The sequence below is a fragment of the Corynebacterium rouxii genome (assembly GCF_902702935.1).
In the GTDB taxonomy this organism is placed as follows: Bacteria; Actinomycetota; Actinomycetes; order Mycobacteriales; family Mycobacteriaceae; genus Corynebacterium; species Corynebacterium rouxii.
The window spans coordinates 2,007,490-2,122,832 of record NZ_LR738855.1 but is presented as its reverse complement, the minus strand read 5'-3'; the positions used below and the strand labels follow the sequence as shown (position 1 = coordinate 2,122,832).

104 protein-coding genes and 5 pseudogenes (2 of these 109 only partly in view) are annotated in these 115,343 nt (G+C 55.2%); 59 read left to right on the top strand and 50 right to left on the bottom strand.

The window, feature by feature from the left end:
• Positions 1–138 carry the 5' portion of an aromatic ring-hydroxylating dioxygenase subunit alpha gene (locus tag CIP100161_RS10420; RefSeq protein ID WP_155874195.1) on the bottom strand. Its footprint begins 1,203 nt before the window's first position, so the window shows 138 of its 1,341 coding nt (coding positions 1–138); the start codon lies at positions 136–138; its stop codon lies beyond the left edge, outside the window.
• Between the two features lie 304 nt (positions 139–442).
• On the opposite strand from CIP100161_RS10420, the gene CIP100161_RS10415 reads away from it, so the two are divergent.
• On the top strand, positions 443–1,285 hold the full coding sequence (locus tag CIP100161_RS10415) for an MFS transporter (RefSeq protein ID WP_155874193.1): 843 nt from the start codon (positions 443–445) through the stop codon (positions 1,283–1,285).
• Between the two features lie 349 nt (positions 1,286–1,634).
• On the opposite strand, the gene CIP100161_RS10410 is transcribed toward CIP100161_RS10415, so the two are convergent.
• Entirely contained in the window at positions 1,635–2,489 is an 855-nt protein-coding gene (locus CIP100161_RS10410) for an alpha/beta fold hydrolase (protein ID WP_155874191.1), read from the bottom strand.
• A gap of 103 nt (positions 2,490–2,592) precedes the next feature.
• On the opposite strand from CIP100161_RS10410, the gene CIP100161_RS10405 reads away from it, so the two are divergent.
• A complete protein-coding gene (locus CIP100161_RS10405) occupies positions 2,593–3,378 on the top strand; it encodes an IclR family transcriptional regulator (RefSeq protein ID WP_232053147.1) in 786 nt (261 codons plus the stop codon).
• Here CIP100161_RS10405 and dmpG read toward each other — a convergent pair whose 3' ends face one another.
• The 4 genes from dmpG to CIP100161_RS10385 form a co-directional block, all read right to left on the bottom strand.
• The gene (dmpG, locus tag CIP100161_RS10400) at positions 3,379–4,392 is read right to left on the bottom strand and encodes a 4-hydroxy-2-oxovalerate aldolase (RefSeq protein WP_155874187.1); all 1,014 of its coding nucleotides are present in this window, start codon (positions 4,390–4,392) and stop codon (positions 3,379–3,381) included.
• 13 nt (positions 4,393–4,405) lie between these two features.
• Entirely contained in the window at positions 4,406–5,329 is a 924-nt protein-coding gene (locus CIP100161_RS10395; protein WP_155874185.1) for an acetaldehyde dehydrogenase (acetylating), read from the bottom strand.
• 10 nt (positions 5,330–5,339) lie between these two features.
• A complete protein-coding gene (locus tag CIP100161_RS10390) occupies positions 5,340–6,113 on the bottom strand; it encodes a 2-keto-4-pentenoate hydratase (protein WP_155874182.1) in 774 nt (257 codons plus the stop codon).
• A 121-nt stretch (positions 6,114–6,234) separates the two neighbouring features.
• Positions 6,235–7,170 carry a 3-carboxyethylcatechol 2,3-dioxygenase gene (locus CIP100161_RS10385; RefSeq protein WP_155874180.1) on the bottom strand — a complete coding sequence of 312 codons (936 nt, stop codon included), beginning with the start codon at positions 7,168–7,170 and terminating at the stop codon, positions 6,235–6,237.
• A 257-nt stretch (positions 7,171–7,427) separates the two neighbouring features.
• Here CIP100161_RS10385 and CIP100161_RS12395 point away from each other — a divergent pair, with 257 nt between their 5' ends.
• The 7 genes from CIP100161_RS12395 to CIP100161_RS10355 all read left to right on the top strand — a co-directional run bounded on the left by CIP100161_RS12395 (position 7,428) and on the right by CIP100161_RS10355 (position 14,061).
• Positions 7,428–7,559 carry a hypothetical protein gene (locus tag CIP100161_RS12395; RefSeq protein WP_269472950.1) on the top strand — a complete coding sequence of 44 codons (132 nt, stop codon included), beginning with the start codon at positions 7,428–7,430 and terminating at the stop codon, positions 7,557–7,559.
• Positions 7,560–7,675: 116 nt separating this feature from the next.
• A complete protein-coding gene (locus tag CIP100161_RS11915; protein ID WP_174775781.1) occupies positions 7,676–7,885 on the top strand; it encodes a hypothetical protein in 210 nt (69 codons plus the stop codon).
• 16 nt (positions 7,886–7,901) lie between these two features.
• Entirely contained in the window at positions 7,902–8,099 is a 198-nt protein-coding gene (locus tag CIP100161_RS10375) for a hypothetical protein (RefSeq protein ID WP_155874178.1), read from the top strand.
• A 116-nt stretch (positions 8,100–8,215) separates the two neighbouring features.
• Complete coding sequence (locus tag CIP100161_RS10370) at positions 8,216–9,505, top strand: adenylosuccinate synthase (protein ID WP_155874176.1); 1,290 nt, start codon at positions 8,216–8,218, stop codon at positions 9,503–9,505.
• A 417-nt stretch (positions 9,506–9,922) separates the two neighbouring features.
• Positions 9,923–10,807, top strand: coding sequence for a hypothetical protein (locus CIP100161_RS10365; protein WP_155874174.1), 885 nt, complete (start codon positions 9,923–9,925; stop codon positions 10,805–10,807).
• Positions 10,765–12,276 (top strand): SdrD B-like domain-containing protein, encoded by a 1,512-nt coding sequence (locus CIP100161_RS10360; protein ID WP_155874172.1) that lies wholly within the window; start codon positions 10,765–10,767, stop codon positions 12,274–12,276. Before CIP100161_RS10365 ends, CIP100161_RS10360 begins: the two co-directional genes overlap by 43 nt.
• 354 nt (positions 12,277–12,630) lie before the next feature.
• Positions 12,631–14,061: a disulfide bond formation protein B gene (locus CIP100161_RS10355; RefSeq protein WP_155874170.1), complete on the top strand. Its 1,431-nt coding sequence runs from the start codon at positions 12,631–12,633 to the stop codon at positions 14,059–14,061.
• Here CIP100161_RS10355 and CIP100161_RS10350 read toward each other — a convergent pair.
• Together CIP100161_RS10350 and CIP100161_RS10345 are read right to left on the bottom strand one after the other, a co-directional pair.
• A complete protein-coding gene (locus CIP100161_RS10350) occupies positions 14,058–14,945 on the bottom strand; it encodes a hypothetical protein (RefSeq protein WP_155874168.1) in 888 nt (295 codons plus the stop codon). The genes CIP100161_RS10355 and CIP100161_RS10350 overlap by 4 nt on opposite strands.
• A gap of 18 nt (positions 14,946–14,963) precedes the next feature.
• Positions 14,964–15,464 (bottom strand): phosphoribosyltransferase, encoded by a 501-nt coding sequence (locus CIP100161_RS10345; RefSeq protein ID WP_003853372.1) that lies wholly within the window; start codon positions 15,462–15,464, stop codon positions 14,964–14,966.
• Positions 15,465–15,495: 31 nt separating this feature from the next.
• Between CIP100161_RS10345 and CIP100161_RS10340 the strand changes: the two genes are divergently transcribed.
• The gene (locus tag CIP100161_RS10340; protein ID WP_155874166.1) at positions 15,496–16,392 is read left to right on the top strand and encodes an ATP-grasp domain-containing protein; all 897 of its coding nucleotides are present in this window, start codon (positions 15,496–15,498) and stop codon (positions 16,390–16,392) included.
• Positions 16,393–16,396: 4 nt separating this feature from the next.
• Here the strand turns inward: CIP100161_RS10340 and CIP100161_RS12215 are convergent, their stop codons facing one another.
• Positions 16,397–16,624 (bottom strand): GNAT family N-acetyltransferase, encoded by a 228-nt coding sequence (locus tag CIP100161_RS12215; protein WP_269472957.1) that lies wholly within the window; start codon positions 16,622–16,624, stop codon positions 16,397–16,399.
• 117 nt (positions 16,625–16,741) lie between these two features.
• A complete protein-coding gene (locus CIP100161_RS10330; RefSeq protein ID WP_155874164.1) occupies positions 16,742–18,100 on the bottom strand; it encodes an FAD-dependent oxidoreductase in 1,359 nt (452 codons plus the stop codon).
• 262 nt (positions 18,101–18,362) lie between these two features.
• Here CIP100161_RS10330 and pta point away from each other — a divergent pair, with 262 nt between their 5' ends.
• Together pta and CIP100161_RS10320 are read left to right on the top strand one after the other, a co-directional pair.
• Positions 18,363–19,730 (top strand): phosphate acetyltransferase, encoded by a 1,368-nt coding sequence (gene pta / locus CIP100161_RS10325; protein WP_155874582.1) that lies wholly within the window; start codon positions 18,363–18,365, stop codon positions 19,728–19,730.
• Positions 19,731–20,930, top strand: coding sequence for an acetate kinase (locus CIP100161_RS10320; RefSeq protein ID WP_155874162.1), 1,200 nt, complete (start codon positions 19,731–19,733; stop codon positions 20,928–20,930). It abuts the gene before it with no gap.
• 19 nt (positions 20,931–20,949) lie between these two features.
• Here the strand turns inward: CIP100161_RS10320 and CIP100161_RS10315 are convergent, their stop codons facing one another.
• The 3 genes from CIP100161_RS10315 to CIP100161_RS10305 are packed head-to-tail and all read right to left on the bottom strand — an operon-like array spanning position 20,950 to position 25,309.
• Complete coding sequence (locus tag CIP100161_RS10315) at positions 20,950–23,112, bottom strand: serine/threonine protein kinase (RefSeq protein ID WP_155874160.1); 2,163 nt, start codon at positions 23,110–23,112, stop codon at positions 20,950–20,952.
• Positions 23,109–24,056, bottom strand: coding sequence for a transporter substrate-binding domain-containing protein (locus CIP100161_RS10310; protein WP_155874159.1), 948 nt, complete (start codon positions 24,054–24,056; stop codon positions 23,109–23,111). The genes CIP100161_RS10315 and CIP100161_RS10310 overlap by 4 nt, the downstream gene beginning before the upstream one ends.
• Positions 24,053–25,309: an MCP four helix bundle domain-containing protein gene (locus CIP100161_RS10305; RefSeq protein ID WP_155874157.1), complete on the bottom strand. Its 1,257-nt coding sequence runs from the start codon at positions 25,307–25,309 to the stop codon at positions 24,053–24,055. The genes CIP100161_RS10310 and CIP100161_RS10305 overlap by 4 nt, the downstream gene beginning before the upstream one ends.
• A 34-nt stretch (positions 25,310–25,343) precedes the next feature.
• Between CIP100161_RS10305 and CIP100161_RS10300 the strand changes: the two genes are divergently transcribed.
• Positions 25,344–26,240: an ABC transporter ATP-binding protein gene (locus tag CIP100161_RS10300; protein WP_174775780.1), complete on the top strand. Its 897-nt coding sequence runs from the start codon at positions 25,344–25,346 to the stop codon at positions 26,238–26,240.
• Complete coding sequence (locus CIP100161_RS10295) at positions 26,224–26,961, top strand: multidrug ABC transporter permease (protein WP_155874153.1); 738 nt, start codon at positions 26,224–26,226, stop codon at positions 26,959–26,961. The genes CIP100161_RS10300 and CIP100161_RS10295 overlap by 17 nt, the downstream gene beginning before the upstream one ends.
• An 88-nt stretch (positions 26,962–27,049) precedes the next feature.
• On the opposite strand, the gene cls is transcribed toward CIP100161_RS10295, so the two are convergent.
• The 4 genes from cls to CIP100161_RS10275 are packed head-to-tail and all read right to left on the bottom strand — an operon-like array spanning position 27,050 to position 30,659.
• A complete protein-coding gene (gene cls, locus CIP100161_RS10290; RefSeq protein ID WP_155874151.1) occupies positions 27,050–28,483 on the bottom strand; it encodes a cardiolipin synthase in 1,434 nt (477 codons plus the stop codon).
• Positions 28,480–29,187, bottom strand: coding sequence for an exodeoxyribonuclease III (locus tag CIP100161_RS10285; protein WP_155874150.1), 708 nt, complete (start codon positions 29,185–29,187; stop codon positions 28,480–28,482). Before CIP100161_RS10285 ends, cls begins: the two co-directional genes overlap by 4 nt.
• A gap of 4 nt (positions 29,188–29,191) precedes the next feature.
• On the bottom strand, positions 29,192–30,109 hold the full coding sequence (locus tag CIP100161_RS10280) for an N-acetylglutamate synthase, CG3035 family (RefSeq protein ID WP_425292209.1): 918 nt from the start codon (positions 30,107–30,109) through the stop codon (positions 29,192–29,194).
• Positions 30,096–30,659 (bottom strand): peptide deformylase, encoded by a 564-nt coding sequence (locus CIP100161_RS10275; RefSeq protein WP_155874146.1) that lies wholly within the window; start codon positions 30,657–30,659, stop codon positions 30,096–30,098. The genes CIP100161_RS10280 and CIP100161_RS10275 overlap by 14 nt, the downstream gene beginning before the upstream one ends.
• On the opposite strand from CIP100161_RS10275, the gene CIP100161_RS10270 reads away from it, so the two are divergent.
• From CIP100161_RS10270 to CIP100161_RS10260, 3 genes are read left to right on the top strand one after another with little or no spacing between them, the layout of a single operon-like run.
• Complete coding sequence (locus CIP100161_RS10270) at positions 30,658–30,861, top strand: DUF3263 domain-containing protein (RefSeq protein WP_155874144.1); 204 nt, start codon at positions 30,658–30,660, stop codon at positions 30,859–30,861. The genes CIP100161_RS10275 and CIP100161_RS10270 overlap by 2 nt on opposite strands.
• Before the next feature lie 2 nt (positions 30,862–30,863).
• Positions 30,864–31,403 (top strand): LytR C-terminal domain-containing protein, encoded by a 540-nt coding sequence (locus tag CIP100161_RS10265; RefSeq protein WP_155874142.1) that lies wholly within the window; start codon positions 30,864–30,866, stop codon positions 31,401–31,403.
• Positions 31,400–32,479, top strand: coding sequence for a glutamate--cysteine ligase (locus CIP100161_RS10260; RefSeq protein ID WP_155874140.1), 1,080 nt, complete (start codon positions 31,400–31,402; stop codon positions 32,477–32,479). Before CIP100161_RS10265 ends, CIP100161_RS10260 begins: the two co-directional genes overlap by 4 nt.
• Here the strand turns inward: CIP100161_RS10260 and CIP100161_RS10255 are convergent.
• Positions 32,422–33,582, bottom strand: a complete 1,161-nt coding sequence (locus CIP100161_RS10255) for a glycosyltransferase family 87 protein (RefSeq protein WP_155874138.1) — start codon at positions 33,580–33,582, stop codon at positions 32,422–32,424. The two genes, CIP100161_RS10260 and CIP100161_RS10255, sit on opposite strands and share 58 nt — an antisense overlap.
• Before the next feature lie 168 nt (positions 33,583–33,750).
• The gene (locus CIP100161_RS10250; RefSeq protein WP_155874136.1) at positions 33,751–35,124 is read right to left on the bottom strand and encodes a dipeptidase; all 1,374 of its coding nucleotides are present in this window, start codon (positions 35,122–35,124) and stop codon (positions 33,751–33,753) included.
• Between the two features lie 323 nt (positions 35,125–35,447).
• Here CIP100161_RS10250 and groL point away from each other — a divergent pair, with 323 nt between their 5' ends.
• The 5 genes from groL (at position 35,448) to ppk2 (ending at position 40,202) form a co-directional block, all read left to right on the top strand.
• The gene (gene groL, locus CIP100161_RS10245) at positions 35,448–37,088 is read left to right on the top strand and encodes a chaperonin GroEL (RefSeq protein WP_155874135.1); all 1,641 of its coding nucleotides are present in this window, start codon (positions 35,448–35,450) and stop codon (positions 37,086–37,088) included.
• Between the two features lie 310 nt (positions 37,089–37,398).
• Positions 37,399–37,581, top strand: a complete 183-nt coding sequence (locus CIP100161_RS10240) for a hypothetical protein (RefSeq protein ID WP_155874133.1) — start codon at positions 37,399–37,401, stop codon at positions 37,579–37,581.
• 95 nt (positions 37,582–37,676) lie between these two features.
• Positions 37,677–37,802, top strand: coding sequence for a hypothetical protein (locus CIP100161_RS12390; protein WP_269472949.1), 126 nt, complete (start codon positions 37,677–37,679; stop codon positions 37,800–37,802).
• Between the two features lie 160 nt (positions 37,803–37,962).
• Entirely contained in the window at positions 37,963–39,219 is a 1,257-nt protein-coding gene (locus CIP100161_RS10235; protein ID WP_155874131.1) for a DUF4185 domain-containing protein, read from the top strand.
• A gap of 86 nt (positions 39,220–39,305) precedes the next feature.
• Positions 39,306–40,202, top strand: coding sequence for a polyphosphate kinase 2 (gene ppk2, locus CIP100161_RS10230; protein ID WP_155874129.1), 897 nt, complete (start codon positions 39,306–39,308; stop codon positions 40,200–40,202).
• Positions 40,203–40,218: 16 nt separating this feature from the next.
• On the opposite strand, the gene CIP100161_RS10225 is transcribed toward ppk2, so the two are convergent.
• Entirely contained in the window at positions 40,219–41,490 is a 1,272-nt protein-coding gene (locus CIP100161_RS10225; protein ID WP_155874127.1) for a lipase family protein, read from the bottom strand.
• Between the two features lie 652 nt (positions 41,491–42,142).
• Between CIP100161_RS10225 and CIP100161_RS10220 the strand changes: the two genes are divergently transcribed.
• Genes CIP100161_RS10220 through spaC form a run of 4 tightly spaced genes read left to right on the top strand, consistent with a single transcriptional unit; the run spans position 42,143 to position 50,825 of the window.
• Entirely contained in the window at positions 42,143–43,720 is a 1,578-nt protein-coding gene (locus tag CIP100161_RS10220; protein ID WP_155874125.1) for a SpaH/EbpB family LPXTG-anchored major pilin, read from the top strand.
• Positions 43,721–44,590 (top strand): class C sortase SrtA, encoded by an 870-nt coding sequence (srtA, locus tag CIP100161_RS10215; protein WP_155874123.1) that lies wholly within the window; start codon positions 43,721–43,723, stop codon positions 44,588–44,590.
• Positions 44,580–45,212 (top strand): SpaA isopeptide-forming pilin-related protein, encoded by a 633-nt coding sequence (locus CIP100161_RS10210; RefSeq protein ID WP_155874121.1) that lies wholly within the window; start codon positions 44,580–44,582, stop codon positions 45,210–45,212. The genes srtA and CIP100161_RS10210 overlap by 11 nt, the downstream gene beginning before the upstream one ends.
• Positions 45,213–45,215: 3 nt before the next feature.
• On the top strand, positions 45,216–50,825 hold the full coding sequence (spaC, locus tag CIP100161_RS10205) for a SpaA fimbrial minor subunit SpaC (RefSeq protein ID WP_155874119.1): 5,610 nt from the start codon (positions 45,216–45,218) through the stop codon (positions 50,823–50,825).
• Here the strand turns inward: spaC and CIP100161_RS10200 are convergent.
• From CIP100161_RS10200 to CIP100161_RS10185, 4 genes are all read right to left on the bottom strand, one after another.
• Positions 50,822–54,625, bottom strand: a complete 3,804-nt coding sequence (locus tag CIP100161_RS10200) for a Pls/PosA family non-ribosomal peptide synthetase (RefSeq protein WP_155874117.1) — start codon at positions 54,623–54,625, stop codon at positions 50,822–50,824. The two genes, spaC and CIP100161_RS10200, sit on opposite strands and share 4 nt — an antisense overlap.
• Positions 54,626–54,796 (bottom strand): hypothetical protein, encoded by a 171-nt coding sequence (locus CIP100161_RS10195; RefSeq protein ID WP_166443172.1) that lies wholly within the window; start codon positions 54,794–54,796, stop codon positions 54,626–54,628. It abuts the gene before it with no gap.
• A 96-nt stretch (positions 54,797–54,892) separates the two neighbouring features.
• Positions 54,893–55,189 (bottom strand): rhodanese-like domain-containing protein, encoded by a 297-nt coding sequence (locus CIP100161_RS10190; protein ID WP_166443171.1) that lies wholly within the window; start codon positions 55,187–55,189, stop codon positions 54,893–54,895.
• A 159-nt stretch (positions 55,190–55,348) separates the two neighbouring features.
• Positions 55,349–55,825, bottom strand: coding sequence for an inorganic diphosphatase (locus tag CIP100161_RS10185; protein ID WP_155874113.1), 477 nt, complete (start codon positions 55,823–55,825; stop codon positions 55,349–55,351).
• 34 nt (positions 55,826–55,859) lie between these two features.
• Between CIP100161_RS10185 and dacB the strand changes: the two genes are divergently transcribed.
• The 13 genes from dacB (at position 55,860) to CIP100161_RS10120 (ending at position 66,741) form a co-directional block, all read left to right on the top strand.
• Positions 55,860–57,140 (top strand): D-alanyl-D-alanine carboxypeptidase/D-alanyl-D-alanine endopeptidase, encoded by a 1,281-nt coding sequence (dacB, locus tag CIP100161_RS10180; protein WP_155874581.1) that lies wholly within the window; start codon positions 55,860–55,862, stop codon positions 57,138–57,140.
• The gene (gene tilS / locus CIP100161_RS10175) at positions 57,133–58,011 is read left to right on the top strand and encodes a tRNA lysidine(34) synthetase TilS (RefSeq protein ID WP_155874111.1); all 879 of its coding nucleotides are present in this window, start codon (positions 57,133–57,135) and stop codon (positions 58,009–58,011) included. Before dacB ends, tilS begins: the two co-directional genes overlap by 8 nt.
• Before the next feature lie 20 nt (positions 58,012–58,031).
• A complete protein-coding gene (hpt, locus tag CIP100161_RS10170) occupies positions 58,032–58,619 on the top strand; it encodes a hypoxanthine phosphoribosyltransferase (RefSeq protein WP_155874109.1) in 588 nt (195 codons plus the stop codon).
• Positions 58,620–58,750: 131 nt separating this feature from the next.
• The gene (ftsH, locus tag CIP100161_RS10165; RefSeq protein WP_155874107.1) at positions 58,751–61,207 is read left to right on the top strand and encodes an ATP-dependent zinc metalloprotease FtsH; all 2,457 of its coding nucleotides are present in this window, start codon (positions 58,751–58,753) and stop codon (positions 61,205–61,207) included.
• 6 nt (positions 61,208–61,213) lie between these two features.
• Positions 61,214–61,786 carry a GTP cyclohydrolase I FolE gene (gene folE, locus CIP100161_RS10160; protein ID WP_155874105.1) on the top strand — a complete coding sequence of 191 codons (573 nt, stop codon included), beginning with the start codon at positions 61,214–61,216 and terminating at the stop codon, positions 61,784–61,786.
• A gap of 1 nt (position 61,787) precedes the next feature.
• Positions 61,788–62,102, top strand: a complete 315-nt coding sequence (locus tag CIP100161_RS10155) for a thiol-disulfide oxidoreductase DCC family protein (RefSeq protein ID WP_155874103.1) — start codon at positions 61,788–61,790, stop codon at positions 62,100–62,102.
• A gap of 123 nt (positions 62,103–62,225) precedes the next feature.
• Positions 62,226–63,062 (top strand): dihydropteroate synthase, encoded by an 837-nt coding sequence (gene folP, locus CIP100161_RS10150; protein WP_155874101.1) that lies wholly within the window; start codon positions 62,226–62,228, stop codon positions 63,060–63,062.
• 5 nt (positions 63,063–63,067) lie between these two features.
• Positions 63,068–63,433 carry a dihydroneopterin aldolase gene (folB, locus tag CIP100161_RS10145; RefSeq protein WP_155874099.1) on the top strand — a complete coding sequence of 122 codons (366 nt, stop codon included), beginning with the start codon at positions 63,068–63,070 and terminating at the stop codon, positions 63,431–63,433.
• A 9-nt stretch (positions 63,434–63,442) separates the two neighbouring features.
• Positions 63,443–63,922 (top strand): 2-amino-4-hydroxy-6-hydroxymethyldihydropteridine diphosphokinase, encoded by a 480-nt coding sequence (gene folK / locus CIP100161_RS10140; RefSeq protein ID WP_155874097.1) that lies wholly within the window; start codon positions 63,443–63,445, stop codon positions 63,920–63,922.
• On the top strand, positions 63,919–64,386 hold the full coding sequence (locus CIP100161_RS10135; RefSeq protein WP_155874095.1) for a DUF3180 domain-containing protein: 468 nt from the start codon (positions 63,919–63,921) through the stop codon (positions 64,384–64,386). The genes folK and CIP100161_RS10135 overlap by 4 nt, the downstream gene beginning before the upstream one ends.
• A 1-nt stretch (position 64,387) precedes the next feature.
• Complete coding sequence (locus CIP100161_RS10130; RefSeq protein ID WP_155874093.1) at positions 64,388–65,329, top strand: DUF6779 domain-containing protein; 942 nt, start codon at positions 64,388–64,390, stop codon at positions 65,327–65,329.
• Positions 65,326–65,949, top strand: coding sequence for a 6PGD fold domain-containing protein (locus CIP100161_RS10125; protein WP_155874091.1), 624 nt, complete (start codon positions 65,326–65,328; stop codon positions 65,947–65,949). Before CIP100161_RS10130 ends, CIP100161_RS10125 begins: the two co-directional genes overlap by 4 nt.
• A 12-nt stretch (positions 65,950–65,961) precedes the next feature.
• Positions 65,962–66,741: a pantoate--beta-alanine ligase gene (locus tag CIP100161_RS10120; protein ID WP_155874090.1), complete on the top strand. Its 780-nt coding sequence runs from the start codon at positions 65,962–65,964 to the stop codon at positions 66,739–66,741.
• Here the strand turns inward: CIP100161_RS10120 and CIP100161_RS10115 are convergent.
• The 4 genes and pseudogenes from CIP100161_RS10115 to CIP100161_RS10100 form a co-directional block, all read right to left on the bottom strand.
• Positions 66,738–68,030 carry a dicarboxylate/amino acid:cation symporter gene (locus CIP100161_RS10115; RefSeq protein ID WP_155874088.1) on the bottom strand — a complete coding sequence of 431 codons (1,293 nt, stop codon included), beginning with the start codon at positions 68,028–68,030 and terminating at the stop codon, positions 66,738–66,740. The genes CIP100161_RS10120 and CIP100161_RS10115 overlap by 4 nt on opposite strands.
• Before the next feature lie 32 nt (positions 68,031–68,062).
• A complete protein-coding gene (locus tag CIP100161_RS10110) occupies positions 68,063–68,278 on the bottom strand; it encodes a hypothetical protein (protein WP_155874086.1) in 216 nt (71 codons plus the stop codon).
• Positions 68,278–69,246, bottom strand: a complete 969-nt coding sequence (locus tag CIP100161_RS10105) for an SPFH domain-containing protein (RefSeq protein ID WP_155874084.1) — start codon at positions 69,244–69,246, stop codon at positions 68,278–68,280. Before CIP100161_RS10105 ends, CIP100161_RS10110 begins: the two co-directional genes overlap by 1 nt.
• A 213-nt stretch (positions 69,247–69,459) precedes the next feature.
• A pseudogene (locus CIP100161_RS10100) lies at positions 69,460–70,465 on the bottom strand (transposase); the annotation flags it as partial.
• Between the two features lie 357 nt (positions 70,466–70,822).
• Between CIP100161_RS10100 and CIP100161_RS10095 the strand changes: the two are divergent.
• Together CIP100161_RS10095 and CIP100161_RS10090 are read left to right on the top strand one after the other, a co-directional pair.
• The gene (locus CIP100161_RS10095) at positions 70,823–71,746 is read left to right on the top strand and encodes an ABC transporter ATP-binding protein (protein ID WP_155874082.1); all 924 of its coding nucleotides are present in this window, start codon (positions 70,823–70,825) and stop codon (positions 71,744–71,746) included.
• Complete coding sequence (locus tag CIP100161_RS10090; RefSeq protein ID WP_155874080.1) at positions 71,743–72,501, top strand: ABC transporter permease; 759 nt, start codon at positions 71,743–71,745, stop codon at positions 72,499–72,501. The genes CIP100161_RS10095 and CIP100161_RS10090 overlap by 4 nt, the downstream gene beginning before the upstream one ends.
• Before the next feature lie 19 nt (positions 72,502–72,520).
• Here the strand turns inward: CIP100161_RS10090 and CIP100161_RS10085 are convergent, their stop codons facing one another.
• The 9 genes and pseudogenes from CIP100161_RS10085 to CIP100161_RS10045 all read right to left on the bottom strand — a co-directional run.
• The gene (locus tag CIP100161_RS10085) at positions 72,521–73,972 is read right to left on the bottom strand and encodes a YcaO-like family protein (protein WP_155874078.1); all 1,452 of its coding nucleotides are present in this window, start codon (positions 73,970–73,972) and stop codon (positions 72,521–72,523) included.
• A gap of 73 nt (positions 73,973–74,045) precedes the next feature.
• On the bottom strand, positions 74,046–74,216 hold the full coding sequence (locus CIP100161_RS10080; protein ID WP_155874076.1) for a thiazolylpeptide-type bacteriocin: 171 nt from the start codon (positions 74,214–74,216) through the stop codon (positions 74,046–74,048).
• Positions 74,217–74,254: 38 nt separating this feature from the next.
• A pseudogene (locus CIP100161_RS10075) lies at positions 74,255–75,231 on the bottom strand (hypothetical protein).
• Positions 75,228–76,241, bottom strand: coding sequence for a lantibiotic dehydratase C-terminal domain-containing protein (locus CIP100161_RS10070; RefSeq protein ID WP_155874074.1), 1,014 nt, complete (start codon positions 76,239–76,241; stop codon positions 75,228–75,230). The pseudogene CIP100161_RS10075 and the gene CIP100161_RS10070 overlap by 4 nt, the downstream one beginning before the upstream one ends.
• Positions 76,241–78,841, bottom strand: a complete 2,601-nt coding sequence (locus tag CIP100161_RS10065; protein ID WP_155874072.1) for a lantibiotic dehydratase — start codon at positions 78,839–78,841, stop codon at positions 76,241–76,243. Before CIP100161_RS10065 ends, CIP100161_RS10070 begins: the two co-directional genes overlap by 1 nt.
• On the bottom strand, positions 78,838–80,322 hold the full coding sequence (locus tag CIP100161_RS10060) for a nitroreductase family protein (RefSeq protein WP_155874070.1): 1,485 nt from the start codon (positions 80,320–80,322) through the stop codon (positions 78,838–78,840). The genes CIP100161_RS10065 and CIP100161_RS10060 overlap by 4 nt, the downstream gene beginning before the upstream one ends.
• A 35-nt stretch (positions 80,323–80,357) precedes the next feature.
• Complete coding sequence (locus CIP100161_RS10055; protein WP_155874068.1) at positions 80,358–81,908, bottom strand: YcaO-like family protein; 1,551 nt, start codon at positions 81,906–81,908, stop codon at positions 80,358–80,360.
• Positions 81,905–83,623, bottom strand: a complete 1,719-nt coding sequence (locus tag CIP100161_RS10050) for a hypothetical protein (RefSeq protein WP_155874066.1) — start codon at positions 83,621–83,623, stop codon at positions 81,905–81,907. Before CIP100161_RS10050 ends, CIP100161_RS10055 begins: the two co-directional genes overlap by 4 nt.
• 567 nt (positions 83,624–84,190) lie before the next feature.
• Positions 84,191–85,196, bottom strand: a pseudogene (locus CIP100161_RS10045) (transposase); the annotation flags it as partial.
• Positions 85,197–86,065: 869 nt separating this feature from the next.
• Here CIP100161_RS10045 and CIP100161_RS10040 point away from each other — a divergent pair.
• Positions 86,066–86,515: pseudogene (locus tag CIP100161_RS10040) on the top strand (transposase); the annotation flags it as partial.
• A gap of 93 nt (positions 86,516–86,608) precedes the next feature.
• Positions 86,609–86,884, top strand: coding sequence for an IS3 family transposase (locus CIP100161_RS12605; protein ID WP_155874064.1), 276 nt, complete (start codon positions 86,609–86,611; stop codon positions 86,882–86,884).
• Here the strand turns inward: CIP100161_RS12605 and CIP100161_RS10030 are convergent.
• The 3 genes from CIP100161_RS10030 to CIP100161_RS10020 form a co-directional block, all read right to left on the bottom strand.
• Positions 86,873–87,094, bottom strand: coding sequence for a hypothetical protein (locus CIP100161_RS10030; RefSeq protein ID WP_155874062.1), 222 nt, complete (start codon positions 87,092–87,094; stop codon positions 86,873–86,875). The two genes, CIP100161_RS12605 and CIP100161_RS10030, sit on opposite strands and share 12 nt — an antisense overlap.
• 18 nt (positions 87,095–87,112) lie before the next feature.
• On the bottom strand, positions 87,113–87,676 hold the full coding sequence (locus CIP100161_RS10025) for a hypothetical protein (protein WP_155874060.1): 564 nt from the start codon (positions 87,674–87,676) through the stop codon (positions 87,113–87,115).
• A 923-nt stretch (positions 87,677–88,599) separates the two neighbouring features.
• Positions 88,600–89,040 (bottom strand): YfbU family protein, encoded by a 441-nt coding sequence (locus tag CIP100161_RS10020; RefSeq protein ID WP_166443170.1) that lies wholly within the window; start codon positions 89,038–89,040, stop codon positions 88,600–88,602.
• A 45-nt stretch (positions 89,041–89,085) separates the two neighbouring features.
• Between CIP100161_RS10020 and CIP100161_RS10015 the strand changes: the two are divergent.
• Positions 89,086–90,165: pseudogene (locus CIP100161_RS10015) on the top strand (IS3 family transposase).
• Between the two features lie 278 nt (positions 90,166–90,443).
• Positions 90,444–92,006 carry a lysine--tRNA ligase gene (gene lysS, locus CIP100161_RS10010; protein WP_155874056.1) on the top strand — a complete coding sequence of 521 codons (1,563 nt, stop codon included), beginning with the start codon at positions 90,444–90,446 and terminating at the stop codon, positions 92,004–92,006.
• Positions 92,007–92,064: 58 nt separating this feature from the next.
• On the opposite strand, the gene CIP100161_RS10005 is transcribed toward lysS, so the two are convergent.
• A complete protein-coding gene (locus CIP100161_RS10005) occupies positions 92,065–93,279 on the bottom strand; it encodes a NupC/NupG family nucleoside CNT transporter (protein ID WP_155874054.1) in 1,215 nt (404 codons plus the stop codon).
• Positions 93,280–93,282: 3 nt separating this feature from the next.
• Positions 93,283–93,705: a cytidine deaminase gene (locus CIP100161_RS10000; RefSeq protein ID WP_155874052.1), complete on the bottom strand. Its 423-nt coding sequence runs from the start codon at positions 93,703–93,705 to the stop codon at positions 93,283–93,285.
• Between the two features lie 209 nt (positions 93,706–93,914).
• On the opposite strand from CIP100161_RS10000, the gene CIP100161_RS09995 reads away from it, so the two are divergent.
• Positions 93,915–95,198 (top strand): thymidine phosphorylase, encoded by a 1,284-nt coding sequence (locus CIP100161_RS09995; protein WP_155874050.1) that lies wholly within the window; start codon positions 93,915–93,917, stop codon positions 95,196–95,198.
• Positions 95,199–95,213: 15 nt separating this feature from the next.
• Here the strand turns inward: CIP100161_RS09995 and CIP100161_RS09990 are convergent, their stop codons facing one another.
• Together CIP100161_RS09990 and CIP100161_RS09985 are read right to left on the bottom strand one after the other, a co-directional pair.
• Positions 95,214–96,008, bottom strand: a complete 795-nt coding sequence (locus tag CIP100161_RS09990) for an alpha/beta hydrolase (RefSeq protein ID WP_155874048.1) — start codon at positions 96,006–96,008, stop codon at positions 95,214–95,216.
• A gap of 108 nt (positions 96,009–96,116) precedes the next feature.
• Positions 96,117–96,755 carry a Pr6Pr family membrane protein gene (locus tag CIP100161_RS09985; RefSeq protein WP_155874046.1) on the bottom strand — a complete coding sequence of 213 codons (639 nt, stop codon included), beginning with the start codon at positions 96,753–96,755 and terminating at the stop codon, positions 96,117–96,119.
• 35 nt (positions 96,756–96,790) lie between these two features.
• Here CIP100161_RS09985 and CIP100161_RS09980 point away from each other — a divergent pair, with 35 nt between their 5' ends.
• The 4 genes from CIP100161_RS09980 (at position 96,791) to CIP100161_RS09965 (ending at position 101,914) form a co-directional block, all read left to right on the top strand.
• Positions 96,791–97,246 carry a DIP1984 family protein gene (locus CIP100161_RS09980; protein WP_155874044.1) on the top strand — a complete coding sequence of 152 codons (456 nt, stop codon included), beginning with the start codon at positions 96,791–96,793 and terminating at the stop codon, positions 97,244–97,246.
• A gap of 446 nt (positions 97,247–97,692) precedes the next feature.
• Positions 97,693–100,329: an ATP-dependent Clp protease ATP-binding subunit gene (locus CIP100161_RS09975; RefSeq protein ID WP_155874042.1), complete on the top strand. Its 2,637-nt coding sequence runs from the start codon at positions 97,693–97,695 to the stop codon at positions 100,327–100,329.
• Positions 100,330–100,359: 30 nt separating this feature from the next.
• Entirely contained in the window at positions 100,360–100,530 is a 171-nt protein-coding gene (locus CIP100161_RS09970; RefSeq protein WP_003852870.1) for a DUF4236 domain-containing protein, read from the top strand.
• A gap of 106 nt (positions 100,531–100,636) precedes the next feature.
• Complete coding sequence (locus tag CIP100161_RS09965; RefSeq protein WP_155874040.1) at positions 100,637–101,914, top strand: threonine/serine exporter family protein; 1,278 nt, start codon at positions 100,637–100,639, stop codon at positions 101,912–101,914.
• Here CIP100161_RS09965 and CIP100161_RS09960 read toward each other — a convergent pair.
• A complete protein-coding gene (locus CIP100161_RS09960) occupies positions 101,911–102,798 on the bottom strand; it encodes an HhH-GPD family protein (protein ID WP_155874038.1) in 888 nt (295 codons plus the stop codon). The genes CIP100161_RS09965 and CIP100161_RS09960 overlap by 4 nt on opposite strands.
• A gap of 130 nt (positions 102,799–102,928) precedes the next feature.
• Here CIP100161_RS09960 and CIP100161_RS09955 point away from each other — a divergent pair, with 130 nt between their 5' ends.
• Together CIP100161_RS09955 and CIP100161_RS09950 are read left to right on the top strand one after the other, a co-directional pair.
• A complete protein-coding gene (locus tag CIP100161_RS09955; protein WP_155874036.1) occupies positions 102,929–103,558 on the top strand; it encodes a carbonic anhydrase in 630 nt (209 codons plus the stop codon).
• Positions 103,559–103,627: 69 nt separating this feature from the next.
• Positions 103,628–104,344 carry a hypothetical protein gene (locus CIP100161_RS09950; RefSeq protein ID WP_155874034.1) on the top strand — a complete coding sequence of 239 codons (717 nt, stop codon included), beginning with the start codon at positions 103,628–103,630 and terminating at the stop codon, positions 104,342–104,344.
• Positions 104,345–104,371: 27 nt separating this feature from the next.
• On the opposite strand, the gene radA is transcribed toward CIP100161_RS09950, so the two are convergent.
• Entirely contained in the window at positions 104,372–105,763 is a 1,392-nt protein-coding gene (gene radA, locus CIP100161_RS09945) for a DNA repair protein RadA (protein WP_155874032.1), read from the bottom strand.
• A 356-nt stretch (positions 105,764–106,119) separates the two neighbouring features.
• On the opposite strand from radA, the gene CIP100161_RS09940 reads away from it, so the two are divergent.
• Complete coding sequence (locus CIP100161_RS09940) at positions 106,120–107,583, top strand: Ig-like domain-containing protein (RefSeq protein WP_155874030.1); 1,464 nt, start codon at positions 106,120–106,122, stop codon at positions 107,581–107,583.
• Between the two features lie 83 nt (positions 107,584–107,666).
• Here CIP100161_RS09940 and CIP100161_RS09935 read toward each other — a convergent pair whose 3' ends face one another.
• Positions 107,667–108,248: a hypothetical protein gene (locus CIP100161_RS09935; protein ID WP_174775779.1), complete on the bottom strand. Its 582-nt coding sequence runs from the start codon at positions 108,246–108,248 to the stop codon at positions 107,667–107,669.
• A 255-nt stretch (positions 108,249–108,503) separates the two neighbouring features.
• Between CIP100161_RS09935 and CIP100161_RS09930 the strand changes: the two genes are divergently transcribed.
• The 6 genes from CIP100161_RS09930 to CIP100161_RS09905 are packed head-to-tail and all read left to right on the top strand — an operon-like array spanning position 108,504 to position 113,832.
• Complete coding sequence (locus CIP100161_RS09930) at positions 108,504–109,085, top strand: CarD family transcriptional regulator (protein WP_155874028.1); 582 nt, start codon at positions 108,504–108,506, stop codon at positions 109,083–109,085.
• 9 nt (positions 109,086–109,094) lie between these two features.
• Positions 109,095–109,829, top strand: a complete 735-nt coding sequence (gene ispD / locus CIP100161_RS09925; protein ID WP_155874026.1) for a 2-C-methyl-D-erythritol 4-phosphate cytidylyltransferase — start codon at positions 109,095–109,097, stop codon at positions 109,827–109,829.
• The gene (gene ispF, locus CIP100161_RS09920) at positions 109,822–110,304 is read left to right on the top strand and encodes a 2-C-methyl-D-erythritol 2,4-cyclodiphosphate synthase (protein ID WP_155874024.1); all 483 of its coding nucleotides are present in this window, start codon (positions 109,822–109,824) and stop codon (positions 110,302–110,304) included. The genes ispD and ispF overlap by 8 nt, the downstream gene beginning before the upstream one ends.
• Positions 110,305–110,322: 18 nt before the next feature.
• Positions 110,323–111,714 (top strand): cysteine--tRNA ligase, encoded by a 1,392-nt coding sequence (gene cysS, locus CIP100161_RS09915; RefSeq protein WP_155874022.1) that lies wholly within the window; start codon positions 110,323–110,325, stop codon positions 111,712–111,714.
• A 27-nt stretch (positions 111,715–111,741) separates the two neighbouring features.
• On the top strand, positions 111,742–112,683 hold the full coding sequence (rlmB, locus tag CIP100161_RS09910; protein WP_155874021.1) for a 23S rRNA (guanosine(2251)-2'-O)-methyltransferase RlmB: 942 nt from the start codon (positions 111,742–111,744) through the stop codon (positions 112,681–112,683).
• 21 nt (positions 112,684–112,704) lie between these two features.
• Positions 112,705–113,832, top strand: coding sequence for a LacI family DNA-binding transcriptional regulator (locus CIP100161_RS09905; protein ID WP_155874020.1), 1,128 nt, complete (start codon positions 112,705–112,707; stop codon positions 113,830–113,832).
• Here CIP100161_RS09905 and otsB read toward each other — a convergent pair.
• The 3 genes in view from otsB to CIP100161_RS09890 are tightly spaced (at most 27 nt apart) and all read right to left on the bottom strand, a layout consistent with a single transcriptional unit that may run on beyond the window.
• On the bottom strand, positions 113,795–114,553 hold the full coding sequence (gene otsB, locus CIP100161_RS09900) for a trehalose-phosphatase (protein ID WP_155874019.1): 759 nt from the start codon (positions 114,551–114,553) through the stop codon (positions 113,795–113,797). The two genes, CIP100161_RS09905 and otsB, sit on opposite strands and share 38 nt — an antisense overlap.
• On the bottom strand, positions 114,543–115,025 hold the full coding sequence (locus CIP100161_RS09895; RefSeq protein ID WP_155874579.1) for an META domain-containing protein: 483 nt from the start codon (positions 115,023–115,025) through the stop codon (positions 114,543–114,545). The genes otsB and CIP100161_RS09895 overlap by 11 nt, the downstream gene beginning before the upstream one ends.
• A gap of 27 nt (positions 115,026–115,052) precedes the next feature.
• A protein-coding gene (locus CIP100161_RS09890) for an alpha,alpha-trehalose-phosphate synthase (UDP-forming) (RefSeq protein ID WP_155874018.1) crosses the window boundary here: on the bottom strand, positions 115,053–115,343 show its 3' portion. Its footprint extends 1,158 nt past the window's final position; only the last 291 of its 1,449 coding nucleotides appear in the window; the start codon falls outside the window, past its right edge; the stop codon is at positions 115,053–115,055.

Here is a 115,343-nt window from a genome sequence, read left to right as displayed (position 1 = left end):
GGAGCTAAAAATGCGACGATCCACGTAGCCATTGTCCGGATCAACCATGCCACTGACGTCGATAGTGTGGTCAAGGTTGTCGGGGCGGACGATTGTTTGCTGTTGAAGCGGAGAATCCGCTGAAGTGTGATCGCACATCGTTGCAGCTCCTTCGAGTTATCCGTGAGTATTTGCGGGAAAACGGTGATGCCTATGATCCATATTCGCGATCGCCGTGTGATGTGAACTGTGTCATGTTTTTCGAGTGCGTGCCCAGTGGTGTTCCGCTAATTGGAACGAAAACGCATGGTGTTCCGTCAGGCAGAACGGGCGTGGGCTAGTGAGGGATTGCGTTTTAGGTTATGAAGCACATTTGTTACCTAACACACATTTTCTTATAAGGGGAGCTGAGCCACTGTCATGAATGGTGTAACTGAATCCATAGATATCAATGAGTTAATTGATGTCCGATATTTCTGGGGAGAATTTTAACGATCCTTCGCACTACTTCGTTAGCGATTGGGGTTGGCGAGTACCGTTCTTATTGTCTGCAGGAATTGTTGTGTTGGGCCTTTATCTACGTGCCGGATTAACCGAGTCTCCGGAATTCGAAGCAGCTCGCGCGCGTGGAGATGTGCATACTGGCATCCCATTGATCAAGATGTTGAAGGACTCACCAAAGGAATTGGTTTTGGGTGCTTTAGCCGGAGCTGCGGGTTTGTTTATTCAAGGATTGCAGGCATCTTATATGGTGCCTTATATTGTGGAGCGCACGGCCAATACAACCCAGCCAATAACACGTGCTGATGGTCTAATGATGATTACAATTGGCTCACTCATAGCTATCTTTGTTATGCCATTTCTTGCATACCTATCTGATCTATTCGGTCGGCGTCGAGTGATGATCACTGGTGGTCTAATATCGGTTCTAGGGTTCTGGCTGGTAGTACGCATGATTGATCACGGTTCGGGCTGGAGTATTTGGATTGCACTTATAGCTCTCGTGTGTATTGTTCAGCCGGCACAATATGGGCCTATTGGTGCCTTTCTTTCGGAGAAATTCGATGCTGCGCACAGATACACAGGTACGGGAATTACTTTCCAAGTTGCGTCTATTTTAGGTGCGGGCACCGCACCATTGGTAGCAAGCCGTTTGATCTCGCCAGAGCATGGACTCACTAATGTTGCTTTGTATGTAACTTTCCTGTTTGTAGTTTCAACACTGGCGATATACCTGTCTAAAGAGACTTCGCATCGTGAATCTCATGATGAGCGTTTCACTGAGACTGTTATCGTTAAAGCCTAATTCTCAATCCCCAGGGCGTCATGATGTATGGCGCCGCTTGGGGGTTGCGTGCTGTGGGATCGTTATCTTGATGCTCGGTACGGTGATTGTCACGTTGGCGGGGCTCGGAACAACTCCAGTCTCATCGCCTGTATGGGTGTGCTCTATTGCCACGGGCACGCGAATTCCTTAAGGAACTGTTGCTGCAAGCTTGTTGGTTGGTGTGGTGGTAGCGCATACGCTGCCGCGCATGCGCAGACGTGAGTAGTTCGTGCCAACTTTCACCGTTTCTTATATTTCCGACCTGCGGAAATGATCAAGAGGTGAAAAAGTTTTGGCACGAACTACTCACTGTGCGGTTTGGTGAGGATTAGATTCGAGTACTCAACCACTGCATGATGACCTTGTTGAATTCTTCGGCGCGCTCCACCTGGGACCAGTGTCCGCACTGACTAAAGATGTGGGCATCAGCGTTGGGTACTACATTGAGGATGTCCCAGGTGCGTGAAACGGGGATGACTACGTCATTAGTACCGTGGATGAGCAGTACGGGAATGTCGAGTTTTGCTAGGACGTCGAAGTCGAGGGGGAGCTCGGTGCGGTCGCGGTCGCGAGCTGCTACGACTTCGCCGAGACGGTCGGAGGCGGTGTCGTTGAGCGCGGATTGGTAACGCAGTTCCACAAGTTCGTCGGTGATGAGGCTCTTGTCTACGACGAAAAGTTCAAGGGTGTCGCGGATGCCTTCTGGAGTTAGCGTGGGGTTGGAGTGTCCTTTGAGCGCGCCGGTAAGTTTTGCTCCGCCGGTTCCCATGGAGATAATTCCGAGGAGGCGTTCTGGGTAGTCGATGGCGAATTGGAACGCGAGCCAGCCTCCTAAAGAGTTGCCCACAATCCATGTTTTTTCAATGCCGAGTGCATCGAGGACGCGCACTGCGTGGCGGACCCATTCTTTAATTCCGTATTGGGTGTCTTCGGCTACAACGGTCTGGCCGTAGCCGATGGAATCGATGGCGATGCAGCGTCCGGCTTGAGAAATCTCGGGGAGGTTGAGCCACCAGTTGGCGGCGGCGGTAACTCCGGTGCCGGAGCCGTGGAGGAACAGGATGGGGGTTCCCTCGCCTAGCTCATGGTAGTGGGTGAGCTCACCGGGGGCGGTTTCAAGCCATTTATCTTCTAGACCAAAAAACGAATCGGTTGTGTATGTAGGTATCTGAGTATTCGACATGGCCCCACCCTAATAAATGCCTCAAAAAGGGGTAGAGGATGTTCCGCTAGGCGGTACGATGTGAACAAACAGGGGAAATAAGGCAATGAGAAGGACCCACATCATGACTCAGAGTTCGGCAACATCCGATACCCGTAGCGCAGTGGATAAGGCGTTTAGCCTGATTCGGTGCTTTAATCCGGAAGATACCGCGGGTGTGGGTGTTTCTGAGCTAGCGCGCCGGGCCAACCTTTCTAAGTCCACCGCGCATCGCCTGTTGGCCACGTTGGTGAGCAATGGTGCAGTGCAGCGCGGTGGCGATGTGTACCGATTGGGGCCGTTATTTTTCGAGTTGACGTCCGAGGCGGCGTCGAAACGCGGGGAGCATGTGTCGGAAGTTCTCACACCGTTTCTGGCTGCATTGTTTGAGCGCACGCGCGCAACGGTGCATCTTGCGTACATGGAAGGCACAGATGTGGTCTACGCCAATAAGTTGTTCTCGGTGCGTGGCGTGAATGCCCCTTCGCGGATTGGTGGGCGCGTGCCTGGTTTTTGTACCGGTGTGGGCAAAGCGATGATGGCGTGGGATAACTTCTTGGTCGATCAGGCTATTGAGCGTGGATTACCACGGTGGACACCGGGGACGATCACAGACCCAACGGAACTCCGGCGCACTCTTGCGCGCGTGAGGGATGAGGGGGTTGCGTACGACCGTGAGGAAATCACGCAGGGGCTTCATTGCGTGGCCGCCCCAGTGTTTGGGCTGGGTAATGAAGCAGTTGCTGCGATGTCCGTCTCTGGTCCCGTGGGGTCGTTTACCCCTGAGGACCATGTTGCCATTTTGAAGAAGATTACTCAGGCGGCAACAAAGGCGTACATCGCAGCAGAAAAGAAGGGTTTTGTGCGTTAGTTACTGGTTTTTCAAAGCGACGGCGACGTCGATGATCATGTCTTCTTGGCCACCCACGTATCCGCGCCGACCAACCTCACGCAGGATGGCGTGGGCGGGAACCCCGTAGCGTTGCTCGGCGCGTTCGGCGTGGAACAAGAAAGAGTTGTACACACCCATTTGCCCTTGGATGATCGACGCTCGATCCATCATAGGGAGACGATCAACCATAGGAAGTAGCACATCTTCCGCGGCATTTTGCAGCGCTGCGACGTCCACCTCACCGATGTTGAACCCCAGACACTCAAAGGCGGTGGCCAGCACCTCAATAGGTGCGTTACCTGCACCAGCGCCCAACCCATAGAGGGTGCCGTCGATCTGTTGTGCACCAGCCCTAGCTGCAAGAACGGAGTTTGCTACGCCGAAGCTCATGTTCTGGTGGCCGTGGAAACCCACTTGGGCGTCGGAGCCGATCTCATCGAGAACAGCTGCCACACGGTCGCTGGCTTCTTCCATGATGAGCGCGCCTGCGGAATCAACAACGAATACGCATTGGCAGCCGGCATCGACCATGATCCGGGCTTGCTCGGCCAGTTTTTGTGGGGCCGCGCGGTGCGAAAGCATGAGGAACCCGCCGGTTTCTAACCCGAGTTCACGGGCGGCTTGGAAATGCTGAATGGAAATATCAGCCTCAGTGCAGTGGGTGGCCACGCGCAGCATGGAAATGCCACGCTTGTGTGCTTCTTTTATATCGTCCACACGACCCAGACCGGGCAGCAGGAGGGCTGCGATTTTTGCGTTGCGAGCCTCATCCACGGCGGCCTCGATGAGGTCGAATTCGTTTGTTTTGGAAAAACCATAGTTGAAGGTGGAACCACCGAGGCCATCGCCGTGGGTGACTTCGATCATTTCCACGTGGGCGTCGTCAAGCGCGCGAACGACGGCGCGTACCTGTTCGGGTGTGTATTGGTGTCGCACGGCGTGGGAGCCGTCGCGAAGCGTGGTGTCGTTGAGTCGAATTTTCTTGTCGGTCATGGTGTGAGTTCCCTTAGCTTTGAGTGTTTGCCAAGATTTCCGCGTAGCGATCAGCGGTGGCTACGGCCGCGGAGGTAATAATGTCTAGGTTTCCGGCAAACTCGGGCAAATAGTCAGCGGCACCTTTGACCTCGATCAATACGGTCACGCGCGCCCAGCCGCCCCAATCATCCCGGGCCTCGTCGAACTGCGGTTCCGCGGTCAAGTGGTAGCCCGGCACATAGCGTTGCACCGACGCAACCATGCGCTCAATCGACGTCCGAATATCCTCCTGCAGCGCCTGATCTGTGCCCGCCTGTGCTGGCAGCGCACAGTACACCGTGTTCCTCATGAGCATTGGCGGCTCCACGGGGTTCAAAATCAAAATGACCTTGCCCTTACGCGCCCCACCAAGCTTTTCGACGGCAGCCTGCGTCGTTTCAATGAACTCGTCAATATTGGCACGGGTGCCGGGACCCGCCGAACGTGAAGAAATCGACGACACAATCTCCGCGTAATCCACATCAACTACCTGCGAAACGGCCTTCACAATAGGCGTAGTGGCTTGGCCGCCACAGGTAATCATGTTGACATTGTCCACCGCGACCAAATCATCCAAATTAATTGAAGGACACAAATACGGGCCTACAGCAGCAGGGGTGAGATCAATCGCGCGAATCCCCGCCTGCGCATACTTCGGAGCATGTACGGTATGGGCGGTAGCTGAAGTGCACTCGAAAACTAGGTCCGGTAGTGGATCCTGCTGTAACAACCAATCCACTCCCTCAGCCGAAGTGACAAGACCATGGTCTGCAGCTCGGCGCAACCCATCTGAGTTCGGGTCCACACCAATCATGAATTTTGGTTCCACGTGCTCGGAATTTTTCAGCAACTTGAGCATTAAATCGGTGCCAATATTGCCAGGGCCTACGATGGCAGCAGTAAGTTTTTTCGTCATAAAGCCTCTCCTAAACAAACGTCAGGCTCATCGAGCCATACGTGCCGTAATCGATGGTGACCTCTTGGCCGGGGACAACTGCAGCCGCCCCGCAAAAGCTGCCAGTGAGAATAATGTCGTCCGCGTTAAGTCCCACACCCTGAGCACCTAAGACCTCAGCCAGCCACTTTAAAGGAGCCAGTGGGTGCCCCATCACCGCAGCACCTGTGCCTTCACCAGCAAGTTCCCCAGAAATAAACATGCGCGCCGGAATTGTGGGTAAAAGATCTGCGGACACATCGATCGGCGTATCATCGATGACCACCGCACCGCAAGATGCGTTATCTGCCACGGTGTCTACTAAGCGAATATCCCAGTCGCGGACGCGGGAATCGATAATCTCTACCGCGCGGTGTACCGAGCCCACCGCGGCGATGACCTCTTCCATAGTGGGAGTGGCACTGATATCGGCTGCTAGAACGAAGGCCAACTCAGGTTCAACCTTGGGGGATATAAACTGCGAAACCTCAATGGCATTGCCTGCGTGGTAGAGTTGTTGGTCGCTAAAGAACCCAAAATCAGGGCTGTCTACTCCCAGCTGTTGTTGCATGGCTATCGACGTCAACCCGATCTTGCGGCCCACAATCCGGTGCCCCGCCGCAACAAAGGCATGCTCTTGAGCTTGTTGGATGGCATATGCGCCATCGAGCTCTAAACCGGGAATGGTTGTGCGCGGTGGTTCGATTGGTTGCTTGGTGGAATACGCCGCGAAAAGATCAGCGGCCACGTGATCGACAGTAGTCATAACGGTACTTTCGTAATGTGGTTAGTAGCAGGAAGTGCGGTGATCAAAAGTGTAAAACTGCTGGTAGGGGCACGCCTACAGGTGTTCCGGTAGCTGGAACACGGGGAGCAACCACTGAGGTCTAGTGGGCAATCAGAATGCCGAAACCGGCAATGAATTCGGGGATAGGGCGGTAATACTCCAGCTCGCAAGAATAATCAGGATTCATTGCGTGCAATGCCGATACTGCAGCAACCCACGTGCGAACCTCATGCACAGAATGCCCAGCGGTGGCCTCCATGGACTCGGCTTGGTAGGCGTCGAAAAGCTTGGGGTCGTTGCTGGCACACACCCGCATGAACTCTTGGTCCCACTGCGGATTGATATCCATAATGGGGGCTTCCCCGCGTGCAAACTTCTTACCCATCTCGATCACACGAGCCTCTCGTGCCGCGCGCGTCTGTGGGGTACGTGCCGAACGATCCAACAACATCGCTTTTTGTTCCTCTGTGGCCTCATGCCAACGAGGAAGCGGCGGATCATGCGACAAACCACCCGACGCAATGAACAACACCTTCTTATCAGTGTTTTTAAAATACTCGCCCACCGCCTGTCCCATCGCTCGCACCCGCGTGATGGGAGCAAACGGCCATGCCACACCATTAACGTAAATCGGGATGATCGGATGCTGATCCACAGCAGAACCAAAGGCTAACTCCAAAGGCTGAACTGCACCATGGTCAACCTCCATATTGCGTGAGATGGCAATATCTACCTTTGCGTTAAGGATCGCCTGCGCTAGCGGCTCCGCAGTGGTCGACACATTGAGTCGCTTGTCCCAGGAACCGTAATCGCCAGTGCCAAACGCCTCAAAACCGACGCAAAACGGGGGCATGAGCTCGTAGAAAAAGCCATTAAAATGATCCGGCCAAAACACCACGATCTCATCGGGGGCGTAATCACGAATAAAGCTAGCAATACGATCAAACTGCTGATTAAGCTCGTCCATCACCTCCTGTGCGGGTTGGTTGTGGTGCAGAAGCGGGCTGTGCGACATAGCGACGAGAGCTGCAGGCATGGGCAAAGTTCCTAACGTGTTGCGTGAATCACAATGTGGGTTCATTATGGGTTGTCCCTTGCTATGGCTCAACGGCGCGTTCCGGCCATTGGAACACGGGGCTATTAGTCGCTTAGCGTTGCGGGAACTTTTCCACCCCTGCGAAAGGGTGCACGTATGTGGGGATAAACTCTGGGGTTTACGTAAGGGGTTTTGGCTAAGTGGTGGCGTTAATGTGACATATTTCCGAAAATACTTCCGCTTCGGAGTAAGCTCCAATGTCTCTCAACGCGCCTCGCACTGGTATGGCCGCCCCTGTCACCGCTGGCATAGCCCTCGGCAGAGTGGTAGCCGTTGCCAACGCTGAACCAGTCGTTACCGCACAGTTCCCACCGCATTGTCCTGGGTGAATTCACCTTGCCTAAAATCTTTAAAAAGGACAATGTAGAAAATTAAAAACGCCGATATTAAAGATTTAAGCCTTGATATTGTCGTCCCGATTACGCTTAAGGTTTCCAAGGCTCACGTGGCAGGAAATGATACAGCTTTGCCGCTGAGCGAGGTCAATGGCATTCAGGCGATTACCGTCAGTGGCGATACATTCCAGCGCACTGAAGCTGGAGATAAGTACACGTATAAGCTCCCAGAAATCCACGTTGATTCCCAGGTGGCAAAAGCTGGCCGAGTTAACTTCTACTTCCGTCCAGGCAGGGCCTACTGCACCACAGCCAGATAGTCCTGCGCCTGGTTGGTTGTTCACCAACGTCAACGATCCGGAGCCGGTCGCAGTGGCGGCAGCAGCGGCCATTGTTAAGGAAAGCGTCGCTAAGCGAAGCGGCGGAAACCGTGCCAACGAACACCAAGAAGAAATCCTTTTTGAGCATGATTTGGCGGCTGATTCGTCAATTCTTCTCCTTCATTTTCGGCCTCTAAAACGCGCAGCCCGCTGAGGTGTTAGCCATGTAATGGCATGGCGGCGGGGAAGTGAAGTAGACTTAGGCAACGTCAATGAGCCGTCCGTGCGATTCGGACGGCGTCGAACAAGTCGGAAGTGACGTAAAAGAAGATGGCGGCAATCGTTATTGTTGGAGCCCAGTGGGGCGACGAAGGTAAAGGCAAGGCAACCGACATCCTCGGTGGCCAGGTCGATTACGTGGTAAAGCCTAACGGTGGCAATAACGCGGGACATACCGTGGTTGTTGGTGGCGAGAAGTACGAACTCAAACTTCTGCCAGCCGGTGTGCTTTCAGAAAATGCAACCCCAATTCTCGGCAACGGCGTTGTGATCAACCTCGAAGCCCTCTTTGAAGAAATGGACGGCCTGATCGCCCGCGGTTGCGACGCATCCCGCCTGCGCATTTCCGCAAACGCCCACCTAGTGGCCCCATACCACCAGATCCTCGACCGTGTTCAGGAACGCTTCCTAGGCAAGCGCGCCATCGGCACCACCGGACGCGGTATCGGCCCAACCTACGCTGACAAAGTCTCCCGCGTAGGTATCCGCGTACAAGACGTTTTCGACGAATCCATCCTGCGTCAAAAGATCGAGTCTGCGCTCAATGTGAAGAACCAGACCTTGGTCAAGATGTATAACCGTAAGGCTATTGTCGCTGAGGAAATGGTGCAGTACTTCCTCGGCTACGTCGAGCGCCTGCGCCCCATGGTCATCGAGGCCGAGCTGGAGCTCAACCGTGGTCTCGACGAAGGCAAGCACGTGCTCATGGAAGGCGGCCAGGCAACCATGCTGGACGTTGACCACGGCACCTACCCATTCGTCACCTCCTCCAACCCAACCGCGGGCGGCGCGTGTGTGGGCTCCGGTATCGGCCCCACCCGTATTACCTCCTCTCTGGGCATCATTAAGGCCTACACTACCCGCGTTGGCGCTGGCCCATTCCCAACCGAACTATTTGATAAGTGGGGTGAGTTCCTGCAGACCACCGGTGGCGAGGTCGGTGTGAACACCGGACGTAAGCGCCGTTGCGGCTGGTACGACTCCGTGGTGGCTCGCTACGCTTCCCGCGTGAATGGCTTTACGGATTTGTTCTTGACCAAGCTTGATGTGCTCACTGGCATTGGTGAGATTCCGATCTGTGTTGCTTACGACGTCGACGGCGTGCGTCACGACGAAATGCCGATGACACAGTCCGACTTTCACCACGCCACCCCAATCTATGAAACCATGCCTGCATGGGATGAGGACATCACCGGTTGCAAGACTTTCGATGATCTGCCGGAAAAGGCACAGTCTTATGTTCGTCGCCTTGAAGAGCTTTCCGGTTGCCGTATCTCCTACATTGGTGTTGGCCCAGGACGCGATCAAACTATCGTGTGCCACGATGTAATGTCCTTCTAAGGAGCAGCCGAAGGTAGGAGTGTAGCTTTATTCAAAGATGGGGTTGCGTAACTTAAAAATAGATTTAAGTTACGCAACCCCATCTTTGAATAGATATCTTTTTATGTAGATAGTAGATACACGGCGATATGATATCCGAGTTCGATTAAAGGGATTGGGATAAAATAAACCAATATATAATTATTTTAACTTTCAGTTAATTAATTTTTTATTCTTTTATTATTTTAAACTTAAGTAATGCTTGAAAAAACTGCTTTTGTTGTAAAAACGGTTGCTCATATTCATTAATTTTGATACTTTCCTACCAGAGCTCTAAGGTTATATTTAAGCATTGAGCTTGTAGTTTGTCTGCGGAAATGTCGCTATTTCCAACGGCTATGTAGTTCCTCTCACTATAATTGGAGTAGGTGTGCCCTTATGGAATGCCACAAACCCTCAAAATCTCTGAAATCCTCACGATTATCGCGCAAAGCGCTGTCGCTAGTAACTGCGCTTAGTGTAGGCGCTGCATTGGCAACGGTATCGAGTCAAGCCTCAGCGGAACCTTCTGTTCCCTCACCACGTACACCAAGTGCATACAACGATAATTATGGTCGTAATGTAATTGGTGAAGAAAAACTAGAACAGTTAAAGCCTTCGGTTACCGGCGGCGAAAAGACCGTGAAAGTAGGTGACCACGTTGCCTATGAGTATAAGGTGAAAACGGGCTTCCCGAATGACCCCAACAACGTAACCGCTCAGCGATGGATGCGGTTAACTCTAACCGAAAATCCGCAAGTGCCATTCGATAAAGATGTCAATGGTCTTCCAAAAGTTGAAGGGCTTCCGGCGGACTCGAAGATTGAGAAGGTCGAAGGGGATGACCACTCTTGGCGTGTTGTTTTAGGTGCAGAGTACCTAGACATGGATAAGAGCGGAGCTAGGGTAAATAACCCTCAGCACTATCAGTGGAAAAATGACTCTTCAAACTGGGATAAGCATGGCCCTTGGAATCCGCCTGAGTCGATAGATATAAAAGTTCCAGCGGTAGTTGCTGGGACTTCGGGGGACGGTTTTGCTTCGGGCAAGATGGAGGTTGTTTCGGGGCGCTTAGCTGACATCGAGCTGCAAGATAATATTGAATACAAGTTCATTGAAAACAATGGTAAAGGCTTGTGTAAGTGGGAAGCGCATTATGAAACTCAGTTAACAAAAGATGACGCAAGCTATTGGTTGCAAAATGTGACTGTTTTTCAGATCCTGAGAGCACGGAAGATTTTGTGGCGCTCCCGTATCGCTATAAGGGACTTACTCCAAATCTGATTCGCGGTGAGGTTAAAGTCAACGGCCAGAAATATAAGGATTTGCAGCGAATAACGCCTAAAAAATCCCAAGATTTCCCCGGTTACGAGATTGGGGAGCTAGTGGTGACTGATAAAGTTCCACCGTTCTTTTCGGAAAAATGGATTTTACCCAAGTATCCTGTCGAGGTTGATTTTATTTTTGAGAACCCATGTGGAGAAAAGGTTACCGAGCAGGTTGTAAAAGATAAACCTAGGTTTATAGCTGGTTATGGGAATGGTCTAGTGCCTGAGTACACGTTTGTGCAGGCATCTGGTGCCTTCGTAGGCATGGTCCGCCCTCCTGAGGATGCATCGGATTCCGCTGAGTTCAAATTTATTAAGGAAGAGAAGAAGGGCTCGGTGTCTGTTGGTGATTTCGTTTGGATCGATGCAAATAAAAATGGCATTCAAGATTCGGATGAAAAGGGGCTAGCAGATGTAGAGCTTGAGCTTTCTTACCTAGATGGGTCGCCGGTAACGGATGTCCATGGACAACCTGTTCGTACTGTGAAAACCGGTGCGGACGGAAAGTATTTGTTCAAAGATCTTCCGATTCCTCAAGACAACCAGCGATACCGTGTAACAGTTGGGACGGTTCCGAATGGTTACGTTCCCACTCAGGCGGAGGTCGGTAATGCACGTGAGAAAGATTCTTCTACCAAGACATCTGATGCAACCGTTTTGTCTAAGGACGGGGATAGCGATCTGACGCTAGATTTTGGTTTTGTCAAGGAAGAAGAACCTGTCGCTGAGCCTGGTTCGGTTTCAGTCGGAGACTATGTATGGTTCGACGCTAACGCTAACGGCGTTCAGGATCAAAATGAGAAAGGCCTGGCTGGAGTAACCCTCGAACTGCAAGGCCCGGATGGTCAGCAGGTAACTGACATAGGCGGTGCAATTGTAGAAAAGGTTGTTACTGAGCATGACGGTAAATACCGTTTTAGTAATCTTCCTATACTTACAGAGGGGCAAAAATATAAGGTTGTTGTTAGTGATTATCCGGAAGGGTATGAGCCAACTGTTGCCGCAAGTGGTAACGATGTTGAAATGGATTCCTCAACCGGTTGGGCAGAAACTGGCAAGATGATGTCCGTTGACGGTGCTGTTGACAACTCCCTTGATTTCGGTTTCGTGCAAACTGATGCCCCCTGGGATGGTAAGTGGTGGCTTTCGTTGATTCCTTTAGCTGTAATCCCGTTGATTCCACTTATCGGCGGACATGCAGGAAGCAGTGCGGTGCCGACATCCCCTGTGCCTCCGCAGCAGGGGTCGACGAAGCAGCAGGAGCCTTCCTCCCAGTCGCAGCCGGGTAAGCAGCAAGCTACATCACAAAAACCTGCTAACAAACAACTGGCTGCTACAGGTGCGGGTGTTCTTGGGATCTTAGCGATGGCAATTGCTTGCATAACTGCTGGCGTTTTCTTGGTAAGGTCTCGTAAAAATAGTTAACAGAACGTAGCTTTACAACAATGGGGTTCCTCTCGTGTTAGGGGGACCCCATTAAATTATTTTAAATAGAAAATAGTTGACTTATCACGATTGTTTGAATGTTATTTAATTAACAAAAATTAGAATTCTGTGATGTGCGAATTATGCTTGAAGAGTCCTTAATTCCCTTCTAGGAAAGGCTTCTTCGTGGAGTTTGTTTTCTATAGCTTGTGTGCAGCGAGTCTGTTTTTGGTGCTACTCAAGCCGCATAAAGAGAAATTGGCATTCGGCCTACTTGTAGCTTCGTTTGCTATGTCTGCTCTGATGTTTTTTATGGGCTCTGCAACGTCGATTGTTCCGGCGGTGAATCTCTAAATGTTTAATGCTAAGGTTTTCCGCTTTATTCTTGCCGCTGCGGTATTTGTTATCATGGCGTTCCCCGTCGGTGTCGCCAACATTTATCTTGGATTCTTCCACGGTGAAGCCCCATGTATTTTGTGTGGTAATGAGCGTTTCGGCATGGTTCTCATCGGCGCTTTGGGTGTCTTTATCCTGCGTTATGGCGCACGTATGCGCTACATTGTCACTTTGCTTTTGGTGGCCTTCTACTACCTTTACACCACGGTCCGCCACTGGGGTGGCCGTGCTAATGCTGACTTGGGTCAGGGCTTCGGCGACGCGGTGCTCGGTGTGCACACCTACACGTGGGGCATCTTGGTCTACTGGGTTGTTATCGGCGTGCTTGCCATTGGCTTGATCTTTATCGGCAAGGATAAGGCACTCCAGCAGGAGTTCATTTCCTCTGAGGCTGAGGTCAAGGATTTCGGTCCTGCTACCCGTTTCGTTGCGATCGTCGCTATTGTAATTACGTGCTCTAACTGTGTGCAGTTCCTCTTCGGCAACGGTATTCCACCTTATGCCGGTGCTGGCGACCCGGCTCGTTTCACCTTTAACATTGCGCAGAATGCAAAGTACTGGGACAAGGAACACCAGTATGAGTCTTTGTCTGACATTCGGTTGCATAAGTTCAATGCACCAGCACCTGGCACTTTCGATTTCGATGAGTCGCCTGTAGACGGCAAGAAGTTGGAGCTGGTTTCTTCGAAGAAGATCGGCATTGGTGGCGAGTTCGCTGGTATCGCTCATGATGGCGAGCAGTTCGGCTTGGTCACCCAGGATGGCTCCTTGTTCTTTACTAAGGACTTCGACGAGGCAACGTCGTTTGCTCACCTCGATGTTCCTAATGGTTCGGACATCCACAACACTGTCGACGCCGCCTTCTTCGAGCCTGGTGGCCTAGCTGGTATCGCGCAGAACAAGACCCTCTACGGTGCGTTGGTAACCAAGGATGTTGACGACTACATCGCGTGGAAGGACTTCCTCGAGTCCTCCGGCGACGTGATGCCACTGTTCGATTCCAAGGGCCGCCCAGAGTTGCGCACTATCCGCGCACGCATGCAATACACCATGAGCGTTGCCTCCGACGCTAAGAGCGACACCTTCATCACCGTGAGCGTTCCTCACGAGCGCGCCGAGCAGATCGTGGTGAGCGAGTTCTCCAAGAAGGACAACAAGCTGGTCCGCGAAGGCGTCCTCGATGGCGACTACTATCCAGTCGGTGCCGACATGCGTGGCGACGTCCTCTACCTGCTGTCCAAGCAGCACAACTGCCTCGTTCGCGTGAACATGAAGGACTTCACCGTCAAGGACGCAGCTAACCTTCCTGTAGAAGGCTCCGACCTTGCCATCGTGAAGGACCGCGCCTACATTCTCGACGGTGACACCGTCCACGAAGTGAAGCTCTAATTCCACTTCCAACACCCGCGATGCCACATCGCGGACGCATCAAAAGGGTAGCCCCGCGTAGGGGCTACCCTTATTGCTGCCTGCACTTGGTCCACAATCACAGCAGTGTGGCGATAAACCGACCGTGCCGCGTAACGCAAACAAAGGTATCCGCGCAGGGTGGCGTCGTTAGTCTTCCACCGATCGCGCACAAACACGTCCTGATCCTCGGGTTTAAAGCGATGAAACTCAAAGCCATCGACCTCGATAAGAACTCGGTGGCGATCCAACTGAATATCCCAGCGATAATCACCCACCAACACATTCGCGTGGCAATCGATACCCTCCTCCCGCAACGCCGTAATCAGCAACTTCTCCGGTGGACTATCCACGCCCACCACCGCGCGCCGCAGCAGCTCGCGATTGCGTTGTGGCACATACTGCCGAGCGTGCTCAGCCGCAAACTTTGCCCCCTGAGCCTTCGCATACGCGCCCTCTAAAGTTTCAATGCCTTGGGCGTCGCTGAGACCAGTGATCGCTAGCACCGGGTGCTCAACGCAGAAGACGCCTGCTGGGCAGCACCGCAGCTGCTTGCGGCGATGAAACGTGACCCACTGCGTGGACTTGAGCTGCCGTTCGGTAGCAACATGGATCGGAAACTGCAGCGTGCCGTGGTAGAGCTGCCACAAGCTTATGCCCGTGATTGCTAATCCGTGTTTGGATAGCTCCTGCGCCAACTGCGTCGGCGTAGGAGTGCCGTCCCAGTACATGCGATGAAAAATCTTGGTGTAGTTATTCCCCGTTACCCCCATAAGTGGAAAAGCTAGCAGTACTTCACACCAAATCACGTCTTTTGGGTCGGTTCGACCAGATTTGGTGTGAAGTGCCGGCCAACTTGCCCCCATTCAGGGGGCAGGCAGCCCCTAGGCCTTGGTCACTGGTGGCTCAGCAGACCATGGGAACACGATCCACTCGTCGGTACGCTTCCAGATGTAGTTCGGGGCGACGATGGAGCGGCTCTTGGCGTAGATCACTGCGGAGCGTACTTCTGCGCCGTGATTTTCGAGCAGTTTGAGCACGAGGTCGAGAGTGCGGCCGGAGTCGGCGACATCGTCGACGACGAGCACCTTTTTGCCTCTGATGGAGTTGGTGTCAAGCAGGGGCTCAAGGAGGACTGGGTCAGGGAGGGTTTCGTTGACATCGGTGTAGAACTCTACGTTGATGGCGTCGGATAGTTTGATGCCCATGGAGTAGGACAGTGCGCCGGCTGGGACGAGGCCGCCGCGGGCGACGGCGACGATGATGTCGGGGGTGTAGTCGCTGTCTACGATTTGCTGCGCGAGTTCACGATTAGCAATGCCGAATCCTTCCCAGGTCAGGATTTCCTTTGTTTCAAGATCTGCTGAATCTGCGTGGTAAGCCATAGTCGAACTTTAGCGCATGTAGGCTAAAGAAATGTTTACTCCTGAGCTCATCGCAGATAATGCCACTAAAGTTTCTCTGGTTGGCGACCCCGATTTGGTGCGGGAACTGCGGTTTTCTTTTGAACGTTTGGGCATTGTTGTGACTGATGCTGATCCGGATGGTTCGATTTCGGTGGGGGTGCCGCGTTGGTCACGTGCGGCGTTGTTGCAGAAGGCTACGCGGGATTTGGGGCTTCCGGTGCCGCGTTATGCAGTGGCTTCTAATCCGGATGAGTTGGAGGTTGCTGCGGCTCAGTTGGGTTTCCCTTGTGTGGTGAAGGGGGATTCGGTTGAGGTGGTGCGTTCGCCCGAGGATGTGCAGTGGCGTGGCAAGTGTGTGGTGGAGAATTTTGTTGATTTTGATCGCAAGATCAGCATGGTTGCGGTGCGTTCTGTGGACCCTGCGACGGGGGAGTTGGCTACGTGGTATTGTGAGCCGATCAGTGAGGGGATGCAGCCGTTCCCGTTGGGTGCTGCGACGTTGGATAATGCGCGGAGTGTGGCTGCGCGTATTACGAATGCGATTGGGTGCCGTGGCTTGTTCGTGGTGGAGATGTTTGTCAAGGGGGATGACGTGTATTTCTCTGATGTCACGATTGGGCCGTCGTTGACGGGGTTTGTTACGTGTGCGACGCAGCGGTTTGGCCAGTTTGATTTGCATGCGCGTGCGCTGTTGGGGTTGCCTATCGACGTCACCCTGACCAGTCCTGGCGCAATGTCGTCGGTGGGGGTTGATGAGGTTCCGCGTGCAGGTCTTGCGCGTGCGCTGGCTATGCCGGAGGTCAATGTGGTGGTGGGGCAGACGTTGGCGGTGGCTCTTGCTACGGCAGATACTGCTGAGCAAGCATGGGAGTCGGCTCGCGCAGCGGTATCTGAGCTGGAGGGCTAGCGCTTCATGGGCGTGTGCGGGATTGTGCCTCGAGGTAGTTTCCGCCGAGTTCGATGGCTCGGGTGAGTATCTCGTGTGCAGTCCTCGTTTTTCGTACTTGGGGGATCACAGCGAATCGTCCTATGTGGATGCCGTGGTCACCTGAAAACACACGGGCCCAGCCAAGGAGGTCACCGTTGTCGTCCCACGCGAGGATGTGCTGCGTGGTGTTGAGGGCATCGGTGTTGTCGATTTCTGCGTAGGGGCACTGCTACGCGTGGACGAAGATGTCGACGCGCAGTTTGTAGAGTGCATGGACCTCCAGAGCATGGAGGTCGCGCAGTGGGGATACCGTGATCTGCACGGTGGGTTAGTCCTTCTTGGCTGCGTGGTGGAGCATGTCGTTCCATTCGACGATTTTTTTGCGTTCGCGTCCTTCGGCTTGTCCTAGTTCACGTTCTGCTGCGTCAAGGGCGTGCCAGCCGTCCCAGGTGGTCACGGGGATGCCGCGTTGTTTTAACACGTCGAGGATGGCGTCGGGGTTGCGGTTTTCGGCTGGGGTGAGTTGTCCTGTTTCCCAGTCGTTGATGAGCATTTCGGTGGTTTCTTTGGCGTCGGATTTGGTGTTGCCGATAAGTCCTACGGGTCCGCGTTTGATCCATCCGGTGGTGTAGAGCCCTGGGATGATGGTGCCGTCTTGTGTGGTGACGTGTCCACCGTCGTTGTAGATAACGTGGTTGGTGGTGTCGAAGGGGACGTCGTTGATGGGTTCGGAGCGGTAGCCAACGGCGCGGTAGACGGCTTGGATGGGCCAGTCGGTGTATTTTCCGGTGCCGCGGATTCCTCCGTTGCCGTCGTATTCGGTGCGTTCGGTACGTAGTGCGGTGACGTGTCCGTTGGTGCCTAGGATTTCTACGGGGGATTCGAAGAGGTGGATGTGGAGTTTGTGGGGTGCTCCTGTGGGTTCGCGCATGGCGTAGTTTTCGAGTGTTTGGCACACGAGGTCTTGGGATTTGGATTGGCGTCGTGTGGTGATGGAGGTGTCGTCGTAGTCGATGTCTTCGGGGTTGACGATGACGTCGATGGTGGGGGAGTGGTCGAGTTCTTTGAGTTCGAGGGGGCTGAATTTGACTTGTGCTGGTCCGCGTCGGCCGAAGACGTGGATGGTGGTGGCTTGGTTGTTTTTGAGGGTGTGGTAGACGTTGTCGGGGATTTCGGTGGTGTGGAGTTCGTCGGCGGTTTTGGCGAGGATGCGGGCAACGTCTAAGCCGACGTTTCCGACGCCGATGACGGCGACGTCGGTGGCGGTGAGGTCCCAGGTGCGGTGGAAGTCGGGGTTGCCGTCGTAGAAGCCGACGAATTCTGCTGCACCGTGGGAGCCTTGAAGTTCTGCGCCTGGGATGGTGAGGTTGCGGTCTGCTGTGGCTCCGGTGGCGAGGATGATGGCGTCGTAGTGGTGGCGTAGGTCGTTGATGGTTAAGTCTGTGCCGATGGTGATGTTGCCGATAAGGCGGATGTTGGGGTTGTTGAGGATGTTGTGGAGTGAGGTGATGATTCCTTTGATGCGTGGGTGGTCTGGTGCTACGCCGTAGCGGATGAGCCCGAAGGGGGCGGGCATGCGTTCGTAGAGGTCGATGGTGGTGGTGGGGTTGTTTTTGGTGAGGAGGTCGGAGGCGTAGATGCCTGCGGGGCCGGAGCCGATGACGGCGACGCGCAAAGGTTCAGTCATAAATGTCACATTCCTAGTGATAGAGGTCAGGTGTAAATGCTCTGAATTTAACCCGTTCACGTGGGTTAATTGAGTTTCGGCGTACTAGTTTACGCGCAAGAGGAAGCCTTTACTAACTACTTTCCGGTTCACTAAAACGGGGGCAAAAGGGGTAGAATTCTGGCGATCACATAAACGATGTGTTGTGGCACAAGTCTCACTGTGGGCATGTAGGTGCAGCGCATTATTTTTTGCAACTGAAAGGATCCACGTGACTGACCACATGCAGCCATCGTTCCTGCTTACCCATGCTGGACGTAACTTCAACGGTTTTGATGTTGATGGTTTAGCCGATCATCTTGGCCTCCCAGTCCGTCAGCTGGTTGATTCGACACCGGATCTTGCCGCTATCCTCGCTGTCCACCCTGCCACCACCCCGAGTTTGTTCATTGGTTCCGGAAACGTGAACTTTGATGCTAAGGCTGCGTCTGCTTTGGGTGTGCCACTTCTTCTGCTTATCGACGCCCCTGGTATGCACATTGATCTTGCTAAGCAGGAGTGCGAGGAACTGGGGGCGGTTGTCGCAAGTGTCTTTACTGCTGATGAGGCCGTTTCTCCTGAGGGTATTGCTCGCATTAAGGCTTCTGCTGTGGAGGCTCCTGTTGTGATGAGCGCACCGGTGTTTGAGTCGTGGCTGCTGGAGCAAGCGAAGGCGAAGAATGCGCACATCGTGTTGCCAGAGGGTGACGATGATCGCATTTTGCAGGCTGCTCATCAGCTGCTTGCTCAGGAGATTTGTGAGCTGACCATTTTGGGTGATCCTGAGGCGATCACTGCGCGTGCGCAGGAACTGGGCTTGGACCTTTCGTCTGCTCACCTGCAAAACCCTGAGACTGATCCCAATGCGGAGAAGTTCGCGGAAGATTTCGCTGAGCTGCGTAAGTCTAAGGGGATGACGCTGGAGCAGGCTCGGGAGACGATGAAGGATATCTCCTACTACGCCACCATGATGATTCATGAGGGGCTTGCCGACGGCATGGTGTCGGGTGCTGCTCACACCACCGCGCACACCATTAAGCCAAGTTTCCAGATCATTAAGACCAAGCCGGGTACGTCGGTTGTGTCTTCTATCTTCTTGATGGTCATGCGTGGCCGCCTGTGGGCTTTCGGCGACTGTGCTGTGAACCCTAACCCGACTGCAGAGCAGCTCGGCGAGATCGCTGCTGTGTCGGCAAAGACGGCTGAGCAGTTCGGTATCGATCCTCGCGTTGCTATCTTGTCCTACTCCACGGGTACTTCTGGCTCTGGCCCAGATGTGGACCGTGCTGTTGCCGCGACCAAGAAGGCCCAAGAGCTTGCTCCGGAGTACAAGATTGATGGTCCTTTGCAGTTCGATGCTGCGTGCGATCCTACTGTTGCCGCTAAGAAGGCTCCGGAGTCTGAGGTCGCAGGTCAGGCAAATGTCTTTATTTTCCCTGATCTTGAGGCCGGCAACATTGGCTACAAGACTGCACAGCGCACCGGCCACGCACTTGCTGTTGGCCCGATCCTGCAGGGTTTGAACAAGCCTGTGAACGACCTTTCTCGCGGCGCAACCGTTGCCGACATTGTGAACACCGTGGCCATTACTGCAATTCAAGGAGGCAAATAAATGGCGCTTGTCCTCGTCCTCAATTCTGGTTCTTCATCCATCAAGTTCCAGCTGGTAGACCCTACCGCACACGCCACTGACGATCCGTTTGCCTCTGGTTTGGTGGAACAGATTGGTGAGCCACAGGGTCGAGTGACTCTGAAGCACGCTGGTGAGAAGTTCGTCGTCGAGGCCCCGATCCCAGATCACTCCGCTGGTTTGGCATTGGCTTTCGATCTGATGGGTGAGCACAAGTGTGGTCCTACTGATGTGGAGATCATTGCTGTGGGTCACCGCGTTGTTCACGGTGGTATCTTGTTCTCCCAGCCGCAGGTGATTACAGACGAGATCATGGACATGGTCCGCGATCTGATTCCGCTGGCTCCTCTGCACAACCCTGCCAACATTGATGGCATTGAGGTTGCTCGCAAGATCTTGCCGGATGTGGCACACGTTGCGGTTTTTGATACTGGTTTCTTCCACGACATGCCACCAGCAGCAGCGATTTACGCTATCGACGCCAAGACTGCTGTGGATCATGGCGTGCGTCGCTACGGCTTCCACGGCACCAGCCACGAGTATGTGTCTCACAAGGTAGCTGAGCTGTTGGATCTTCCAGAAGGTGCGATCAACCAGATCACCTTGCACTTGGGCAATGGTGCTTCGTGCGCTGCTATCCGCGGTGGTAAAGCCATTGACACCTCGATGGGCATGACCCCGCTGTCTGGTCTTGTGATGGGTACGCGTTCTGGTGATATCGACCCAGGTATTGTGTTCCACCTGCACCGTCAGGCGGGCATGAGCATTGATGAGATCGATGAGTTGCTGAACAAAAAGTCCGGTGTGAAGGGTATCTCGGGTGTTAATGACTTCCGTGAGCTGCGCACCATGATTGACGACGGCGACCAGGACGCATGGTTGGCGTACAACATTTACATCCACCAGCTGCGTCGCTACATCGGTTCCTACATGATCGCCCTTGGCCGCGTGAACGCTATTACCTTCACCGCAGGTGTTGGCGAGAACGACGTGGACGTGCGTGCCGACGCCCTCTCGCACCTCGAAGGCTTCGGTATCAAGATCGACCCAGAGCGCAACGCGTTGCCAAACACTGGTCCACGCGAGATCTCGACGGACGATTCTGCGATCAAGGTCTTTGTGGTCCCAACCAACGAGGAGCTTGCTATCGCACGCTACGCCAAGGCACTCGCCGGCGAATAAGCCGGTAGGGCGTGAGGCCTTAGAACCAGGTCATGGGGCGGACCTGGTTGGCTACGTCGACAAGCGCGTAGCGATGTGAGCTGGGGGCGCTGCGGGCAAGCTGCCGGAGTGTGGCCGACAGCCCGTTGCGCAGCCCCCGCTGTGTAAAGGGGTACTCAAAGATCGGGTCGTTGGTGGACTCGCCGCCGGTGCGTAACCACTGCAAAGCGGCGTTCATAATCGCGATCTGGATCTGCAAGAAGCGCGGCTCATTAGTAGGAATGGCCTCAAGACGCCGCGCTGCCCGACGAATGCGGGCCTCACTCAAATCACCCAGCAGGTGCAAGATTGCCGTTAGTTCTGCCATGCGACGGTGCATGGAGTTTTGGGGCACGCGGTCCAAGGTAGCCACTGCCAAATCAATCTGGTTTTCCGCAGCTAACTGGCGTGCCAGACCAAAGGCCGAGGACACCGTGGTGGGGTTTGTACGCCACACGAGGGCGTAGAGGTAGATCGCCTTAAACCGCAAAGTGGCGGGGTCGCTGGTGAGCTCGCGCCAGATGTTGCTCATGCCTTCGCCTTTGATGTCGGCGGCGGCGACGGTTACTTCTGGGGCGAGTAGCGCTGTGGATTCTAGGCCCTTTTCTTGCAACAGCATTTCGCAGACGGCGGCTCGGGCAAGCTTGGGTGCCGACTCTCCAGGCAGGATGTTGTACACCTCGTTGAAGTGCTGTTGGGCGGTGAGGTAGTCGTCGAGAAGCAGCGAGGTGACACCGGAATACCACTGGTGCCGCCACTCGTTGCCTAAGCGGGGGACAAGCTCTTCGAGCCACGAGGCGGCCTCGTCGGTAAATCCGAGGTCGAGTAGAGCGCGCACGATTCCCAGCGGAATTTCCACCGAGCCACTGAATTTTTCCTGCGTCATGGCCTCGCGCATGGTTTGTAGCGCCTCGGAGGGTTCGGTGTAGGAGGAACCCGAAATCAGGATCGCACCTGGGTCTTGGCGGTCCAGCAGAGGGACGGGGAGTGCGGCGTTGACTTCCTCGGAGGTGATGCGGACGTTGCGCTCGATGCCGTCGATAAGCTGGTCGGTGCGAAACACCATGTGTTTGGTGCCAAAGGTCGAACGCTGCGGCGAGTACAAGGAGTGTTGTGCGGGAAACTGTTGGCTTTTATGCACGGCGAGATATTCGCGAAGTACCCCGTAGAGCTGGGTTTCTAGCTCGCGCACGCTGCTAAACCGCTTTGCAGGGTCGCTACGCGTGCAGCGGCGAACAAGGCGGTAGAAGGAAAGATTCTGCGCAAAAAGGGGTTCTTCATCGGCGGTGGGCAGGTCTTTTTTCCCGCCGGCGCCATCGTTGAGGTCGATGGTGAGATCGGCCAATGTGCGGCCAATGGTGTAAATATCGCTGGCTATCGACGGCCCCTCGCTGGCCACCTCGGGGGCCTGGTAGCCCTTGGTGCCGTAGATATAACCAAAGGCGCCGATGCCGGATACCGCACCTAGGTCGATGAGCTTGACCTGGTCCTCGGAGATGATGATGTTATCCGGTTTGAGGTCGTTGTACACCACGCCACGAGAATGCAGGTAGTCCAGCGCGGGCAGGATTTCGAGGATGTAACCGATGGCTAGATCGATGGACATGGGGCCACGCAGCGCTGGGCCTTCGACGTATTCCATCACGATGAGGTCGTCGATAAAGTTGTAGGACTTCACGATCCCCGGGTGGGTGATGTCTGCCAGGAATTCCTTCTCGGCTACTGCGGCACCATAGTCTTGGGGTTTCGCCTTGTCGCGTAGGCCTTTGAGCACCACCATGCGGCCGGAGACGTTGCGGTCGTGCGCGAGGTAGATCCACCCCATGCCGCCGTGGGCGATCACACCTGCGACTTCGTACTGGCCGGCAAGAACATCACCTAGTTTGAGGGCTGGCTCGTCGCCAACGCTTGCGATGTATTCTTCGGACTTGAGTACTTCGCTAACAGGGCGCACGGGGATAAACGGCAGGGTAACCATGCCGTTGGCCACGGTCCGCGAGGTGCGGTTGGCACCGCGACGGGATCGGAATGTGGAGATCGCTTCTTCGCGGGAGCGCTGCCCTACGTCCATGCGGAGCTGGTCAAGGTCGCTGAGCAGCTCATCCATGTCATCGTCGGTGTCATCCGCAAAGGGGTCGAAGGGGACTGCTTCAGTCTCGTTCATCGTTCCTCCCGATAGTGCAAAGCCGGATGTTCTTGTGGCGCAAGGTAGGCACCGAACCAGTGATTGTAGGTGCGTGTCCACGTGCCGTCGCGGAAAATCCGTTCAAAGGTGGAGTTTACTTGGCGAATCATCGGCGCGGTGTCGCGTCCCGTGCGTGGTTTGGCAAAAGCAACCGCATATTGTTCGGTAGCAATGGGGTCGCCCACAATGCGCGTAAAGGGATCTTGGGCGATCATGCCGGAAAGAATCGCATCGTCGGAGATCACTGCGTCGGCGTGGTTTTGTTGGAGCGCGAGCAGGCAGTCTGCGGAGTTGCGCACGGCAAGCATGGTGGCATCAGGGGCGATGGTGCCTAAGCGTTTGGAGCCGGTTGACAGGTTAGTCACGCAGACTGTTCCTTTAAGATCCGCTGCGCCGTGGATGTCGGAGTCTTTTTGGGTAAGGATGCGGGTTTCACCGGAGAAGTACGGGGTGGAAAAGAACACTTGGTCTTGGCGTTCGCGGGTGACCGAGATGGAGCGCAGCACCATATCCACTTGGCCGTTTTCGAGAGCTTTGACCCATGAGGTGGAGTCTACGTAGCGGAAGTCAATTTTGGGTTCGCCAAATATGTCGCGTGCAACTTCGTGGGCGAGGTCAACCTCAAATCCTTTGAGCTCACCGTCGGTGTCGCGGAAACTCAACAGGTTCTGGGATTGGTCGATACCCACGATCAGGTAGCCGCGCTGACGGACTTGGGGAACGTCGTCGCCATTGGGACGTAGGGATCCCAGCAGGTTGTCTGTCTGGATTGTGCCACTGGCAGGAGGCCCTACGGTGGCGCCGGCGGGGAGTGGCAGCGGTGGGATGTCGGCCAGCTCTACGGGCGGAACTGATTGTGCACAACTGGTCAGGCAGAGCGCTGCTGTGGCTACGGTTGCGGTCAAAAGTGCACGGCGTTTCACAGATACTCCTGAAGTCGGGGGCGGATTCCCAGCCAAAGGGCTAGCACGGCGGCGATGGTCAGGCCGATGACTACGTTGACCTGTGCGGTATCCACGCCGCGGATTTCGGCGCGTAGCTGTACACGGGTGGAGTCGATGAGCGAGTCGAGTGCTGCGTCGAGGTCAGTGAAGGCGCTGGGGCCTTCCGTGGTCAGTTTGAGGGCTTCCTCATAGCGGCCGGAGTTAAGAAAGTTGGTGAGTTTCTCGTGGCTGGCACGCCATGTGCTCATGGCATTGCGCGCAGTGGCAACCTCGGCGGGGTCAAGGCCTGGCTTGTTCAGTGCTTTGTCCACTCGCTTTAATGTGGTGCTAAAGGTGTGGTTGGAGTTTTCTAGCGATTGTCGCCACACTAGGGCGAGGGTTTCGTCGGTACGCGCCCGCTGGGCGTGGATACGTGCCTCGGTGAGGAGATCTAGTGGCTCGGCTGCTTGTTCGTAGGCCACGGAGCCTGCACGGTAGTTGAGCCAGTTGGTGGTGCCCACCCACGTGGTGGATACCAGCATGAGGACGGTGGCCAGCAAAAACCAGGCGTTGAATCGTCGGCGGGTCACGTGTGCGAGCCAGATTTGTCCAACAACAAGGAGCACGAGGGCAACGACGAGCCCGATGAGTGGGATTTGGGGTCGGGCGAGGTTGCGTTGCGCTGTGGAGACTTGCTCGGCTGCGCTGAGATAGAGCTGGGAGGCGGCGGGCAGGATACTTTCTTGCATGAGGGTGCTGGCCTCAGACATGTAGGCCACGCCCACGGGATGTCCTTGGCGGTTATTAGCCCGCGCGGTTTCCACCAGTCCCGTGTACACGGGCAGTTGGGTGGCGATGTTGGCGATATCGCCGTCGGTTTGGGTGACCAAGAGGGCGGCTTTTTGGATGTATTCCACGTAGTTATCGTTGGTGCCGCGCACAAAGCTTGCCGACGCCTCCGTGTCCGCCAACGACAGCGAAGAATAGAGGTCCTGTGCAATGTTGGCAACTGGCTCGGTGTGCCCGATCAGCGTGTTCAAGTCTGCGTGGCGTTGTGCGGAACTTTGCGCCATGGACAACCCTGCAGAAAGCAGCACGACGGACAGCACGACCACGAGGGTGGTCATCTTGCCAGGTGTGGTGGCCAGAAACCGCAGCAGTTTCTTCGACCACATGATGGGGTAGGTAACCGAGTCGTGCCAGAAGGCGCTCAGGCGTGACCGACTCTGCACGTCAAGCCATTGGTCGTTCATTGTGTTTAACCTACACTGTGGCACTATAGAACGCATGATTGAAGTACGCGGGTTAACCAAAGAGTATGGGAAGGTGCGCGCGGTTGATGACCTGACGTTTGACGTCTCGCCGGGTATCGTCACGGGGTTCCTCGGCCCCAATGGTGCCGGCAAGTCCACAACCATGCGCATGATTCTCGGATTAGACACACCGACCTCCGGTACAGCCACGATCGGTGGCGTGGAATACCGCAGGCTAAAAAAGCCATTAACCCACGTCGGGGCGCTTCTCGACGCCAAAGCAGTGCACCCCAACCGCAGTGCGCGCAACCACCTTCTGTGGCTTGCCCAGTCCAATGGCATACCTGCTTCGCGTGTCGACGAAGTCCTCGCCCTTGTTGGTCTTAGCTCAGTGGCCAAGAAGAAGGCCGGTGGCTTTTCCCTGGGCATGGGCCAGCGCCTTGGTCTGGCGGCAGCTCTTTTGGGGGACCCCGAAGTCATTATTCTGGACGAGCCCGTCAACGGACTCGACCCCGAAGGTATTCGCTGGGTCCGCGACTTCCTACGTCGCCTAGCAGCAGAGGGCCGCACCATCTTGGTCAGCTCCCACCTGCTTGCCGAGATGGCCCAAACCGCCGACCACCTCGTGGTCATCGGCCGCGGCAAACTCGTTGCCTCCTGTTCCACAGAAGAATTCATCCAGGCGCACTCGCGCAACACCACCGTGGTAAAGCCTGCCGTGCCACAACTGGCAGCAGCTTTGAACGCCGAGGGCTTCCAAGTAACAGAAAACAACGGTGCGCTAGAGGTCAACGCTTCTCCGGAACGCGTCGGCAAGCTGGCCTTCGAAGCAGGCGTTGCCCTGCAACTTCTCACTCAACAACAAGCATCCCTAGAAGATGCATTCATGGAAATGACCAGCGGGGCGGTGCAATATGGCAGTAAGAACTGAGTGGACAAAACTCGTTACCACGAAAGCATTTTGGTGGACAACCGCATTGTTCATCATCTTCGGCGCTGGGTTCTCCGCGCTCTTCCACTACAACGTGGCCCCAGGGCCACTAGGTATCCCCGTTATCTACGCGGCCTCTGCCGTCATGGGAATCCAAGGGCTGAGCTTTCTCGTGCTCTGCGTCCAAGCAATCATGATTGTGACCAGCGAATACCGCCACAACTACCAAACAGTGACTTTCCTAGCTACCCCTAACCGCACAGTCGTTGCCGTAGCCAAGTGGATGTTCGCAGTCTTCGGCGCAGCCCTCACCTGGGGCACTGTGGTGCTCAGCTACTACGTGGCTAAATGGATGGGCGGCAGCGTTGCTAGCAAAACCCTCAACGTCTGGCACGATGATAACGCTCTGCGCCTTATGTGGATCTACCCCTTGGCTGCCATCCTGTTGGTCACCATGGCCCAAGGCATTGCCTACATGGTCCGCCAGACTGCAGGTGCTACTACCATCATGTTGCTCTGGGTTCTCGCACTTGAGAGCCTGCTGTCACTGCTCCCCAAAGTTGGCGACGCTATGAAGTACGGGCCAATCACCAATATGAATGCCTTTCTCACCCAATCCGACACCGTGTGGAGCTGGCAAGAAAGCGGTGTGTACTTTGCAGCATGGGCCATCGCCATCTGGGTGGTTGGGGTGTTCATTTTAAATAAGCGCGACGCTTAAACAGGATTTTTCCTAGTATCCGCATAACAAAAATCGGTTCGGTGAGTTTATCCAACTTACCGAACCGATTTCTATGTTTATTCAGCCGTTATTGCAGCGCTGAGGTCAGTTTCATGATGTTGTCTACGTAACGGCGAACGAATCCGCGCTGGTTCCATTCTTCGAGGGTGAGTTCGGTGGATTTTTCTTTGTAAGTTTCGGCTAGCTCGTAGAGCAGGTGGGTGAGTTGGCCTTGGAGCGTCATGAGTGAGACCTCGTAGTTGAGGCCGAAGCTGCGCATGTCCATGTTGGAAGATCCCATCACGGAGACTGCTACGCCGTGGGGGTCTGCTATGAGGAATTTGCTGTGGAGCACTGCGGGGGCGTGATAGCGGTAGATGTGCACGCCGGCCTCGAGCAGTGTTTGATAATAGCTGGACTGGGCATGATCAACAACGAATTGGTCTGCTTGTTCGCTGACGAGGAGTTCCACGCGGACTCCGCGGTAACAGGCGGAGGTAACTGCTTCGAGCATGGATTCGTCGGGGATGAAATAGGGGCTGCACATGATCAGTTGGCTTTTGGCGTGGTGGATCATCTCGTTGAACAGCCGGAGGTTTGGTTCGGTGCTAAAACCTGGGCCGGAGGGGACGATTTGCATTACGTCGCCGTGGTCTGCTGGGGGTACGTCGAACTCTGGGACGATGTGGCTTTCTTGGGACCAGTCGACAACAAAGACGGTGTTCATGGAGGCCACGATGGGGCCTTCGAGCTCGACCATCACGTCAATCCAGTGGCGGCCTTTGGAACGATTGCGCGGGGTGTAATGCGAAGCGATCATGTTTTGAGAGCCCATGAAGCCGCGTTGACCGTCGATAATGAGGAGTTTGCGGTGATTGCGCAGGTCGGGGCGGCGGAAGCGCCAGCGGAAGGGCTGCAGGGGCAGCATGAGATGAAAGTCCACTCCGATGGCGGTGAGGCGTTTACCAAGACGGCGGTAACCGGGATATTTCCAACTGCCTACTTGGTCGAAAAGGAGGCGAACCTCCACGCCTCGTTGGACAGCGCGTTCAAGTGCGCGGAAGAATACGTCCGTGGTGTCGTCCCAAGCGACGATGTAGATTTGGGCGTGTACGTAGCCGCGGGCTTGGTCTACGGCATCGGCCATCGCTTGGATGGTTTCTTCGTAGTCGGAGTGCAGTGTGACTGATCCGGTGGTGGCCGTCATGGCGGTGAGCCGACGGTTCATGCGGATCATGGAGGTCAGCTCGGGGCTTTGGACGGTGTCTGGCGGGTAGTCGGGTACGTGGGATTGGCGTTCCCTGATCATTTGGAAGGCGCGGCGTTGGACTTCGTGGCGGCGGCGGTTGATGTAAGGGCTGCCCATCAACAAGAAGAGGGGGAGGCCTACGAAGGGCAGCAGCAAAATGGCAAGGAGCCATGCGGTGGAGCTGGAGGGACGACGGCCTTCAGGGACAAAGCCGATAGCGATGAGCTTGATGGCGTAGTCGATGATCAGGCCAGCTGTTTGCCAATCTATCAATAGTCCACCACCACTGGGGCATGATCGGAAGCCCCTTTGCCTTTGCGCTCTTCAACGTCGATGAATCCGCCGGTGGGGGTCATGTTGGAGAGCTGGAAGTCGATGCGCATTCCTTGGTTTTTAGGGAATCGTCCAGCGGTGTAGTCCCAGTAGGTGTAGCCCTCGGGGGAGGTAACCGGCATGATGTCGGTGAGCGCTTCGAAGGCTTGGCGCTCGGGTTCGGTGACGTGAGTTTTTCCTTGGAAGAAGTCGATGTCCCAGACGTCGTTGTCGGTGGGGGCGATGTTGAAGTCGCCGCACCAGACGGTGTCACCGGATACTCCGTAGTGTTGGAGGGCGTAGAGCCAGCGCAGTTTGTAGTCATAGTGGGGGTGGGCGATTTCGCGTCCGTTGGGCACGTAGAGGCTCCAGACGCGCACGCCACCGCAGATTGCGCCGATGGAACGTGGTTCGAATTCTTCGTAGTCGGGTTGCCCGAAGCTGGTGAGTACGTCGTCAATGCCTACTCGGGAGAGGATAGCTACGCCGTTCCATTGGTTGATGCCAAAGTGGGCGGCTTCGTAGCCTTTGAATTCGGGGAACTGGTCGTCGCGGCATTTGGTTTCTTGCATGGCAAGGACATCAATGTCGTGGCGTTCGAGGAAGTTCTGTATTCGGTCTACTCGCGCTCGGGCGGAGTTCACGTTCCAGTTGGCAATGCGCATGCTGCTAGGATACCCGCACGTACTTGTGGCGATGATGCTCCACGAACCCTAGCTTGTGATACAGCCCGATTCCGGCGGCATTGCTCTCAATGACCTGCAGGTATGCGGTGTGTGCGCTGTGGGCTTTACCCCATGCGAGCATGGCTGCGCCGAGTTCGGTGGCGAGGCCTTGTCGACGATACTCCAGTGCGACTTCCACCGCGGAGTAACCGAGGTAGCCGTCGGTGATGGTGCCGCGGGTAATAGCCACGGTTTTTCCGTCGCGCTTAAGTCTGCCGAAGCACATGCGACCGTCGATAGTTGTGCGTAACAGTTCAAGTGCGTGGCGGGGCAGAGCTTTGCCGCGGAAGTGGTAGAGCTCGAGCCATTCGTCGTCGGGTTGGTCGAGGAATTCCGCTTGGATGCTGTCGAATTCGGCAACGTTGTCCAGGGGGTGCGTCATCACGATGATTTCGGGGCCGTCGCCTGGGATCGCGGGGGCGATTCGTTCCGGCACCAAGATCAGCGCTGGTAGGTTGTGGCGGCGGTAGAATTCCTTGATTTCCGCATAGGGGACCGGTGTGAACAGCGCTTGTGGTCCCAGGGGTGCTGCCGAGTTGGAGCGTTCAGTCACACCGTCGCCGGCGCGGAGTAACCACTGCCCACACCAGGTGTGTTCGATACCAGGGAAGGCTTTGGCGGTGGCTACTTCGATGGCGCGGATGTCTGCGTTGCGCACGGTGCGCGGACTCAGCCGCTTGATCATCAGCGGGTTATCAATGCGCACGGGCTCGGCGTTCGACGGCAGGCCGCCGCGTGCGTGCGGGCGCACGATCAGTGGATCCACGCTTAAAACGTGCCCAATGGTGTCGAATTCCTCTTGGCGGACCACAACGCGGTCGCCGACCTGCACCGGACCGGTGCGGAATTTAGTGGAACGGATCAGGGTCCACCCCCGGCATCCACGTCATGCCCGCAGTCCAACCGTTGTGCTTGATGGCCTTTTTAGCTTGGCGCTTCCAACGGCCGATCAGGGTGTCGGTGTAGAGGAAGCCGTCAAGGTGGCCTACTTCGTGCTGGAAGCAACGGGCAAGGAAGCCGGTGCCTTCGTAGACCACAGGGGTGCCGTCGGCTTCGAGGCCGGTCACGCGTGCCCAGTCGGCACGGCCGGTGGGGAAGCCTTCGCCTGGGACGGAGAGACAGCCTTCGTCGTCGCTGCCGTCGTCGGCAGGCATGGTTTCTGGAATTTCGGAGGTTTCCAGCACGGGATTGATCACGCAGCCGCGGTGGAAGTGACCCTCGTCGTCAGGGCAGTTGAACACGAAAAGTCGCAAGCCAACGCCAACTTGGTTGGCGGCAAGGCCCACACCGTTGGCTGCTTCCATGGTTTCGTACATGTCTGCAATGAGGTCTTGGACTTCCGCGGGGTCGCTCACGGGGGCAGTAGGGTTATGGAGGACGGGATCTCCATAAATAACGATCGGACGAATCATGCCTATAGATTATCTTGACTTGCTCGCATTCGAAGAAAAAGCCCCGCGCAGCCTCGGTGCCAAGGAGGAAGCCATCCGCGAACTTGGGCTTACGCCGGTGCGTTATTATCAGGCGCTCAACGTAGCTATCGACGACCCCACTGTGATCGCCGCGTACCCACTATTGACGGCACGACTCCGCCGACGCAGGGACACACGCTAGACTTGAGCCTTGTGAAACAATTGCCGTTGCGTGGAATTGCCATGATCCTCATCGCCGTCGCCTTAATGCTCGGCGCGTGGGGAGTCTACTCAGTCACCGCTGATAACTCTTCTAGTGCACCAAAGACCAGCACCACCGAGACATCCGAGCAAACCCCTGCGGAGAAATCCGCACCGCAGACACCAGCTGTATCTGATATTCCTGCTACCTCCGACGCGCCGGGCGAATCCGCTGCGCCGGTTGAGAAGGCTCCCCCCGCTGACAAACCCGCAGCTGATAAACCTGCTGATGAGCGCCCTGTTCCGGTTCGCGTACTGAACAACTCCATGGTGCAAGGCCTGGCAGCTCAGGTTGCCGATACTCTCCGTGGCCACGGCATGGACGTGGTGGAGGTAGGCAACCTTCCGGACGCAGTTGTTCCACAAACCACTGTGTTCTACCCAGCTGGTCATCAGGCACAGGCTCAAAAGATTGCAGATCAGCTGCATGCGGTTATCGCACAGCATGACAATCCCGACATCGTAGTGGTTACAGTCCAATGATATTTCCGCCCTCGCCCCCAACCATCGGCGTCGAATGGGAAGTAGCGCTCGCCGACCCGCACTCACGCGATCTTGTGCCTCGTGGGCACGAAGTGATTGAGAAAGCCACCACGCATTTGGAACGCGAGTTCCTTGCTAACACAGTGGAACTGGTGACCTCGGTATGTGCTACCGTCCCAGAAGCCATCGAGGAGCTGCGCGAGGGCATTGAAGAAGTCAAGGCTATTGCAGCCGACATGGGTTTGAAGGTGTGGGCTGCAGGCTCGCACCCATTCTCGGACTTTCGCAAACAGCCGGTGAGCGAAAAAGGCCATTACAACGAGATCATCGAGCGTACCCAGTACTGGGGTAACCAGATGTTGATCTGGGGTGTCCACGTCCATGTGGGTATTTCCAGCAAGGATCGCGTGTGGCCCATCATCAACGCCATGCTCACATACTACCCGCACTTGCTTGCGTTGACTGCTTCCTCCCCAGGCTGGGACGGTATTGATACCGGTTATGCTTCGAACCGCACCATGCTGTACCAGCAGCTTCCTACCGCGGGCCTGCCCTACCAGTTCCAGAGCTGGGACGAGTGGGAGGCGTACATGACGGATCAGAATAAGTCCGGCGTGATTAACCACACCGGTTCTATGCACTTTGATATTCGCCCTACCCGCTATGGAACCGTGGAGGTTCGTATTTGCGACTCCACCAACCTACGGGAACTTTCCGCAGCGGTGGCACTGACGCACTGCTTGATCGTAGACCTCGAGCGTAAGCTCGACCGTGGCGAGGAGCTACCTTCGCTGCAGGATTGGCATGTTGCTGAGAACAAGTGGCGTGCTGCCCGCTATGGCATGGACGCGGAGATCATCATCTCCCGCGACACCGACGAGGCATGGGTTACCGATGAGCTGCGCGCGCTGGTGGAACGCCTCAGCCCGCTTGCCGGTGAGCTCGGCTGCTACGACGAACTCCAAGGCGTGCTCACCATTTGTCAGACTGGTGCTAGCTACCAGCGGCAGCGTTCTATTTACAAAGAAACAGGTTCTTGGCTGCCGGTTGTCGACGCAGTCCTCGCCGAGATGTAACCCGCGATCGGGCTGATGATCGCATAGCCTACGACGAACACCAAGCCCGATACGCAGAACCAGTTTTTGAACCAGTCGTGGAAGAACAGCAGGTGCGGGGAGAACATTGCCACTGAGATCACGGCTGCGGCCACCGCGCCGATCTGGGCGAGAGCCCAGTGCGAGAAGTCCATGGCAATAAAGATGGCCACGACCGCCGGCACGACCCATACCCAGTGGTGGTACCAGCTAAACGGCGACACCAAGCAGGCAGTAATGCCACCTAATGCCAACGACATGGCGGGGTTGTTGCGTGCTCGCCAGAATCCGAAGCAGGCGACTAGGAGGACGGCGATGATGGCGGGAATCCAGTATTGTTCTGCGTCGAGACGCACGAGCACTGCACGAAGCGACTGCGCACCAGGATTGGTTTGGGTGCCCACGCGGGAGGAATCGAAGATCTTCTCGGTCCAGAAATCCCACGCGTCTGGCACCCACACGCCCGTAGCGACCGTCGCCGCGAATGTGACTACCGCGCTTGCCGCCGACCACCAGCGTCGTTGAATGAGCAGCACCACGATAAAGATCGCGGGGGTGAGTTTGATACCCGCAGCTAGCCCGATTCCGATGCCGGTGCGCTTGTGTGGCAGGAAGTCCATGGCCACGAGGAACATGAGCAGTAGGTTGATCTGCCCGTAGAAGAAGCTATCGCGGACCTCGATGAGGGTCATAAAGCCAGCAGCCATGGCGATCGCTGCGATGATCCCACCAGCGGTGAGCTGCTTGCGGGCGAAGATCATCAGGATGACTGCGAGCAGGGCCACAAAGTTTGCGCTTTGCCATACGACGGTCAGCATGTTGTCGTCCATGCGGGACAAGAACTTAAAGATCAGGCCGGCAAATGGGGTGTAGGTAAAACCGAGGTCGTGGTAAAACACACGGTCGTAGAGGTGCCCGCCGCGGTCGAGCACTAGGCCGGCCTTCTTGTAGATCGCTAGGTCGAGGGGTGGGAACCATTCGCTAAATCGCCGGTTGGAGCCCAGCGAGGATTGTTGCACCAAAAACCACGCAAACAACGCGGTGAACATGGCGGTGATTGAGGGTGCACTTTTCATACCGACCATTAAAACAGGATTTTTGCATGGATGGAGAAAAGCACGGCGCGGGGTTGGCGGCTGTGTGAGCAATTTTTGCGCCTTAACGACGTTTCCCAGAGGGGCGTCTTGCGGAAATGCAGGCTTAGGGTACAAAAATTGCTCACGACGGGCGACAAGCACCAGGCCCCGCGCGCGCTACTTGCCGTAGCTGAGCAGGAAGGCTGCCTCTGCGACGGCGATGTCGCGGATTTCGTTGGGGTCAACGGATTCGTTGGGGGAGTGGATGGTGGCCTGTGGGTCTTCTACACCGAAGAGGGCGAGTTCTGCGCGTGGGACTACCTCGAGGAGTTCGGAGCATAGTGGGATGGATCCGCCGGAGCCGATTTTGACGGTGTCATCTTGGCCGTATGCGCCGGCGAGGCAGCTGTTGAACAGTTGCATGGCGGGGCCGTCGAGTTTGGCGGAGAAGGGTTGGTTGGCGTCGTCGTAGGTGACGTCGATGTGTGCTCCCCATGGGACGTGGTTTTTGAGGTGTTCGACGAGTGCGTCTGCTACTTCGTTGGCGTCCATTTTTGGTGGGACGCGTAGGTTGAGGCGGGCAGATGCTACTGGTGGAACGGCGTTGATGGCGTGGTCGACTGGGGTGGAGGTGAATCCGATGATGGAGATTGCTGGGCGTGCCCAGACCATGTCGGCTGGGTTGTCGTCTTCGGTGCCCATAATGGTGGTGCCTTCGAGCATGGTTGCGTCTTTTTTGAAGGCTTCGCGGTCGTAGGTGCCGCCTTCCCAGTGGGCGGTGCAGTCGACGCCGTCGATGGTGGTGCGGCCGTGTTCGTCTTTGAGGGTGTCGAGGAGTCGGATGAGCGCTGCGGTTGCGTCTGGTGCTGCGCCGCCGAATGAGCCGGAGTGTACGCCGGATTCGAGGGTGTGGAGGGTGACGGTGACGCGTGCGCCGCCGCGGAGGGTGGTAGTCATTGTGGGGATTCCGACGGCTTGGTTGCCGGAGTCGGCGATGAGGATGACGTCGGTGTCGAAGAGTTCTGGGTGTTTTTTGATGAGGTCGGAGAGTTCTGCGCCGCCTTGTTCTTCGGAGCCTTCGACGAGGAATTTGATTCCGAGTTTGGTGCCGCCGGCTTCTTTGACTGCGCGGAGGGCGGCGAGGTGCATGGCGATGTTGCCTTTGCAGTCGGCTGCGCCGCGGGCGTACCAGCGTCCGTTGCGTTCGGTGAGAGTGAAGGGGTCGCTTTCCCATGCGGCTGGGTCGCCGGCGGGGACTACGTCGTAGTGGCAGTAGAGGAGGACGGTGGGTGCGCCGTCTTCTGGTTCTTTGGTGCCGATGACTGTGGTTGCGCCGCCGTCATAGGGGTATTCGGTGACGTTGAGGTCGGCTTCTTTCAGTGCGTTGACGATCCAGGCGCAGGCTGCGGCGTGGTCTTCGGCGCATTCTGGGGTGGAGTGCACTGAGTTGTAGGAGGTAATTTCGCTGAGGTCTTTGAAGATGCGGTCGCGTTGTTTTTCTATGAGTGGTCGGACGGTCTGGATAGCTGTTTTAGTCATGCTATCCAGCATACGTCGCGGCCTAGGTGTTGTAAGTGTTGGGTGCTGTGAAGTTTTGCTTATCGACGTGTCCACTCAGGGTGTACTTGGGGCGTAGCTTGTATAGTTTCTTGCACTCGTACTCCTAGACTGCTAAAACGGACTTAGCACTCAAACTAACCGAGTGCTAAACAAATGAACACATGAGAGACAAATCAGCAGGTGAGGTTGGATTACACTCGCCACCGTGCCGTCGCGGGCGCCTGCTGGATTGTTTAAGGCGTGAGTGTCGTCCTGCGAAGTTCTCAAGAGTTTTACGCCTCTATATATAAGGAATATAAGGAGCACAAAGTTTCATGGCAAAGATCATTGCCTTTGATGAGGAAGCACGTCGTGGCCTTGAAAAGGGTTTGAACACTCTGGCGGATGCCGTAAAGGTAACGTTGGGCCCTAAGGGGCGTAACGTTGTTTTGGAGAAGAGCTGGGGCGCTCCCACCATTACTAACGACGGTGTCTCGATCGCTCGCGAGATTGAGCTCGAGGATCCGTATGAGAAGATCGGCGCTGAGCTGGTTAAGGAAGTCGCTAAGAAGACTGATGACATAGCTGGCGACGGCACCACTACTGCAACTGTTTTGGCACAGGCGCTTGTTCGTGAGGGTCTACGCAACGTCGCTGCTGGTTCTAACCCAATGGGTATTAAGCGTGGCATTGAGATGGCTACCGCTAAGGTCACCGAGGCTCTGCTATCTTCCGCTAAGGAAGTTGAGACCGAAGAGCAGATCGCTGCTACCGCTGGTATCTCTGCTGCTGATCCTGCTATCGGTGCGCAGATTGCTAAGGCAATGTACGCAGTTGGCGGCGGCAAGCTGAACAAGGAATCCGTGATCACGGTTGAAGAGTCCAACACCTTCGGTGTGGACCTCGAGGTTACTGAGGGTATGCGCTTTGATAAGGGCTACATCTCCGGTTACTTTGCAACCGACATGGAGCGTCTTGAGGCTGTTCTGGAAGACCCATATATTTTGTTGGTTTCCGGCAAGATCTCTAACATCAAGGAACTTCTCCCCTTGCTAGAGAAGGTTATGCAGACCGGCAAGCCACTGCTCATTATCGCTGAAGATGTTGAGGGCGAGGCCTTGTCCACCTTGGTTGTGAACAAGATCCGCGGCACTTTCAAGTCTGTTGCTGTTAAGGCGCCAGGTTTCGGTGACCGCCGTAAAGCTCAGCTGCAGGATATGGCTATTCTGACCGGCGGCCAGGTTATCTCTGAAGAGGTTGGTCTTTCCCTTGAGACCGCTGACCTGCCATTGCTGGGTCGCGCACGTAAGGTTGTTGTGACCAAGGATGACACCACCATCGTTGAGGGTGCTGGCGATTCTGCTCAGATCGAGGGGCGCGTCAACCAGATCCGCACCGAGATTGAGAACTCTGACTCTGAGTATGACCGTGAGAAGCTGCAGGAGCGCTTGGCTAAGTTGGCTGGCGGCGTTGCGGTTATCAAGGTCGGTGCTGCTACCGAGGTTGAGCTGACTGAGCGCAAGCACCGCATTGAAGACGCTGTGCGTAACGCAAAGGCTGCTGTGGAAGAGGGGATCGTTGCCGGCGGTGGCGTAGCACTGCTTCAGGCAGCACACGTGTTGGCTAACGACCTTGACTTGACTGGCGACGAAGCCACCGGTGTCAAGATCGTCCGCGAGGCACTTTCTGCACCACTGAAGCAGATCGCTCTCAACGCGGGCCTTGAGGCTGGCGTTGTGGCAGACAAGGTTTCCCACCTGCCGGCAGGCGAGGGTCTGAATGCTGCTACCGGTGAGTACGTAGACCTGATGGCTGCGGGTATCAATGATCCAGTTAAGGTTACTCGCTCTGCTTTGCAGAACGCTGCCTCCATTGCGGCGCTGTTCCTGACCACTGAGGCTGTTGTGGCTGACAAGCCAGAGCCAGCAGCTCCAGCTATGCCAGGTGCTGATGAGATGGGCGGCATGGGCTTCTAAGAATTGCCCCATAAAACTAATGAACACCCCTTGATAGGGGTGTTCATTAGTTTTATGGGGAGTTGTTGGGGGCTTAAAGATGAGTGGTAGGTTGTTGAAAAGCGCTGGCTATTGTGATTTTATTTGAAAATTATTGGAGTGTGCTGTGGGAAGCGTACGAGAAAAATGGTAACAAATGCTAAAGCGTTCAAAATTTCACTTGATTAGTGCTTGGAGTGTGGCACAATGTTGACGTGAGGCACCCTTGAGGGTGTCGGATAATGCCAGATTATGTTGCCGGTGCTTTCCGGCCTCTCTCAAGGAGAAGTATATGGACATGCAGTTCATGGTTTCCCAAATGAACAACTTTGTTACTTTTGCAAATGGCCTTCTCAAGCTGATCCAATTCATTCCTGATTTCATTTATGATTTTGCAAAGTTGGTAACTGGTGAAATGAAGGATATGGAGCCAGAAGAAGGCTTTGGCGCTCTTCTAGAGAAAATGAAGAAGTAGTTTTTAACTTGCACTTTTACACCGTGGGTGTTAGTTCAACAATTTAAAGCTTTAACTGTGTAAAAAGCTTTACGGAAAATAAAAAAGGAAGTTTTATGGACACGTTGAAAACCATCAGTGAGTTTGTTAGCAGTGGCACCATGGGCCAAGTAATGAGTATGCTCAAGGTTTTCGTTAAAATGGTTGAAATGATTGCTAAGATGGCGGCAATTTTCAAGTAAACCTTGAAAGTCGGGGTCACACTGCTTAAGGTGTGGCCCCAATTTTTATGGGCATACACCCAATAACGTTTTGATGGGGTTAAGCAGCAAAAGGCATGCGGATATTTTTTGCTACTTAACCCTTTTTGATGTGTCTACTCGCAGTATTATCCTTAAAAGAATGAAAATGCATGCACTGGTTATAGGACTTGGTCTATCTGCAATTATTGTTCCAGCAGCTCATGCTCAAAGTAGCGAGCTTAGTTCGGGTAGCAGTAGCTTGTGGGGGCTATCGAGTAGTGGTAATGATGGCCCAGTGCATTCTTCAACACACATCAGTCCAGGGCTAGAGGTTACAAAAATTGGGGATCTATTCGGGCGGGGTATATCGGATAGTATTGATGTACTTGCCGGTGATTTAGGGCAGATGGTTCCTTTGAACAATAAAGGGGAATTTGCCATAATTTTTGGTGACTCTTTCCGCGGCGAGCATCTTGGCGAGGGCGAATGGTTAAGTCCTATTGGGGTGGTGGCTAAGTTAGAAAATGGCCGGATTAAAATTGTGCGCCCCTTAAATGAAGGCGATCGTGCGCAGCAGTTAATTGACTATAAGCATAATGAGCGTAATTTAACCCTTCTTCCCAGTGACATTATTAATATCGATGGCACACTATATCTTCAAGCCATGTGGAATGAAGGTGTTGGTAATGTTTTAAAGACTGAGATTTGGAAGTCCACTGATAATGGTTGCAAGTGGGAATCTGTGGCCACCTTACCCAAGGACTATATGGGTGGAATGGGTAACTTGATTACTTGGGAGAAGGGGGTTGATGGATACATTTATATGATGTCTTCAGAATTCAAGCGCAAAGATGATGTATACCTCACGCGTTTTAAACCTGAAGATATGGATACCCCTTCTCGATGGGAGCATTATGATAGCGGTGTTTGGGGTAAAACGTATAGTCCGGTGTTGAGTAAAAACGTTCAGGCCGGCGAGATGTGCTTGAGGTATATTGATGGGTACTGGGTATTGTCAATGTTTAACGCTAACAATCTTTCCATTGAAGTTCGAGTAGCTGACAGTATTACGGCCGATTGGGAAAATATTTCTCCTGCAAAAGTGGTAGTTATGGGAAGTGGGGGTTGGTCCGCGCCTCAAGGTCCCAATAATTTCACTCAACTATACGGTGGCTATATCGTTCCAGGTTCTTCTTTAGAGAATATGGACTTTGTGGTTTCTCAGTGGAATACCACAACTAATAAGCGATATAATTCTACGCAATTTAATGTCAAAGGTTTGGATAAATTCTTCGGCATTAACCGGTCGGCATCTGAAAATATAGAAGAAGCTCTTGAAGTTACTGAGAAAGGGACCGTCGAAGATAACCATCCAGCACCTTTAACTATGATTCCTCTGGCCGATGGTGTGAACTAGTTTTCATATTGTCTCATCTTCCTCCGCCACATGTGCAAGGTGGGAAAACGTAGTTATGGCTAGTCTAAAAGCGCTAACATAAAAGTATGGCTGACCATAAAGACGAGCTTCCTATCATCGACCTTGCGGCGACAGAGGGGTACATCGTTGACGATTCGGATGAAGATGACCCAGTGCTGTTAGCCCCCGATGGCACGCCTATTGACACATGGCGTGAAAATTATCCTTATGAGGAACGGATGACACGTGATGAATATGAAAAGACAAAGCGTGCTTTACAAATAGAGCTGTTGAAATGGCAAAACTGGACGAAAGAAACTGGGCAACGCCACATTATTCTTTTTGAAGGCCGCGACGCCGCAGGTAAAGGTGGAACCATTAAACGTTTCAATGAACACCTTAATCCCCGCGGTGCTCGTACTGTGGCATTAGAGAAGCCGTCGCCACGCGAATCTACTTCTTGGTACTTCCAGCGCTATATAGAACATTTCCCATGTGCTGGCGAAATCGTATTCTTTGATCGCTCGTGGTACAACCGGTCTGGTGTGGAACGGGTCATGGGATTTTGCACAGAATCCCAACATGCCGAGTTTCTCCGTGAGGTACCCATGCTAGAAAACATGATTCTTGGTTCGGGAATTTCGCTGACAAAATTTTGGTTTTCAGTTACCCAAAAGGAACAGCGAACAAGGTTTGCTATCCGTCAGGTAGACCCAGTACGCCAATGGAAATTATCGCCTATGGACCTTGCATCCCTAGACCGTTGGGATGACTACACACGTGCCAAAGAGGAACAATTCAGATACACGGACACCGACGAAGCTCCTTGGATAACTATCCGTTCTAACGATAAGAAACGTGCACGTATCAATGCGATGCGTTACATCCTGAGTAAGTTTGAGTACTCAAACAAGGATCACGATCTAGTAGGTGAGCCTGATCCCTTAATTGTTATGCGCGGTAGAGATCGCATTGGAGATTAAGCTCACCTATGGACTACTAGGGCGCACTCGGTGGATTAATAACTTCCGAGCCTAGAAGTCTTTCCGCCCATTGAAGTGCAGGATTGAAAGACGTGACCAAGGGGCGAACATGTCCTTCCATGCGTACCAACAAGGGTGCTGGATCTTCAAAGTAAGTCACGTCTGCTCCCAGAGCACGCCAATTATTTACCATGTCACGAGCTTGTTGCGCAGGGATAATGTCATCGTTAGCGCCTTGAGAAACAAACATAGGAATATCAGGTGCAACTTTTCCTAGGCGCTGCTCTTCAAAATATGAATGGAATACTTTGGAGCCCAAAAGGTCAGTGAGACGTTGCCCAGAGCGGGTCATAACACGAGAATCTGGAATGGGCATTGTACGGAATGAATCCAGCAAGCAGTGCGTTCCGCTGTCAAAGACCCATTGTTTTCCACGATCATTGAGAAGATCGTCAACTTCTGGTCGTAACTCTGGATGGGTTTCATACATACCAAAAATCGCGTATCCCAACGCTCCCAGTAAAGGTGAGCCTTCCAAAGAACGCGCTGTGGCCAGCAATTCCGCAGGAACACCCCCCGCAAAACCTCCACGAATATTTACATCCGGCGCGTAGGACGCGTGCATTTCTGCGGCAGCTGCCGAAGCGCCACCACCTTGCGAATATCCCCATAAGATAAGTGGAGCGTCTTTACGCACCTCAGGGTGCTTTACATTCACGACTGCGCGACCTAAGTCCAATAAGGCTGCCCCTTGTGCCTTCCGGTTCATATAAGTATGAGCCCCGATTGTGCCCAGCCCTTGATAATCCGTAATTGCAACTGTCCAGCCTCTACGCAATAACATGATTGCGGGGAGCATTTCGTACTCGGCGCCAACTGTAATCAACTTTGAAGGCGCGCATTGATCGCCAGCGCCCTGTGTGCCAGGCGCAAGCAATGCGGCAGGGCGAGGGCCTGGACCAGTCCAAGGCGCTGTAGGAGTAAGGATTGTTGCGGTTGTAGGCACCATCCGTCCGCTTGGATGCGTAGATGAGTATGCGATGCGCTTTACTTTAATAGTGGCAGCCAATAGGCCAGTAGGAATTTCCTGTTCACTGAGAACGGTACCGGCTACTGTGTTCTCTCCCGAGGGGATCGAAGAATAGAAACTATCTAGTGGAGACGCTGGTAACGAAGATTGTGCGATTGCGTTGGGAGCAGAGACAGCTTGGGCGGAAAGCGTGCCTAAGGAAACACAAAGTACGATAGTGCGAAGGCTGATTCGTGAAAGAAAGTGCTTTCTCAGCATGTGAAATTATCCAATCAAAAATTACTAAAGCTGTGCACGGTTGAAACGATGATCGCTCGTGTAGCCTATAGCACGAAGTTGGCTCGTTTGTCGTTTATATGAAGCTAAAATACGTTAGTCGGTGCAGCTCTAACAAGAACTCCACCGACGACTGCGAGAATGCCAAGAACACCGCCATCCCGGCTGCACATTTAGTTACATATGTACCTAGCTGATCTGCGGCAACGTAAGAGTACTCGTAGAGTACGTATGCGCCTAGCTTGCCAAAAAACGCCATATGATCGGTTAGCCATATGATCGGTTAGATGGAAAATTTTTCGGTCTTGTTGTATGAATGTGGCGTCCGGTACTTTGCCCAAAGAAATCTTTGTTTCCTGATTGACCTTATCCTCTAGATAAACGGTAATCATTTTTGTGCGTGAGAGGGGTTGGGGAGCGGTTACGGTGATGCTTCGCTTAAGTATAAACCCTTTGTTTACCTTCTGGCCTGACAATTGTGAGCTAAGGTTTGCTAATGTAAACATCCGTTTATCCATTGCCGATTGTTGTGGTATAGCGATTTTGCTGTGTGCGTGAACGATCCTTGATCTTTTATGTAATTTTGTTGTAACGTAAACAAAATTACACTTTGCTACATGTTTGAGGAATTTACGTGAAAAAATTGGGTCGTCGCATTACAGTAGCTGTAGCAGCATGTGGGTATTCTGTGGCTGCATCGGTACTGCTGCCAGTGCTTGCGCAATCACCAGCGACTGAGGCAATGGCACCCACAATTAAAGTGCAAACTGCTCAAGTCTCTACTATTCCGAGCACTGCCAGTATCGTCGTCCATGCACTGGCGGGGTTACCCACGGATCAGCTCGCAAATGGTACACAGCTGGATTCGATTGACCTGCCAAAAGTAGATGGCATATCGTTTACCCTCTATAGGGTTAACGACATTGATCTGACTACGCAATCGGGTTGGGATGCGGCGTCGAAAATCAAGCTGACTGATCTTTATGTAGATGGCAAACCAACGAGTCGTGTGACCAAAGTGGACACCAAGAAAACTGATGGTGGCTCAGTCAAATTCGATAACCTTACGCCATCCCTCTACCTCGTCGTTCAAGAACTTAACGGTGCAGAAGCCGTGGTGCGTTCGCAACCGTTCTTGGTGGCAGCGCCACAGACAAACCCCACTGGCGACGGCTGGCTCCAAGACGTGCACGTGTACCCCAAACACCAGGCTTTGTCGGAGCCGGTGAAAACTGCTGTGGATCCGGATACCACGCAGCCAGGTTTCTCGGTGGGGGAGAACGTGCGGTATCGCGTGGCTACCAAGATTCCAGAAATCACTCCGAACACTAAGTTCGAGGGCTTCACCGTGGCGGATAAGTTGCCTGCTGAACTGGGCGAACCAGATATTGAAAAAATAAAGGTCACCCGCGGGGGAACGCCGATTACTTCCCCCGACGTCTCTGTTCAAACCTACAAGGTCGGGGAGCGCACCGTGCTCAGCGTGCAACTAACTGGCGCAGCTCTCAACACCTTGGACCAGTATAAAAATGAAGAACTCGTCGTCGAGTTCGAGGCACCAGTGGCCAAGCAACCGGAAAACGGCCAGCTAGATAACCAAGCGTGGGTGCTACCGACTAACCCCACTGATAAGTGGGATCCAGAAGAAGACGGTGATGCTGCGTTACGCGGTACGCCGTCGTCACACGTGAACTCCAAGTACGGCCAGATCACGATTGAGAAATCCTTTGACGGCAGTACCCCAGGTGCCGATCGCACCGCGACGTTCCAGCTACATCGTTGTGAGGAAGACGGCAGCCTAGTTAAGTCCGACGCACCAATCTCCCTTGGCGGCAAGCAGGAGTTTGTTACCGATCAAGACGGTAAGGCCGTACTCAGTGGTATTCACTTGGGCACCTTGCAGCTTGAGTCCAATGTTATGAAATACACCGACGCGTGGGCCGGTAAGGGAACCGAATTCTGCTTGGTAGAAACAGCTACCGCCAGCGGATATGAGCTGTTGCCTAAGCCAGTGATAGTAAAGCTGGAAGCCAACCAGTCGACCAACGTGCTGGTAGATCAAAAAGTAAAGATCGCCAACAAGAAAAAGAACGCCGGATTTGAACTGCCACTCACAGGTGGTTCGGGGCGCATCGCCATCACTATTGGCATCGTTGGTTTGCTCGTTGCTCTCGCAAGCTACGTCCTATCGCGTAGGAAGGACAACCTCTAGATGAAGCACCGGGCGGGTGAACGTCGAAACGCTTTCGCCATCCTCGCATTCGTCATCGCGATTGTCTCAGTGGGATTTTTGCTCTACCCCGTGGCTGCAACCGCATGGAACAACGCACGTCAAGCACGCGTCGCACAGTCCTACGAGAACAGCTACGAGGTAGACAGCCCAGAGGTACGAGGCAGCGTTCTTGAGGCGGCCAGGCAGTACAACACGTCGGTAGTAGGCTTCCCGATCCTTGATCCATGGCTGAACAGGGCGTCGAAAAACAGCGGGCCATACCTCGACTACCTGCAACAACTCAACCCGCAGCGCGCCGAACGCCCCGTCATAGCGTCGATAAGCATCCCTACTATCGACGCCCACCTGCCCATCTACCACGGCACCGACACCGCCACCCTCGAGCACGGACTCGGCCACCTATACGGCTCCGCGCTGCCCGTTGGCGGCACCGGCACCCACTCCGTGATCACCGGACACAGCGGCCTTGCCAACGCCACTCTCTTTGACAACCTCGAAGACGTCAAAGAACACGACCCCATCTACATCACCGTCCAAGGCGAAACCCTCAAATACGAAGTAGATGCCATCAACGTAGTCCTACCCGAAGACACCAAACTCCTCGCCCCCGACCCCAACAAAGACCAAATAACACTCATCACCTGCACCCCCTACGCCGTCAACTCCCACCGACTCCTCGTGCGAGCCCACCGCGTAGATCTCGACCCCAACGACCCCAACCTCACACAAACCGGCACCAAAATCTGGCAGACCTGGATGCTGTGGACCGCAGCCCTAGCACTCGCCGCCATCGCCATCATCACCACCCTTGTGCTCCGCAGGAAGAGGACAACCACCTATGAAAACTAACGCCATCAGCGCCGCAGTGCTAAGCCTCGCACTCATCATCGGAGCCACGCCTGCACACGCACAAGAAACAAACACACTGGTCATCGACCTCGAACCGCCCGCAGCATTCGCCGACGACCAACCCCAAGGCCACAACATCGACATCACCGTGGCCAAACTCCACAACGTCGACCCCCAAGACCACGAACGCATCCGCAACCTCCAACGCAGCGGCGTACCCAACACCATCAGCGAAGAACAACCCCACACCGCGCGTACCGACGCCACCGGCACCGCCACTATCACCAACCTGCCACCCGGGGCCTACGTAATCCGCGACACCAACACCACTAAGCCGCGCTTTAGCCCTCTCGTGATCCCACTCGGTATCGACGCAACCAGCCCCACCATGACCCTGCGCCCCAAACTTATCGACGTCACCCCCGGCGCGCCCGAAGCACCAAACGCGCCAAGCGTGACGGCTCCGCCGCCGAGTGCGACTGCTCCGGCTCCTGTGAAAAAGATACCACCACGACTGGCCTTCACCGGCGCAAGCATCCTCGGGCTGCTGGCCATCGCCGCTATCAGCGCCCTCATCGGAATCGTATTGATCCGCACACGACGTGCAGAAAAGAAAGGATAAGACGTGAGTAACCTACGCACCATCAAGAAACGAGCGTCTATCCCCGCAGTATTGGTGTCCATCATTGCGATGGTCATGGGCGTTGTACTCGTGCCCTTAAGCACTGCTCCTTCTGCCAATGCGGCACCACTGCCGAAAAAAGAGTTTGAAACCTGTGGCGGTTCTGTTGCTATTTCCTTTGATTTGTCTAACTCGTTGAGTGCTTCCGATGTTGAACAATCTAAGAAAGCAGCGTTGGAGCTGGTCAAGAGTTTGAAGGGATCGCCCTACCGATTTGGAATTTACACTTTTGCTTCGCATTCACCTGCTGCTGGAAATAAGAACTTCACTCCGGTGAGCCTTGCTAACGAGGAAGGCTACAATAAGGTAGTTGCTGCCATCCACAATATTCAAATGCCTGCGATTCGAGAGAACAACACGAGTTCTCCCAATGGTGGAACCAACTGGGAGGGCGGACTTCAAGCGATCGCAAATGACATAGACAGTGGCATTAAGTACGACGCCGTTTACTTCATCACTGATGGACAACCAACTTGGGATAACAGTGGCCGAAATTGGCAAGGAAACACAACCGAAGTTGTGGAGTTAGATAAAGCCATTGAGCAGGTTAAGCGTATTTCTGATAAAGGCGCAAAACTTATTCCGGTGGGTATCGGTCAGCTTTCTCAAGATAAGCCGTTTGACCTTTATGCACCGATTGCTCCTCTTGAATACTATTACTATTGGTCGCCTGATCCATGGAAAATAGATCGTTCGCTGACCGGCAAACAAATGCTGGAAAAGATAACTTCACCGGGCCTATCGCCAATTATTTTGCCCGACTATTCCAAATTGCCGGAGCAAATGGGACAACAGATCTTTACGGGATGTTTCCAAATCGCTAAAAATATTATTGATGCAGATGGAAACGTGATAGAAAATCCAGATGGCTGGAATTTCGATATTAAAGCGGCTCGCGGGCAAGGCATTCCTACGTCTATCGTGACCGATAAAAACGGCCAAGACACCTTTGCTATGAAGTCGATTAATAAGGAATCCTTCGAGATCACTATCACTGAGCGACCTACCGGAGATCAAAAACAAAACTTCCGGTTTAAAGACGCACGGTGTCAGCGCTACTCCTATGGGCAAGCACCTGCTGATATTCCGATCAAAACTAGCGATACTTCAATTACTTTGACTGCAGACACCAAGAGCTTGATCTCTTGCGGTTTTAACAACCTGCCAGTTGTACCAGTCTCTGTCTCGAAAAAAGTAAACGTAAATACGCCACAACTTTTAGAAGAGCTCAACAAACAAACCTTTGATTTCATCTATAGCTGTGAAAAAGGAGCTAATGAAAAAGAAATCAAGGGAAAAATTGAGGGCGTACGCAACGGAGAATCCAAAGAAATCGGAAAGGTTGCTGTTGGAACTCAGTGCGAAATCAAGGAAGTGACTCCCAAAGTCGACGATTCTCGGATGAAGCTTTCCACCACTTGGAGCAGCGAAAATACCGCTGCAGAGGCTAATCAGGATAACGGTACATACCGCTTTAAAGCTGGCACCGATGCGTTTAAAAACAAGAAAACAGTTCTAGCGACAGCAGAAAATAACTATGAGGCTCAAACAGCCACTATTAAGCTGACCAAGAGCATTATTAACCGTGACAAAATTCCAGCAGCAAAATTGCCCAAGGAGTTTCCTGTCACTTACACCTGTCGCTACGTACCACATCCTAATGCTCGCCCCGAACGTGGTGAGCTCCCAGAAACCAATTCGTATTTTGTAGATTCTAAAACCGTTGTCGTTCCTCGTGATGGAAATACAGAAATCGGACCTTTTCCAGTGGGAACGCAGTGCAGCTTTGAAGAAACTGCACGACTCGATTCGAATGTTCAAGCAGACGCTAAAATTCCTGGTTTTAGTTTGAAAACCGAGTGGAATTCCAACATCTGTTTCGGCAACACCACTGATAATAATTCTCAAGACTGTTCTACTAACTCGGTATGGATTCCCAAACCAGGCCAATATTCGATCAACGTAAAAAACACATACACACGTGAGCTTGCGAGCGTGGAGATCGAAAAGACGGTGAGCGGCGATGCCTCTGATCTCACGAATTCACACGAGTTTTCTTTCAACCTTCGATGTGAAGATTCCGGAGTAGAAGTCTATTCCCAAGATAATATTGTGGTGAAGAAAGACGGACGCCAAGTCATCGAAGACATTCCTGTCGATGCCGACTGTACGTTGAGTGAGAAACAGCCTGAGCAAAAAGGCGTGGATTTTGTGGTCCCCGCACCGTCCCATTTACGTGCTTCAACTGCCGGCGACATTGTCAAAGTGGTTGTAGATAACACCGCAAAACGTCAGGTAGCTCCTATTTCAGTACAGAAAAAGGTAAATAAGAAAGACACATTTTCTCCTGAAATTTCTGCCTCAATCGATGCTTTAACCTACAACGTGGTGGCAGAATGCACGGTTCCTGGTGAAGAAACGCCTCGAAAAGTTCTAAAAACAGTAAGTGATAATCAAACTGTTGACTTCGGAAGCTTTCCAGTGGGAACTACTTGTAGCTTTAAGGAGCTCACCGAAGCCCCTGCCGGAACCGAAATGAATTATAAATTCGCGGATGGTCCAGAGGTGACCATTGAGGACTCCACACCTATAAATAAGGTGCTGACGAATACGTTTGAAAACGCACGTGGAGAGCTAAAAGTAACCAAAAAAGTGCCTGATGGTGATATGCCTCAAGCATTAGTAGACCAGATCCCATCGAGTTTTACAGTCAACGTCGCATGCTCAATCACTGGTAATCATTCCATCACTTTGCAAAAAGATGAGCAGAAAGCCGTACCTGGGGTTGTTGCAGGTGATAGCTGCACATTAAGTGAGGAGGTAACTCCTATAACTGGGGCTATCCATCACAAGCACTGGATTAAAGGCGAGCTGCTTCAAGTCGCAGATTCCACGGACATCACGATCGACCCTAATAGTAGTAATTCAATTCGCTTGGAAAACCATTACCAAACCGATGATGTATCTTTGGAACTCACCAAACGCGTTCGGGTCATTGACCAGGCTGGAAATGACGTCAACTCGGAACTAAAAAATGCAGTTGTCCGCCCAAAACAACCCTTCCTATTCCGATACCGTTGTGAAATCAATGGTCAAGTAGTTGCAGAAAACACCTTAAAAGTCGAAGAAATTAACGCTGGTTCCGCTAAGGTACCACGGGGATCTACTTGTACGGTTGAAGAAGATACCTCTTCGGTGGAGCTGCCCACTGCATCGTTATCTCACGTTGAGTTCTCGGTTGACGGGACAAAAACGAATGATAAGGCATCGGTAGCAATAAACTCGGATCATAACCGACTGGATGCTACTAATACTTTCACGTTGAAGACTGGTTCATTTAACTTGAAAAAGAAAGTGGACGGTGAAGGCGTATCCACCATTCATGAGGATCGTCGCTTTGAACTTGCGTATCGGTGCACCTTAGGTGACTGGAAGAAGGAAGGCACCATTACGCTAGGACGTTTTGATAGTGCCGAATTGCATTCTGTTAAAGACATTCCCGTGGGTGCATCATGTGAGATTATTGAGGACTCTGGGAAAGCCCAAGAACCAAACGCACAAGTGACGGCTCGTTGGACGCATACAGACAGCACGAATGGCTGGGGTGACACCGAAGCGGCATGCGAAAATCATGCAGCCTGCGAAGTTGATCCAAAAAATGAGTTTGCAACCACAGTGATTATTACTGGAAATGAGAAAGAGAATTTCCAAGGAACCTTTGTTATATGGAACACCTACACTTACGATAAAACAAAGGTAGAGATCAACAAGGCGTTGACGAATGATGGTCCAGAACTTGCGGGCAAAGATAACTTTGCCTTCACCTTGGTATGTACTGATCCTCGCTTTGCTGGAAGTGATTTGGCCGATAAGAATTTCATTCCAGACCCCACAATTACAGTTGCGTTAAATGCTAAAGGCCAAAGCCGAGCGTCGTACCAAGTCGCGGGCGAACGGCACGATAGCGTTGAGGTTCCTGTTGGGTATGACTGCACTGTGACCGAAAACCCGATTGCACTTTACGATGCCAAAGTGACGACCCAATTCAGTGGTCCGGCAGTAGTGGAAAACACAGCCGTGCAACGCGCATCATCAAACTCTGCCTCGGCTCGTTTTACCACGGTGAAACAAGAGGAAAATGGCACTCAAAAAATTCAGGTAACTAATGATTACATTCGTCCGCGTGCCGATGTCATGGTGCACAAAACAATCGCGAAACCAGAACACTCGGTAGACAAGTGGTTGCTCAACACGACCTATCGCATTACCTATGTATGCCAAGATCCCTATACTGACCGTCTTCCATATTCGGGATACGTAGACGTCCAAGCAGATGCAGCGCAATCAACGCCAATTTTGGCTGATCCTACGACTGGCGTAAAAATTCCTGCGTCGGCAATATGTAAGTTCAGTGAAAACACCGAGGGGCATTTGCCAGCTGAGGCAAAAGGCGCAGTGGATGAAACGAACAAAGTTACTGAATTAGCTGGGGAACATGAAAAGCGCTTCTATTTCACCCCAGAAATTGAAGACGTTGTCTTGTCGGAATCTGAGCCAACACGAATTGAATTCACCAATTCGTATGTCATGCCTCAACGAATTTTGAGCCTACAAAAATATGTTGAGGGCGACCCTGGCCATGCAGTGATTGCCCCAGAGACAACATTTAGATTCTCGTACACGTGCACCATGCCGCATCTATTCCCAAATCAACCCAATCCTATTTCGCAGGAAGTAGGAAACAAGGTGGCAAGCGGTGTTATCGACGTGCGAGAAGGTGACGCATGGATATCTCCTGAGGTCCCCATTGGTACGTCCTGCACGATCAAGGAAGAAGACGACGCCACCTTGCGCACCAACTTGGAAAACAATGCGCTGCGCATGGTGCCTACCTATTTGTTCCCCACGGAGCGCGCAGGTACTTCTTCTGAGCCGGTGATCCCGCCGTCGACAGGCCGCCCGATTTACAACGGCACCGACCCTCGCCTCCAGATGCCAGAATCAGGCATTGAGCTTAACGACGCCCACTCGCACACCGTGGTGATCAACAACGTGTACACCACCGACGCTGAGATCAACATTGCCAAGGTCAATGCCGATAACTCTCCGATGCCCGGCGCGCACTTCGCCGTCTATGGGCTAGGGGAAAATGGGCAGCGCAATGAGGTGGCTGAGGTTGCGGATGTGCCGGTGCAGTCGCTGGAGAAGGCGTTGTTTGCGGTTCGCTTGCGTCCTGGTAGTTACGAGTTGGTGGAAACCCAGGCACCGGAGGGTGCGCAGTTGCTGCCTAAGCCGTGGCGTTTTGATGTCAAGGCTGCGAATGCGGGTGCGATGGGTGATCTTGAGGTGACCTTGGATCACTATGATGCTGATTCTGGTTTGATCACGGTCGAGCACCCGCAGGGGAAGCCGTGGTTGATCAAGGTGGCTAATGTGTCGGCATCCACACTGCCACTGACTGGTTCGAATGGTTACTTGCGGTGGCTGTTGGCCGGTGCTGCGGGCCTGCTGGTGGCTGCAGCACTGTGGCTAGTAGGGCGTCGTAAGCGTTAGATCGTTGCGGTGGCGATGGGGTTTCCTTGCCAGTGAGAGTGGGCGGGAACGTCGTCGCCACGCATGATCAGTGAGCCTGGCCCTACGGTGGTGGCCTCTCCGATGCGGGAGGCCGGCAGCATGACGGAGTGTGTGGCAAGGGTTGCCCCTGCGCCTATGCGGACGTGGTCGAGGCTCATGACGCGGTCGTGGAAGAGGTGTGTTTGTACGACCGTTCCAGGCCCTACGGTGGCGCCTTTGCCCACGTGGCAGAGGTCGGTTTCGGGGAACCAGTAGCTTTCGATCCACGCGCCGGGGCCGATGTGAACGCCGAGGAGGCGAAGGCCTGCGTTCATGAGGCCGCTGCCGGTGCAGTGCTGGAAGAACCAAGGCGCTGCTACTACCTCAACGAAGGTATCTTGGAGCTCGTTGAGCCAGACGAACCAGCTCCACAGGGGGTGGTTGCCTGGGCGATGACGGCCCACCGTGCACCATTTCACCGCTGCAGTAAGAACGATGGCTAGTACGCCTGCGGCACACAGGGCTATGCCGGTGCCAACTACTGCGGTTACCACCCCGAAAGCTAGCAGCCATTGTGCGGAAACGAGCACTGCGGCCAAGAGGAAACCGCTGGTAATAGGTGCTGTAAGGCGAAGTATTTCCACGGCGGCGCGCAGGAATTTTTTGCCCACGGTGGGGTGGAAGGTACTGGTGTCGGCAGCACAGCTGGTGACTGCGACACGACGCATACGCTCTGGTGGCGAACCCCACCAGTTAGAACCCGAGCGGGCCTTCTTAGGTACCTGTGAGAGCACCGCCACCAGTGAATTCTTTGCTAGCTTGCGGCCTTGGAGCGCCATGCCAGAATTGCCCACGAAGGAACGCTTGCCGATGATCGTGCGCCCCAAGCGCATCCAACCCCCGCCGAGCTCGTAGCCACCGATGAGGGTGTCGTCGGCCAAGAAAGCACGGTCGCGGATCTCAGACAACGAGGGCACCATCACCGCTGTGGAAATCTCCACGTCCTTGCCCACCTTCGCGCCCAGTGCACGGAACCACCACGGGGTCACAAGCGAGGCATACAACGGGAACAGATAGGTGCGGGCGTCGTCAAGCAGGCGCTCAATGCACCACACCCGCCAACCGCGCGCCGATCGCACCGCCGTTATCCCAGGGGCAAGCCGCCAGCCCAACAACCGAACCAGCAGCAACACCAGCAGGGCATACAACCCCATGGCCGCCACCACACCCAGCGGCACCCACCACCACAGTGCAGTATGGGTACGCTCCTGCATACGCCACACCACTACCATTCCGGCAGCTATTGCCAGCAACGGCAGCAGCGCCAACACCAACGACGACACCCCATACATCGGCACCCACCGCGACCTACGCGGCGGATACTCATCAGGGAAGCGGTGCTTGGGACGACCCACCTTCGCAGCCGGCGAACCAGACCACCGTGCACCAGGTTTAACCACCGCACCCGTGACCGTCGAACCGGCCTCAATATGGGCCCCAGCACCAATGACCGTGCCAGGCAACAACGTTGAACGCGCACCCACGCGGGCATCCTCACCGATCTCAACAGCGCCCACATGAACCACATCGCCATCAACCCACACACCACTAAGATCCACCTCCGGCTCCACCGCGCAGTGATCACCCAGCCGCAGCAGACCCGTCACCGGCGGCATCGTATGTAAATCCACGGCACGGCCAACCTGAGCACCCAACACACGGGCGCAATAATTCACCCACGTCGCGCCAGCAATATCACCAGCGCCGAAGGCGTCGAAAAGCCGCTGTGCCGCCCACAAACGCACATGGGTGACACCGCCACGCGGATAATCCCCAGGCGACACCCCGGCGGTGATAATCCGCGCACTCCACGCGCCTAACGGCAATCGGCCCACCGGCGTTGCCACCACCAACGTGAACAGCACCACAGCCAACCACGGTAGCGGGCGCGCCCAACTAGCCCCTAGGCCAGCCGCAACATTGTTGATCACCAACAACCACGCCACCCAACTAGCTGCCCGAATAGTTGCGCACAACCATATGATGATTGCCTGAACAACCCGCGTAGCCCACGGCACTTGCCTTAGCTCACGCGGCTTGGACACCTGCGCGCCGGGCAGCTGCTCAACCACCTCAGCCAACGCCCCTAACCGCGGATGATCGTACAAATCCCGCACCGACATCGTGGGAGCCTTCTGCCGAATCCGTGACACCACCCCAGCCGCCGCCAACGACGTACCACCTAACGCGAAAAAGTCCGCGTCAACATCGCCAACCGGAACCCCCAGCACATCCACCCACAACTGGGCTAACCACTGCTGTGTTGGAGTGAAATCCGCGCCCGTGACCTGCGCCGACTCCAATGGCCACGGCAACGCCTTCTTATCCGCCTTACCCGAAGTAGTCGTGGGGATCTCCGGCAACACCACCAGCCGTGGCACCATCGCCTTCGGAATCTCATCCAAACCAGAGGCATCAATATCAACGTCCGGATCCTGCGGCGACACATATGCCACCAGCACCTTCTCGCCGGCAGCAGTCTCACGAACCACCACCGCATGCTGCGCCACATTCGGCAAGGCAGCAACATAAGCCTCAACCTCACCCAGCTCAATCCGGCGGCCACCGATCTTGACCTGGTCGTCGATACGCCCCACAAAATACAAGCCGTCCTCGCACAAGCGCACATGATCCCCCGAACGATACGCACGCTCCCAGCCAAGCTCCGCCGAAAACTTCTCCCGATCCTTCACTGGATCCACATACCGAGCAAGGCCCACACCACCGATGACCAGCTCGCCAACCTCACCGAGTGCCACCGGCTGGCCATTAGCGTCTACCACCGCGGTATCCCAGCCCGCCAACGGCAACCCAATCGCAATCGGCCGGTCAGGGTGTAAACGCGCAGCACATGTGACCACAGTGGCCTCCGTCGGACCATAGGTATTCCACACCTCGCGGCGTGACGACGCCACCCTAGCCACCAACTCCGCCGAACAAGCCTCACCGCCCAAAATCAACAAGCGCACATTATCCAACGCCTCTGCAGGCCACATGCCCGCAAGGGTAGGAACCGTTGACACAATCGAAATATCCCGACTAATCAACCACGGGCCCAAATCCAAACCCGTACGCACCAACGATCGCGGCGCTGGGACCAAACAGGCACCATGCCCCCACGCCAACCACATCTCCTCACAAGAAGCATCAAACGCCACCGACAGCCCCGCCAACACACGATCATTAGGGCCAATCGGCTGATCGCGCACAAACAACTCACGCTCGGCATCCACAAACGCAGCAGCACTACGATGCGACACCGCGACACCCTTCGGCTTGCCCGTCGAACCCGAAGTGAAAATAATCCACGCCGTATCCTCCACACGAGGAGCCGTGGTCAGCGGCTGCGCCTGTGCATTGATCACCCTTAACCCCGCAGCAGACCACACCGCATCAACGTTGGCCTCCCCAAACACCAACTCCGCACGCTCATCCGGATCATCCGCATCGACTGGTACATACGCCGCCCCCGCACACAACACCGCCAAGATCGTCACATACAAATCCGGCTGCCCCGACGGCAACCGCACCCCCACGCGACAATCAGCACCCACACCAGCAGCGTGCAGCTGTGCAACACGTTCATCCACCAACTCCGCGAGATCCGCGTAGGTCAATACATCGCCACAATCCAAGGCCGCAGCCTCTGGAAAGGCGGCCACCGACGCCCGAAAAATATCCACCAACGTGCGCGGTCGAGGTGCCTCGCCAGAACGAAGAAACTGCTCAGGAACCACCATCTACACCCCAAAAACTAACTGGTCAGCCAACCGACGCAACATCGCCTGCGCCGTTGCCACATCACCCGCAGGCGCCAACACCTCCTCGCTGCCACCACGTAAGTACTTACGAATGCGCTCCGCTTGGAACGTGGGAGAATGGAGCAGGTCAGCGGGAATTTCTGGGGTCATATACCCAAGGTTAGGTGACGCGGCCGATAAAAACCTAGAAAAAGGGGAAGGCGCTGCAAGGAAAACTCCTCACAGCGCCACACGGGAAAGAACGACTTACTCAGTAGGCAAGCCGGCAGCAACCCAGCCGTCGGTGCCACCAGCAACATTGATCGCATCAATATCGCGAGCATTCAAGTACTCAATGACGCGAGCACTACGGCCGCCACCTTTACAGATGACGTAAACGTCCTTGTCGCAATCGATCTCACCCACGCGGGTGGTCACCTCGCTCATAGGAATGTTCTTCGCGCCAGAGGCATGCACCTCGGCGAATTCGTCGGTCTCGCGGACGTCGATAAGCTGTGCGCCCGCAGGCACCTCAGTCACTGATACTTCACGCATAACGAACATGCTAGCTGTTTTCCTAGGGGAGTGGGCAACAACGGCTCCGTGGATACCCCCATAGGTATGCAGTGGATAAAAAATCGGCCCACCAAGTCAGGCAACCACATCAGGTTGTCATCCGACTCGCCGGACCGACGTTAAACAACACGGCACAGCCGCAAAAAACTAGCCCTGGTAACGCTCGATGGACTCAGCGTGGATCTTCTCAGCCTCAGTCTTGTCGCCCCAACCGGAACCGGTGACCTCCTTGTTTGGCTCAAGATCCTTGTAGTGCACAAAGAAGTGCTCGATCTCATCGCGCAAGAAGGAAGAAACATCCTGGATGTCCTGGAGGTGATCCCAACGAGGATCATCAATCACGCAGAGCAGCTTGTCGTCGCCGCCGGCCTCATCGGTCATTTTGAAAACGCCCAGTGGACGAGCCTTGACGATCACGCCTGGGAAAACTGGCTCAGGGAGGATGACCAGCGCATCCAATGGGTCGCCGTCCTCACCAAGGGTGTGGTCGATGAAGCCGTAATCCAGCGGGTATGCCATAGGGGTGAACAGGTAGCGGTCGAGGTAAACCTTGCCAGTCTCGTGGTCGACTTCGTACTTGTTGCGGGAACCCTTAGGGATCTCGATGGTGACTTCAATGCTCATTGCATTCTCCTCATTGACTATAAGAAATAAGACTGTGCTTGATATTAGCAGTAGGCTGGTTGCGATGAATGGCGCAAAGTGGTGGGCAGCGACGATCGCTGCAACAGTAGTGGTAGCAGGCACTGTGACAACGGGAGTTGTAGTGCAGTACAAACATGCCTTAACACATCAAGCCCCCTATAAACCCATCGAGCCTGCTCGCGGCATCACCGCGCTGACAGACAAAGGGACAACCAACAACGAGGCACTACGCAGCACCGTCGGCGCGCTCGCACAAGACCCTAGGCTTGCAGGCTTCGCCGGCACAATTGTCGACGCCACCACCGGCGAGGTGATCCTTGAAAAAGACGCCGACAAACCACTGACCCCTGCCTCGGCAACTAAAATGCTCACCGCCACCGCAGCGCTCTACGAACTAGGCCCCGACCATCGCATCACCACCGATGTGATCAAACAAGACGACCACACCGTGGTTATCAAAGCCGCAGGTGACGTATGGCTTACCGATGAACGTCTCGACCAACTAGCGCACAAGATCAAAGAGCAGATGCCTAGCGTGAGTGCGGTGCTTGTAGACACCTCCACATGGAAAGGCGACAAAATACTAGGCGGCTGGGATCCCGATGACGTCAACGCCGGATACGTAGCACCCCTTGAACCCATCATGCTCTACGGTGGTCGCATCGGTGCTAAAGAAGGCGACGTGCCACGCAGCCAAAACCCAGGACTCGACGTAGCCTCCGCACTCGCACAACGCCTCGGTGCCGGAACCAAGGGCTACACCGACTCCGCCAACGGTGATGTTATCGCCACCACAGAATCCGAAGCTCTAGAAAAACGCATTTTCCAGATGATGCAACACTCCGACAACGTGATGGCAGAAGCCATTGGACGCGAAATCGACGCCGCCCAACCCGTACAAGCAACACTGCGGATCCTGAGCGAACACGGCATCACCATCGGAGCTTCCGAAGTAGCAGACAACTCAGGGCTCTCCCTCCACAACCGCATCACCCCAGCGTTGCTCGCCCAAATAGCAACCAAAGTAGCAACCGACCCCGAAGTCCACTCGCTCATCCTCGCTCTACCTGTTGCCGGCGGCAGCGGAACACTCGTCGACCGCTACGCAGAACTCGACGGCCGCGGCTGGGTACGCGCCAAAACCGGAACCCTGACTGGAGTATCGGCGCTGGTCGGCGTGGTGCCGTCGATAAGCGGGCACATCTACAGCTTCGGCCTGATCTCCAACGGCTCGGAAATTCCAGAAGCCCGCGCAGCCCTCGACACCCTCGCCTCGGCGCTTCGCGATGCATAAATTCTGGCCCCGCCACAGCCCCAACTTCATGGCTTGCCGCGTCGCCGTACGCACAGTACAACCCCGCGACATCGCTGTCGGACTCTCCGGCGGCGCCGACTCCCTCGCCCTTGTTGCAGCCCTATGCGCCGAAGGCTACAACGTTAACGCCCTTTGCGTAGACCACGGACTCCAACCAGGCTCCCGCGAAGTAGCAGAACAAGCAGCCCACCACGCCCGCACCTTCGGGGCACACGCCGAAGTCATCACCGTCACCGTCGCGCCGGGCAACCTCGAAGCCAACGCCCGTAGCGCCCGCTACCAAGCCCTGTACTCGCGCAACCTCCCCGTTGCCGTTGGGCACACCGCCGACGACCAAGCCGAAACGCTCCTGCTCGGCGCGCTACGTGGGAAAGCCGCAGGAATGCAATTCCACGTCGACAACCTCTGGCGGCCCCTGCTAAGCGTTCGTCGTGCCACCACCCTCGCCGCCTGTGAAGAACTCGGCATCGAACCTTGGCACGATCCCCACAACGCCAACACCGACTTCCTGCGCGTAGCACTACGGACCCAAGTCGTGCCGCTGTTGTCCGACATCATTGGCGGCGACGCAGTGCCAGCATTGTCACAAGCAGCCACCTTGATCGCCGAGGACACCCAAGCCTTACGCGTAGACACGCCCGACAACCGAATCGTGCAGCTAGCAGCTATGCCGCAAGCGTTACGACGCCGCCACCTCGTCGCACTCCTCCAAGCCCACGGGGCGCGGGTTAGCGCTGCTCACCTGCGCACAGTTGATGCATTAGTGACCAATTGGCACGGACAAAAAGCCGTTCCAGTAGGAAACGGGTTGGAAGTGACCCGCAAAGATGGCAGACTTTCGGTTAGCTGATTATGAAAGGTGAAACCCCTATGCACGATTCGAAGGAACTTCCAGTGCCAGCCAACCCTTACGGTAACGACGTCAAAGAAGTACTGATCACCGAAGATCAACTTCAAAACCGCATCCAAGAACTGGCTGACCGCGTATCTGAGAAGTACCGCGATGAAAAAGAAGACCTGGTACTCATTTGTGTGCTCAAGGGTGCAGTGTTCTTCCTCACCGACTTTGCGCGCAAGCTAAGCATTCCGTGCCAGATCGAATTCATGTCCGTCAGCTCCTACGGCAACTCGGCGTCGTCGTCAGGCGTGGTACGAATCCTCAAAGACCTTGACCGCGATGTCGCAGGCTGTAACGTTGTGATCGTTGAAGATATCATCGACTCCGGCCTCACCTTGAAATGGCTGATCAAGAACCTCTCCGGACGTAAACCAAAGTCCCTCGAAATTGTCACCCTCCTGCGCAAGCCAGAAGCGGTAAAGACCACCATCGACTGCCTCGACATCGGCTTTGACCTACCCAACGAGTTCGTCATCGGCTACGGCCTTGACTTCGCAGAAAAGTACCGCGACCTCCCCTTCATCGCATCCTTGAACGAGGACGTATACACCGAACAATAGGGTAGGGGCACCTCAAAAGAAACCAGCTGGGAACGTCTGGCTGGTTTTATGCGTTACTAATGGCAGAACCTTTTAGTAGCTTTTCCACATTCATTTAAGAAAGGGACCGGCACACAAGAGCCGGTGCGTGCATGAACAACAAAAAGACCCTGCAGTATGGCGTGATAGCCGCCATCGTGCTCATGGCCATTTATGTGTTTACTTTCCTTGGAAATGACACCCGAGGCTATAAGCCCGTAGAAACTTCCGTGGCCGTTACCCAATTGGATAACAAAAACGTCAAGGAAGTGGAGATCGACGATCGCGAGCAGCGCCTGCGCATCAAGCTCAAGAACCCGATCGAACACGAAGGGCAAAAAGACGTCTCGGAAATCCTGACCAAGTACCCCGCACGCGCCTCCGCCGACATCTTTAACAAGGTGGAAAAGTCCGAGGCAGAGAAGTTCACCACCAAAGTGAACCAAGAAAACTTCTTTGTTTCCATGCTGAGCTACATCCTGCCGATGCTGCTCATGTTCGGCATCATCATGTTCATCTTCAGCCGCATGCAAGGCGGCCAAGGCGGCATGTTCGGCTTCGGTGGCTCCCGCGCCAAAGAGCTCGACAAAGACATGCCCACCAACACCTTCGCGGATGTCGCAGGTGCAGACGAAGCTATCGATGAGCTGCACGAAATCAAAGACTTCCTCGAAGATCCCACCCGCTACGAAGCACTCGGTGCCAAAATCCCACGTGGCGTTTTGCTCTACGGCCCACCCGGCACCGGTAAAACACTGCTCGCACGCGCAGTCGCCGGCGAAGCAGGCGTACCGTTCTACTCCATCTCCGGTTCCGACTTCGTCGAAATGTTCGTCGGTGTGGGCGCATCCCGCGTCCGCGACCTCTTCAAACAAGCCCGCGAGAACAGCCCCTGCATTATCTTCATCGACGAGATCGACGCAGTCGGCCGCCAACGCGGCTCCGGCATGGGTGGCGGACACGACGAGCGCGAACAAACACTGAACCAGATGCTCGTGGAAATGGACGGCTTTGGTGACCGCGAAGGCGTCATCATCATGGCGGCCACCAACCGTCCCGACATCCTCGACCCAGCACTGCTGCGCCCAGGCCGCTTCGACCGCCAGATCCCAGTGACCAACCCCGACCTCAAAGGCCGCGAACAAATCCTGCGCGTCCATGCCAAAGGCAAGCCCTTTGCCAAAGACGCCGACATCACCGCACTGGCACGCCGCACCGCCGGTATGTCCGGTGCCGACCTTGCCAACGTGCTCAACGAAGCAGCTCTGCTCACCGCACGTATCGGCGGCAACGTGATCACCGCAGACGCACTCGAAGAAGCAACCGACCGCGTAATCGGCGGCCCACGTCGATCCTCCAAGGTGATCTCTGAGAAGGAAAAGAAAGTCACCGCCTACCACGAAGGCGGCCACACCCTATCCGCATGGGCACTTAAAAACATTGAGCGCGTGTACAAGGTGACCATCCTTGCCCGTGGGCGTACCGGCGGACACGCTATGACCGCCCAAGAAGACGACAAGGGCATGTACAACCGCGACGAGCTCTACGCACGCCTCGTGTTCGCCATGGGTGGTCGCGCAGCCGAAGAACTCGTCTTCGGCGAACCAACCACCGGTGCCTCCGCCGACATCGAACAAGCCACCAAGATCGCCAAAGCCATGCTCACCGAGTACGGAATGAGCCCATCACTGGGCATGGTCAAATACGGCGAAGAACAAGGCGACCCCTTCTCCGGCCGTGGTGGATCCGGCACCCTGGAATACTCCCCAGACGTTGCCGCCCAAATCGACCGCGAAATGCAATACCTGCTGGATAAAGCCCACGCAGAGGCCTACAGCATCCTTGCTGAGCACCGCGACTACCTTGACAAACTCGCCGAAAAGCTCCTCGAAAAAGAAACACTTCGACGCCCCGACCTCGAAGCGCTATTCGAAGGTATCGAGCCACGCGAAGTGGGCGATGTATTCCCTAACGAAAACGATCGCTTCCCACGCCAAGCAGGCCGAGAACCAGTCAAGACCCCAACCGAACTCGCTATCGAGCGCGGCGAAGAACCACCTAAGCCGTTCTCCATCCTGGAGGCATCCAAGGCCGCACGTGCCAAGCGGGAAGCAGAACTCGCCGCACGCAACGCAGGGGCTGCACCCGTAGCACCCGCACAAGGACCACAGGAACCCGCACGCGGACTCGGACATATGGACGGCACCGCGCAGCGCGTCGAAAAGCCTGCAACCCCTGAAACCCCTGCGGTCAAGGAACAACGCTACGGTGGCACCCCGCCACCACAAGGCTGGACCGCACCAGGGTGGCCACCAGCGCAACCCAAGAACGCAGATACCCCTGCCTCCGTGCATCCTGGCGTGAAAAACTATGCAGACGACAGCACAACCGCAGCCCCTGCCGAACCACAGGAAGAAGTAGGCTTCCAACTCCCAGAAAACGAGCGCACCGAAAACCCGTGGGAGAAACCACAAGATGAAACCGGTCGCCACCGCGCACCATCGGACAGTGAGCGCCCTTCGTCTGACCCCACCCAAGTGATAAAACGAGTCGAAGACACTGACGAGTAAAACCCCATGACCGCACAATTTGATCAACAACGCGCAGAAGCCGCAGTCCGCGAACTGCTCATCGCCGTCGGCGAAGACCCCGACCGCGAAGGACTGCAAGAAACCCCTGCGCGTGTAGCCAAGGCCTACGCCGAAATGTTCGCAGGCCTGCACACCGACCCCACCGAGGTCCTCACCAAAACCTTCAGCGAGGACCATCGGGAAGTTGTCCTCGTCCGCGACATCCCGATCTACTCCACCTGCGAACACCACCTTGTGCCTTTCTTCGGCAAAGCACACATTGGCTACATCCCAGGCGAATCCGGAAAAGTCACCGGCCTTTCCAAACTCGCACGACTCGTTGACCTCTACGCCAAACGCCCACAGGTACAAGAACGCCTGACCACCCAAGTGGCAGACGCATTGGTAGACAAACTCCAAGCCCAAGCCGTGATTGTGGTCATCGAATGCGAACATCTCTGCATGGCCATGCGCGGAATCCGCAAACCAGGGGCAGTGACCACCACCTCGGCTGTTCGCGGCGGGTTCAAAACCAATGCGGCCTCCCGCGCAGAAGTCCTCAGCCTCATCCGCGGCTAACATGACCTTCATCTACGACAGCGACTGTGGGTTTTGCCAATGGTCCGCCCAGCACTTGGCCCGCATCAACCCAGCACTAACCATCACACCAGGGCACCCCACCGCCGCCGAACTCCACACCGAGCACGGCGTTGAGCGCGGCCACCGAGCCATCGGAATGGCGTTAGTGCAGGCACCACGCCGCTGGGCACACATCGCCGGTTGGGTGCTGCTGCGGCCTTATCTGCATTGGCTGTTCGCCGGAATCTACGCGGTGATCGCCCGCTACCGGCACCGGCTTGGGCCCTTGGTGGGGGCGTCGTCATGCAGGCTATAAGAATGTGACTGCACAATCGGTCTGGTGAGTTACACCCAACTCGCCAGACCGATTTTCCGTAACGCGTAGTATGAGCACCACAACCACCCAAATACAACAGGCAAGTGATAAAAGGAGCAGGGCGTGAGCGCGAAAGACCTCATCATTCCCGAGCGAACAGCCGTCATGGGCATTGTGAACGTCACCGAAGATTCATTTTCCGACGGTGGCCGCTGGCTCGACATTGATGCCGCAATCGACCACGCCCGCGACCTCGTAGCAGCCGGCGCAGACATCATTGACGTCGGCGGCGAATCAACACGCCCAGGAGCCACTCGCGTTGACCCCGACGTTGAATGCAGCCGCGTAGTCCCCGTCATTCGTGCGCTGTCCGAAGAAGGTATCGTCACCTCCATCGACACCATGCGTGCGAGCGTCGCAGCCGCAGCAGCAGAAGCCGGCGTAAAGCTCATCAACGACGTATCCGGTGGACTTGCCGACCGTGCCATGTACTCCGTTATGGCCGACACTGAACTACCGGTATGCCTCATGCACTGGAAGACCGTCCGCTTCGGGGATGCGGCAGGAAGCGCCGATCACGGCGGCGATGTTGTAGCAGACGTGCACCGCACCCTGGATAAGCTGGTCACCTCTGCACTCAACGCCGGTGTCAAAGAAAACAACATCACCATCGACCCAGGCCTCGGCTTTGCTAAAACAGAAGAAGACAACTGGGCACTACTACGCGCCCTACCGGAATTTATCGCAGGCCCATACCCCGTGCTCGTTGGGGCCTCACGCAAACGCTTCCTCATGGCAGTCCGCGCCGCCCGAGGCCTGCAAGCAGGACCAATCGACGCCGACCCCGCTACCGCAGCGGTCACCGCAATCGCCGCACAAATGGGTGCATGGTGCGTGCGCGTGCACGAAGTAGCAGTGTCCCGAGACGCGGTCGACGTTGCGGCCTTGTGGAATGCGTGATTGTTATGGCTGATCGTATCGAGCTTAAAGGCTTGCACTGCTTTGGCTACCACGGTGTTTTTGAACACGAAAAACGCGAAGGCCAAGACTTTATTATCGACGTCACCTGCTGGTTGGACCTGCGCCCCGCAGCAGCCTCAGATGACCTGACACAAACGGTTCACTATGGGGAACTAGCCCAGCTCGCCCACGATATTGTGACAGGCCCGCCACGTGACCTCATCGAGGCCGTAGCTGGCGAGATCGCCGAGTCTGCGATGGCAACATTCCCGCTTATTACAGCCATTGAGGTCACGGTACATAAACCACAAGCGCCGATTCCTCTAGAATTTGCCGATGTAGCAGTAGTTGCCCGTAGGTCGAGGAGGTAACCGGCGAATATGCGCGCAGTGCTTTCTATTGGTTCGAATATGGATGACCGCTATGCCTTGCTGCGAACGGTCGTCGAAGAATTCGCGGGAGAGATCGTGGCAGCATCTTCGATCTACTCCACGCCGCCGTGGGGAGTAGAAGACCAAGACGAGTTCCTCAACGCGGTCGTCATTGTGGACGTCGATAGTTCGCCCCTTGAGTTGCTACGACGTGGCCAGCGCCTAGAAGAAGCCGCACGTCGACGTCGCCTGCGGCACTGGGGTCCGCGCACCCTAGACGTCGATGTCGTGACCATCTACAACGACGACGGCACCCCCATGGTATCCACCGATCCCGAGCTGACCCTGCCGCACCCCTACGCCCACGAACGAGCCTTCGTGCTCGTGCCCTGGGCAGAAGCAGACCCCGAAGCTGAATTGCTCGGTCAGAAAGTAGCGCAGCGCGCAGCCGCGTTAGGTGAAACATTCCCAGTGGCAGGAAGCCTATGAAATCAACCAACTGGATAGCCCTCATCGGTCTTGGCGTATTCTTCGCAGCAGCGTCGCTGCTGCTTGTCGCACGATTCTATGGCTCCATGAGCTCAGTGCCCATCAGTGTTGCACTCATGCTGTGGGCGATGACGATACTGTGCGTGCTGCTGGCCGTGCGGGTGCGAGGCAGGATTCGCGACGAAAAAATCGGGCAAGATCGCTCTCAGCTTAACCCCGTCACCGCCGCCGAATTCTTGATCGTAGGAAAAACCTCGGCATGGACGGGGGCAGTGTTCGGGGGAGCGTATACCGGTATGGCCTGTTATGTTGTGGCCAAGTATTCAGAACTGACTGCAGCAGCACAAGACACGCCTGTTGTTGTGGCTGCGGCATTAGGAGGAGTGGGGATGTCGGCCGCCGGATACTGGCTGGAAAAGTGCTGTACCGTGCCGCCCCCACCACAGGGCGAGGGAGTGCGGTAGTTTGGAACGCATGGAGAAGGACAACGGGCAAAAACTTTTGATCGCGCTGGTTGTGTTATCACTGATAGCCAGCGTGGTGATGCTTATAACGGGCAACGTCGGCGCACTCAAGATCGCGCTATTGGCATCGCTGTGGGCAGCGGTCATCGGTTTTTTCCTCGTGAGTCGCTACCGCACCCAAGCAGAGCTGGCGCGTGCGGAACTAGAGATTGAACGCGAGCACCACAAGTCCGAGATCGACGCAGCGCGCGAAACAGAGCAGCAGCTGCGCCAGCGCGACGAGGAAACGCTGGAGAAGATCAAAGAGCAGCTCAATGAGGTGCGTACCCAGCTAGAGTCCCTCACCGGCCAAGTGTTTACTGAACCAGCTATGCTGCGCGCACAGGCGCGTCGTATCCATGAGATCGAGGCAGCAACCCCTGATGTTGCTCCTAGCGTCTCAGAAAACATTGCCGAGGTAGTCTCCCGCTTTACCCCCACCACCGCGGAGAAAACCCCAGAGCCTGCGCGTAGCCCACGCGTTGACGAGACTGCAGAGTTTAAGATCCCAGCCCCTGAGGCGCCAAGGCCCAAGGCTGGCAAAAGAGACAAGCCCAAGCCGGCACCGGAAAAGAAGCAGACCAAGAAGCAAGAACTGCATATCCCAGGTGCGAAGTTCCAAGACTACTTGGATAAGCCAGCACCCAAGCCCACGATTGCGGAGCCGCAGGGTGCTTACTTTGACCAGAAGTCCTTCCGAGACGCTGTTGCCGAAAAAGAAACACTGGCCAAGAAATCCGACAACAAGGCACGCCCCTTTGATACCGGCCAGTTTGCCAAGGTGGACTGGTTGCAAGGCCGCGGCTCGGAAGAAAAGAAGAACGAGCCGCATGGGCGCAGGCGTCGCGACGAACACAATAACTCTGTTTCCGTTGCCGACCTGCTCAAGCGGAACCAAAAATGACGCCACCGCGCATGCGGATCAGTGGCGACAACGAACTCGTGCAAGCACTTCTCGCCCACGGGCATGTGCTTGCCGAGGCCAGCGAAGCCGAGCTGATATTTGATCCCACGCAGCTTGTTCGACGCGGCCAGATCGTAGCCCACCTCGGGCACGCCACACTAGCGGATCTTGACGCATATTCCAGCGGGCATGCCTTTGTGCTGACTAAGCTCATGCCACAGATCTACGCTGTGACCGCCTCCGATGAACTCGCCGGCATGGTGGCAGAACTTTTGATAAGCGAACTCGGCGGACGCGTAGTTCATGTACCAGAAAGCCAACGCGATCGCCTCACCGCAGGGCTTGCCTACGCCGGATTTATTGGTCAAGTGCGCGCCGAAGCCCGCAACCTGCTCACCGAGGCTCTGGGCAATGCCCATCATGCCGACGAAGTGGTGGAACAGCTCACCGACGCAGTCGCCCCGCCACTGGATGTAGCAGCTCTCGAACGCGGCTACCATGCCATCGACTCCGTGGGTACCAAGCGCCTCTACGCCCAGCTTGCGCGTCGAAGCGGGGAAGTGTTCCACAACAACGACGTAGAGTTGTGGGCAATGAACCAAGAACAAAACAACACATAAGGAATACAACGAGTGTTTGAATACCGTGCTGCCACACTTTTCGACGCAGCAAAAATTGCCATGGTGGCACGCGCCTTTAAAAAACAAGGAAAGCCCGTCGTATTCGTCCCACTCGGCAGCGGCGTACATGCCGGACACCGAGCACTACTACGAGCCGCACGACGGATCCCCGGTGGCATCGTGATCGTAGCCAGCCAGCACGATGATCCCGCCTTTGCAGAAGAAGGCGTTGATGCAGTGTTTTTGTACGAGCCGGAAGAACTACGCACCCTTATCCAGGTGCCGAGCATCGGGATGCAGCCAGCCCAAGAACTCTCGGAAAAAGTCACCCGTCGAATCGCCTTAACTAACCTCGTTGGTCCCAGCGATGTGATCTTTGGTGAAAAAGACTACGAGCTACTGGTCCGCACCCAACAAGCGCTCAACGACCTCAACATCCACGTCACCGTGCACTCCGTACCAACCGTGCGCATGCCGGATGGAATCGCCATCTCTTTGCGTAACACTACCGTGCCGGAAGACGAGCGCGAGCATGCGCTAGCGCTTTCTGCGGCTATGACGGCCGGAGCTCATGCTGCAGAAGACGGGGAAGAAGCCGTGTTGCGAGTTACCCACCAAGTGCTGGAAGCTGCTGGAGTGACCCCCGATTATGTGCAGCTTCGTGCCATGAACTTGGGGGAAGCGCCAAAAACCGGCGACGCTAGGTTATTTGTAGCCGCAACCTTTGGAGATGTGCAGCTAACAGATAACGCCGGCGTGCCGGTGGGAGTGGGATTTAAAAACCTCGACTAGGAGGCGGTGATACGCGCTTCGGCGTCCTCACGGGAGGCGTCGAAAAGCGTGCGATCTAGGATCTTTTCTTGGCGAGCCACGATCGCTGGGACCAAAGCTTGACCTGTGACGTTGACGGCAGTACGGCCCATGTCGATGATCGGCTCGATAGCAAGCAGCAGGCCGACGCCCTCAAGTGGCAGACCCAAAGTAGACAACGTCAAGGTGAGCATGACGGTAGCGCCCGTGGTGCCAGCCGTGGCTGCAGAGCCAAGAACCGACACGATCACGATGAGGATGTAATCGGTAAACGACAGTGGCATGTCGTAGAACTGGGAAACAAAGATAGCGGCCACAGCAGGGTAAACAGCTGCGCAACCGTCCATCTTGGTGGTAGCACCCAGTGGAACTGCAAAGGACGCGTAGTGCTTGGGAACGCCAATAGCTTCGGTGGTCTGTTCGGTCACGGGCATAACACCCATCGAGGAGCGGGTGACAAAGCCCAAGGAAAATACTGGCCAGACGCGCTTGTAGAACTGGGTGACGCTGAGCCCGTGGAACTTCAGTACCAGCGGGTAAATAACAGCAACTACGATGGCGAGGCCGACGTAGATGGTGAGTACGAACTTGCCTAATGCGCCCATGGCCTCAAAACCATAGGTGGCTACTGCCTTGCCGATCAGTGCAGCGGTGCCGATGGGGGCGAGCCTAATAATCCACCACAAGACCTTCTGGATGATCTCCAAGAAGGAGCGGTTGAAGTTGATAAAAGGCTCGGCCTTTTCGCCTACCTTGACGGCAGCGATGCCGAGTGCGATGGCGATTACGAGGATTTGCAGCACGTTGAAGCTTAGCGAGGTGGTGGCAGCACCATCAACGATTTTGGTGGTGGACTGTAAACCTAAAATGTTGGAAGGGACGATGCCTTCGATAAATGCCCACCAAGATCCGACTGAGGACGGTGCCTTGGCGGTGTCTTGGATGCCAGTAGTTTGACCTGGTTTGAAGATAAGACCGACCGTGATGCCTGCTAGTACGGAGAAGAACGCGGTGATGGCGAACCAGATGAGGGTTTTGACTGCTAATCGGGCGGCATTGGTGACTTGGCGCAGGTTGGCGATGGACGTAATAACAGCGGTGATCACCAGTGGGGGGATCAGCACTTTGAGGAGGGTAACGTAATCACTGCCGATGGTGGTCAGCGTGGCAGTAAGCCAGTTGTCTTCCGGCATTGAGTTGGCGATGAGCCCTAAAACTACGCCTGCGATGAGGCCGTAGATGACCTGAGCTCCGAAGCTATTCCATTTCATAAATAGACACAGTAGTACTTAATGGTCTGTTTTTAAAAGACCGATTGGTCTATTGGTTCTTTTTTTGCAGGTCGTCCAGGTTTTGCGATCTTGCCAACGTTCTTAGGAAGGCGTCCGGCGCGGCGTAATTGTTCACGTAACATCATTTCGATTTGGGAATTCACGCTACGTGTTTCGTCCTGCGCCCACCGCGAAATCGCATCGGCCACGGCGGGGTCGATGCGAAGCGGAATATTTTTACGGGGCATTAGGTATAAAGGCTGCCTGTGTTGAGAACGGGTTGGGCATTGTTGTCAGAACACAATACTACGAGCAGATTTGATACCATCGCAGCGCGTCGTTCTGGGTCAAGGTCGACAATCCCACGAGACTCCAACTGCTCCAAAGCGCTTTCCACCATAGATACGGCACCTTCAACTATCGCCTCACGGGCATCCACGATCGCGCCGGCCTGCTGCCGTTGCAACATCGACTGTGCGATCTCGGGAGCATAGGAAAGGTTGGAAATACGAGCCTCGATGATCTCGAGCCCGGCCACAGCTACCCGCGCTGCTACTTCGTCGGCAAGTTCTTGTGATACCAGCTCGGTGGAGCCGGAAAGTGAAGGCGCTTTGGCTGTGCCGCCATCGTATGGGTGGGTGGTGGCTACGTGGCGCAGCGCCGATTCGGACTGGGAGTAGATGAACTCTTCCATGTCTTCAACTGCGAAGGTGGCTTGGGCGGTGTCGGCCACCTGCCAGACGATGATCGCGCCAATGTTGACGGGATTTCCGTTGAGGTCGTTGACCTTGATCTCGTTTGTTTCAAAGTTGCGTACGCGAACCGACACCTTTGTGGTTGTGCTCAGTGGTGGCACCACGGAAAGGCCGGTGCGGCGAGAGGTGCCCAAGTAGCGGCCAAAAAGCTGCACCACTCGAGTGTGTCCAGGGGAGGTTACACGCACCATGCTCAGGGGCACTAGGGAAAGTGGGATAAGGATAATACCTGCTATCAGCATGGCGATCATTGCCGGTGAGGCGGAGCCGGCTGCGGAATCCATTTTTTCGGCTGCCATGATGATCATGGTGATAGCGGCGATGAAAACGACGCTGTCCAGCGCGAGAATGCCAAGCGCTAGGCCGGTGCCGCCAGTCCATGGCTGCTTTTCGGTGATTTGAACGCGGGTGCCTTCATGTCCAACGGGTTGAGTGTTGGTGACGGGGGAGTTGGTGGGCATGGTATGGGCCGGTCCTTTCAATGTGGGGGCCGATGGGGGTGTTAAAACCTGATATCACTTTAATTTAAGTGATATCACTTTTCAAGGGGTAGCGGTGTTTGTGCTGGAGGAGGGGGTGTGAAGGGTTTCTGCTTCACGCTGCGGGTGTTGTTTTCGGGCATGCTGAAGGGTCGATTGGGCTTCTTGCACAATCGGCTTCGGGGTTTGGAGTGGTTAGGCTGCTGTGGCCTCTTGGGTTGTGGGGATGTCTTTGTAGAGTTCTCCGCTGCGCATTATGGTGAATAAGACGTTGGGGCGTCGGCGTGCGAGCGCGACGACTGCGGCGTTGTGTCTTTTGTCTTCGTTGCGTTTTCGTTCGTAGAATTGCCGGGAATCTACGAAAGAATCTAATTGATGCAAAAGACGATTGCCATAGGGGTGTTCTTTAGTTTTTTGTTGCCGGCTCGGTTGGGTGAATTCGACATGATGGATGTTCCCGACTGGTTCGTCCGTGGCGACAGGCCTGCATAGGAAGCTAGGTGTGCTGTATCAGGAAAGTCGGATATATCGCCGATGGTCATGGGGATTTGTGCGGCGCTACGTGGGCCGATACTGGGCATGGGCAAGAGGATCTCGGTCTGAGGAATGTCTTGGATGAGTTCGAGTACTTGGGCTTCAGTTTCTTTGTGGTGTTCCAGTGTGGCTAGTGCATCTTTGGCGGGCATTGCTATGCCAAGTTGCGCGTATTTCGCACCGGCGATGGATACGGTCTGGCTGTGGTTGGCAGTAAGCATGGCGTCGATGATGGGCTCAGGATTATGTGCTCTGTGATTACGTGCGAAGGCTGCTAGGCGTGCTTTGCTGATGCGTTGAATCTTGGTGGGGCCATTGTATTTCGCTAGTAGGTGGAGGATCCGCTTGCGGTGGATCATCTGTTCACGCAGGACGTGTTCGAATGTGGGGTGGGTTCCTACGAGTGTGGATCGTATCTGGTTGATTAGGTGTGTGTAGGCGCGGGCGATGATGTAGGCGTTGCGTATATCGGTCTTGGAGTTGTTGATGTGGGTGCGTGGTAACTGTCGCATGGTGAGCTTGGGGAGGTGGCGAACGTCGGCGCTGATTGCTTGGGTGACTGTGACGGTGGCCTGTCGATGTTGTTGGGCTGATCGACGACGACAAGGACTTCTGTGTCATTGGTGAGGAATGTGTCGAAGAGCTTGCGTAGCGAGCCTTCGTGTTGGCATCTATATTACTGTGAGATCTCGTGCCGTCTGGGCTGGGTTAGGTTCCTATTGAGCTGTTGGAGTATGTTACTGTCTTCGGTGGTATCACCTCCTCGGATCTTTTTTTAACGGGGACAGGGATAAGCCATACCGAAGCCAGTGACTAGGTCTATTGTTTTTTTCGGACGGCGGGAATGGGCATAAACATAGTCCGCCTACTCGGGTGGGCAGGCTATGGATCTTCGGTGCCTTGGGGTGGAACTGCTAACAACGTAATGGCTTGGGATAAGGGCTTCTAACCTCTCGATGGTTACTCATTATTTTAAGCGATATATACCCTTTTCATTGGCTAACTAATCGGCTAACATAAATTTATGAGTACGCCAGTCATTCAAGTCTCCGAACTTACCAAGTCGTTCTACCGGCACGGCCAACGTGGGCTTGTTGTCGTCGATCGGGTGTCGTTTAGCGTCCCACAGGGCCAGATTGTTGCTTTTTTGGGTCCAAACGGTGCTGGAAAATCCACAACGATCGACATGATTTTGGGGCTCAGCTCGCCTGATTCTGGTCAGGTGAAAGTACTTGGTGAGCCTCCGCGCAAAGCCGCATGCTCTGGCAAGTGCCAGGCAGTGCTTCAGTCTGGTGGGTTGCTTCCCGACTTCACAGTGCGGGAAACTATTCAGGCAGTTGCCGCCGCACATGGAGCGCGTGGGCGGGTAAAAGACGTGATTAAGCGTTGGGATCTGTCTAGTTTTGCTCGCAGAAAAGTAGAGAAATGCTCTGGGGGCCAGCAACAGCGATTGCGTTTTGCGTTGGCCATGCTCTCAGATCCGCAAGTACTTATCCTGGATGAGCCCACTGCCGGATTGGACGTTGAGGCACGTCGGAAGTTTTGGCGCATCATGCGCGAAGAAGCGGATGCTGGCCGCACGATTATTTTTGCTACTCATTACATCGAAGAGGCGGATGATTTCGCGGAGCGCGTCATCTTTATCAGCGAAGGAAAAATCGTCGCTGATGGCCCCATCGAAAAAATTAGGGCGTCAGTTCGAGGTGCAACCGTTAGCGCTGTTATTCCGGGTGCTTCCACGAAAGAGCTCGCTGGCCTGCCTGGGGTTAAGACCGTAAGCATTAACGGTGATCGAATCACACTGGACACTACGCAGCCAGACGACGTTGCGCGATACCTCCTTAATCGCACATCTGCTTATGACTTGTTGGTTTCAACGACATCGCTTGAAGACGCATTTATTGAGCTGACTCATTCACGCGATGCTAAGGCAAAGGACGCAGCATGAATATTCGGTTTGGTCTCATAGACGTCAAGCGCATCGTGCGTAATCCGGCGAACCTGGTATTCGCAATCTTGCTGCCAGCGGGAATGTACATCCTTTTTGGTGCTATCCAAAGTTATGCGGAGATCAAGCTGGGACACGGCAATGTAAGCGCGACAGTGATGGCATCGATGGCTGCCTATGGTTCTGTCACCGTGGCGACGAGCCTTGCTGCCACTTCGGCGCTGGAGCAGGAAAAAGGCTGGGGACGCCAGTTGGCGATGACCCCTCTCGTTGGCGGGAAATACATTGCTACCAAGGTATTTACGGTTTTGGTGGTTTCCCTTGCCCCAGTCATCGTGGTGTACGCCATCGGCGCTTTGACGACGGCCCAGATAGAAGGCGATCTTCGGTGGGCTTTGGCGTTCTTAGCGTCATGGCTTACGGCGGTACCTTTTGCGCTCTTTGGGCTGGGAATTGCACTGCTTATTCGCGGTGAGGCTGCCTTGTCCATTGCCTCTTTTGGCGTACTGATCTGCGCATTTTTGTCCAACATGTTCATTCCGCTCAGCGGATTTTTGCTCTCCATGTCACGTTTCATGCCGCTCTACGGGGTAAATAAACTAGCGCGTTTTCCTATATCTGGCGCAGAAGAGGCCGCTGCGAATGGGACGTTAGCCTCTGTTCCCCTGTGGTGGGCCGTAGCGAATATCACCGCGTGGGCTGTTGTGTTTGCGCTACTAGCCTTCGCGGCGTCGAAACGCCAGCAAAAACGATAAACGCAGTGCCTCGGAGCGGTTACGCAAAGGGGTGGCACGTCGTTTCTAATGGGTTTATGATGCCACCGGTTGCTTGGCTGCAAAGCTGGGCGGGTCGCTCCATAAACTGTGCTCGTTGGCGGTCCCAACCAAAGTCGATAGGGACGAGGCCTGGGACGACCACGGTCACGGCTGTGAGGCCATATTCCTGGACATCGGCCAGCGTGGTGTTTATGCGGATGGGGTCAAAGCCGGCGTCGATAAGCGCTGCGAGAGCAGACGGGGTAACTGAGTCTTCAGCCCTGCTGCACCGACGCGGTGGTTGATCTGCGCCGAGTAGCCTGTCGATGGGGGTTGTCCACTCTGGGAGCGACACCTGATTAGCGTGGTCAAGGACAGAACGAATATGTTCCGGCACAGCTGACCCGGCACTGCGAACGCGCTGCCGCTCGGGGTAAAAAGCCCAGGCTTCGTTGAGGGCTGCGACGGCTGCAGCACTGAGCGAATCGCGGCAGGCCGATCCTAAAGACACTGCCGCGCCGTCGTCGACGCAGGCGATAACCACGGGGAATCCGAGATCGGTATAGGCCCGGGCGAGTCGGATCCGAAGCCTCAGTATCCGTGCGCGGCAGAGTAGCGGGCCGAGTTCGGCAATAGAGCTGGGGAGGATGGGCTGGGTAGGAATCGATCGCGCCCACGTGGACATGATGGCATCGCGTTCGATGAGCTCAAGGCATGCCGCATGGGTGGCATCGGCCAGTGAAACTCCAATGGCTGAGCCAGAGGAATTGCCCACGGCCCAACGACGCGCTGGAATGTCTCCGTAATAAACGCATTCAACGGGCAGAAACACAGAATCGTGCGTGCGAAGATTGCGTCCCTCCACCCACATGTGTGACTCATCAGGCGACCATGGAATCAGGCCGCTATTGAGGGCGAGCATGTCCGCCCCGAATCCTAGCTGCGTAGGGGGCACAGCTTTTCCTGAAAAGCTGGTCGCTGGCCCCACAGTCACTCTTCCCCTAGAATGAGCACAGCACAATCTCTCCAGGCCTTCCAGGGCTGCAATGTTTCGGCTGTGGTGTAGCGACTCTGTCTGTCCTGACCACGTGAGATCAAGATTGCAGAGGGCGGTTCTTATGCGGGTAGTCCCCGAAAAGGGAACGGACGTAGTCCAACCGCGATCTAAGTGACCAGGGCCTAGAATCCCCACGGTGGGATCGAGGACAGAAGTGACGATCCCATCAAGAGCCTCCAGTGGAAGCCTATACGGCTTTGAATTTTCAGCAGGTACGGGACGAGGAATTTTCACGACCTGACCCGTGAGTACATGGATTGCCCACGATGAATCGTCTGATAGTTCGGTTGCCACGTCACAAAGGTTTTTTAAGGCATGCGTGGTAGCAAAGCCGGCCGTCCGACGGCGGTCGACTTCGCGTGGCGGAGGCGTGTCTGCAAGGGCAGTAAACGCTAGTGAAGAAGCACTGATCATGATGCAAACAGAACCGGAGCACAACGGGGAAGTCGCTGTGCTCCGGCAGCTTCCTTAGAGAAGAAGCTTGGAGCTAGGAGGAAGACGTGGAAATGCAGGAGGAGGAAGAGGTAGTGGACGAACACATGCTGAAGAATGCGGTGTCATCAGTATCGACGTAGTCGTTTACCTCGAGGCCCTCGACCTCCATTGCGAGCAAATCCAGGTTGAGGTCGGACATGGTGTCCCTGTGCATGTTTGTCATGATGGCGCGCTCCTTTCATGGGAAGACGTACGGTTGGACTACTGATATGGGCTGTCAGGGAAAACTATAAAAATAGCACTATGATCGCCCATAACATTATGGTACCCAGATAAAGTGAAATGTAAATAACAATTATGGTAACGATTTGCTGTTGAAATATCTCAGAACGTAGTTGTTTTCTCCGTGCAAAATTCCATGCAAATTTTGGTAAATTATTGGTTCTGGATATCGTCTCCAAAATCTTGGTTCCGTCTGAATGTGGAACAGGAATAAGGGAGCCAACAAAGGTGAGAAATAAGATTCTGGGGAGCCATGCGGCGCCGTCGGGAAGCACCCCCTCGTGGTAGAGGACCACAGCAAGGCTCGTAAAGATCAGCGTGGTTGCGGGCCCGACCGCAAGCACTGCGACTCTCCCGGCGCGGGAGGACACCGCCAATATTCCAGGTAGCTGCAGGCTGAGGAACCGGCGGGGAAAAGAAGCAGCGGAAAAAGCTGTCGGTTTGATTCCTGTTAGCAGGAAAAATGCGATGCCGTGAGCGCATTCGTGGGCGATGATAGTGATGATGACGCCGGCGAGAATCGTGAAAAAACCGGTGAGGTCAGGCGCGCTATGCGTTTGGGTAAAGGCGGAGCCCGCATATACGATGATGGCCGTTGCTGCTGCCGCAAGTATCATGACCAGGGCGATAAAAGAAACGAACCACCCTCCACGGGGTCGCCCCAATATACCTATGGGATGCGAAGATGCGCTGGTATCCGAGGTCGTAGTGAGCAATCCTCGTTGCTCCATGGCACGTATGGCCTTAGTCACGTGCGGGATAGCGAGCATCCTCGTGTCTACGCTATCTCCGTTGTCTCGTCGCCGGAAGAGGTCCAACAGTATCCAGGCCTGAGGCCCTAGCTCGCTGAGCTCACCCTGCGGATTACGCGCTACGGCGAAACTTCGTTCAGGACTGTGGATGATCGGGCCCAACGCCGCGCCGGGAGCAAACCGAAGATCATGAATGCTGGTCATAGCGCCTCCCGATATAACGTGTGCAGTAAATAAGCTAGGTAGGCCTCATCTGAGATGTTGACGGACATCCTGTTGTTGGTCATGTGGACATAAGAGCGCAGAAGAAAAATGGAATTCTCTTTCCACGTGTGGCCGGCCTCTGCGGCAGAATCACCAAAATCGAGCTCTCGGGAATCATATGCATCGTGGAGTTTGCCCACGAGAGAGGTCATGCGTTGAGTAAAAGTGGCATAGGGTTCGGGAAGACTTGAACCGTCTGGGGCGTGGCGCAAGGCCGCACGAAATGGCGTGGCTGCACGTGAGAGCGACTGAGTCTCGGTGACGATTTTGTGCTGTGCCGTGGGCGAGGTGTAGCTGGTGGGCATAAAAAAAGACGAGGTCCAACCTGCGTGATAGCTTTCCCAAAAACGTCCTATGGATGCGTTGGAAGCCAAAACTGTATGCGCAGTGCAGATCATTCCTAGCGCAGCCGCGGCTAGTCGTGAGGTACGTGCTTCTAAAACGCCAGAGTGTAAAAGCTTCTCGACGAACAACGTCGAGGTTTGAAAAACATCTTGGCTAAGCGACATCCCTATCCGTCCGCCGTAGCGGTCATATTCACGCTCGTAGTAGCGTTCTCGGATGCAGTTATCTGGCTGTAGACGGGGTAGACCATCCTGATCGATATAGTCGGAGAACCTGGACATGGGGTACTCGTGTTCAAAGAGGCGCCGATAACCTTCGGGATTGCACAGGGACAGCTGGGGCGCGCTGGAAGGATGGGAGTCAATCCACGGTTGGATAGCCTGATGCGCTGCGCATACGACGCGCTCGCGATCTGCCGGATTGCAAAGCTCTAGCCTTAAGCGGACGTGTGCGCCCTCCAACCAGTAATTCATATGGAAAAATCGTTTTACCAGTCCTTCTGCAACGCATGTATGAGCAAAAGGCAGCAGGCAGTCGCGGAGCAAGAGAGAAGGGTCTTCTCCATAAAAAATATGAAAAGCGAGCCAAGGGTCGGTTGTACGCATTAGATACCCTCCTTCAAAGAGCGCGTTCCTGTTACTATGTATTCCTGTGCTACACCGGACGCGCCGGCGTGGGGAAAGAATTCCTCAATCACAAACCCGTAGTGAGCGTTGCGCAATGCGCGTATGAGGTTGGTGATCGTTCCCATGATTTGGGAGTTATAAAACTGTCCTTTACCCACAACGCCGTGGGCATCGAATGTTCGCAGAACTCCGCACTCGGGTAGGTCGTGATGTCGGGCAATGCTGCGCCACCACACCAGTGCCTCTTCTAGGAGACACGGAATATCCATAGAGGTGCTTGAGGTGGGAAAAATCCAGCTTTCTCGCGCAAGAACAACATCTCCTAGGAGTAGACGAGCCTGATGCACTATCTCTGAACTCGTGCGCGGGAAAAAGTCCAAGGAACAATGCATGGGTGGCGCTAGGAGCATGAGGGCTTGCGTAGATAATGGCAGTCCCCGGTCAGTGATGTATCCCATGTATGCGGGGAGGAGTTCGGTGCCGTGGGCGTCGAAAAGCTGCAAGCGTCCGCTGGATGCGCAGTAGGCCAACTGCGTGTCTGCGAGTCGAATATCAGACAACCGTGTGGTTTTTCGAGGATGCCCTGGGATGAGGAGAGTGGTTGGGTAGGTGGCCGGATGTGTGTTGAGGTTGGAGACCACTATTCCGGCTGTCAACTCGACAAGCGTCACCCCAGCGTCAGACGCATAATCCGATAATTCGGACCATGCGCGTGCTGCGGAATCCGGCATCGCATGCGCGAACCGAGACCACGGGAAGCCTGGGCCGCCGAGCGTCCGGTTAATCACGACTTTGGCCTCGTCGCCTTGCTGAACGTATGCGTTTAAAGATCGAAACGGATACCTACGAGACTGCACAAGTGGACGATAGTTGGTGAGGAGATTCCGTATATCCACGGGACCAGCGGCGTTGTTTCTTAACTCGGTTACGTGTGCCAGGAAGCGGCGCCGCGCCCGAATCCATTCCCATGCCTTACCCAGTGGCAACGATGCAGTGGACTTCAGGTCATTTTCATCAACTGCCTCAATATCAACCTGCCGCAGCGGCGTGAGGACCTCGGAAACAAAACTATTGACCACCGCCGGAACATCGTGGCAGATTTCCCCACGGGGGAATTTTGCGGACACAAACTCCTCAAACAACGCGCGTTCTGCCTGCCGCACATCAAGCAGATCGACTAGGTCTGCGAGAGCTTCCCAGTCAAGGGCTGTGCACGAGTCCGCGATGGAGGAGGGAATCGTCGATTCTTTCCCGACCCCATCCTCATACACATGGGTATGGAACACCGGCATGCTGGGATCGACGAGTCGCCGGAGGCTATCCAGGTGGTGCGCGAGATCTAGGATCTGAGTGTGCCTGCGGTCAAAGTCGCTTATCGACGCCACCGCGTTGCATTCCTCCGTGATGCGGGCAATGAGACGCGCAGCAGATACGGCCTTGTCCGACCCACGTGCTAAGTGCGTAACTATCGGCTGTTCAGATACCGCTGTGGACGGGGATAAATCGAGAGTGGGAACAACTAAGGCCGAAATTCGGATGGCATCGAGAACAATGCACTTTGTTTGTGCCTTGCTTAAACCTGTATGCGCCGAGAGCTCTGCGGCCAGCTGCTCACACGTGTATTCGTGGTTTTGGGGAGCACTTGTGGCTAAGGCCATGACCTTTCCAAATAGTCCATTGGAATCGACCACTCGGCGTTCCTCCCGGTAAACGGCCAAGTCCCGGTCGCCGACGTGCCCTAGATATTCGACAGAACACCGAGGCAGTATGCAGTGACCATGCTCTGATAACGCGTCAGGATTAACCAGAACCGGAAGTGTGGCAATAAAACCAAAGTCCTTCTTCATAGCAGAGAAAATCTGAGCCATGGCGTAGACGTTCCAACGCGCAATAGTGTGCACAGATGTTGGGGCAAGAGTCTCATCCGAGTGTAGGCTGGCGTGGGACAACTGGGACGGCGCGATTGCGCACAGGGCGGAAAACGGTACTGACCGGGTGGCGCTGCGGATCACGTATCCCAGCGTGGTGCGGTGGGCACGAGCTAGCTGCTTGGCAGACAGCGCACAATCTGTGCTCAGTTTCCGGATGGCTTTTGCCGCTGGGACTGATGCAGCCAGTACTGCTGAATCGACTCCCCGGTCACGGGCGATCTTCCCGAGGCACTCGCGCTCTCTTTTCTTGGAACTCATGAGTACCTTGTGCAGCTGCTCTGAGGACAACACGTTTTCGGCGGCAGTGATCACCGTATCTGCGGCAGTCGTTACGCCAGCAGGCAACCGCACACCAGCGGATGTAGCTTTAGCCAGCAGGGCACGAACTTTGCGCACGTCATGATGATGTGCAGCTCGCTTGAGATCGAGTAGAGCCCGACGCAACACTGTGTTTGTGCACCCCGCGACGTCCTGATGGGCCGCAGAACCAAGGGCATCAAGGGCCGCGTTTACGCGGAGTCGCTGGTCCAGATCGGCAGTAAGTAGTGCGTCGGTGGGGGCGTCGCAAAGTTGGCGTAACGCCTCATACGGCACACTGCAGCTGCGAACCAGGGTTTCATTAAGAAGTTTCCATGAAGTAGTTGTCATAGTAACGAGTTCCTCCACCGTGCATGAGGCCGATCCACACCCACAAGAATGTTGAGGATCGGGACGAGGTTATCTGCTAAACCGAGGTAGTCGCGCTGGTACTGAGCATCAAACCCCAACACAGCGCCCACAGAGACCCGTTCCTGTGCCGCAACAGCATAGACAGCGTGACAAAAGGCCCCGACCTCAGCACATGCCCACCGATAACCAGAGGCGCCGTAAGTAGTGGTTACCCGCTGCAAATCTGCGCATAGCACTAAGACGGCTGAGCTGCGCAGGGGGTCGTAGTTTTTCAGGAGATAGGTGTTGCGCAATAACTCGGGAAGCTGTGGACACGGGCGCGCAGGAGCCGACGCAGGATATGTCTCACTATCCGCTATAAGAGAATGTGCTAAGCCCGTGACGTTGACACACAGCGCGGCTGCTTGGATACCCAAGAAATAATCAGTTTCAGGAGGGGTTCCCAGGAGTGAAGCGGCCGTGGCACGCCCGCGTTGCACCATGCGAGTAAGCACACCCACGTCGATTGGAGCTCCGGAATAGCGCCCAAAAGAGCTGGAGCCTCGCTTGATTATTGCTGGTGGCGGGGCGGCGATTCTTTCCGTAGAAAAAGGCGCACGCATACTCTGCATTTCTCGGAGCCGCTGTTTTTGCAAAGCCACAGTGGTGGGAAAACGTACGGGCATCGTTCCCGAGTGCGCGAGTCGAGCAGCAGTCTGGAGAACGGCTGATGGCGCGCCAGCGGTAACAGTGTCTGAAGGGGAGCCGTTAGGCAGCGTGATCGTGCAATATATGGCCTCGTCGAGGGGATCACTACCAAGGAATTCGGAGAGAGCAAGCTCGTCGGGTGACCAGTCGATCGCCACCGGCCCAACAGCTGCATCCAGTTGGGAGACTAACGCCGCGACAACGATCCCCACATCCACGGAGGTCGCTTGATACGCAAAGTCACCGTACTTAAACGCTGAACGCCAAAACTCCACGGTAACCAGCAGGGTCTCACCGGCAGAACGCGAGTGTTCGCCTCGTGGGGAATCAGCCCTCAACTGCTGCCATTGGCAGGTTATGGGGTTGAATAAGTACAGGCCAGCGGGCAGGTGGCTATCTCTGGGGCTGTATCTGTAGACGTTCACTGGGTATAAGCCTCCGCCTGAGGCTGTATTCCGAGACCACTGAAAAGATTGCGCCTCAGATCGGGTCTTTGTCGGCGAGTTGCAGTCGACTTCTGCGCGCAGATGAGTTCTGATCAGAGAATCCTCCAGCGCTTGCGCAATAGCGATGTCCGTGGGGGACATGGCGTGTGTATGAAGCTGGAAGCGAGGGGCGTCTGGAACAATTTTTGCGGGGTAGGGTTGATGGTTCCAAAAGGGGCCTTGAGCAGGGAAGACCATGCCATGTTCTTTGCGCTCCAGAATGAGCTGCGTGTATTCGGTTGCAGCGTTATCCGTTGTGGCCCAAAAATCTGCAGTATGGCGATCCATAGGACTCACCACCTTTCAGCGAAGCATGAGAAACATTAGGGAAGCGGGTGCGGAACAAGATTGAGACGGGGAGGTGAGCTAGGAGGGGCTAGGCCCAAAGTGCGAAAACATGCCATCTGCTGCCTCAACCTAGGCATATGCAATGCCCTAGTCAGCTGTCCGATATATTCCAGCGGCAAGAGACCAGGGACAATAACCTTGACAGCTGAAAGCCCCACCATTTGGTGATAACTCTGGGTGAAGTCGACAACATAGCCGTAAAAGCCATGTGCTTTGAGATGCTCGACTAGCTCAACGAGAGACAAGCGAGGGCACCCCGGGATGTCGGAGACACGGAGCAGCTCTTTACGGGGCAGGAGGAGGAAAGCGGCGGCGTCGATAAGCTCGGAAGCGGCAACGCTGAGGCGATGAGCTGCCCCGGAACCGTCCGCACGCACTGCGGCAGCGTCTGACAACCGTGTACTAGCAAGCAAACGCGACTGCGGATAATCCGCCATGACCTCCCGTAGAGCTTTGCGTACTGCGACATAGGGATCGGGTGCGGCGGCTGCCCCAACACAGAGGAAAGTGCGCTCAGTATCCGTGCATACCGCAATAACAGCAGGAACTCCTACACTCAGCGGGCAGTAAAACGCGCGGATAACCAGCCCTTGCCTGCGAAGATGCCGCAGCATTGCCTGGTAAGTGCGATCGTTGATCGAGTCAACATCGATCTCTGGGACGGTCATGGAACCATGCCATACGGCCAGGACAGCGTCACGTTCAATGACCTCTACTAACCCAGACATCACCGCGTCCTCCCATGTGCGCCCCACCGCGGCGCCGCTGGAGGAATCGAAGCAAAAACGAGCTTGTGCGTCAGACCAGAAAAACGCCATATCCGTGGGGACTGCCCATGCGGTTTCATCTCCCAGGCGAATAGCGCGTGTCCAATTGCGGCAGTGATCGTAAGAACGGTTCCACCGTTCGTTGTCCACCCCAAAATCAGTGGCAGGGACGTGGGGAATATGCGTATCGACGCCTCCCGCTCCCTCATTCCCACATGCGGATGCGCGCTCGACGGCCTCACAAAGAGCCAGCTTTCGGCTCTCAGCAATGGTCGGCGCCTGACCACTCCAATGGAATGCTGGTCGAGACCCTACAGTAGGCATGGTTCCACGGGAAACCACCATTCCAGGACGGCGAATCTCCGTGATCGGCCCCGTCCCACACGGTGCTAACGCAGGCCCTGTGAGATCGGAAACCTCTGCGTTAGCAGCACAATCGTGGTGCTCAGTACAGCACGGGCTTGGCGGAATAAATACCGTAGAACTGGAGAGGCACTGCGCATCAGTAGCTGCTAGTCTCCAATCTCCCAAGGGGCGCTCGACGTAATGCACACGCTCAGACAGCCAACGTCTGATGAAGCCGGGTACTCTAGCAGCCTTAACCCAGTCCGCAGCCTCTTCCGTGCGATCCACCCATGCGCTAAGGCAGACCCTGCACACCTCGGAGGGGACTGCTATCCACTGCTCATGACGCGGAGGCAGGGCGTGCGCTGGGAAACTGCGCGCCGGGCAGTGCAGGTAGGCGACGCGCGTAGTCATGAGACAAGAGGCCGATGAACGGCCGGGTCGACGGTAGTCGGGGAAGCAGGTATCCACGTGCGTGGGCGCAACGCCACGGCAGTGAGCCCGGCGGCAGAGAGACGGGGATCTGTTAAAAGCTCAGTCACCGGTTCCTCTGTAAGGCAGCGCATGCTGGATTCTCTTAAGGCTAACGCCGGAAGTGCATGCGACCAGCCGTCGTGCGGCGGACAGTGCTTGTCCGCATGCAGTTGTGCAAGCGCGAGGTGGCCGTAGGCGGCTGATACTGCGGCTTGTTCTGCCGCGTCTCCTGCCGCCACGACGCTAAGAATCGGATTGTCACATTGAACAACGACTACTGAATGGCCCCACAGAGGCGTGAGCTCTAAGAACGTAGACGTGGCTGCGCCATAGAGTTCCTGAGCATCTCGTACGCAGGATGTGGGCTCAGAGCCTGCATGAAACGGAACAACCTTCGAGATGCCCTGCGTTGCAGAGTGAAAAGACCAATAAGCGGCTGCACGTGGGAGAGCGCGTTCCATGGCTTCTTCCTGGGAACTTCCCACGGCAGCCGGTGTGGGAAGCCCAGTGGGCTGCATTAAAGGGGCGTCCAGTATAGCCCGTGCTGACTGTTGGGAGAGAAGGACGCGGGTAGTGGCTTCCTCAACTGCGCGTTCACGTGCAGCCTCCAGAGTGTCTAGCGCCCAACCGGTGACAACCCAACGCCGTTGATCGGGGCCGGTCACGGACACTTGTGATAGCCGCAAGGGCATCTGAGTTATATCGTCGTCAAGGAAGCGTGGCGTGAAGCCCAGAAGCGGATCAACCAGAGAAAACAGGGGAGAATCGCCATTATCGTGCTGCTGCTGTCCTAGCTGGTGTTGGGTCACCTCACCGGTGGAAAGGTCGATGCGAACTAGCGCTTGCGTGAGCGTTGCTGGTATGACACCAGAGACAATCTTGAAAGCCTCAAAGGACGCGACGATTCCAGCCATGCGGATAAGAGCTTCTGGAACCTCAGCGGTTTCTTTCTCATTGGATAAAGACTCCAACACATGCGTCGCAGCCACCGCCTCGGCCGCGACATCTGATGCGATGACCAATCCGTTGCCAATTCTGCGGACGGTGATGGTGGCGGCGTCGCTGAGTTCGCGCCAGCTCAGAGAGAGCAGGGGGCGGAGGTGCGACGTATCCGGAGAAAGCGCTGCACAACGCACTGTTGCACAGCCGTTTTCTTCCAAACTTGCTTTGATTAGACGAGCGCTTTCCGGGTGGTTGCAGCAGATAGTAAAAGGCGTGTGGCTAATCTTCTCCAGAACAGCAATGGGAGTGGGCGTGTAGTTTGCGAGGAGCCTCAAGATCCCGTCCCAGGGGCCGCCCCACTGGTATGCGGCAACAGAAGGGTTTTCCGGGGTTAGCCGTGTGAGCATCCCATGCCGGTATAACTCGGATTCGAATAGCTTGATGGTCTGAGCGCCGGCAGCGCCCAGGTGTTGGAGAGCATCTGCGAAGAGTACGTTGCCTTCAAAAAGGGGTGTTGCGGCACGGAAAGCTTTGTATGCGCCGGGGCCGTCGATAGAAAATCGACGAAAGTCATCGTGAAACTCCACGCCCGTGGGTGTCTCCGAGAACATCACATTACTGTGCAGGAACGGTTGCCATCCCTGAGCAGCTGTGGAATTCTCAGTCTCTGGCAAGCCGGCGGGACGTGGGGAATTCTGTACGATACGGGTCATACGATCACCATTCCTTTGGAGAGCAATCTCACACAAACCTTCAACTCATCGTCGGATTTCTAGAGCACAAAGGGCTTTTCGACGGGAACGAGCGTGCCGATAAGCGGGGTGGTGGCTCGGGGATGATCCGAAGAAGAATCAAAAATTTATTGACAAAAGTTTACCGCAAAATATGGCTTAGGATCGGAAAAGTTATTAAAAAGATAGATATTTATCAGAAACTACTGGTGATGGGCGGAGGAGCTTGAGTGCGCTAGCGGGCGATTCGTCCTGCAGCATAAAAGGTTCACAATATCAAGAGCCCGCAGCCTATTCGGAGAGCTTCTGTGGATAGCTTGCGACTAGAAGCAGAGTTGTCCACAGAAAGACAGTCTGCACGGTGAGAGGGATATTCGTGTGGGGGAAAGGTGTGCAAGATGTGGGGGTGTTCCTATATAGTTTGTCAACTCTGTGGGTGAGGTTGTTGGGGGTGTGAAGGGTTTCTGCTTCACGCTGCGGGTGTTGTTTTCGGGCATGCTGAAGGGTCGATTGGGCTTCTTGCACAATCGGCTTCGGGGTTTGGAGTGGTTAGGCTGCTGTGGCCTCTTGGGTTGTGGGGATGTCTTTGTAGAGTTCTCCGCTGCGCATTATGGTGAATAAGACGTTGGGGCGTCGGCGTGCGAGCGCGACGACTGCGGCGTTGTGTCTTTTGTCTTCGTTGCGTTTTCGTTCGTAGAATTGCCGGGAATCTACGAAAGAATCTAATTGATGCAAAAGACGATTGCCATAGGGGTGTTCTTTAGTTTTTTGTTGCCGGCTCGGTTGGGTGAATTCGACATGATGGATGTTCCCGACTGGTTCGTCCGTGGCGACAGGCCTGCATAGGAAGCTAGGTGTGCTGTATCAGGAAAGTCGGATATATCGCCGATGGTCATGGGGATTTGTGCGGCGCTACGTGGGCCGATACTGGGCATGGGCAAGAGGATCTCGGTCTGAGGAATGTCTTGGATGAGTTCGAGTACTTGGGCTTCAGTTTCTTTGTGGTGTTCCAGTGTGGCTAGTGCATCTTTGGCGGGCATTGCTATGCCAAGTTGCGCGTATTTCGCACCGGCGATGGATACGGTCTGGCTGTGGTTGGCAGTAAGCATGGCGTCGATGATGGGCTCAGGATTATGTGCTCTGTGATTACGTGCGAAGGCTGCTAGGCGTGCTTTGCTGATGCGTTGAATCTTGGTGGGGCCATTGTATTTCGCTAGTAGGTGGAGGATCCGCTTGCGGTGGATCATCTGTTCACGCAGGACGTGTTCGAATGTGGGGTGGGTTCCTACGAGTGTGGATCGTATCTGGTTGATTAGGTGTGTGTAGGCGCGGGCGATGATGTAGGCGTTGCGTATATCGGTCTTGGAGTTGTTGATGTGGGTGCGTGGTAACTGTCGCATGGTGAGCTTGGGGAGGTGGCGAACGTCGGCGCTGATTGCTTGGGTGACTGTGACGGTGGCCTGTCGATGTTGTTGGGCTGATCGACGACGACAAGGACTTCTGTGTCATTGGTGAGGAATGTGTCGAAGAGCTTGCGTAGCGAGCCTTCGTGTTGGCATCTATATTACTGTGAGATCTCGTGCCGTCTGGGCTGGGTTAGGTTCCTATTGAGCTGTTGGAGTATGTTACTGTCTTCGGTGGTATCACCTCCTCGGATCTTTTTTTAACGGGGACAGGGATAAGCCATACCGAAGCCAGTGACTAGTTCTATTGTTTTTTCGGACGGCGGGAATGGGCATAAACATAGTCCGCCTACTCGGGTGGGCAGGCTATGGATCTTCGGTGCCTTGGGTGGAACTGCTAACAACGTAATGGGGCAATGAGCCTGGGCTTGACACAGTAGTAATGTTGTTGGTGGCGCTGCTGGTACTCATGACTTCACGAATAATCTTTCGGATTTTAAAGCACCGTAAATTCAAGTGTTTAAAAAGAGATAAGGAAGTGGTCAATATGAGAAGAAAATCAGTCAATAGCTGGACCCTTGAGGTCCTAGAAGCAATGTCTATTGGAGTTGTTAGCGGCACCATTGTCGACCTGAGCCTATGAAGAATGAGTCGGTTGCATATTAAGTGTGTAACCGATTTTCCACGTTCAGAACTTCGGCTACAGCAACCAGGGGCTCGCAGAACTAATTACTCGCTCCAGTTGCGGAGTATTCAAACGTCGCTACGCTCTTGGCTAGTTGTTGTGACCGGCTATTTGGTAGCAGTGTCGTGACTATCCCGGGTTGCGTCCGTTAGCGTGGTGTACGAGTTAGTTCCTGTGATGGGCCCTGAGGACAAATAGGGCGACCATCATGGGTACCTTTCGAATCAACTTCTATCTATCCTCGAAAGGACGACACCCATAATGGCCGCTGGCCCTTAGTTGATCGACCCGACCGCGTATCTCGAAGGGCTACTCACCCAAGTATCACCCGATCTGATGCGTTAGATGCTCGGTGATTTCATCAACCAAATTCTATCTGCCCAAGCCGATACTGTCTGCGGCGCTGACTACGGCACCACCAGCGACAACTGCGTCAACCACCGCAACGGCTACCGCCACCGAGTACTGGATACACGGGTCGGCACCGTCGATAACCCGTACCGAACGTGCCTTAACCACCGTGATCGCCACGTGCTATTTAAAGGGTGTGTCTACCCGCAGGATGAACGACCTGGTCGCCACCCTCGGCATCACGAACCTATCGAAGTCACAAATCAGTGAGATAGCCAAAGACTTGGATTCGATGGTGGAGGATTTTGCACCCGGTCACTGGATTCCGGCCCGTACTACTACCTCTCGTGCGACGCGCTGACGATGAAAGTCCGGGAAGGAGGACGCGCGGTTACAACGACTGTGCTGCTAGCAACCGGTTCCACCAAAAAGGGGTCAGGTCCATCACAGCCAATGTCATCGACGCCGACACCACCGCCCCCAGCAGGCAAGGAGATTGCAGCTTAATGACCAACCACACCCAGGCTTGTGCCGGACCCGATCCCTGCTAACAAATCACCGACGATTCGAAAGAACTCATACACCACTTCACCGGACTTGACCTACTTCGCCAGTGTTGATGAGTTTTACCGGGCCGTAGATGATTACATCTTCTGGTACAACAACGCCCGGTTTCAACAACGGTTCAAGGGTCTGACTCCGATGCACTATCGGAATCAGACCCTTGAAGGCCCTAACCACCTAGAATTAAACCAGTCCAACTTTCGGGGGCTAGTTCAGGGGGATGGAGCGCTAGGCGCTTGATTTTTTATTGGCAATGAAAAGCCAAATTGCTCCTACCAGCAGTGCCGCGATTGTGAATCCGATGCCGATATCTTTTGATTTCTCAATGGCCACATCGGCATAACTCTGTTCGGAGAGGATTGGTGCTACCACTAGGCAGTAGACCCAGCATCCGGTAATGACGGCTGTGAATGCGCGAACGACTTTCTGGGGGTTAGTAAAGTTCGACATTCATTCCTCCTTTCGGTTTTAACAGACCTTGTCGAAGTTAATGCGGTCTTCAACGGCAGCGGCACCTAGCCCACACAGTCCGCCTGCTAGGCCACCAGTGCCGGCGCCCAGCGCGCCGCAAACGCCTGTTGCTCCAACTCGGTACGTCCATTTACCGACGCTAGCCTTTGTGCAGGCGGTGCGAACGGTGGGGCCGGTTTCTGTGACGATGAGCATTCCCTCGTGGAAGGCGAAACGCGCGGTTAGTTCGTTGCCTTCATCGTCGTAAAGTTGCGGCGCAGTGAAGCTTCCCACAACGTCCCCAGCAGCGTTGATGATATCGGCGGTTTGTCCGTCAACGCTGATATTGATTTCATCACCTGGCTGCAGATCCAAGTTGCGCCCCTGTACGCCAGGCTGCTCGACGGGGGAAGTTGTACGTGTTAGGCCGTCAGCGCCCTGCAACGTCGTGACCCCATTGGTCTGATTGCTTTCGGACTGCGATAAATCTTGAGCCATTGCTGGTGCCGTAGATGCAAAGGCGATGCCTAGGCCGACGATTGCGGTGCCCGCTAGTTGTCCAAAAGTTTGCTTACAGATCATCGGTTTCCAATCTTTGGGTGAACTGGGTTCACTTTCCATGGTGGGATAAGGGGTAAACGTTTTCAAGTTTCCTGCCGGAAGTTTACGGAAATGTTATGTATTTATTCCAATACTTAGCGGTGTAGGAGGCCTCTGCGCATTATTTTGTTTAGCGTTGTGGCGCGCCGGTGCAGATGTGGGAGCAGGTGGCGTATAGCCTTACTTTCGGATTAAGTAGCAAAAAAAGGGGGATGCGGACGAAATCTTGGAGGATTTCACGTATGCCCTTTATCGAGTCTCGAATTTTCTCGTGACCATGTCCCTGGTGAGCGCCGGGAATGAAGAGAATAACAGCTATTACCCTGGGCGATTGCCTCCTGCTGCCTTTGTCCTTGATGTGTGGGGACGAGCACTTTCCGTGGGGATGTTCGACACATCGACAGTGTGCTTTTGATGGTCATGGAACAAAACCTTGGGCACTTCAACATACCAACGTCGATGGCGTTCCTAATTTCCTACCTCAGTGTTGCGGCAGACGGCTAAGGTCGTTGTGCTCGTACAGTGGGGATCCGGGAATTGTCCTTGATCCATGTCGCGGCATGGGGATCAATGAAGTTCGCCACCATTTGGATGGCATTATCAACGGCGTTGAGATGTGCGACTTCACGGGGGATATTATGTTGTTGGACGATTGATTCGTGATGAGAGCACCTGTTTCGCATTTTATAGACAACGACTAAAGGTGAGTGTTCCAGAGGTAGAGTGCTTCTGGATCTGGGTGGTTGGCGTACTTGCGCATTCGTGCAGATGAAAACCATTGAGATAGCGGTGTTGGGGTCGGTTCTGGATTATTTATTATGGGCATGTTAGTCTTTGTTTTGAAAGCCTCGGAACGATCCCTGCACTACGGAAGTGGGAGTAGATCGCCGAGGTTATTGATGTTTTTAGGCTTGGTCACAGTCCTCATCACGCTGTGCGCCAGGGGCGGCGAGCAGAATTTTTCGCAGATCTTTAGCACTGAGGTGGGAGTGTCCACCTCTGCGTACTGTTTCGCGCCGTACCGGCTTGAATGCTCCGAGCATGGACTGATAGGTCGGAAGCATTTGTCTGTGAGAGTTCGTTCCTTTTTTTACGAGTTTTTCTTGCTCCGTCCACCGGCCGCTCTTAACTAGGTATTTCGTGTAGCCGGCCGTCTGGCTTTCGCGTTCACGCTGGTGATCGAAGCCTTTGAATTTGCCGAACCGTTCGGCGTTCTTGACGCCGATGGCATCCCACCCGTTTTCACCGAGCGCTTCAACGTTGAAATGGATTACCCTAAACATGTCGAGAATGTCCCAGACCAGCTCGCAGTCATAGGCGGACCTGACCCCTTTTTTGGTGGACACCTGATACCCAGCCCAATCGGGCTGGGAAAAAGGTAATCTACCATCATGTCCAGGTACTCCGAACAGTGCAAACGCGATGCTGTAGCTCTCTATGAGAACAATGAGGCCCTCTTGATAAACGCAGCATCAGCAGAGCTCGATATCAACCGTGACTCGCTGCATTCTTGGGCCAAAAGCACGACACCGAAAAAGCGTGCGCGCATTAAAGCCGTGCATGATAAAGCCCACGCAGCGAATGATTCCGAACGGATCCGCCAGTGAGACAAAAGAAAACGCAAAGTTGCGCGAAGAACGCGATATCCTACGCAAGGCCGCAAAATATTTTGCTTAAAAAAGACACGCTGGTAATCCGCTTCCAGTTTGTCTATGACCACCGAACCGAATACTCGATCAAGCGGATGTGCCACGTGTTAAAGCTCAATCGCTCCTCGTTTTATAAATGGGTGCAAACCCGTGAAAATCGCAGGTTAAAAATGTATTCCGATGCCGCTATTGGTGCAAAAATCAAGACCACTTTTGATGATGAGCACGGGCTTTATGGCGCTAAACGCATCGCTGCAAGCCTTAAAACCGATACGAGCTTTGGCCCGATCAATCACAAGAAGGTCGCACGCATCATGAAATCCATGGGGCTAAAAAGGCTTTACCAAGCAGCGCCGATGCATCACCACTAGGCGACATCACCTACCTGCCGTGTAGGGGTGGGCAAGAACATGTATCTTGCCACGGTCGTCGACGTCTACTCTCGCAAACTTGTCGGTGATGCACTCGCGGATCGCATGCGGGTATCGCTGGTTATCGGGGCTTTGTCTCATGCCAGAAAGGTCCGAGGAAGCCTTAAAAGGGGGGCATTTTTCCCATTTTGATCTTGGCAGTGTGTATACCTCACAGGCGTTGGGGGGCCACTGCGCTAAGCTTGGTGTGCGCTAATCTATGGCAGCAGTGGGAACGAGTGCTGATAACGCCCTAGCAGAATCCTTTAACGCCACCGTAAAGCGTGAAGTACTGTGTGATAGGAAACTTTTTGAAAGTCCAATCAGCTGCCGGCAGGAAATCTTCCGGTGGTGTATGCGCTACAACACGCGCAGGCGGCACTCTTGGTGCGCCCTTCTAGCCCTCCGATGACTTCGAAGCGCTTAATTCAGTTACACTGACCCAAGTAGCATAGCTAACCCCCGGCGTGTCCACTTTCCGGGGGCCAGGCCTTTTTTAACGGGGACAGGGATAAGCCATACCGAAGCCAGTGACTAGTTCTATTGTTTTTTCGGACGGCGGGAATGGGCATAAACATAGTCCGCCTACTCGGGTGGGCAGGCTATGGATCTTCGGTGCCTTGGGTGGAACTGCTAACAACGTAATGGGCTATTGGTGGGTGGGCAGGAAGTGCACTACCCTGATGTAGCGTGAGTAACGCTAAAAACACCCAAGACGTACCTGAGCAGCTCCGCATTCGTCGCGAGAAGCGCCAGAAGCTTATCGACGCCGGCGTGGAGCCGTATCCAGTCATCGTTGACCGCACCCACTCGATTACCGAGCTGCGCGAAAAGTTCGCAGCTGTTCCTGAGGGTGAAAAGGGCGACAAGCCAGGCGTTACCTACCTCGAACCAGGCGAGGATTCCGGCGTAGAGGTTGCTATCACCGGCCGCGCCCTGTTTATCCGCAACACCGGCAAGCTGTGCTTCGCTGCTCTTCAAGAGGGCAACGGTCAGTACATGCAGGCTATGTTGTCTTTGGCTGAGGTTGGCGAGGAGTCACTTGCTTCATGGAAGGCCGATGTTGACCTAGGCGACATCGTCTCTATCCGCGGTACCGTTGTTGCCTCCAAGCGCGGCGAGCTTTCTGTGATGGTCAACTCGTGGCACATGGCGTCGAAGTCGCTACGCCCACTGCCTGTGGCCTTTGCTGATATGAGCGAGGATATGCGTATCCGCCACCGTTACACCGATTTGATTATGCGTGAGCAGGCTCGTACTAACGCCATGACTCGTATTAAAGTCATGCGCGCTTTGCGTCACTACTTGGAGGGCCAGGACTTCATGGAGGTAGAAACCCCCATGTTGCAGACCCTGCATGGTGGCGCGGCGGCACGTCCGTTTGTCACGCACTCCAACGCCCTTGATATCGACCTCTACCTGCGTATCGCGCCAGAGCTTTACCTTAAGCGCTGCGTGGTTGGTGGTATCGAGCGCGTCTTCGAGGTTAACCGCAACTTCCGTAACGAGGGTGTGGACTCCTCGCACTCCCCAGAATTCGCCATGCTGGAGACTTACCAGGCATGGGGCACCTACGATGACGGCGCGAAGATGATCCAAGAGCTCATCCAGTCTGTCGCAATGGAAGTCTTTGGCTCCACCACCGTCACGCTTGTCGACGGCACCGAGTACGACCTCGGCGGCGAATGGAAGACCATCGAGATGTACCCATCGCTCAACGAGGCTTTGGCACGCAAGTTTCCAGGCCAGCCAGAGGTCACCATCGACTCCACTGTGGATGAACTCAAGGAAATTGCTGCCGTTATAGGTTTGGATGTTCCAGCCAAGGGTGGCTGGGGCCACGGCAAGCTGGTCGAAGAGATTTGGGAGCACCTGTGCGAGGATCAGCTCTACGGCCCAATCTTTGTGCGTGACTTCCCAGTGGAAACCTCGCCACTGACTCGTCAGCACCGCTCCAAGCCAGGTGTTACCGAGAAGTGGGACCTCTACGTGCGCGGTTTCGAGCTGGCTACCGGTTACTCCGAGCTTGTTGACCCCGTCATCCAGCGCGAGCGATTCGAAGACCAGGCTCGTCTTGCCGCCGGCGGCGACGATGAGGCCATGGTCTTGGACGAAGACTTCCTCGCAGCTATGGAGCAGGGCATGCCACCAACGGCAGGCTGCGGTATGGGCATTGACCGCCTCCTGATGGCCATGACCGGCCTCGGCATCCGTGAGACGGTACTGTTCCCAATCGTGAAGCCTGAGCGCTAGAAAGCATTAAAGGGTGGTTCTCCTTGAGATCAAGGAGAACCACCCTTTAACTATGTTTTTAGAAAGCTACAACACCGACAATGGCAGCATTGAGCATGTTGGTGCAAAAGCCTGCGAACAGTGCCTTCATACCTAGGGCGGCAACCTCAGAGCGACGCTCTGGGCACAGTGCACCGAAAGAGCCGATCTGGATAGCGATGGAGGAGAGGTTAGCAAAGCCAGCCAATGCGAAGGATGTCAGCATGATGGACTTATCACTGAGGGTATCCACGTGCTCCGAGAAGGCTGTGTAGCCGACGAACTCGTTGAGGATGGTTTTTTGGCCGATGAAGTTACCCACAAGGCCTGCTTCTTCCCAAGGAACGCCGATGGCCCAAGCAAGTGGGGAGAAGATCACGCCGAACAGGCCTTCCAGTGACCAGTTGTCTTGGCCGAACCACGAGCCCACGCCACCGATGATGGCAGAGAGCATGGCGATCATGGCGATAAAGGCGATGAGCAAGCAGGCAACGGCGACGGCGATGCGACCACCGGACATAGCGCCTGCGCCGATGGCGTCGATAACGTTCTTGGAGGACTCGTCGCGAGTATTGCGCACATTCGCATCCACCTTGGATACTTCAGTTTCTGGCATGAGCGCCTTGGCAACCATCAGCGAAGCTGGTGCGTTCATAACCGATGCGGCAATCAGGTAGGGCAGTGGTGCACCCAAGAGCGAATAACCAACTAATGTGGAACCTGCGACGGAGGCAAAACCACCGGTCATGCAGGCAAATAGCTCGCTTCGGGTCAGCTGTGGGATCCATGGGCGAATTACCAGTGGGGCCTCGGACTGGCCGAGGAAGATCACGGTAGAAGCCCACACGGACTCAACTTTTGAGGTGCCCAAGATCTTATTTAGCGCGGTACCGATGATTTCCACGAAGAACTGCAGAATACGCAGGTAGTAAAGGGCGCCGATGATGGCACCGAGGAAGATAATCACCGGCAGCACGTTGAGGGCGAACACGAAGCCGGAATCCTCGCCAAACAGGCCGCCGAAGACAAAGGATGTGCCCTCATTGGTGAAGTTAATCAGCTTTTCTACAACACCAGAAACGGCCTTGAGGGCATGGAAGCCGGTTTCCCATTTAAGAACGAGGAGGGCAAAGCCGACTTGGAGGGCAAAGCCAACGCCCAAGGTACGCCAGTTGATCTGGCGTTTAGCGTTGGAAAGGCTAATAAGAAGGGCGAAGATGGCAATAATGCCAATGATGCCTTGTAAGCGATCCATGATTTATGTGTCCTTGAGAGCTTCAGGGCCGAAAGAATAGGGGAGGAGTTCGGCGAAGGGAAGAGAAGTGGGGTTGCCGGATTCGTCTTCGACGATCACGGTTTCGCAGTGGAATTCCCGCAGTACCTGGCGGCAGGAACCGCATGGCCAGCATGGGGAAGCTTTAAGGCCGACGATGGCTACTGCGGCGATGTGGCGTTCGTCGGCACGCATGGTGGCGGCAATCATCGTGGTAATGGCATTGCGTTCGGCGCAGATGGTGTCGCCGTAGGCGGCGTTTTCTACGTTGCAGCCGGTGAAGATCTCGCCTGCGGTGGTTAATACTGCTGCGCCTACGGGAAAGTTGCTATAAGGGGCGTACGCGTGGTGCGCCGCCTCGCGCGCCGCCGCAATGAGTTCTGCGGGGCTAGGAGAATCTGTGTTCATGAGGATGTCCTTGGAGGGGGCTTTTTGTTCTCCCAAGCCAAGCGGGGGAACAAATGATATTTAAACCGTTGACAATTGTTCTTCTGGTGATGATAATCAGTCACAAAGGCAATCGCAAGAGACATGAACAACGCACAAACTCGAATGTGCAACATATCACTTCGACTGTTGTTTAACGGAGCATCCCCCTAACCAAAAGGAGCACTGACATGGCCGAACAATTCGACGCCGTGGACATCATTCGGATCAAGCGCGACGGTGGCGAACTTACCACCGAACAAATCAACTGGGTGATCGACGCCTACACCCGCGGAGCCATAGGCGACGAGCAAATGGCAGCACTTAACATGTCCATCTTCATCCGCGACATGAACCGCCGCGAGATCGTCGACTGGACCAAAGCCATGATCAACTCCGGTGAAACCATGGACTTCAGCGCCCTTGGCAAAAAGACCACCGACAAACACTCCACCGGTGGCGTGGGCGACAAACTCTCCCTTCCACTCGGCCCACTCGTGGCAAGCTACGGCCTTGCAGTGCCTATGCTTTCCGGTCGCGGACTCGGCCACACCGGCGGCACCCTAGACAAGCTCGAAGCAATCCCAGGTTTCGAGGTAGACATCGACAACGACCGCATGATGAACATCCTCAAAGATGCCGGCGTTGTTATCGCCTCCGCAGGATCCGGACTTGCACCCGCAGATAAGAAGATCTACGCGCTGCGCGACATCACCTCTACCGTCGACTGCGTCCCACTGATTGCAAGCTCCATCATGAGCAAGAAGATCGCCGCCGGTGCCGACTCCCTCATCTTGGACGTCAAGGTCGGAAGCGGTGCCTTTATGAAGGACCTCGACCGCGCCCGCGAACTCGCCCGCACCATGGTCGACCTCGGTAACGACGCAGGCGTTCACACCCGTGCCCTGCTCACCGACATGTCCACACCACTGGGCAAGAAGATCGGTAACTCCCTTGAAATCGAGGAAACCGTTGAGGTTCTCGCCGGCGGCGGCCCGGAAGACGTGGTCAAGCTCACCTGCGAACTGGCCCGCAACATGCTCGAAATGGCCGGAATCCACGACGCAGACGTTGAAGAACGCCTTAAGGACGGACGCGCCATGGACGTGTGGAAGCGCATGGTCCGCGCACAAGGTGGCGACCCAGAAGCCCCAATGGCACGCGCAGAGCACACCCGCGAAGTTGTCGCCGACCGCGACGGCTACCTCATGGAACTCGACGCCCTCGCACTCGGTGTGGGTAGCTGGCGCCTCGGTGCCGGACGCGCACGCAAGGAAGATCCAGTGCAGCTCACTGCCGGTATCGAAATCCACGCCGATCTGGGTCAAAAGGTTGTCAAGGGTCAAAAACTGCTCACTCTGCACACCGAAACCCCCGACAAGTTCGACCGCGCCCTCGAATCCATCATGCCTGGCATTGTGATCGGTGACGAACCGCCAGCCGAACGCCAGATCATTCTCGACCGAATCGTCTAAATAACGCCTCGTCGATTACGCGCCACAGTTGCCGTGCAGCCACTCGCATAGTTCTGCACGCAGCTGTGGTGCTTCTGGTTCATTGAAAATCTCATGAAAAGCGCCGTCTACAGGGCGCATCGTGCCACCAGCACTCGCAGCAAACTGACGCGAACCCTCAATATCGGCTAACCGATCAGCGCTGCCGTGCATAACGAGCAGCGGCACCGAACGATCCCATTGAGAAGCCTGCGCCAGCGCTTTCTGACCAGCAAGTGCCATCGATGCACCGGTGAGCAGTGGAACTCGACCTGTGTAATTACGGGGATCATTGGCATAAGCGGCAACAACCTCAGGGTCGCGCGAAATAGCATCCTGTGGCAGCGCTAACACTTTCAATCGTGGTGCTATACGCGCACTACAGCGCAGCATTCGCGTGACAATGCGGGGAGTCTTAGGAAACGGCGAAAACGCCGGCCCCGACAATGCAACGGCGGAAACATTCGACGAATCCTCCAGCACGGAAAGCGTGGTAATAAGCCCGCCCATCGAATGCCCAAAAAGACACATCGTTTCTGTTCTTAAGCGACGATCCTGTTTGGCACGGTGGCGCAAGGCCACATGAAAATCCACGAGCTTATCGACGTCTACACACGCACGTGGTCCTGGGGCATAGCCATGCCCAGGTAGATCAAAAGTAACAACATCGAAGCTGCAATTGAGAAGGCTTCGAACAAGTGTCGAATAGCGGCCCTGATGCTCTGCATACCCGTGAGTGATCAACACCGTCGACACAGGGGTCATGGAAGTGTGATGCCAATACATCGTCATGAACAAATAGTATGGCACACAATATGTGCAGCGTAAGAATAGAAAATGTGCCACAGCAAAGGGGGCGTTTCTTGGCGGGTGGCGACCGCGGACTTTATGCTCTATCTGCTAGCTCATCACTGCTGCGGCTGCCGCATATTTTGTGCCACGTTTGATGAGTCGGATGAAGCGTTCAATAAGGGAGAGGATGCTGCAGAGGATAAAGAAGCCGAGGTACACGCCGATGGCGTTGCGCAGTGCGGTGGCAAGGCCCAGGTTGGTGACGTCGATAAAGAAGTATGGGTACCAGCCGGTTTGTGCGCCGCGCGTAAAGGTGAGGATCGACCATATGACGGGGATTCCTAGGGCCATGATGATGGTGCGGACCTTAAAGATGGGGCGTCGATAAGCGTTGAGGAGCCAGAAGGCAAAGACCGCGATCGGCATGACGGTGTGCTGAACGGGGCTAGTGAACTGCCATAAACCGTGGAGTTCTTTGCTGAGGAGTGTGTTGTACACAATGCCGGTGATGGTGAGCATGGCGACGGCATCGACGGCGAACCAGCGTGGGACGCGGCCGCCACGAAGAAGATAAATGGTTCCAATGATGTTCGACCAGATTGTAAAGAATGAGAATTCTGCTATGAGTGCTTTGCTGGGAGTGTCAAAGGCGGGGAAATCTGCGAAGGGCTGCGTTGCGGTTTGAACTGCGGCCAAAATAATAGAAATGAGGCCGAGGAATCCTAGCAGCCTTGCAATAATTTTCATTGCCAAAACTATACTCGCGGTTGTAATCTGAGCAAATGTATCTAGCAGAAGCCTTAGCCCAACGCGTGGAAGCCCAGCGCCGCTACAGTGAGCTTAACCAGCGCTTACTTGCTATAGCAAAGGTGCAAGAAGGTGACCTGCCCGCTGAAAACCCACAAGAAATCCTCGCAGAACTAGAGGAATTAACAGCGCGTATTGGCGATCTTATTCGCCGCATCAACCGTACCAATGCCGTCACGACTTTCTCCGAGGGCATGACGCTTGCCGACGCCCTCTCGGTGCGGGATACCTTGTTAAAAAAGCGCACCCTTTACAGCGACTTGGCCGATCATCTGACAAGCCGTCAAGATCGCTACTCACGTTCGGAGATTAAGTATGTAGCCACGATGGATGCCCGTGAGATCCGTAAGAAAGCCGACCTGGCGGCGAAGGAATATCGGCAACTCGACGTGGATATTCAACGCCTTAACTGGCAAACGGAATTGCAGTAGCGTTTAACGTATTAAATGTCGGTAACCGTGAATCATTCCGGCCGAACGTGAAAGGCATGCCGTGCTGCCTAAAATGCATGGACTCTTAAAGCAGCTGGCAGGAGTTGGTGGGCTTCTTGGGGTTCAAATCCCCAAAAGAACGGTGTATCCACCAGTACGGTGTACAAACTCGGTACAGCTTTATAGAGAACAGATTATTACCGCACGTTGGGGAATGGCTCAGGGCGAGGGTGGGTTTGGGGACATTTACAATGGCGAAGCACGGGCGTGAAGTGACGTGTTCGCTGCTGGCGTACAGGGGAGTAATTGTGCCTGTGACCTGTGTAAATAATGCTTGATGTTCGAATTTTTGCACAGGTGGGGTGGAAAATGGGAAATCAATGTCACGCATGGGCGTTACAGTGGGTGCAACTACTTAACAAAAGCCAACTTTGAAGGGTGTGAACATGTTCGAGCGGTTTACCGATCGTGCACGTCGCGTTATCGTTCTGGCACAGGAAGAAGCGCGCGGCCTCAATCACAATTACATCGGCACCGAGCACATCCTGCTCGGACTTATTCATGAGGGTGAGGGCGTTGCCGCTAAGGCGCTCGAGTCCATGGGCATCTCCCTTGAAGCGGTACGCCAAGAGGTAGAAGAAATCATCGGCCAAGGTTCCGAGCCGCCAGCAGGACACATTCCTTTTACTCCGCGTGCCAAGAAGGTGCTTGAGCTCTCCCTGCGTGAGGGTCTGCAGATGGGACATAAGTACATCGGTACTGAGTTCCTGCTGCTCGGCCTTATTCGTGAGGGCGACGGCGTAGCCGCACAGGTTTTGGTCAAGCTCGGCGCTGACCTGCCACGCGTGCGCCAGCAGGTTATCCAGCTGCTCTCCGGTTACGAGGGCGGCGAAAGCCCAGAGAACAACAACGACGGCGAGGCTGTGGGTGCTGGCACCGGTGCTGGTCGCACTGGCCGTGGTAGTGGCGCAGGCGAGCGCTCCAACTCCTTGGTTCTTGACCAGTTTGGTCGTAACCTCACCCAGGCTGCCAAGGAGGGCAAGCTGGATCCCGTTGTGGGCCGCGAGCAAGAGATCGAGCGCATCATGCAGGTGCTCTCGCGTCGTACTAAGAACAACCCTGTTCTTATCGGCGAGCCAGGCGTTGGTAAAACCGCTGTTGTAGAGGGCCTCGCCCTCGATATCGTCAACGGCAAGGTTCCGGAGACGCTGAAAGACAAGCAGGTTTACTCCCTCGACTTGGGCTCCTTGGTGGCAGGTTCCCGCTACCGTGGTGACTTCGAAGAGCGCCTGAAGAAGGTCCTCAAAGAGATTAACCAGCGTGGCGACATCATCTTGTTCATCGATGAGATCCACACCTTGGTCGGAGCGGGTGCCGCAGAAGGCGCTATTGATGCAGCCAGCTTGCTTAAGCCAAAACTGGCCCGCGGCGAGCTACAGACCATTGGCGCCACCACTTTGGATGAGTACCGCAAGCACATCGAAAAGGACGCCGCACTCGAGCGTCGTTTCCAGCCCGTGCAGGTTCCAGAGCCTTCCGTCGATATGACCATCGAGATCCTCAAGGGTCTACGTGATCGCTACGAGGCACACCACCGTGTATCCATCACCGATGGTGCCCTCGCAGCAGCAGCACAGCTGTCCGATCGTTACATCAACGATCGCTTCTTGCCAGATAAGGCCGTTGATCTTATCGACGAAGCCGGCGCACGCATGCGTATCAAGCGCATGACCGCACCGGAATCTATCCGCAAGGTAGACGATCAGATCGCGGAAGTCCGTCGTGAGAAGGAAGCGGCAATCGATGCCCAAGACTTTGAAAAGGCCGCAGGCCTCCGCGACACCGAGCGCAAGTTGGGCGAGGAGCGCGCTGAGAAAGAAAAGCAGTGGCGCTCCGGCGACCTGGAAGACATCGCCGAGGTCGGCGAGGAACAAATCGCTGAGGTCTTGGGCAACTGGACTGGTATCCCAGTGTTCAAGCTGACTGAGGAAGAATCCTCCCGTCTGCTGCACATGGAAGACGAGCTACACAAGCGCATCATCGGCCAAGACGATGCCGTCAAGAGTGTCTCTCGCGCCATCCGCCGCACCCGCGCTGGCCTTAAGGACCCACGCCGTCCTTCCGGCTCCTTCATCTTCGCTGGCCCATCCGGTGTGGGTAAGACTGAGCTATCCAAGTCCCTGGCCAACTTCCTGTTCGGCGACGACGACGCCCTGATCCAGATCGATATGGGTGAGTTCCACGACCGCTTCACGGCTTCCCGCTTGTTCGGTGCCCCTCCAGGATATGTGGGCTACGACGAGGGTGGCCAGCTCACTGAGAAGGTCCGCCGCAAGCCATTTTCCGTGGTGCTTTTCGACGAAATCGAAAAGGCTCACAAGGAGATCTACAACACCTTGCTGCAGGTCCTCGAAGAAGGTCGCCTCACCGACGGGCAAGGCCGCGTGGTGGACTTCAAGAACACCGTGCTGATCTTCACCTCCAACCTGGGTACCCAAGACATCTCCAAGGCTGTGGGCATGGGCTTTAGCTCTGTCGGCGAGCACGATGCCGACGGTCAGTACGACCGCATGAAGCAGAAGGTCAACGACGAGCTGAAGAAGCACTTCCGCCCTGAGTTCCTCAACCGTATCGACGAGATCGTGGTCTTCCACCAGCTCACCCAAGAGCAGATCGTCGAAATGGTGGACCTGCTCATCGGACGCGTATCCAAGGCACTTGCCCAAAAAGACATGGGCATCGAGCTTACAGAGAAGGCCAAGAACCTGTTGGCAAAGCGCGGATTCGATCCAGTACTGGGTGCACGACCACTGCGTCGCACCATCCAGCGCGAGATCGAAGACGTACTCTCCGAGAAGATCCTCTTCGGTGAGGTCGGCGCTGGCGAGATCGTCACCGTGGATGTTGAAGGCTGGGACGGCGAATCCAAGGAAACCGACAAGGCTTCCTTCACCTTCACCCCACGTGTGAAGCCACTGCCAGACGAGTTCGAAGAGGCAACCCCATCTGAGGAAGCTCAAGAAGCAGTGATTAACGCTGCTGAGACTGAGGTTCCAGAAGAAGAAGCCAACATCGAAAACTAATATCGGCACTATTTCACCCGAGGGAGCACCATGGGAATCCAATATCGCAAGCGCAAAAAGCTGGGCAAAAACAGTTGGCTCAACCTGTCCGGCTCCGGTGCTTCCGCATCCACCAAAATCGGCCCCGTGACCATCAACAGTCGCGGAGGCGTATGGGTGAAACTACCCGGAGGCCTAACTTTTAGGGGTCGCTGGAAGTAATCGCGGCACCGCATACGGCATCGGTCAGGCAAGTTGGTCACAAAACACACGATTTTGTCCAACTCACCTGACCGATTTTCATTAAGGCGTATTAGGATCGACTTACGTGACTAATGAGGATCAATTCCGAATGGGCGTAGAAGCAGACGCCGTCGTACGTCTAGGCATGCTGCTCATGGGTGCTGGAACCAGTGGCTACCGCGTCATCCGCGGCATGAAACGCGCCGCCCGAGCGTTAGGCTTCGACCGCGTCGATGCCGTCATCGGCGTCACACAGATCACCTCGACGATCCACAAAGGTTCAGAGTTCCGTACGATAGTGGCAAAGTCCCAAACCCCGGCAGTCGACGCATCACGGATCGAAGCCCTCGAAAACCTTACCCACCAGATGCATCGTCGCATCACAGCCGAACAACTCAATGCTGAACTCGACACCATCGAATTCACAGTGGTCAAACGGTGGTCCAGCTTCGTGCTCACCCTTGCCGCAGCCTTCGCCTGCGCTAGCTTCGCAGTACTGAACCACTTCGACTGGCTAGAAGCCGGGATCGTCGCCGTCAGCGCCGGATGTGGCCAATACACGCGACACCGCCTCCACAAGATGCGCATGCACCAACTAGGCTGCGTGGCGGCGGCAGGCACAGTGGCGTCGTTAAGCTACTTCGCCATCACTCGTCTACTGCTGCTACTAGGCTTCGACTCCGACTACACCATGACCGCCGGATACGTAGCAGCGGTACTGTTCCTCATCCCAGGTTTTCCCCTGTTCTCCGCGATGATCGACCTCGGCCGCTTCGATTTCGAGGCCGGCACCGCACGCCTCATGTACGCACTGACCGTTATTGCCACTGCCACGTTCTCAGTGGCGATGGTCAGCTGGGGGACAGGCCTTAACCCCGAACCAGTCCGCGGCGACCCCCACCCCGCATGGCTCCTCATCGCAGGTGTAGCAAGCTTTGTAGGCATCGCAGGGTTCGCGTTCCTGTTTAATTCTTCACGACGCATGGTGCTCGTCGCAGCAGTAGTCGGAACCGCCGCCAACCTCATCCGCTTGCTGCTCGAACAATACGGAGCGACCGCCTACTTCGCGGCGTTTGTTGGCGGAGTGATCATCGGACTTGTCGGTGCGGTTGCCTCCAAGAAAGTCCGCCTGCCACGTATTACAACAACCGTGCCCGCCGCCATCATTTTGATCCCCGGCACCGCAATGTTTCGAGCAGTCTACTACCTCAACAGCGGAGACATGGACCATGCACTATCCAATGCCGCAACAGCCGCAATGGTGGTGTTTTCTATCAGCGCAGGCCTCGTGCTGGCACGATTGCTCAGCGATCGCGCATGGACCTTTGGCCACCTCATCGAATTTGATAAACAACTGGTCTAGGACGGCAGACTGAAAAGTCCCGCATCGTTTTGGGTCGCGAGGCCGTCGTCAAGCAGGCTAAACAGCGCCCGAGAACGCTGGGCAGCATCGGGCCAAACGACGTCGATAGCTGACTGCGGGACCGGTGCCTCCGCATTTCTTAACACCGCCATAATCAAACCGCGAACCTGACGATCAGTGCCCACAAACTTTTGAACCCGCTTTTTCGCCTTGGCGGTTTCCTCCGCACTCGGCATTGGGCGACCCAACGCGATCCATCGGCACTGCTGCGTCAGCGGGCAACGATCACACTGTGGGGTCGTTTGGCACACCAAAGCGCCGAGCTCCATCAACGCCACCGAAAACTCCGGCGCATTATCATGCGGCAACAAGGCCTCCACCTCGCGCAGCTCGCGTTTCGACGCATTCCCCGCAAGGTAAATCCCCTGATACACGCGGTGATGTACTCGGCGCACATTCGTATCCACCACGGCAACCCGCTGCCCGAAAGCAAAAGCAGCCACCGCACGGGCGGTGTAATCACCGATTCCTGGCAGCGCTAAGAGGTCCTCCACATTCTGAGGGACCTCGCCGCCATGACGCTCGACAATCTGCTGCGCGCACTCGTGAAGACGAAGCGCACGACGCGGGTAACCGAGCCGATCCCACGCACGCAACACCTCATCTTTGCCCGCTTGAGCGAAATCAGCGGGGGTAGGCCAGCGTCGCATCCATTCGATCCACATAGGCTCGACTCGTGCCACTGGAGTTTGCTGGCTCATAACCTCACTGAGCAACACACCCCACGCGGAAGTCTGTGGGGTACGCCACACTATGCTACGAGCGTTTTTGCGATACCACTCGGTCAAAATCTGCGGGATATTTTCTGAATTATTAGCGTTCATAAAAGCTCATCTATGTGGGTGCGAGGCTTCAGTGTAACTGGGCACGGCATGCAATCCGAAACCCCCCACGTTGCATGACAATTGGATAAAAAACAAGCATGTTTGCCAATTCGGTGCAAGAATGTGATCTATGGCAAAGCTTGAAACTGCAGAGTTTGATCGAGATCCCCGAGGTGTGTGGGAAACCCTACTCGAAGCAAATGGTCGTTTTGTTCGCGGAGAACCATTGCGTCCCAACCAAGATGCCGCCCGACGAGAAGAACTGACCAAAGGCCAAGCTCCTCGCGCCTGCGTATTTACCTGTGGCGACTCCCGTGTACCCGCAGAGCTGCTATTCGACTCCGGATTCGGTGACATCTTCGTGGTACGTACCGCAGGCGAAGTTATTGATTCGGGTGTTCTTGCCTCCATCGAGTTCGCGGTCCTTGGCCTAGGCGTGGAAGTCGTAGTTGTTCTAGGACACGAATCCTGCGGTGCGGTTGCCGCAACGGTTGCTGTGCTCGACGGCGCGGAAGTACCAACCGGCCACCAGCGCACCCTTGTCGAGCAGATCACCCCTTCCATCTTGGAAGCAAAGTTCGAGGGCCATGACACTCCCGATGATTTTGAGCGCCACCACGCCGCAGCGATGGTGGATCGCATCATGCAGACCTCACCTGCAATCACCGAGGCTGTAGAAAATGGCCAGACCGCACTGATCGCAGCGCGCTACCGGTTGTCCGATGGTGCTGTAGAAACCATCAAAACCTGCGGTTTTTAATCACTTAGGAACAAGACACACCCCCTGCCTTGGCGCAATCTGCGTCCGGAAACCTTTAGGCTGAAAGACGTGGATCGACGTAATGAGAATCAGCACACTGGTAGGCTCCCCGAGGTCTACTACAAACGTCGCCGCGCCGCGGCGGTGGTGGCACTACTAGTAGTCGTGTTCCTAGTGATCTGGTTGTTGTCTGCGCTTGGCAACAAATCGGATCAGGCACAGCATGAAACCGCACCGGTGGTTGATACCACAGCAGCTTCGGTGACTGGGGAAAAGTCTTCCTCTGCTGCATCGTCACAATCGACGTCGAGTTCTTCCGCAAGCGAGTCTGCCTCTGAAAGCGCCTCGCAGGAGCCGTCGGCAAGCAAAAGTGCTAAAGCCTCGGAGAAAACCTCCTGCACGCTCGACGACCTAGAAGTGACCGCGAGCACCAACAATCCCAATTACGTCAAGGGCGCAAAACCCACCTTCTATATGACGGTGAAAAACCCTACCAAGGCTGATTGTGTGATCGACCTCGACGAAAACGTAATCCGCTTCGAGGTATACGGTCTAGCCACTAACCAACGCATTTGGTCTGACATTGACTGCAACCAGCCCATGGATAAAGGTAAAGTGACTATCAAACCAGGTGAAACACTCAGCTACGAGGCTGTGTGGGCACGCACGAAGAGCGCACCCAAGCAGTGTCAAAACCGACCTAACGTGGAGGCCGGCGGATACTTCCTCCACGCAGTGGTAGGTTCTAAGCCTTCACCCGCTTACACCTTTAATATCGCAAGCTAACCTCGGCTGATCGCAGGCCCAGGCCTGCTATCCCACAGCGACATCCAGAGCTTCTCGGATGTCGCTTACTTGTATCACCTTAATTCCGGCAACCTTTGTCTCACTGAGGTCAGACACGGGAATAATAGCGCGCTTATAGCCCAGCCGTTGGGCTTCCATGAGCCGGCGCTGGATATTAGGCACTCGACGAATCTCACCGGCTAGACCTACCTCGCCAAGAACCACAGTTTTTTCTGCGATAGCTTTCTTATTAAGGGCACTGGCCGTGGCAAGCGCAATAGCAAGGTCGGTGGCAGGTTCTCCGACCTTCATACCGCCAACAGTGGCAACGTAAACCTCGCTGCTGTGAGTGCGCTTACCAGCGCGTGCGGCCAGTACCGCCAAAACCATGGGAACACGCGTGGGATCAAGGCCTGTGACAGCGCGTCGAGGATTTTTCGCCTCCGTGGGAACCACAAGGGCTTGGACTTCCGCGACGATAGGGCGAACACCATCCATTGCCACGGTTACTGCTGTTCCATCTGGTGTGCTGCCATGATGAGAGAGGAAAAGCCCAGAGGGGTCTGGAACTTCGCGTATGCCATCAGAATGCTGCTCAAAGCAGCCGACCTCATCGGTGGCGCCAAAACGGTTTTTGATGCCGCGGAGCATTCGCAAACTGGAGTGGCGGTCACCTTCAAAGTTAAGAACAACATCGACGAGGTGCTCCAGTACGCGTGGGCCTGCCACGTTGCCGTCCTTAGTCACGTGCCCTACCAAAAGGCAGGGGATTCCCGTGGTTTTGGCAAGGCTGGTGATTGCCGCTGTAACGGCACGTGATTGTGCCACGCCGCCTGCTACGCCTTCGACGCCACTTGCCTGCATAGTTTGAACGGAGTCGATGATAAGCAAACTTGGTTTGATCTGTTCTACATGGCCAAACACGATGTCGAGATTGGATTCTGCCGCTAAATATAAGGAATCTTGCAATGCTCCTGTGCGCTCAGCTCGCATACGAACTTGGCCGGCAGACTCTTCAGCAGTGATATACAGTGCCGTGCGGTTGCCTGAGCCTTGCTTCTGCTGAGCCCATTTGCTGGCAACCTCAAGCAGCAGGGTGGATTTGCCCACGCCTGGCTCACCAGCGAGTAAAACGACAGAGCCTGGGACGATGCCGGAACCTAGTACACGGTCAAGCTCCCCAATTCCGGTGGATTGCGTGCTGGAACGAGTGGCGTCGATACGTGTAATCGACTGAGCGGGGCTAGTGGGGGTAAGCCCAATAGGTTTGGCGCTCACACTCGGCGCTGCAGAGCTCGTTGTCACTTGGTGCTCTTGGAAAGATCCCCATGCGCCACAGTCTGGGCAGCGCCCCAACCATTTCGGTGAGGTATATCCACATTCGGAGCATATATGCGAGCTACGTGCTTTTTTAGCCATGGGAACACCATAAACTATGCCTATGACATTCCAGTGTGGCGAAGTGTTCGAATGTATTCCGATGGTGTGTTGATGTGGGGGGGAGATGTGCTCCGTGTGGGGGTATTTTTATTGAAGAATTAAGGACATTTAGATTGGCATAAACTGTTTTAGCCATTTATTATGTTTGTTAGCTTATATATTTGTCGCTTAGCGCATGTGAAATGTAGCAAAGGGGCTGCAAAATAAGTTGGCAAAGTTGGGAAATGTTCGCTAGTGTTGCAGAGTCCATTAAAAAATACTGAGAAAAGCCTGAAGTGCTTTTTGAGGGGTTGCAGGGGCTTAAAGCTAACGGCTCAGCCTGTTAGAAGGGAATTATGGCAAAGCAAAAGGTTGCGCGGGGGGCTGCTGCATGTGTAGCGGGCTGTCTGGCCTTAATTCCTCAACCCTTAGTTTTAGCTCAGGATGTGTCACAGCCGCTAGCCGTTGTGCGAGAAGAGCATCATGACCATCGTCTGCATAATGCCATTACGGGGGTAGCGTTACTCAAGCGGCAAGGGCAAGGTTTTACTCCACTTTCCCCAGACGCAGAACTGCGCAGTAACGAAGAACTAGGTGTTCAGATCGATTGGAGCACCAACCGCGTGGTTAAGCCTGGGGATTATTTTGTTTACCAGCTTCCCAGCACTTTGGTCTTTGGCAGTCTTACCCATTTTGACATTAACAATGGTTCTGGGGCCCCAGTGGTTGCTCGCGCTGACATTGATGCCAACAACAAACTGACCGTGACCTTTAATGATTACTTGGCTGCGCACTCAGTTACTGGCCGAGGTGTCATTACGATCCCAGCACTGTTGAACTATGTGGCAAAGCGCGACCACGGGTACATCACCATTGATCTGGGTGAGTTTGGTGTGCATAAACTCAAGGTAAAATCTACTCAGTCTAGTGAATTAGAACCGCTTGTTGATTCGGCCGATAAGTCCAAAGAAAAGTCTGACGATGAGCCTGAGGATCCCAACGCCGAAGGCGTGCTGGATTGGACGGGTAACCCCATCGGCGCTGAGCCGTGGAACGATTTTGTCGAAGACGGCGACCCCGGCATCGAGGGCACCGAGTTTGATGATGTCTTACCACTTCCAGTGCATGACGAGGCATGGGAGTATTCAGAAGACGCGTCTATCGACGATTTCTATCGTCCTGAAACCCCGTCTGAGGTGATTCTGCGTTCGAAGCAACCTGCTGCGCAGCCGCTGAAGGCTCGGCCGGAGTCAAAGCCGTTTCCTGCTCAAAAGCTTGAGCCTGTGCGAGAGCCAAAACCACTGGATTCTGAAGCTCCTGCCGTTCTTGCACGTGAACAAGAAGCTGTTCGAGATGTACCACGCGACGCGGGCCGTGTCATTGAGAGGCCGCGTAGCATCATCGAAATGCTGTTTCCTTCACAGGATAAAAACCGTGATAAGCAGAATTCGGAAGCCTTGCAAACATCAGAGTCTTCAGTAGCGCCTACTTCTGTGGCTGCTAGTGGGTCTGTTGCTCAAGAGGCGTCGTCGACGAACATTCAGCCTGCTTCAGGGGTGGGCTCGGCTACCGGAACTGCTGCGGTAATACCTGGGGTGCATAAGCCCACAGAAGCCCCTAAGTCTCGTGAGCTCATCGCTGGTGCCGATCACCACCATCACGATACCGAGGATGACTCGGTAGCTATGAATGACCGGCATGAGATTCGCCAAATGCAAGGCGATGCGTTGGGTGGTCAGCCTGTTGCGGCCATCCTGATTAACTTGGCGGCACTCGCCATTATGGTTGGCGGCGCATTTTTGCTGTTTCGCCTTCGCTAAAATGCAATCGTTGTCATAGTAGCTATAGAAAATCCGTCGCCATGCTGGAATTAATCCAAGCGTGGCGACGGATTTTCTATGAATTAGTGGCTGTGGTTAGCGTGCTCGCCGCCAACTTGACGGTCGTTCTGGCCGGACTCGAGAACTGGAGCCGCGATGGTGGCATCCAGAGCAATGTCGCCGGAGTCGAAGGAGAAGACAACGTTTTTGCTGCCGCCAACTGCCAAGCCCTTGTTTTCAACGGAAGTGATCACGTGGGCGATGCAACCGGACTTTGGCTCGGTGAGTTTAGATATCTCAGCCTTGATTCCGCCGACGATGGAGCAGTCGCTAGCGAGCTTGGTGTCGCCGTCGATGGTCGCCTTGGTGCCGTCGACAGTAATGCTCTTCAAGACGTGCTCTTTGTTGCTGTTGTCTTGGTTGATGGCGGTGAACTTCACGCCTGCCTGGCCCTGTTCGGTGAGGCTGATGGTCACGTCGCGCAGCGCGATGGTGCCGTTGGCGTTATCGACCTCAGAGCCGTCGACAGCCGCTACCTGATGGGAGGTCTGGGTGATCTGGCCAGCGCTGCACGATGCGAGAGCAAGCGCAGAAGCTGCTGCAACAGAGATCATTGCGCCACGGCGAGCGGCGGACTTCAGGGACTTCACGTGTACGTCCTCCATAAGGTGAGACTGTTAGTCGATTAAGGGCTAAATTTTCTTTCCTTACCTTAGTAGGCTGCGGTGCAGTTCACACAGTTGCTGGCTTAATCGGGGAGCCAAAAGGGGGGAAACTTTAGGAGGATTGGAACTTTTAAGGTGCGGTTGATGTCTGCTGTGGTGTAACGAAAACCGCAGGCAACCCCTGTGGCCAATGCTCAAGGCGATTGGACTTACGTGGTAGAATGCCACAGTTACACGAATGCGCAAGGAGTTTAGATGGAATTCAAGGTCGGCGATACCGTCGTTTATCCACATCACGGTGCCGCAGTAATCGAGGCAATCGAGCACCGCGAGATGGGCGGTGAGACCTTGGAGTATCTGGTTCTTCAGATTAACCAGTCCGACTTGGTCGTGCGTGTGCCTTCCAAGAACGCCGAGCTCGTTGGCGTCCGCGATGTTGTTGATGACGACGGCCTGCAAAAGGTGTTCGGTTTCTTGCGGGAAACCGATGTGGAAGAGGCTGGTAACTGGTCCCGCCGTTTCAAAGCAAACCAAGAGCGTTTGGCTTCCGGCGACGTGAATAAGGTTGCCGAGGTCGTCCGCGACCTGTGGCGTCGTGATCAGGGCAAGGGATTGTCTGCAGGTGAGAAGCGCATGCTGGCCAAGGCGCGTCAGGTGCTCGTCGGCGAGCTAGCTCTTGCGGAGAACAAGGACGAGAAGCAGACCGAAGAGATCCTTGCTCAGGTTGATGCCACCATCGAGCGTCACCGCGCCGAAAACAAGGGCGTTGAGGAAAACAAGGTGGAGCCACTGGGCGACATCGACCTCGATGATCTCAACTTCGACGACGAAGACTAATCCCACACCATGTCGCGCAGAGTTGTAGCCCTCGTGGCGGCAGCGGGTAAAGGGACTCGGCTGGGTGCGGATCTGCCCAAGGCCTACGTCCCATTGCGGGACATTCCACTGGTGGTGCGCTCTGTGCGTGCGATGATTACCTCTGCCGTAGTTGACGAGGTCATCGTGATTATCAGCCCCCAAATGCAGGATTATGCTGCCGCGCTGTTGTCGCGTTGGGGGCTTTTTAGCGCCGACATCCCTGTGCGTCTTGTCCATGGTGGTGCTGAGCGCGCCGACTCCGTGTGGTGCGGCTTGCAGACTATCGCCGACACCGATGCGGTGGTGTTGATCCACGATTCTGCCCGGGCGCTCACCCCACCTGGCATGATTGCCCGAGTTGCGCGCGCGGTACTCGACGGTAACAAGGCTGTTATTCCAGTTGTTCCTGTTGCCGATACCATCAAGAAAGTCCACGAGAATACCGTCCTAGGTACTCCTCCGCGAAGAGATCTTCGTGCAGTGCAGACTCCACAAGGATTTGATATTGCGGCGCTGCGGGCAGCCAATATTGCCTATCAGCAGCAACAACCTGATTTTGAGGCGACCGACGACGCCAGCTTGATGGAGTGGTTCGGCACGCCAGTGCTGTGCGTTGATGGCGACCCCATGGCTTTTAAGGTGACCACTCCGCTTGATTATGCGCTGGCCAAGGCCGTGACTGACCAAGCAGAACCAACGATTTTTGAGGTACCCAGTGACTAATACCCCCATCATCCCGCGCGTGGGCATTGCTACCGACGCACACCAGATCGAGGCCGGAAAACCCTGTTGGATTGCATGTCTGTTGTTCCCCAACGCGGATGGTTGCGAAGGCCACAGCGATGGTGACGTGGTAGCACACGCACTTGTCGACGCCCTCTTGTCTGCTGCCAACCTTGGTGACCTAGGCTCCTTCGTGGGTGTTGGCCGTAAGGAATACGATGGCGTGTCGGGTACTCAGTTGCTCACCGAGTGCCGCGAGCTGTTGGAATCACATGGATTTACCATCGGAAACGGTGCCGTTCAGTTGGTGGGGCAATCTCCCAAAATGGGGCCACGCCGCGAAGAAGCAGAGCGCGTGATGAGCCAGATTCTCGGTGCGCCGGTATCCGTATCGGCAACAACAACGGACCATCTTGGCTTTACTGGTCGCAGTGAGGGTAGGGCGGCCGTCGCCACGGCTGTGGTGTGGAAGTAGCCTGCTAGACTAACCTGCGTGACTTTACGCATCTTTGACACAGGAACACGTTCGCTTCGAGATTTTGAGCCGATTCGTCCCGGCCATGCTTCGATCTACCTGTGTGGAGCAACCCCGCAGGCACAACCCCACATTGGGCACGTGCGCTCAGGGGTTGCTTTTGACATTCTGCGCCGCTGGCTGATTGCCCAAGGCCTCGATGTCGCATTCGTTCGCAACGTCACCGATATCGACGACAAAATCCTTACCAAAGCAGCCGAAAATGGTCGCCCATGGTGGGAATGGGTATCCACCTACGAACGTGAATTCACCTGGGCCTATAACCAGCTTGGTGTGCTGCCACCGTCGGTAGAACCCCGCGCTACCGGTCACGTCACTCAGATGGTGGAGTACATGCAACGCCTGATCGATAATGGCTTTGCTTACGCCGCCGAAGGCTCCGTGTACTTTGACGTAGCAGCATGGACCGCTGCTGAAGGCTCGGACTATGGCAGCTTGTCGGGCAACCGAGTAGAAGAAATGGAACAAGGCGAAACCGAGATCACCGGAAAACGCGGTGCCCACGACTTCGCGCTGTGGAAGGCCGCAAAACCAGGGGAACCCTCGTGGCCGACCCCGTGGGGCGATGGTCGTCCAGGCTGGCACTTAGAGTGCTCCGCGATGGCCACGTGGTACCTCGGTGGCGAATTCGATATTCACTGCGGTGGCCTTGATCTTCAGTTCCCTCATCACGAGAACGAGATCGCCCAATCCCATGCCGCAGGCGATGGTTTTGCCAACTACTGGATGCACAACCACTGGGTCACCATGAGTGGCGAGAAGATGAGTAAGTCCTTGGGCAACGTCTTATCCGTACCAAACATCTTGGACAAAGTCCGCCCAGTCGAGCTGCGCTACTACTTGGGTTCCGCACACTACCGCTCCATGCTGGAATACTCCGAAGGTGCACTGCTGGAAGCCGCCGCTGGCTATCGTCGCATCGAAGCATTCTTGTCCAAGGTTGCCGACGTAGAAGCAGGGCAGTGGACCATGGAATTCGAAGAGGCCATGAACGATGACCTTGCTGTGCCACGTGCCTTGGCAGAAATCCACACCCAAGTCCGCCATGGCAACTCCGCACTCGCTGCAGGAGACGTCGATAAGGCCCGCGAAATCGCTGCAAGCGTGCGCGCTATGGCCGCCGTGCTAGGTGTTGATCCATTGGACGAAAAGTGGCTAGACTCTGCAGCCTCCGATTCTTCCGAAAATGCCGCACTCAACATATTGGTACAAGCCGAACTACAGCGTCGCACACAGGCGCGCGCTGCCAAAGACTGGGCTACCGCGGATGAAGTCCGCGACCGCCTCCACGCCGCAGGCATCACCGTCACAGATACACCTGATGGCCCAACATGGGCACTGAACAACTAAACGACTACACGAACTGAGAGAACAACCATGGCTGGTAATCACACCAACCGCCCAGGTTTACGCAAAACCAACAAAAAGGGCGCAACAAAAGGCTCCGGCGCAGTACGCCGCCGCGGACTCAAAGGCAAAGGCCCAACCCCTAAAGCCGAGGACCGCGAGTACCACGCAGCATACAAAAAGAAGATGGAACGCAAGCGTCGCGACCAAGGCCGCCATATCAAGGAGGAAACCTCCGAACTGGTCGTGGGCCGCAACCCCGTCGTCGAATGCCTGCACGCTAAGGTGCCAGCAACCTCGCTCTACATCGTAGAAGGAACCAAAAACGACAACCGCCTAAGCGAAGCCGTTCAGATCGCCCACTCCCGTGGTATCCCCATGATCGAGGTACCCCGCCACGAGATGGACCTCATGACCGGCAACGGCATGCACCAAGGCATCGGCCTACAAATTCCGCCATACAAGTACACCACCGTGTTTGACCTCATCGGTCGCATCAACTCCACCGGTGAAGACGGCATGGTCGTGGTCCTCGACAACATCACCGACCCCCGCAACCTCGGTGCCGTTATCCGCTCCGTAGCAGCATTCGGCGGCCACGGCGTGGTCATCCCAGAGCGTCGCTCCGCATCGGTGACCGCAGTAGCATGGCGTACCTCAGCAGGCACCGCAGCGCGCCTGCCCGTAGCTAAGGCCACCAACATCACCCGCGCCGTCCAAGAATTCCAACAAAACGGCTACCAGGTCGTCGGCCTCGACGCCGGTGGCGACGCCACCTTGGACCACTACGACGGCAGCGGCCCAGTTGTGATCGTCGTCGGCTCCGAAGGCAAAGGCATCTCTCGCCTCGTGCGCGACAACTGCGACTCCCTCATGTCCATCCCGATGGCCGGGTGGGTTGAATCCCTCAACGCCTCTGTAGCAGCAGGCGTAGTGCTCAGCGAATTCGCCCGCCAGCGTCGCCTGAAGTAACGCAACTGTATGGTGGTGCCTATGGCTTCCCGAAATACCCAGCGTCCCAGCCTTGCGGCACTCGCAGCGGAACTAGGCGTATCACGCACCACGGTGTCCAACGCTTACAACCATCCGCAGCAACTGTCCGCAGAACTGCGCGAACAAATCCTCGCCACGGCGGAACGCTTGGGATACCTAGGCCCCGACCCCACAGCACGCTCGCTACGCACGCGCCGGGTAGGAAGCGTCGGCGTGTTGTTTACCGACCACCTCACCTACGCGTTTGAAGACCTCGCCTCGGTCGACTTCCTTGCGGGAATGGCCGAGGCATCGGCGGGCTCCCAAACCTCCATGACGCTCGTGCCTGTGGGCCCCGACTCCCTCGACCCAACCGCAGCAAAACAGCTGGTCAACTCCGCTGTTGTCGACGGATTTGTGGTCTACTCAGTGGCCAAGGGTGACCCCTTCCTCGAAGCCGTGCATGCTAGGGGACTACCCGCCGTGGTATGCGACCAGCCTGCCGACGATCACCGCATGTCCTTCGTCGGTATCGACGACCACGCAGCCATCGCTCCCGCAGCCCAAGCGCTTGTCGACGCCGGCCACCGCAACATTGGCATCCTGTGTATTCGCCTCGACTCCGAGCCTAACAACGGCCCTGTCTCACTCGAACGCCTAGAGCACGCCCACCACCATGTGCAACGAGCTCGCGTCCAAGGCGCACTCGAAGTATTCGATGCCGCCGGCATCCCCGCCGGCGCTGTACCGATCATCGAACGCCACATCAACGACCCCGCCAACAACATCGACGCGGCCCGCGAACTGCTCGCCACCCACCCTGACGTGACTGCCATCTTGTGCACCACCGACACCATGGCCTTCGGCGTGCTGGAATACGCCAAAGAACTAGGGCTGCGGGTGCCAGAGGACCTCTCGGTGACCGGATTCGACGGTATTACCCCAGCACTTAACCGCGAACTGACCACGGTGCTCCAGCCGAACAAAATCAAAGGCGAACGCGCCGGAACCTTGCTGTATTCGATGATCGAAGAAGCGCAAAAGAACCACAACGTGATCTCCCGTGGGCAACTACACCGCGAGATCCTGGCGACTTCGTTCCACCCAGGGGCTACTGTTGTGCCACCGAACGCGCAGCGGCGAGGCTAGACAAAAACTGTCCCACACGGTCGATGGACTCAAGGCGTACCGTGGCACAGGTATCCCCAGCACCTACTTTGATGCCCACGTCTTGGGATCCTAACGCTGCAAAACCGTTTTCATCTGTAGTGTCGTCGCCCAAAAACAGCGTTGCGGATGGACGATACTGCTCTTGGGCGGACGTAATCCACGTGCCCTTAGTAAAGTCCACCACCGAGGCCTCAGCAATCCACTTACCCTCAGCGAGCTTCGCCCCGGGGATCTCCAGCGCAAGAGCGCGATCAAGCGCAGTACGTGCCTGCTGCTTGTCCGCAACTCGAATTACATGAAGCACTCGATGATAAGGCTTAAGCTCCACAAACGCACCCGGTACTGACGCCGCAATCTTCTCCAACGCAGTGGTCACCGTGCTCAGCGCCGTCTGCTGAGCCTCGTTGAGAACCAGCCCGCCTTCCGTCGACTCCGCACCATGCGAACCCGCCACAATCATCGGGGCAGCAGCACCAGAAACCTGAATCAGCCCCTGGACATCGCGCCCCGACAGCAATGCCACCCGGGTGCGTGGCAGGCTCGTGAGCTGTTGCAGCGCCGCCATAGCAACATGATTAACCGGCACCTGCATGGCATCGTGGCTAAAGCCCGCAAGAGTGCCATCAAAATCAGACACCACCAACAACGAGGGGGCAGTAGCTAGATGATCCAACGCCTTCTGCTGATTACTAGTCCACATGGTTGGACACCAAGCTAATCGACGGTTTATCCACCTGATCCACCTCACGGGTCAATACCATCTGCTGGCTGGAACCATGGTGAATATCAAGGGCCGAATCCGCAATGATTGACACCATCGCATCGTGAAGATAACGGTGATGCCCCTCGCAGGAGTCGTCGATAGGCTGGAAGCGCAGCTTTGTCATCGTGACCCTACTTGCGGCCTCCGGGGCTGCCTCCGCGCCCTGATCATCACTAAATTGTGCCGCGCCCTGGAAGCGCGCACAACCGGTATAACCAGCTACCGAACCGCGACCAAAACTCATATATACAGTGCCGGCGATGTCATCAGGCACAAAACTCGGATACTCCGGCGTGGTATGCACCGCGGTCACTTGCCACCGCGAATTCGTCACCTGAGTGGGCTGCGTACCACACCCCGCAAGAAGCACACCCATGCAGGCAACAACTACTAATCGACGCAACACCATCACTCCTCGCGAGACTAGAAGGACGCTTTACGACGTATGCGCGCTACTAAGATCACGCAAAAACGCCGAGGCCCACACATTTACATCATGGTCAACCACCTGCTGGTGCATAGCCAACATACGATCCCGTGCAGCTTCCGGATGATTCTTTAGCGTTGTCACCGCACCAGCAATCTGGCGCTTGATCGACTCCAAATCAAAAGGATTACACAAAAATGCCTGCTCAAGCTCCACGGCGGCACCAGTAAACTCGCTAAGAACCATTGCACCTGAACCATCACCATGGCAAGACACATACTCCTTGGCCACCAGATTCAT

Excerpts from the sequence above, each read along its gene's own strand:
- CIP100161_RS10415 (WP_155874193.1), top strand. The coding sequence starts at position 443 with ATGTCCGATATTTCTGGGGAGAATTTTAACGATCCTTCGCACTACTTC.
- CIP100161_RS10410 (WP_155874191.1), bottom strand. The coding sequence starts at position 2,489 with ATGTCGAATACTCAGATACCTACATACACAACCGATTCGTTTTTTGGT.
- CIP100161_RS10405 (WP_232053147.1), top strand. The coding sequence starts at position 2,593 with ATGACTCAGAGTTCGGCAACATCCGATACCCGTAGCGCAGTGGATAAG.
- dmpG (WP_155874187.1), bottom strand. The coding sequence starts at position 4,392 with ATGACCGACAAGAAAATTCGACTCAACGACACCACGCTTCGCGACGGC.
- CIP100161_RS10395 (WP_155874185.1), bottom strand. The coding sequence starts at position 5,329 with ATGACGAAAAAACTTACTGCTGCCATCGTAGGCCCTGGCAATATTGGC.
- CIP100161_RS10390 (WP_155874182.1), bottom strand. The coding sequence starts at position 6,113 with ATGACTACTGTCGATCACGTGGCCGCTGATCTTTTCGCGGCGTATTCC.
- CIP100161_RS10385 (WP_155874180.1), bottom strand. The coding sequence starts at position 7,170 with ATGCCTGCAGCTCTCGTCGCTATGTCGCACAGCCCGCTTCTGCACCAC.
- CIP100161_RS12395 (WP_269472950.1), top strand. The coding sequence starts at position 7,428 with ATGTCTCTCAACGCGCCTCGCACTGGTATGGCCGCCCCTGTCACCGCT.
- CIP100161_RS10370 (WP_155874176.1), top strand. The coding sequence starts at position 8,216 with ATGGCGGCAATCGTTATTGTTGGAGCCCAGTGGGGCGACGAAGGTAAA.
- CIP100161_RS10365 (WP_155874174.1), top strand. The coding sequence starts at position 9,923 with ATGGAATGCCACAAACCCTCAAAATCTCTGAAATCCTCACGATTATCG.
- CIP100161_RS10355 (WP_155874170.1), top strand. The coding sequence starts at position 12,631 with ATGTTTAATGCTAAGGTTTTCCGCTTTATTCTTGCCGCTGCGGTATTT.
- CIP100161_RS10350 (WP_155874168.1), bottom strand. The coding sequence starts at position 14,945 with ATGGGGGCAAGTTGGCCGGCACTTCACACCAAATCTGGTCGAACCGAC.
- CIP100161_RS10345 (WP_003853372.1), bottom strand. The coding sequence starts at position 15,464 with ATGGCTTACCACGCAGATTCAGCAGATCTTGAAACAAAGGAAATCCTG.
- CIP100161_RS10340 (WP_155874166.1), top strand. The coding sequence starts at position 15,496 with ATGTTTACTCCTGAGCTCATCGCAGATAATGCCACTAAAGTTTCTCTG.
- CIP100161_RS10330 (WP_155874164.1), bottom strand. The coding sequence starts at position 18,100 with ATGACTGAACCTTTGCGCGTCGCCGTCATCGGCTCCGGCCCCGCAGGC.
- pta (WP_155874582.1), top strand. The coding sequence starts at position 18,363 with ATGCAGCCATCGTTCCTGCTTACCCATGCTGGACGTAACTTCAACGGT.
- CIP100161_RS10320 (WP_155874162.1), top strand. The coding sequence starts at position 19,731 with ATGGCGCTTGTCCTCGTCCTCAATTCTGGTTCTTCATCCATCAAGTTC.
- CIP100161_RS10315 (WP_155874160.1), bottom strand. The coding sequence starts at position 23,112 with ATGAACGAGACTGAAGCAGTCCCCTTCGACCCCTTTGCGGATGACACC.
- CIP100161_RS10305 (WP_155874157.1), bottom strand. The coding sequence starts at position 25,309 with ATGAACGACCAATGGCTTGACGTGCAGAGTCGGTCACGCCTGAGCGCC.
- CIP100161_RS10300 (WP_174775780.1), top strand. The coding sequence starts at position 25,344 with ATGATTGAAGTACGCGGGTTAACCAAAGAGTATGGGAAGGTGCGCGCG.
- CIP100161_RS10295 (WP_155874153.1), top strand. The coding sequence starts at position 26,224 with ATGGCAGTAAGAACTGAGTGGACAAAACTCGTTACCACGAAAGCATTT.
- CIP100161_RS10285 (WP_155874150.1), bottom strand. The coding sequence starts at position 29,187 with ATGCGCATTGCCAACTGGAACGTGAACTCCGCCCGAGCGCGAGTAGAC.
- CIP100161_RS10270 (WP_155874144.1), top strand. The coding sequence starts at position 30,658 with ATGCCTATAGATTATCTTGACTTGCTCGCATTCGAAGAAAAAGCCCCG.
- CIP100161_RS10275 (WP_155874146.1), bottom strand. The coding sequence starts at position 30,659 with ATGATTCGTCCGATCGTTATTTATGGAGATCCCGTCCTCCATAACCCT.
- CIP100161_RS10260 (WP_155874140.1), top strand. The coding sequence starts at position 31,400 with ATGATATTTCCGCCCTCGCCCCCAACCATCGGCGTCGAATGGGAAGTA.
- CIP100161_RS10255 (WP_155874138.1), bottom strand. The coding sequence starts at position 33,582 with ATGGTCGGTATGAAAAGTGCACCCTCAATCACCGCCATGTTCACCGCG.
- CIP100161_RS10250 (WP_155874136.1), bottom strand. The coding sequence starts at position 35,124 with ATGCTGGATAGCATGACTAAAACAGCTATCCAGACCGTCCGACCACTC.
- groL (WP_155874135.1), top strand. The coding sequence starts at position 35,448 with ATGGCAAAGATCATTGCCTTTGATGAGGAAGCACGTCGTGGCCTTGAA.
- CIP100161_RS10240 (WP_155874133.1), top strand. The coding sequence starts at position 37,399 with ATGGACATGCAGTTCATGGTTTCCCAAATGAACAACTTTGTTACTTTT.
- CIP100161_RS12390 (WP_269472949.1), top strand. The coding sequence starts at position 37,677 with ATGGACACGTTGAAAACCATCAGTGAGTTTGTTAGCAGTGGCACCATG.
- CIP100161_RS10235 (WP_155874131.1), top strand. The coding sequence starts at position 37,963 with ATGAAAATGCATGCACTGGTTATAGGACTTGGTCTATCTGCAATTATT.
- ppk2 (WP_155874129.1), top strand. The coding sequence starts at position 39,306 with ATGGCTGACCATAAAGACGAGCTTCCTATCATCGACCTTGCGGCGACA.
- CIP100161_RS10225 (WP_155874127.1), bottom strand. The coding sequence starts at position 41,490 with ATGCTGAGAAAGCACTTTCTTTCACGAATCAGCCTTCGCACTATCGTA.
- srtA (WP_155874123.1), top strand. The coding sequence starts at position 43,721 with ATGAAGCACCGGGCGGGTGAACGTCGAAACGCTTTCGCCATCCTCGCA.
- CIP100161_RS10210 (WP_155874121.1), top strand. The coding sequence starts at position 44,580 with ATGAAAACTAACGCCATCAGCGCCGCAGTGCTAAGCCTCGCACTCATC.
- CIP100161_RS10200 (WP_155874117.1), bottom strand. The coding sequence starts at position 54,625 with ATGGTGGTTCCTGAGCAGTTTCTTCGTTCTGGCGAGGCACCTCGACCG.
- CIP100161_RS10195 (WP_166443172.1), bottom strand. The coding sequence starts at position 54,796 with ATGACCCCAGAAATTCCCGCTGACCTGCTCCATTCTCCCACGTTCCAA.
- CIP100161_RS10190 (WP_166443171.1), bottom strand. The coding sequence starts at position 55,189 with ATGTTCGTTATGCGTGAAGTATCAGTGACTGAGGTGCCTGCGGGCGCA.
- CIP100161_RS10185 (WP_155874113.1), bottom strand. The coding sequence starts at position 55,825 with ATGAGCATTGAAGTCACCATCGAGATCCCTAAGGGTTCCCGCAACAAG.
- tilS (WP_155874111.1), top strand. The coding sequence starts at position 57,133 with ATGCATAAATTCTGGCCCCGCCACAGCCCCAACTTCATGGCTTGCCGC.
- hpt (WP_155874109.1), top strand. The coding sequence starts at position 58,032 with ATGCACGATTCGAAGGAACTTCCAGTGCCAGCCAACCCTTACGGTAAC.
- ftsH (WP_155874107.1), top strand. The coding sequence starts at position 58,751 with ATGAACAACAAAAAGACCCTGCAGTATGGCGTGATAGCCGCCATCGTG.
- folE (WP_155874105.1), top strand. The coding sequence starts at position 61,214 with ATGACCGCACAATTTGATCAACAACGCGCAGAAGCCGCAGTCCGCGAA.
- CIP100161_RS10155 (WP_155874103.1), top strand. The coding sequence starts at position 61,788 with ATGACCTTCATCTACGACAGCGACTGTGGGTTTTGCCAATGGTCCGCC.
- folB (WP_155874099.1), top strand. The coding sequence starts at position 63,068 with ATGGCTGATCGTATCGAGCTTAAAGGCTTGCACTGCTTTGGCTACCAC.
- folK (WP_155874097.1), top strand. The coding sequence starts at position 63,443 with ATGCGCGCAGTGCTTTCTATTGGTTCGAATATGGATGACCGCTATGCC.
- CIP100161_RS10135 (WP_155874095.1), top strand. The coding sequence starts at position 63,919 with ATGAAATCAACCAACTGGATAGCCCTCATCGGTCTTGGCGTATTCTTC.
- CIP100161_RS10125 (WP_155874091.1), top strand. The coding sequence starts at position 65,326 with ATGACGCCACCGCGCATGCGGATCAGTGGCGACAACGAACTCGTGCAA.
- CIP100161_RS10115 (WP_155874088.1), bottom strand. The coding sequence starts at position 68,030 with ATGAAATGGAATAGCTTCGGAGCTCAGGTCATCTACGGCCTCATCGCA.
- CIP100161_RS10110 (WP_155874086.1), bottom strand. The coding sequence starts at position 68,278 with ATGCCCCGTAAAAATATTCCGCTTCGCATCGACCCCGCCGTGGCCGAT.
- CIP100161_RS10105 (WP_155874084.1), bottom strand. The coding sequence starts at position 69,246 with ATGCCCACCAACTCCCCCGTCACCAACACTCAACCCGTTGGACATGAA.
- CIP100161_RS10095 (WP_155874082.1), top strand. The coding sequence starts at position 70,823 with ATGAGTACGCCAGTCATTCAAGTCTCCGAACTTACCAAGTCGTTCTAC.
- CIP100161_RS10090 (WP_155874080.1), top strand. The coding sequence starts at position 71,743 with ATGAATATTCGGTTTGGTCTCATAGACGTCAAGCGCATCGTGCGTAAT.
- CIP100161_RS10085 (WP_155874078.1), bottom strand. The coding sequence starts at position 73,972 with ATGATCAGTGCTTCTTCACTAGCGTTTACTGCCCTTGCAGACACGCCT.
- CIP100161_RS10080 (WP_155874076.1), bottom strand. The coding sequence starts at position 74,216 with ATGACAAACATGCACAGGGACACCATGTCCGACCTCAACCTGGATTTG.
- CIP100161_RS10070 (WP_155874074.1), bottom strand. The coding sequence starts at position 76,241 with ATGCGTACAACCGACCCTTGGCTCGCTTTTCATATTTTTTATGGAGAA.
- CIP100161_RS10065 (WP_155874072.1), bottom strand. The coding sequence starts at position 78,841 with ATGACAACTACTTCATGGAAACTTCTTAATGAAACCCTGGTTCGCAGC.
- CIP100161_RS10060 (WP_155874070.1), bottom strand. The coding sequence starts at position 80,322 with ATGGATCGCCATACTGCAGATTTTTGGGCCACAACGGATAACGCTGCA.
- CIP100161_RS10055 (WP_155874068.1), bottom strand. The coding sequence starts at position 81,908 with ATGACTACGCGCGTCGCCTACCTGCACTGCCCGGCGCGCAGTTTCCCA.
- CIP100161_RS10050 (WP_155874066.1), bottom strand. The coding sequence starts at position 83,623 with ATGACCCGTATCGTACAGAATTCCCCACGTCCCGCCGGCTTGCCAGAG.
- CIP100161_RS10030 (WP_155874062.1), bottom strand. The coding sequence starts at position 87,094 with ATGTCGAACTTTACTAACCCCCAGAAAGTCGTTCGCGCATTCACAGCC.
- CIP100161_RS10025 (WP_155874060.1), bottom strand. The coding sequence starts at position 87,676 with ATGATCTGTAAGCAAACTTTTGGACAACTAGCGGGCACCGCAATCGTC.
- CIP100161_RS10005 (WP_155874054.1), bottom strand. The coding sequence starts at position 93,279 with ATGGATCGCTTACAAGGCATCATTGGCATTATTGCCATCTTCGCCCTT.
- CIP100161_RS10000 (WP_155874052.1), bottom strand. The coding sequence starts at position 93,705 with ATGAACACAGATTCTCCTAGCCCCGCAGAACTCATTGCGGCGGCGCGC.
- CIP100161_RS09995 (WP_155874050.1), top strand. The coding sequence starts at position 93,915 with ATGGCCGAACAATTCGACGCCGTGGACATCATTCGGATCAAGCGCGAC.
- CIP100161_RS09990 (WP_155874048.1), bottom strand. The coding sequence starts at position 96,008 with ATGACGATGTATTGGCATCACACTTCCATGACCCCTGTGTCGACGGTG.
- CIP100161_RS09985 (WP_155874046.1), bottom strand. The coding sequence starts at position 96,755 with ATGAAAATTATTGCAAGGCTGCTAGGATTCCTCGGCCTCATTTCTATT.
- CIP100161_RS09980 (WP_155874044.1), top strand. The coding sequence starts at position 96,791 with ATGTATCTAGCAGAAGCCTTAGCCCAACGCGTGGAAGCCCAGCGCCGC.
- CIP100161_RS09975 (WP_155874042.1), top strand. The coding sequence starts at position 97,693 with ATGTTCGAGCGGTTTACCGATCGTGCACGTCGCGTTATCGTTCTGGCA.
- CIP100161_RS09970 (WP_003852870.1), top strand. The coding sequence starts at position 100,360 with ATGGGAATCCAATATCGCAAGCGCAAAAAGCTGGGCAAAAACAGTTGG.
- CIP100161_RS09960 (WP_155874038.1), bottom strand. The coding sequence starts at position 102,798 with ATGAACGCTAATAATTCAGAAAATATCCCGCAGATTTTGACCGAGTGG.
- CIP100161_RS09955 (WP_155874036.1), top strand. The coding sequence starts at position 102,929 with ATGGCAAAGCTTGAAACTGCAGAGTTTGATCGAGATCCCCGAGGTGTG.
- radA (WP_155874032.1), bottom strand. The coding sequence starts at position 105,763 with ATGGCTAAAAAAGCACGTAGCTCGCATATATGCTCCGAATGTGGATAT.
- CIP100161_RS09940 (WP_155874030.1), top strand. The coding sequence starts at position 106,120 with ATGGCAAAGCAAAAGGTTGCGCGGGGGGCTGCTGCATGTGTAGCGGGC.
- CIP100161_RS09935 (WP_174775779.1), bottom strand. The coding sequence starts at position 108,248 with ATGGAGGACGTACACGTGAAGTCCCTGAAGTCCGCCGCTCGCCGTGGC.
- CIP100161_RS09930 (WP_155874028.1), top strand. The coding sequence starts at position 108,504 with ATGGAATTCAAGGTCGGCGATACCGTCGTTTATCCACATCACGGTGCC.
- ispD (WP_155874026.1), top strand. The coding sequence starts at position 109,095 with ATGTCGCGCAGAGTTGTAGCCCTCGTGGCGGCAGCGGGTAAAGGGACT.
- rlmB (WP_155874021.1), top strand. The coding sequence starts at position 111,742 with ATGGCTGGTAATCACACCAACCGCCCAGGTTTACGCAAAACCAACAAA.
- CIP100161_RS09905 (WP_155874020.1), top strand. The coding sequence starts at position 112,705 with ATGGCTTCCCGAAATACCCAGCGTCCCAGCCTTGCGGCACTCGCAGCG.
- otsB (WP_155874019.1), bottom strand. The coding sequence starts at position 114,553 with ATGTGGACTAGTAATCAGCAGAAGGCGTTGGATCATCTAGCTACTGCC.
- CIP100161_RS09895 (WP_155874579.1), bottom strand. The coding sequence starts at position 115,025 with ATGGTGTTGCGTCGATTAGTAGTTGTTGCCTGCATGGGTGTGCTTCTT.